At 57.4% G+C, this 115054-nt stretch carries 104 protein-coding genes, 2 pseudogenes and 1 riboswitch (2 of these 107 only partly in view); of the genes and pseudogenes, 57 read left to right on the top strand and 49 right to left on the bottom strand.

Annotation, left to right across the window (positions count from 1 at the left end; all coding sequences use genetic code 11):
- The 3 genes from CVE23_RS21720 to CVE23_RS21710 all read right to left on the bottom strand — a co-directional run.
- Positions 1-441 carry the start of an aminotransferase-like domain-containing protein gene (locus CVE23_RS21720; protein WP_100850324.1) on the bottom strand. The gene continues 993 nt to the left of window position 1, outside the view, so 441 of the gene's 1434 nt are visible here — the first part of the coding sequence; the start codon lies at positions 439-441; its stop codon lies off the left edge, out of view.
- Between the two features lie 118 nt (positions 442-559).
- Complete coding sequence (locus CVE23_RS21715; protein WP_038917414.1) at positions 560-931, bottom strand: VOC family protein; 372 nt, start codon at positions 929-931, stop codon at positions 560-562.
- A gap of 121 nt (positions 932-1052) precedes the next feature.
- Entirely contained in the window at positions 1053-1754 is a 702-nt protein-coding gene (locus CVE23_RS21710) for a helix-turn-helix transcriptional regulator (RefSeq protein ID WP_100850323.1), read from the bottom strand.
- Between the two features lie 216 nt (positions 1755-1970).
- Between CVE23_RS21710 and CVE23_RS21705 the strand changes: the two genes are divergently transcribed.
- From CVE23_RS21705 to CVE23_RS21660, 10 genes are all read left to right on the top strand, one after another.
- On the top strand, positions 1971-2879 hold the full coding sequence (locus CVE23_RS21705; RefSeq protein ID WP_100850322.1) for an EamA family transporter: 909 nt from the start codon (positions 1971-1973) through the stop codon (positions 2877-2879).
- Between the two features lie 463 nt (positions 2880-3342).
- Positions 3343-3942: a cellulose biosynthesis protein BcsO gene (gene bcsO / locus CVE23_RS21700; RefSeq protein ID WP_100850321.1), complete on the top strand. Its 600-nt coding sequence runs from the start codon at positions 3343-3345 to the stop codon at positions 3940-3942.
- Positions 3933-4748: a cellulose biosynthesis protein BcsQ gene (gene bcsQ / locus CVE23_RS21695; RefSeq protein WP_038664349.1), complete on the top strand. Its 816-nt coding sequence runs from the start codon at positions 3933-3935 to the stop codon at positions 4746-4748. Before bcsO ends, bcsQ begins: the two co-directional genes overlap by 10 nt.
- A 108-nt stretch (positions 4749-4856) precedes the next feature.
- A complete protein-coding gene (gene bcsA, locus CVE23_RS21690; protein WP_049842577.1) occupies positions 4857-6947 on the top strand; it encodes a UDP-forming cellulose synthase catalytic subunit in 2091 nt (696 codons plus the stop codon).
- On the top strand, positions 6944-9463 hold the full coding sequence (bcsB, locus tag CVE23_RS21685; RefSeq protein ID WP_100850320.1) for a cellulose biosynthesis cyclic di-GMP-binding regulatory protein BcsB: 2520 nt from the start codon (positions 6944-6946) through the stop codon (positions 9461-9463). Before bcsA ends, bcsB begins: the two co-directional genes overlap by 4 nt.
- Before the next feature lie 11 nt (positions 9464-9474).
- Positions 9475-13518 (top strand): cellulose biosynthesis protein BcsC, encoded by a 4044-nt coding sequence (locus CVE23_RS21680; RefSeq protein ID WP_100850319.1) that lies wholly within the window; start codon positions 9475-9477, stop codon positions 13516-13518.
- 2 nt (positions 13519-13520) lie between these two features.
- A complete protein-coding gene (gene bcsD, locus CVE23_RS21675) occupies positions 13521-13988 on the top strand; it encodes a cellulose biosynthesis protein BcsD (RefSeq protein WP_038917420.1) in 468 nt (155 codons plus the stop codon).
- A 12-nt stretch (positions 13989-14000) separates the two neighbouring features.
- Positions 14001-14999: a glycosyl hydrolase family 8 gene (locus CVE23_RS21670; RefSeq protein ID WP_100850318.1), complete on the top strand. Its 999-nt coding sequence runs from the start codon at positions 14001-14003 to the stop codon at positions 14997-14999.
- Between the two features lie 397 nt (positions 15000-15396).
- Positions 15397-16683 carry a dicarboxylate/amino acid:cation symporter gene (locus CVE23_RS21665; protein WP_042858155.1) on the top strand — a complete coding sequence of 429 codons (1287 nt, stop codon included), beginning with the start codon at positions 15397-15399 and terminating at the stop codon, positions 16681-16683.
- 435 nt (positions 16684-17118) lie between these two features.
- The gene (locus tag CVE23_RS21660) at positions 17119-18576 is read left to right on the top strand and encodes a M16 family metallopeptidase (RefSeq protein ID WP_100850317.1); all 1458 of its coding nucleotides are present in this window, start codon (positions 17119-17121) and stop codon (positions 18574-18576) included.
- An 18-nt stretch (positions 18577-18594) separates the two neighbouring features.
- On the opposite strand, the pseudogene CVE23_RS21655 reads toward CVE23_RS21660, so the two are convergent.
- The 3 genes and pseudogenes from CVE23_RS21655 to CVE23_RS21645 all read right to left on the bottom strand — a co-directional run.
- A pseudogene (locus tag CVE23_RS21655) lies at positions 18595-18744 on the bottom strand (IS5 family transposase); the annotation flags it as partial.
- A 50-nt stretch (positions 18745-18794) separates the two neighbouring features.
- A complete protein-coding gene (locus CVE23_RS21650) occupies positions 18795-19829 on the bottom strand; it encodes a virulence RhuM family protein (protein ID WP_100850316.1) in 1035 nt (344 codons plus the stop codon).
- Positions 19830-19922: 93 nt separating this feature from the next.
- Positions 19923-20423 (bottom strand): type II toxin-antitoxin system RelB/DinJ family antitoxin, encoded by a 501-nt coding sequence (locus CVE23_RS21645; RefSeq protein ID WP_100850315.1) that lies wholly within the window; start codon positions 20421-20423, stop codon positions 19923-19925.
- Between the two features lie 80 nt (positions 20424-20503).
- On the opposite strand from CVE23_RS21645, the gene CVE23_RS22815 reads away from it, so the two are divergent.
- Positions 20504-20773, top strand: coding sequence for a hypothetical protein (locus CVE23_RS22815; RefSeq protein WP_145958436.1), 270 nt, complete (start codon positions 20504-20506; stop codon positions 20771-20773).
- Here the strand turns inward: CVE23_RS22815 and kdgK are convergent.
- The 3 genes from kdgK to yhjD all read right to left on the bottom strand — a co-directional run bounded on the left by kdgK (position 20745) and on the right by yhjD (position 23078).
- Positions 20745-21677: a 2-dehydro-3-deoxygluconokinase gene (kdgK, locus tag CVE23_RS21640; protein ID WP_100850314.1), complete on the bottom strand. Its 933-nt coding sequence runs from the start codon at positions 21675-21677 to the stop codon at positions 20745-20747. The two genes, CVE23_RS22815 and kdgK, sit on opposite strands and share 29 nt — an antisense overlap.
- Positions 21678-21859: 182 nt before the next feature.
- On the bottom strand, positions 21860-22063 hold the full coding sequence (locus CVE23_RS21635; RefSeq protein WP_015848366.1) for a 2-hydroxymuconate tautomerase family protein: 204 nt from the start codon (positions 22061-22063) through the stop codon (positions 21860-21862).
- 28 nt (positions 22064-22091) lie between these two features.
- A complete protein-coding gene (yhjD, locus tag CVE23_RS21630) occupies positions 22092-23078 on the bottom strand; it encodes an inner membrane protein YhjD (protein WP_100850313.1) in 987 nt (328 codons plus the stop codon).
- A gap of 223 nt (positions 23079-23301) precedes the next feature.
- Here yhjD and CVE23_RS21625 point away from each other — a divergent pair, with 223 nt between their 5' ends.
- Positions 23302-24525, top strand: coding sequence for an MFS transporter (locus CVE23_RS21625; RefSeq protein ID WP_100850312.1), 1224 nt, complete (start codon positions 23302-23304; stop codon positions 24523-24525).
- A 55-nt stretch (positions 24526-24580) separates the two neighbouring features.
- On the opposite strand, the gene CVE23_RS21620 is transcribed toward CVE23_RS21625, so the two are convergent.
- Both CVE23_RS21620 and CVE23_RS21615 read right to left on the bottom strand, forming a co-directional pair.
- On the bottom strand, positions 24581-25144 hold the full coding sequence (locus CVE23_RS21620; RefSeq protein ID WP_038917429.1) for a DcrB family lipoprotein: 564 nt from the start codon (positions 25142-25144) through the stop codon (positions 24581-24583).
- A gap of 171 nt (positions 25145-25315) precedes the next feature.
- Positions 25316-25987, bottom strand: a complete 672-nt coding sequence (locus CVE23_RS21615; protein ID WP_100850311.1) for a 7-cyano-7-deazaguanine/7-aminomethyl-7-deazaguanine transporter — start codon at positions 25985-25987, stop codon at positions 25316-25318.
- Between the two features lie 414 nt (positions 25988-26401).
- Here CVE23_RS21615 and tusA point away from each other — a divergent pair, with 414 nt between their 5' ends.
- A complete protein-coding gene (gene tusA, locus CVE23_RS21610; protein ID WP_038917431.1) occupies positions 26402-26647 on the top strand; it encodes a sulfurtransferase TusA in 246 nt (81 codons plus the stop codon).
- Positions 26648-26691: 44 nt separating this feature from the next.
- On the opposite strand, the gene CVE23_RS21605 is transcribed toward tusA, so the two are convergent.
- Complete coding sequence (locus CVE23_RS21605; RefSeq protein ID WP_100850310.1) at positions 26692-27321, bottom strand: lysoplasmalogenase; 630 nt, start codon at positions 27319-27321, stop codon at positions 26692-26694.
- A gap of 273 nt (positions 27322-27594) precedes the next feature.
- Here CVE23_RS21605 and CVE23_RS21595 point away from each other — a divergent pair, with 273 nt between their 5' ends.
- Positions 27595-27921 carry a DUF1820 family protein gene (locus tag CVE23_RS21595; RefSeq protein WP_038664391.1) on the top strand — a complete coding sequence of 109 codons (327 nt, stop codon included), beginning with the start codon at positions 27595-27597 and terminating at the stop codon, positions 27919-27921.
- A 60-nt stretch (positions 27922-27981) separates the two neighbouring features.
- On the opposite strand, the gene CVE23_RS21590 is transcribed toward CVE23_RS21595, so the two are convergent.
- Together CVE23_RS21590 and rsmD are read right to left on the bottom strand one after the other, a co-directional pair.
- On the bottom strand, positions 27982-28263 hold the full coding sequence (locus CVE23_RS21590; RefSeq protein WP_038920753.1) for a DUF1145 family protein: 282 nt from the start codon (positions 28261-28263) through the stop codon (positions 27982-27984).
- Positions 28253-28873 carry a 16S rRNA (guanine(966)-N(2))-methyltransferase gene (rsmD, locus tag CVE23_RS21585; RefSeq protein ID WP_038917435.1) on the bottom strand — a complete coding sequence of 207 codons (621 nt, stop codon included), beginning with the start codon at positions 28871-28873 and terminating at the stop codon, positions 28253-28255. Before rsmD ends, CVE23_RS21590 begins: the two co-directional genes overlap by 11 nt.
- Positions 28874-29172: 299 nt before the next feature.
- Between rsmD and ftsY the strand changes: the two genes are divergently transcribed.
- From ftsY to rpoH, 4 genes are all read left to right on the top strand, one after another.
- On the top strand, positions 29173-30504 hold the full coding sequence (gene ftsY / locus CVE23_RS21580; protein ID WP_100850309.1) for a signal recognition particle-docking protein FtsY: 1332 nt from the start codon (positions 29173-29175) through the stop codon (positions 30502-30504).
- A 5-nt stretch (positions 30505-30509) separates the two neighbouring features.
- Positions 30510-31178: a cell division ATP-binding protein FtsE gene (ftsE, locus tag CVE23_RS21575; RefSeq protein ID WP_038917438.1), complete on the top strand. Its 669-nt coding sequence runs from the start codon at positions 30510-30512 to the stop codon at positions 31176-31178.
- The gene (gene ftsX / locus CVE23_RS21570) at positions 31168-32133 is read left to right on the top strand and encodes a permease-like cell division protein FtsX (protein WP_038917439.1); all 966 of its coding nucleotides are present in this window, start codon (positions 31168-31170) and stop codon (positions 32131-32133) included. Before ftsE ends, ftsX begins: the two co-directional genes overlap by 11 nt.
- 335 nt (positions 32134-32468) lie before the next feature.
- Complete coding sequence (gene rpoH, locus CVE23_RS21565; RefSeq protein ID WP_038917440.1) at positions 32469-33326, top strand: RNA polymerase sigma factor RpoH; 858 nt, start codon at positions 32469-32471, stop codon at positions 33324-33326.
- Between the two features lie 132 nt (positions 33327-33458).
- Here rpoH and panM read toward each other — a convergent pair whose 3' ends face one another.
- Positions 33459-33878 carry an aspartate 1-decarboxylase autocleavage activator PanM gene (panM, locus tag CVE23_RS21560; RefSeq protein ID WP_038664405.1) on the bottom strand — a complete coding sequence of 140 codons (420 nt, stop codon included), beginning with the start codon at positions 33876-33878 and terminating at the stop codon, positions 33459-33461.
- Positions 33879-34281: 403 nt separating this feature from the next.
- On the opposite strand from panM, the gene CVE23_RS21555 reads away from it, so the two are divergent.
- From CVE23_RS21555 to CVE23_RS21530, 6 genes are all read left to right on the top strand, one after another.
- Positions 34282-35394 carry a branched-chain amino acid ABC transporter substrate-binding protein gene (locus tag CVE23_RS21555; RefSeq protein ID WP_038917441.1) on the top strand — a complete coding sequence of 371 codons (1113 nt, stop codon included), beginning with the start codon at positions 34282-34284 and terminating at the stop codon, positions 35392-35394.
- A 78-nt stretch (positions 35395-35472) separates the two neighbouring features.
- A complete protein-coding gene (gene livH, locus CVE23_RS21550; RefSeq protein WP_038664411.1) occupies positions 35473-36399 on the top strand; it encodes a high-affinity branched-chain amino acid ABC transporter permease LivH in 927 nt (308 codons plus the stop codon).
- Entirely contained in the window at positions 36396-37670 is a 1275-nt protein-coding gene (locus CVE23_RS21545) for a high-affinity branched-chain amino acid ABC transporter permease LivM (RefSeq protein WP_038917443.1), read from the top strand. Before livH ends, CVE23_RS21545 begins: the two co-directional genes overlap by 4 nt.
- Complete coding sequence (livG, locus tag CVE23_RS21540) at positions 37667-38437, top strand: high-affinity branched-chain amino acid ABC transporter ATP-binding protein LivG (RefSeq protein ID WP_038664417.1); 771 nt, start codon at positions 37667-37669, stop codon at positions 38435-38437. Before CVE23_RS21545 ends, livG begins: the two co-directional genes overlap by 4 nt.
- A 5-nt stretch (positions 38438-38442) precedes the next feature.
- Positions 38443-39144 (top strand): high-affinity branched-chain amino acid ABC transporter ATP-binding protein LivF, encoded by a 702-nt coding sequence (gene livF, locus CVE23_RS21535; RefSeq protein ID WP_038917444.1) that lies wholly within the window; start codon positions 38443-38445, stop codon positions 39142-39144.
- 88 nt (positions 39145-39232) lie between these two features.
- On the top strand, positions 39233-40417 hold the full coding sequence (locus CVE23_RS21530; RefSeq protein ID WP_049853779.1) for an aminotransferase-like domain-containing protein: 1185 nt from the start codon (positions 39233-39235) through the stop codon (positions 40415-40417).
- A gap of 53 nt (positions 40418-40470) precedes the next feature.
- Here the strand turns inward: CVE23_RS21530 and CVE23_RS21525 are convergent, their stop codons facing one another.
- From CVE23_RS21525 to CVE23_RS21510, 4 genes are all read right to left on the bottom strand, one after another.
- Complete coding sequence (locus CVE23_RS21525) at positions 40471-41358, bottom strand: fumarylacetoacetate hydrolase family protein (protein ID WP_100850308.1); 888 nt, start codon at positions 41356-41358, stop codon at positions 40471-40473.
- Between the two features lie 79 nt (positions 41359-41437).
- Positions 41438-42046, bottom strand: coding sequence for a L(+)-tartrate dehydratase subunit beta (gene ttdB / locus CVE23_RS21520; protein WP_100850307.1), 609 nt, complete (start codon positions 42044-42046; stop codon positions 41438-41440).
- Positions 42043-42903, bottom strand: coding sequence for a L(+)-tartrate dehydratase subunit alpha (gene ttdA, locus CVE23_RS21515; protein ID WP_373287828.1), 861 nt, complete (start codon positions 42901-42903; stop codon positions 42043-42045). The genes ttdB and ttdA overlap by 4 nt, the downstream gene beginning before the upstream one ends.
- Before the next feature lie 101 nt (positions 42904-43004).
- Positions 43005-44300 carry an MFS transporter gene (locus CVE23_RS21510; RefSeq protein ID WP_100850305.1) on the bottom strand — a complete coding sequence of 432 codons (1296 nt, stop codon included), beginning with the start codon at positions 44298-44300 and terminating at the stop codon, positions 43005-43007.
- A gap of 599 nt (positions 44301-44899) precedes the next feature.
- On the opposite strand from CVE23_RS21510, the gene CVE23_RS21505 reads away from it, so the two are divergent.
- Positions 44900-45814 carry a LysR family transcriptional regulator gene (locus CVE23_RS21505; RefSeq protein WP_049853776.1) on the top strand — a complete coding sequence of 305 codons (915 nt, stop codon included), beginning with the start codon at positions 44900-44902 and terminating at the stop codon, positions 45812-45814.
- A gap of 66 nt (positions 45815-45880) precedes the next feature.
- Here CVE23_RS21505 and CVE23_RS21500 read toward each other — a convergent pair whose 3' ends face one another.
- Entirely contained in the window at positions 45881-47518 is a 1638-nt protein-coding gene (locus CVE23_RS21500; RefSeq protein ID WP_038917449.1) for a methyl-accepting chemotaxis protein, read from the bottom strand.
- 762 nt (positions 47519-48280) lie between these two features.
- On the opposite strand from CVE23_RS21500, the gene CVE23_RS21495 reads away from it, so the two are divergent.
- Positions 48281-49204, top strand: a complete 924-nt coding sequence (locus CVE23_RS21495; RefSeq protein ID WP_100850304.1) for a TrbL/VirB6 family protein — start codon at positions 48281-48283, stop codon at positions 49202-49204.
- Positions 49205-49301: 97 nt separating this feature from the next.
- Here the strand turns inward: CVE23_RS21495 and CVE23_RS21490 are convergent, their stop codons facing one another.
- The 4 genes from CVE23_RS21490 to CVE23_RS21475 form a co-directional block, all read right to left on the bottom strand.
- Positions 49302-50927, bottom strand: coding sequence for a methyl-accepting chemotaxis protein (locus tag CVE23_RS21490; protein WP_038917452.1), 1626 nt, complete (start codon positions 50925-50927; stop codon positions 49302-49304).
- 572 nt (positions 50928-51499) lie between these two features.
- Positions 51500-53128 (bottom strand): methyl-accepting chemotaxis protein, encoded by a 1629-nt coding sequence (locus tag CVE23_RS21485; protein ID WP_100850303.1) that lies wholly within the window; start codon positions 53126-53128, stop codon positions 51500-51502.
- A 672-nt stretch (positions 53129-53800) separates the two neighbouring features.
- A complete protein-coding gene (locus CVE23_RS21480) occupies positions 53801-55492 on the bottom strand; it encodes a methyl-accepting chemotaxis protein (RefSeq protein ID WP_100850302.1) in 1692 nt (563 codons plus the stop codon).
- Between the two features lie 341 nt (positions 55493-55833).
- On the bottom strand, positions 55834-57516 hold the full coding sequence (locus CVE23_RS21475) for a methyl-accepting chemotaxis protein (protein WP_100850301.1): 1683 nt from the start codon (positions 57514-57516) through the stop codon (positions 55834-55836).
- A gap of 476 nt (positions 57517-57992) precedes the next feature.
- On the opposite strand from CVE23_RS21475, the pseudogene CVE23_RS21470 reads away from it, so the two are divergent.
- The 7 genes and pseudogenes from CVE23_RS21470 to CVE23_RS21440 form a co-directional block, all read left to right on the top strand.
- Positions 57993-58130: pseudogene (locus tag CVE23_RS21470) on the top strand (serine hydrolase domain-containing protein); the annotation flags it as partial.
- Between the two features lie 333 nt (positions 58131-58463).
- The gene (gene ugpB, locus CVE23_RS21465; RefSeq protein ID WP_038664440.1) at positions 58464-59783 is read left to right on the top strand and encodes a sn-glycerol-3-phosphate ABC transporter substrate-binding protein UgpB; all 1320 of its coding nucleotides are present in this window, start codon (positions 58464-58466) and stop codon (positions 59781-59783) included.
- 83 nt (positions 59784-59866) lie between these two features.
- Complete coding sequence (gene ugpA, locus CVE23_RS21460) at positions 59867-60754, top strand: sn-glycerol-3-phosphate ABC transporter permease UgpA (protein ID WP_038664443.1); 888 nt, start codon at positions 59867-59869, stop codon at positions 60752-60754.
- Positions 60755-60780: 26 nt separating this feature from the next.
- A complete protein-coding gene (gene ugpE / locus CVE23_RS21455) occupies positions 60781-61629 on the top strand; it encodes a sn-glycerol-3-phosphate ABC transporter permease UgpE (protein ID WP_100850300.1) in 849 nt (282 codons plus the stop codon).
- Between the two features lie 6 nt (positions 61630-61635).
- Positions 61636-62712: a sn-glycerol-3-phosphate import ATP-binding protein UgpC gene (locus CVE23_RS21450; RefSeq protein ID WP_049853771.1), complete on the top strand. Its 1077-nt coding sequence runs from the start codon at positions 61636-61638 to the stop codon at positions 62710-62712.
- Positions 62709-63452 carry a glycerophosphodiester phosphodiesterase gene (gene ugpQ, locus CVE23_RS21445; protein WP_100850299.1) on the top strand — a complete coding sequence of 248 codons (744 nt, stop codon included), beginning with the start codon at positions 62709-62711 and terminating at the stop codon, positions 63450-63452. The genes CVE23_RS21450 and ugpQ overlap by 4 nt, the downstream gene beginning before the upstream one ends.
- A gap of 185 nt (positions 63453-63637) precedes the next feature.
- Positions 63638-64594, top strand: a complete 957-nt coding sequence (locus tag CVE23_RS21440; protein WP_038664453.1) for an AEC family transporter — start codon at positions 63638-63640, stop codon at positions 64592-64594.
- A gap of 74 nt (positions 64595-64668) precedes the next feature.
- On the opposite strand, the gene CVE23_RS21435 is transcribed toward CVE23_RS21440, so the two are convergent.
- A complete protein-coding gene (locus CVE23_RS21435; protein ID WP_039695771.1) occupies positions 64669-64950 on the bottom strand; it encodes a DUF2756 domain-containing protein in 282 nt (93 codons plus the stop codon).
- 213 nt (positions 64951-65163) lie between these two features.
- Here CVE23_RS21435 and CVE23_RS21430 point away from each other — a divergent pair, with 213 nt between their 5' ends.
- Positions 65164-65628 (top strand): tRNA (cytidine(34)-2'-O)-methyltransferase, encoded by a 465-nt coding sequence (locus CVE23_RS21430; RefSeq protein ID WP_038664459.1) that lies wholly within the window; start codon positions 65164-65166, stop codon positions 65626-65628.
- A 76-nt stretch (positions 65629-65704) separates the two neighbouring features.
- The gene (locus tag CVE23_RS21425; protein WP_100850298.1) at positions 65705-66250 is read left to right on the top strand and encodes a P-loop NTPase family protein; all 546 of its coding nucleotides are present in this window, start codon (positions 65705-65707) and stop codon (positions 66248-66250) included.
- 17 nt (positions 66251-66267) lie between these two features.
- Here CVE23_RS21425 and CVE23_RS21420 read toward each other — a convergent pair whose 3' ends face one another.
- The 4 genes from CVE23_RS21420 to cpxR form a co-directional block, all read right to left on the bottom strand.
- Positions 66268-67041 (bottom strand): DUF3142 domain-containing protein, encoded by a 774-nt coding sequence (locus tag CVE23_RS21420; protein ID WP_038917465.1) that lies wholly within the window; start codon positions 67039-67041, stop codon positions 66268-66270.
- A complete protein-coding gene (locus CVE23_RS21415; protein ID WP_100850297.1) occupies positions 67011-69200 on the bottom strand; it encodes a PA5441 family protein in 2190 nt (729 codons plus the stop codon). Before CVE23_RS21415 ends, CVE23_RS21420 begins: the two co-directional genes overlap by 31 nt.
- Before the next feature lie 241 nt (positions 69201-69441).
- On the bottom strand, positions 69442-70812 hold the full coding sequence (cpxA, locus tag CVE23_RS21410) for an envelope stress sensor histidine kinase CpxA (protein WP_038917467.1): 1371 nt from the start codon (positions 70810-70812) through the stop codon (positions 69442-69444).
- Between the two features lie 16 nt (positions 70813-70828).
- Complete coding sequence (gene cpxR, locus CVE23_RS21405; protein WP_038664473.1) at positions 70829-71527, bottom strand: envelope stress response regulator transcription factor CpxR; 699 nt, start codon at positions 71525-71527, stop codon at positions 70829-70831.
- 185 nt (positions 71528-71712) lie between these two features.
- Between cpxR and cpxP the strand changes: the two genes are divergently transcribed.
- The 7 genes from cpxP (at position 71713) to CVE23_RS21370 (ending at position 79137) form a co-directional block, all read left to right on the top strand.
- Positions 71713-72237, top strand: coding sequence for a cell-envelope stress modulator CpxP (gene cpxP / locus CVE23_RS21400; RefSeq protein WP_100850296.1), 525 nt, complete (start codon positions 71713-71715; stop codon positions 72235-72237).
- 331 nt (positions 72238-72568) lie between these two features.
- Positions 72569-73846, top strand: coding sequence for a phage tail protein (locus CVE23_RS23140; RefSeq protein ID WP_225622619.1), 1278 nt, complete (start codon positions 72569-72571; stop codon positions 73844-73846).
- 213 nt (positions 73847-74059) lie between these two features.
- On the top strand, positions 74060-75286 hold the full coding sequence (locus CVE23_RS21390; protein ID WP_100850295.1) for a phage tail protein: 1227 nt from the start codon (positions 74060-74062) through the stop codon (positions 75284-75286).
- Between the two features lie 8 nt (positions 75287-75294).
- Positions 75295-75672, top strand: a complete 378-nt coding sequence (locus CVE23_RS21385) for a tail fiber assembly protein (RefSeq protein WP_100850294.1) — start codon at positions 75295-75297, stop codon at positions 75670-75672.
- 232 nt (positions 75673-75904) lie between these two features.
- A complete protein-coding gene (locus tag CVE23_RS21380; RefSeq protein ID WP_038917469.1) occupies positions 75905-77023 on the top strand; it encodes a phage tail-collar fiber domain-containing protein in 1119 nt (372 codons plus the stop codon).
- Between the two features lie 357 nt (positions 77024-77380).
- Complete coding sequence (locus tag CVE23_RS21375; RefSeq protein WP_038917470.1) at positions 77381-78517, top strand: phage tail protein; 1137 nt, start codon at positions 77381-77383, stop codon at positions 78515-78517.
- The gene (locus tag CVE23_RS21370; protein ID WP_100850293.1) at positions 78517-79137 is read left to right on the top strand and encodes a tail fiber assembly protein; all 621 of its coding nucleotides are present in this window, start codon (positions 78517-78519) and stop codon (positions 79135-79137) included. The genes CVE23_RS21375 and CVE23_RS21370 overlap by 1 nt, the downstream gene beginning before the upstream one ends.
- Here CVE23_RS21370 and CVE23_RS21365 read toward each other — a convergent pair.
- Positions 79134-79598 carry an NUDIX hydrolase gene (locus CVE23_RS21365; protein ID WP_038917473.1) on the bottom strand — a complete coding sequence of 155 codons (465 nt, stop codon included), beginning with the start codon at positions 79596-79598 and terminating at the stop codon, positions 79134-79136. The genes CVE23_RS21370 and CVE23_RS21365 overlap by 4 nt on opposite strands.
- Positions 79599-79800: 202 nt before the next feature.
- Between CVE23_RS21365 and CVE23_RS21360 the strand changes: the two genes are divergently transcribed.
- The 3 genes from CVE23_RS21360 to pfkA all read left to right on the top strand — a co-directional run bounded on the left by CVE23_RS21360 (position 79801) and on the right by pfkA (position 82523).
- The gene (locus CVE23_RS21360; RefSeq protein WP_038917475.1) at positions 79801-80271 is read left to right on the top strand and encodes a 2TM domain-containing protein; all 471 of its coding nucleotides are present in this window, start codon (positions 79801-79803) and stop codon (positions 80269-80271) included.
- Positions 80272-80400: 129 nt separating this feature from the next.
- Positions 80401-81303, top strand: coding sequence for a CDF family cation-efflux transporter FieF (gene fieF / locus CVE23_RS21355; RefSeq protein WP_038917476.1), 903 nt, complete (start codon positions 80401-80403; stop codon positions 81301-81303).
- A gap of 257 nt (positions 81304-81560) precedes the next feature.
- Positions 81561-82523: a 6-phosphofructokinase gene (gene pfkA, locus CVE23_RS21350; protein ID WP_038664512.1), complete on the top strand. Its 963-nt coding sequence runs from the start codon at positions 81561-81563 to the stop codon at positions 82521-82523.
- A 59-nt stretch (positions 82524-82582) separates the two neighbouring features.
- On the opposite strand, the gene CVE23_RS21345 is transcribed toward pfkA, so the two are convergent.
- Positions 82583-82837, bottom strand: a complete 255-nt coding sequence (locus CVE23_RS21345) for a hypothetical protein (protein WP_049842589.1) — start codon at positions 82835-82837, stop codon at positions 82583-82585.
- Between the two features lie 23 nt (positions 82838-82860).
- Between CVE23_RS21345 and aguB the strand changes: the two genes are divergently transcribed.
- Together aguB and aguA are read left to right on the top strand one after the other, a co-directional pair.
- Positions 82861-83745, top strand: a complete 885-nt coding sequence (gene aguB, locus CVE23_RS21340; RefSeq protein WP_038917478.1) for an N-carbamoylputrescine amidase — start codon at positions 82861-82863, stop codon at positions 83743-83745.
- A 3-nt stretch (positions 83746-83748) separates the two neighbouring features.
- Positions 83749-84849 (top strand): agmatine deiminase, encoded by a 1101-nt coding sequence (gene aguA, locus CVE23_RS21335; protein ID WP_100850292.1) that lies wholly within the window; start codon positions 83749-83751, stop codon positions 84847-84849.
- Between the two features lie 97 nt (positions 84850-84946).
- Here aguA and phoA read toward each other — a convergent pair whose 3' ends face one another.
- The 3 genes from phoA to CVE23_RS21320 form a co-directional block, all read right to left on the bottom strand.
- Positions 84947-86401 (bottom strand): alkaline phosphatase, encoded by a 1455-nt coding sequence (phoA, locus tag CVE23_RS21330; RefSeq protein WP_100850291.1) that lies wholly within the window; start codon positions 86399-86401, stop codon positions 84947-84949.
- Positions 86402-86554: 153 nt separating this feature from the next.
- Positions 86555-87325, bottom strand: a complete 771-nt coding sequence (gene tpiA, locus CVE23_RS21325) for a triose-phosphate isomerase (RefSeq protein ID WP_038909994.1) — start codon at positions 87323-87325, stop codon at positions 86555-86557.
- Between the two features lie 141 nt (positions 87326-87466).
- Positions 87467-88060, bottom strand: coding sequence for a DUF1454 family protein (locus tag CVE23_RS21320; RefSeq protein WP_100850513.1), 594 nt, complete (start codon positions 88058-88060; stop codon positions 87467-87469).
- 148 nt (positions 88061-88208) lie between these two features.
- Between CVE23_RS21320 and CVE23_RS21315 the strand changes: the two genes are divergently transcribed.
- On the top strand, positions 88209-88634 hold the full coding sequence (locus CVE23_RS21315; protein WP_038664530.1) for a DUF805 domain-containing protein: 426 nt from the start codon (positions 88209-88211) through the stop codon (positions 88632-88634).
- 13 nt (positions 88635-88647) lie between these two features.
- Here CVE23_RS21315 and fpr read toward each other — a convergent pair whose 3' ends face one another.
- From fpr to CVE23_RS21295, 4 genes are all read right to left on the bottom strand, one after another.
- Positions 88648-89394 carry a ferredoxin--NADP(+) reductase gene (gene fpr / locus CVE23_RS21310; RefSeq protein ID WP_100850290.1) on the bottom strand — a complete coding sequence of 249 codons (747 nt, stop codon included), beginning with the start codon at positions 89392-89394 and terminating at the stop codon, positions 88648-88650.
- Positions 89395-89503: 109 nt separating this feature from the next.
- Entirely contained in the window at positions 89504-90514 is a 1011-nt protein-coding gene (gene glpX, locus CVE23_RS21305) for a class II fructose-bisphosphatase (RefSeq protein ID WP_038664536.1), read from the bottom strand.
- Positions 90515-90646: 132 nt separating this feature from the next.
- A complete protein-coding gene (gene glpK / locus CVE23_RS21300) occupies positions 90647-92158 on the bottom strand; it encodes a glycerol kinase GlpK (RefSeq protein ID WP_038917484.1) in 1512 nt (503 codons plus the stop codon).
- 27 nt (positions 92159-92185) lie between these two features.
- Positions 92186-93031, bottom strand: coding sequence for an MIP/aquaporin family protein (locus CVE23_RS21295; protein ID WP_038664541.1), 846 nt, complete (start codon positions 93029-93031; stop codon positions 92186-92188).
- A gap of 550 nt (positions 93032-93581) precedes the next feature.
- On the opposite strand from CVE23_RS21295, the gene zapB reads away from it, so the two are divergent.
- Positions 93582-93824 (top strand): cell division protein ZapB, encoded by a 243-nt coding sequence (zapB, locus tag CVE23_RS21290; RefSeq protein ID WP_013315893.1) that lies wholly within the window; start codon positions 93582-93584, stop codon positions 93822-93824.
- A gap of 63 nt (positions 93825-93887) precedes the next feature.
- Here the strand turns inward: zapB and rraA are convergent, their stop codons facing one another.
- From rraA to priA, 7 genes are all read right to left on the bottom strand, one after another.
- Positions 93888-94373: a ribonuclease E activity regulator RraA gene (gene rraA, locus CVE23_RS21285; RefSeq protein WP_012767894.1), complete on the bottom strand. Its 486-nt coding sequence runs from the start codon at positions 94371-94373 to the stop codon at positions 93888-93890.
- 158 nt (positions 94374-94531) lie between these two features.
- A complete protein-coding gene (locus CVE23_RS21280) occupies positions 94532-95449 on the bottom strand; it encodes a 1,4-dihydroxy-2-naphthoate polyprenyltransferase (RefSeq protein WP_038669173.1) in 918 nt (305 codons plus the stop codon).
- Positions 95450-95588: 139 nt separating this feature from the next.
- The gene (gene hslU, locus CVE23_RS21275) at positions 95589-96920 is read right to left on the bottom strand and encodes an HslU--HslV peptidase ATPase subunit (RefSeq protein ID WP_038664546.1); all 1332 of its coding nucleotides are present in this window, start codon (positions 96918-96920) and stop codon (positions 95589-95591) included.
- Between the two features lie 9 nt (positions 96921-96929).
- Entirely contained in the window at positions 96930-97460 is a 531-nt protein-coding gene (hslV, locus tag CVE23_RS21270) for an ATP-dependent protease subunit HslV (protein WP_012767897.1), read from the bottom strand.
- An 85-nt stretch (positions 97461-97545) separates the two neighbouring features.
- Positions 97546-98478: a cell division protein FtsN gene (gene ftsN, locus CVE23_RS21265; protein ID WP_071605138.1), complete on the bottom strand. Its 933-nt coding sequence runs from the start codon at positions 98476-98478 to the stop codon at positions 97546-97548.
- A gap of 51 nt (positions 98479-98529) precedes the next feature.
- Complete coding sequence (cytR, locus tag CVE23_RS21260) at positions 98530-99600, bottom strand: DNA-binding transcriptional regulator CytR (RefSeq protein WP_038917486.1); 1071 nt, start codon at positions 99598-99600, stop codon at positions 98530-98532.
- Positions 99601-100035: 435 nt separating this feature from the next.
- Complete coding sequence (gene priA, locus CVE23_RS21255) at positions 100036-102234, bottom strand: primosomal protein N' (RefSeq protein ID WP_100850512.1); 2199 nt, start codon at positions 102232-102234, stop codon at positions 100036-100038.
- A 275-nt stretch (positions 102235-102509) separates the two neighbouring features.
- Here priA and rpmE point away from each other — a divergent pair, with 275 nt between their 5' ends.
- Positions 102510-102725 carry a 50S ribosomal protein L31 gene (gene rpmE, locus CVE23_RS21250; RefSeq protein ID WP_013315900.1) on the top strand — a complete coding sequence of 72 codons (216 nt, stop codon included), beginning with the start codon at positions 102510-102512 and terminating at the stop codon, positions 102723-102725.
- A 133-nt stretch (positions 102726-102858) separates the two neighbouring features.
- Here the strand turns inward: rpmE and metJ are convergent, their stop codons facing one another.
- Positions 102859-103176, bottom strand: coding sequence for a met regulon transcriptional regulator MetJ (metJ, locus tag CVE23_RS21245; RefSeq protein ID WP_013315901.1), 318 nt, complete (start codon positions 103174-103176; stop codon positions 102859-102861).
- A gap of 188 nt (positions 103177-103364) precedes the next feature.
- On the opposite strand from metJ, the gene metB reads away from it, so the two are divergent.
- From metB to metF, 3 genes are all read left to right on the top strand, one after another.
- Complete coding sequence (gene metB / locus CVE23_RS21240) at positions 103365-104525, top strand: cystathionine gamma-synthase (protein ID WP_038917487.1); 1161 nt, start codon at positions 103365-103367, stop codon at positions 104523-104525.
- A 2-nt stretch (positions 104526-104527) separates the two neighbouring features.
- Entirely contained in the window at positions 104528-106963 is a 2436-nt protein-coding gene (locus CVE23_RS21235) for a bifunctional aspartate kinase/homoserine dehydrogenase II (protein WP_038917488.1), read from the top strand.
- Between the two features lie 354 nt (positions 106964-107317).
- Positions 107318-108214: a methylenetetrahydrofolate reductase gene (gene metF / locus CVE23_RS21230; RefSeq protein WP_038664563.1), complete on the top strand. Its 897-nt coding sequence runs from the start codon at positions 107318-107320 to the stop codon at positions 108212-108214.
- A 174-nt stretch (positions 108215-108388) separates the two neighbouring features.
- Here the strand turns inward: metF and CVE23_RS21225 are convergent, their stop codons facing one another.
- Positions 108389-109120, bottom strand: coding sequence for a glutathione peroxidase (locus CVE23_RS21225; RefSeq protein ID WP_038664565.1), 732 nt, complete (start codon positions 109118-109120; stop codon positions 108389-108391).
- A 162-nt stretch (positions 109121-109282) separates the two neighbouring features.
- On the opposite strand from CVE23_RS21225, the gene oxyR reads away from it, so the two are divergent.
- A complete protein-coding gene (oxyR, locus tag CVE23_RS21220) occupies positions 109283-110200 on the top strand; it encodes a DNA-binding transcriptional regulator OxyR (protein ID WP_033569035.1) in 918 nt (305 codons plus the stop codon).
- 37 nt (positions 110201-110237) lie between these two features.
- On the opposite strand, the gene sthA is transcribed toward oxyR, so the two are convergent.
- Positions 110238-111638: a Si-specific NAD(P)(+) transhydrogenase gene (sthA, locus tag CVE23_RS21215; protein WP_087881307.1), complete on the bottom strand. Its 1401-nt coding sequence runs from the start codon at positions 111636-111638 to the stop codon at positions 110238-110240.
- A 206-nt stretch (positions 111639-111844) separates the two neighbouring features.
- Between sthA and fabR the strand changes: the two genes are divergently transcribed.
- Together fabR and CVE23_RS21205 are read left to right on the top strand one after the other, a co-directional pair.
- Entirely contained in the window at positions 111845-112483 is a 639-nt protein-coding gene (fabR, locus tag CVE23_RS21210) for an HTH-type transcriptional repressor FabR (protein WP_038664569.1), read from the top strand.
- Between the two features lie 14 nt (positions 112484-112497).
- Complete coding sequence (locus CVE23_RS21205) at positions 112498-112869, top strand: YijD family membrane protein (protein WP_038917489.1); 372 nt, start codon at positions 112498-112500, stop codon at positions 112867-112869.
- 12 nt (positions 112870-112881) lie between these two features.
- Here the strand turns inward: CVE23_RS21205 and trmA are convergent, their stop codons facing one another.
- Positions 112882-113985, bottom strand: coding sequence for a tRNA (uridine(54)-C5)-methyltransferase TrmA (trmA, locus tag CVE23_RS21200; protein ID WP_038917490.1), 1104 nt, complete (start codon positions 113983-113985; stop codon positions 112882-112884).
- 142 nt (positions 113986-114127) lie between these two features.
- Positions 114128-114326, top strand: a riboswitch (cobalamin riboswitch).
- 68 nt (positions 114327-114394) lie between these two features.
- Between trmA and btuB the strand changes: the two genes are divergently transcribed.
- Positions 114395-115054, top strand: the 5' portion of a protein-coding gene (gene btuB, locus CVE23_RS21195; RefSeq protein ID WP_049853754.1) for a TonB-dependent vitamin B12 receptor BtuB. It continues 1218 nt past the right edge of the window; 660 of the gene's 1878 nt are visible here — the first part of the coding sequence; it begins with the start codon at positions 114395-114397; its stop codon lies beyond the right edge, outside the window.

Here is a 115054-nt window from a genome sequence, read left to right as displayed (position 1 = left end):
GCCGCTGCCCTTGACGTCGTTGCCCAGCATCATCGGATTGGTGTAACTGGCCTGACGGATGAGCCGCCCCATCTTTTTCAGCGGATAGAGCGCGTTATCGCCGTTAGCCAAGTCGAGCCGCACCCGGCATTCGGTGCCGACCAGCGACAGGTGCAATTCGGTTTGTTCGTCGAGCACCGGCAGCGCGACCGGCTGCGGGACCGCCGTCATGGCATTGCTGCGGCGCGTGTCGGCGACGAAAAAGCCGGATTTGGGTCGGGCGAGGGCGAAATGCTCATCTTCCAGCGTGCGCAGCACCTTCATCGCCGTGGTGGCGCTGGTGCCATGTTGCTGCGCCAGCGCCCGCACCGACGGGAGCCGGTGATGGGCAGGCAACGTGCCGCTCTGGATGGCCCGAATGAAGTGATCGGCAATCTGGCGGTAACGGGGGGTGTCTGACATCGGGAGGCCCTGAATTCAGCAGTGATGCCGACAGGTTACGTTGAAGCGTAGGCGACAGGCAATCCTGCCGTATCGCTAAACCAGCCAGCCCGCAGGCCAACGGGCTGGCCGGCTATCCTCAGGCGTTGGGATAGGCAAAAACGCGCAGACGATGGCCGTCCGGATCCAGCACCGTAAAGGTGTAGCCAAAGTCCACGGTGGTCGGTATCTGAACGACGGTCACGTCCTGTGCGGTCCAGCGGGCGTAGCAGGCATCGACCGCCGCCGGGTCCGGCAGACGGAAAGCCAGCTCGCTGGAAAAGCCCGGCTGGGCAACGGCGGGCTCTACGGTGTGTTTTGACCACAGCCCCAGCACCAGGTCGGCTTTCAGCGCAAACATCGCAAAAGTGGGAGATTGTTCTACCGGGGTCAGATCCAGCAGTTGACCGTAGAAACGGGCGCTGCGGGCCGGGTTATCAACGTAGAAAAGTACGTAATGGGCGTCTGTCATGATGCACTCCGATAAAGAGATAAGCAGGCGGTGTCCCGTATAAGCGCGGGATGTCGCCTGGGTTCGAAAGTCCGGCTGTGTGCCGTATTCGTACCTTATCTCGCTTCGCTGACAGTTTTTGTCAGTAGCCTTCTTTGGGCAATCGGATACCTTGCTGCTCTCGCCATTGTTTGAACAGACGGCGTCGCGACACCGGGTAGGTTTCGGCTTCGACCGCAAAGGCGAGGATGCGGTCGGTGCGGAAGTGGCGGAACGCCTGACGCGTTTCGCACCAGGCGCCAAGAACCCGGACCTGTTCGAAATAACCCAGCACGAACGGCCAGATCAGGCGGGTTGAGGTATTGCCCTGCCCGTCCTGATAATGCAGCGTGACTTTGCGTCCGTCGCGGATCGCCTGACGCAGCGGTTGCAGGTCGACGCTATCGCGTGCCGTCAGGTTCGCCGGCGCCACCAGCAGCGTGGTGCCGTCCAGCGTGTCGCGCAGCGCATCGGGCAGCACGGCGGCGATCTTCATCAGTGCGCTTCTGGCGCCTTCCTGCAAACGAGGGTCCGCCTGTCTGGCCACCCAACGCGACCCCAGCACCAGCGCTTCAATCTCTTCTTCGGTAAACATCAGCGGCGGCAGGGTGAAACCCGGTTGCAGCACGTAGCCGAGGCCGGCTTCGCCGATAATCGGCGCGCCCTGGGATTGCAGCGTGGCGATATCGCGGTACAGCGTGCGCAGGCTGATGCCCAGTTTGTCCGCCAACTGCGGGCCGGGCACGGCGAAACGATGGCTTCTCAGCAATTGGATCAGGGTGAGCAGGCGTTGGGCGCGGGACATGCGTGATTTTCCCTCTTAAACCGGATGTGGCGGTTGTAACCGGATATCGTGAGCAACCGGATATCGTGAGTAACCGGATATCGTGATGGTATCCGGATATCGTGATTGTACACCGGCGCTCTGTATTACCTGTCATTGCGCGCAACTGTGTCTGTCGGCAGTACCGATTTACCAGTAGGTTAATCAGCAGGTGTGCTTCTTGAAGGCAGGAAAAAAATGACAATAAAAGATCAGTTGCTGGCGTTGTGCGTGGTGGTGGTGTGGGGCGTTAATTTTGTGGTGATGAAAATCGGCCTGCATGATATGCCGCCGTTTCTGCTGGCCGGGCTGCGTTTTTTGCTGGTGGCGTTGCCCGCCATCCTGCTGGTGCCGCGTCCGGCGTTGCCGTGGCGCTGGCTGGCGGCGTATGGCATGACCATCAGTTTCGGGCAGTTCGCCTTTCTGTTCTGCGCCATCAAAATGGGGATGCCGGTGGGTATGGCGTCGCTGGTGATCCAGTCGCAGGCGTTCTTTACCCTGATGCTGGGCGCATGGTGGTTGGAAGAACGGCTGCAGTGGAATCAATGGTTGGGGATTCTGGTAGCGGCGCTGGGCATGGTGGTGCTGGCCGAGAGCAATACGGCCAACGCGTCGCAGCCGGGCATGACGTTGACCACGCTGTTGCTGACGCTGGCGGCGGCGGCTTCCTGGGCCTGTGGCAATATCTGCAACAAGCAGATTATGCGCCGTCACACGGTGAACGCCATGTCGCTGGTGGTCTGGAGCGCTCTGATTCCGGTTGGTCCGTTCCTGCTGTGTTCCTGGCTGTTCGAAGGCGGAGACACGATAGTCGCCAGCCTGACGTCTATTCGTTTGTCCACCGTGCTGGCGTTGATGTATCTGTCGTTTATTTCCACCCTGATTGGATACGCCATCTGGGGCAACCTGCTGTCGCGTTATGAAACCTGGCGGGTGGCGCCGCTGTCGCTGCTGGTGCCGGTGGTCGGTATCCTGAGCGCGGCGTTGTTGCTGGGCGAAAATCTGTCGACCGGGCAGCTACTGGGAGCGCTGCTGGTCATGCTGGGGCTGCTGGTCAATGTGTTCGGCGCGCGGCTATGGTCGTTGCGGACGGCGCGTCAGCCCTAATTTTGGTGATAAAGGCCGGTTCCTCCGGCCTTGTCCCGTTGCGGGGCGCAAATGCCGTCGGAGGCAGGGACTGGCAAAAATAAAGGCAGATAGTCTGGAGGAGTAGGGTTAGCTCGATTATTTAATTTATTTTAACAATTTGGTGAATATTTAATCATGGATTTCAGGTGAGCACTGCGCTATCTTCACGTTGGTCTATTTATCATCCGATACCAATCCATTAATTTCTTCTGTGATTACCCGTAGATTAACTATCTATATAGTGAAATTTCAGTCGGGTGAATTATGTTTTTTCAAGCAGTTAGAGAGAGGGGGTTTTACTTACGGATTATTTGTTTATTTTTCTGGAGTAATTTACCTTCGTCACAAATATCGGTATAAGACTAATCCGAAAAGATTGTTTTTTGCGCTGTTACCCAGCGCCATATTCGCCGTCACCCTTTTCCAGGGAAATGTCAGTTAGATGAAAAGTTATGATGATATGCAGCGCTTTAAGGACAAAGCCCAGATAAAAGATATTAATTTCAGGGACATGTCCGGCCAGGTATTGCAATCTGAAACCGTAGTCTGGCCGATTATGAAACAGCTGTTGCGCAATCAGACCGGTGATGACGACACGCTATCTGGCGCGCAACCGGTGAGTATTGCGCAGCCTGTGCCGGTGAGCCAACACGTCTTGTCAGCGCCTGCGGCGTCTTCATCGTCGTCCCGCCGCGTAGCGCCACCATCTAGCTTGAGCGCTGCTCCTTCCGAGGGCAATCAGCACTCTCTGTTTAACGCTATTGCCGCATCGTTGCCGCCTGCTGAGGCGGTCTCGGTTCCTGTGCCGCAACCGGCGGCGCCGGCGCCACAAGCGGCGGTCCTGGCGATGGAAACGGCGCAGCCTGAAGCGGCGCGCCGACATTTGCTGGCGTCTGCACCGGCGGTGAGCGAGGCCAGCGTTGCATCCGACGCCGGCCGGTTCCGCCAGTTATTCAGTAGCCACCGCCATGATGAAATTCATTCGGTATCCAAGACCATGTTGTTGAAACCCTTGCTGGAGAAAATTGCGTTATGCCGTTAGTTTGTGTTTGTTCTCCGAAAGGTGGCGTCGGCAAAACCACCATGGCGGCTAATCTGGCATATGCGCTGGCCCGCGGGGGCAGCAAGGTGCTGGCGATTGATTTTGATGTGCAGAACGCGCTGCGCCTGCATTTTGGCGTACCGCTCGGCGATGAGCGCGGTTATGTCGCTAAATCCGACGAAACGGCGGACTGGAGCCAGTCCATCCTGACTACCGACGATAATATTTTCGTGCTGCCTTACGGCAACGTCACCGAAGATCAACGGCTGGCGTTTGAGCATAATCTGGCAAGCGATCCGCTGTTTCTCAAGCGTGGCCTCAGCACGGTGATGAACTACCCGGGATTGGTGATCGTGGCGGATTTTCCGCCCGGACCGAGTCCGGCGCTGAAAGCCATGACCGACCTGGCCGACCTGCACCTGATGGTGATGATGGCGGATACCGCGTCGTTGTCGCTGATGCCGTATATCGAAGACAACAAACTGACCGGTCAGCGTCTGAACCGGAAAAAGGGTTACTACCTGCTGCTGAATCAGACGGATAACCGCCGTGCTATCAGCAGCCAGGTTTCGTCGTTTGTTCAGCAGCGTATGCCGGACAAACTGATTGGCAGCGTACACCGTGATGAGAGTGTCGCTGAAGCCAATGCCTCCCAACGCTCCATTTTTGATTTCAGCCCTGTCTCCGCCGCTGCGTTTGATATTGAGCTTATCGGAAAACGCGTTGCGGCTCTGCTGGATATCAGGATTGGCAACGGAGAAGTTCACGCCGATTTTCCAGCTTATCAGGCTGTACCGGCCAGTTAAGCGCCGGTCAGCCTAGACTCGTACGAAATTGACATTATCTGGCTGGTTTTTTCAGCGCAAGGCATGCTCGCGCGGGCGTTTTCTATCCATTAAATATCAGGATAATCGATGAAAAAAATCCTGTTTTTGGTTTTATTGTTGTTATTGCTACCGGCTGCGGCGGTGATTGTCATCACCCCGATGGACAGTGAAAAACAATATATATTCGGTCTGATCAGCATGGCGCTGATGTTTTTGCTGGGGCTGAGCAAGCGCCGGCAGGTGACGGTCGTACTGATAGTGCTGTCGATATTGACCTCGACACGCTATATATACTGGCGCGCAACGGAAACCCTGCATTTCAATTCTGAAATTGAAGCCATTCTTGGCATCGGGTTATTTATCGCCGAATTCTATGTCTGGGTGATTCTGCTATTGGGCTTTCTCCAGACTGCCTGGCCGCTGGAACGCGTTATTGAGCCGATGCCGGAAGACACCCAATTATGGCCGACGGTGGATGTGTATATCCCCACCTATAACGAAAGCCTGGATGTGGTGCGTGATACGGTGCTGGCCGCACAGTGTATCGACTACCCGCGCGAAAAAATAAAAGTCTATCTGCTGGATGACGGCAGGCGCAGCGAGTTTGCCGTGTTCGCCTCGCAGGCTGGTATCGGCTATATCACCCGCGATAACAACGCGCATGCCAAGGCCGGTAACCTCAATCACGCGCTTAAGCTGACTCAGGGCGAACTGATCTGCGTATTTGACTGCGACCACGTCGCCAAGCGCATCTTCCTGCAGGCCACGGTTGGCCCGTTCCTGTCGGACCCGAAGCTGGCGCTGTTGCAGACGCCGCACTACTTCTATTCGCCGGACCCGTTTGAGCGTAACCTGCGTGCGGCGCGCGACATGCCGAACGAAGGCGCGCTGTTCTACGGACCGGTGCAACAGGGCAATGACCTTTGGAACGCCGCCTTTTTCTGCGGCTCCTGCGCGGTGATTCGCCGTGCGGCGCTGGATGAGATCGGCGGTTTTGCGGTAGAAACCGTGACGGAAGACGCGCACACCGCCATCAAGATGCAGCGCAAAGGCTGGAAATCCGCTTTTCTGGCGATTCCGCTGGCGGCGGGCCTGGCGACCGAGCGACTGGTGCTGCACGTGATCCAGCGTACCCGCTGGGCGCGCGGCATGACGCAGATTTTCCGGATTGATAACCCGCTGCTGGGGCGCGGGCTGAGCTGGCAGCAGCGGCTGTGCTACCTCAACGCCATGCTGCATTTCCAGTTCGGCCTGCCGCGAGTGGTGTTCCTGACTGCGCCGCTGGCCTACCTGCTGTTCAACCTCAATATCATTCATGCCTCGGCGGCGATGATCTTTGCCTATGCGCTGCCGCATCTGGTGATATCGATGTACCTCAACTCGCGCATGAACGGGCGTTTCCGGTACAGCTTCTGGGGCGAGATTTACGAAACGGTGATGGCGTTCCATCTGGTAATCCCGACGCTGATTACCCTGTTTTCGCCGACGCGCGGCAAGTTCAACGTGACCGATAAAGGCGGCCTGTTGGACGAAGGCTTTTTTGATTTTCGCATCGTGCGCCCGCACATCGTTGCCGCGGTTTTGCTGGGGGCGGGCGTTCTGGCCGGCATTACCCGCATCGCGGCGCATGATTATTTCAACGTTGACCCCTATGTGATAGTGCTGAACGTGGTGTGGGCATTACTCAGTTTGCTGACCCTGCTGGCGGCGATTGCCGTGGCGCGGGAAACCAAACAAGTGCGTAAAACCATCCGCGTCGATGTGGACGTACCCGCGATCATCCATTACGCCAGCGGTATCGCGTCCCGCGCCACCACCATCAACCTGTCGATGGGCGGGGTGCAGCTCAAAGCGCCGGATCAGCGTCATAAAACCGATGAAATTGAAGCCGTTGAACTGTTGCTGCAATCCAGCGAAATCTGCCTGCCGGTGCAGTTGGTGGCGGCGGATGACGACATCATTCGCCTGCAATTCGTCGATATTCCGTTAGCCCAGCGCCGGGCGCTGGTGCGGGTGGTGTTGTCGCGCGCGGATGCCTGGATGAATCCGCCCTGGCCGCAGGACCGCCCTTTGCGTTCGTTGTGGGCGGTGGTTCGCACCGTTTGCGCGTTCTTCTGGATGAGTTTGCGGGGCCGCGGCAGGAAGGCGGACCTGAAGAAGGAGGACGTCGCAGCATGATGACGCCACGTTTTATGAAAGCGCTGTTGTCCCTGTGCGTGGGCGGCGTGTTGGCGCTGGGCGGCAACGGGGCGCTGGCCGCCGGCGATGCGGCGGATGCGCCGCTGCCCGCCATGCTCAGCCCCGGCGGCAGCAATCCACAGCCCGCTGCGACCGAACCTGCGCCTGTTACGGACTCCGCTGCGGCCCCGACCACGGCGCTGCCGGCGATGCCGCCAGTAACGTCGCCGGCGACGCCGTCTGCGGTCACGCCAGTTGCGGCGCCGACGGCCTCGGATTTTCCTGCGCCGCTGTCGCTGACCACGCCTTCCATGCTGTTGCCGACGCCCGTCGGCGATCAGACGGCGGCGGGTTACCAGCCGCTGGCCAGCAGCGTCTCCGTGGCGCAGATGGGGCAAATTCATGGGATTACGCTAGCGGGCGGTCAGGCGCAGGCCGGGGTGATTTTCACCCTGCCCGGCGATCAGGTGGTGACCAATGCGCGTCTGGATCTGGCGCTACGAGTGTCGCCCGAACTGGCGGCGCTCAATACGTCGATGCAGCTGATGCTGAACGGTCAGCCGCTGGGCACCGTGCCGCTCAACGCCGCCACCGGCGACAGTACCCTGTTTCAGCTGGATATTCCCGCCGCGATGGTGGTGTCCAGCAACAACCTGAGCTTTCGCATCAATGACGCCGATCGCCTGCTGTGCGAACGCGACAGCGCGACCCGCTACAACCTGACGATTTTGCCGACCACCACCCTGAATCTGGAAGGTCAGCAGCTTGATATCGGCACCCGGCTGGAGAATTTCCCGCGTCCGTTTATCGACCCGTTGCAGATGACGCCCGCCACCGTGCCGATGGTATTTCCGGCCGATGTCACCCCCGAGCAGGTCAGTGCGGCATCGCTGGTGGCCTCCTGGCTGGGGATGCGTATGGACGGCTACGGCGTGACTTTCCCGGTAATACGCGATGCGTTGCCCGAGAAGAGCGGCATGGTGTTTGGCCGCCCTGGGGACAAAGTGGGCACGCTGACGCTGCCGGACGTTACCGGCCCCACGCTGCAACTGATTGATAACCCGGTAAACCCGGTTTACAAACTGATGCTGGTCGTGGGCAAGGATGACGAACAGTTGCGACAGGCGGCGTACCGTCTGGTCAGCCAGCCGTTGACTGGCGATGCTTCAACCCTGTCGGTGGCGCAGCAGACCATACCGTTCCGCCGCGCCTATGACGCGCCGCGCTGGATCAACACCGACCGGCCGGTACGGCTGAGCGAACTGTTGCGCAACGATCAAAGCATGACGGTCAGCGGGCTGTGGCATGAGGCGTTGCGCATCAACTTCCGCGCCGCGCCGGATCTGTTCCTGTGGGACGGCGACACCATTCCGGTGAAAGTCGACTACCGCTTCCCGTCGGAAAGCTGGATTGACGAAAGCCGCTCATACCTGAACGTGATGCTCAACGGCACCTTCCTGCGCAACCTGACGGTGAACAAAGTCGGCGTGTTGCAGCAGCTGTGGCGCGAAATGGGCGGCGATACCCGTCAGGAAAACTATACGCTGAAGGTCGAGCCGTACCTGATTTACGGCTACAACCAGTTCCAGCTCTATTTCAACATTCGCGCCAAGGATGATGCGCCCTGCAGCGTGCTGCTCAACAACAACATCAAGAGCCAGATTGCCGACAGCGCGTCGATCGATCTGAGCCGGACGCGCCATTTCACCCTGCTGCCGAATCTCTCCTATTTCGTGGGCGTGGCGTTTCCGTTTACCCGTCAGGCGGATTACGCCCAGACGGTGATGCTGCTGCCGGAAAAACCCACCAACGCCGAAATCGGCCTGTTGTTGGATCTGGCCGGACGCGCCAGCGACGCCACCGGCGTGAGTCTCAACCACAACCGTGTGATGTTCGGCCTGCCGGCCAACGCGGCGGATCGCCAGAAGCTCGAAAACAGCGACGTGCTGGCGGTCACCACGCTGCCGCAGGCCGCGTTCAATCAGAACCTGCTGTCTGGCTCGCCCTACACGGTTAACGACCATACCTTCGGCGTCAGAGCGCCGGGCGCGTGGGAGCGCGCGCGAACCCTGTTGACCGGCGATTGGGACCGCGCGCCGCTGGATGCGGACCGCTATTTCTCGTCCAACGAGGCCTGGCGCGGTTTCCTCAGCTACCGGTCGCCGTGGAACCCCGAGCGAGTGGTGGTGGTTGCCACCGGCAGCGGCGACGAACAGTTATTGCGGTTGTATGGCGACCTGAACTCGCCGAACATCAACGCCGCGGTGCGGGGCGATACCGCCATCATCACCGATGAAAACGGCGTGCGCAGTTTCCGGGTCGGGCCGCAGTTCCCCAGCGGCGAAATGCCCTGGTACATGATGATTGTCTGGTACGCCAATCAGCACTCGGTGTTGCTGGCGCTAGCGGCGTTGCTGCTGGCGGCGGTCGTGGGGCTTAGTCTGGCGTCGATCCTCCGGCGGCTGGCGGAGAAAAGGCTGTCGACCCGACGCGATGCGGGTTTAGATAAAAAATAAGCGAGCCACCTATGAAGATGACGACATTAACAGCCCGCATCCGTCAGTCACTGTCTCTCACCGGGGTGGTGGTCGGCGGCGTGCTATCGGCCTCCGCGCTGGCGGCGCAGACGAATCCGGCGCTGCAGGCGCTGTTTGAGCAGGCGGATTACTGGCATCAGCGCTCTCACGACGATCTTGCCCGCGACGCGCTGCAGAAAATTCTGCGGGTGGATGCCAACAACCCGCGCGCGCTTTACCTGATGGCGCTGTATGCCCAGAACAGCGGCGACAGCGCCGAAGCGGCCAAATGGCGCGAACGCCTGAGCACGGCATCGCCGCAGGACCCGCTGTTGCAGGCGCTGGACAACGCTCGCCAGGCCGCGACCATTCCGCAGGCGCAACTGGCGCTGGCGCGTCAGCAGGCGCGCAGCGGCAATATCAGCGCCTCGCTGCAAACCTGGCGCAATCTGTTCAGCGGCACCCAGCCGCCCGCCGGCATCGCGGCGGAATACTATCTGACCATGGCGGGCGACCGCACGCTGCTGCCGCAGGCGATTGATCACCTGCGTGAATTTGCGGCGGCGCATCCGCAGGACACCAATGCCGCCGTGGCGCTCGGCAAGGCGCTGACCTATCAGGAACCGACCCGCCGCGAAGGGGTGCAGATCCTGAGCGGGCTGGCGTCCGGCAGCGCCGATGCCGATCAGGCGATGCGGCAGGCGCTGCTGTGGTTGGGGCCGAAAGCGGACGACGCGCCGTTCTATCAGCTCTACCAGCAGCGGCACCCGCAGGACACGGCGGTGATGGACTATTACCGCAAGAATGTGGGCGGCAGCGAGAAAGACAAAGGGTTTACCGCACTCAACAGCGGCGATCTGTCCAGCGCGCAAACTGCGTTCAGTCAGGTGCTGCAGGCTAACCCGGAAGACGCGGATGCGCTGGCGGGGATGGGGTATGCCGCCCAGCGACGCGGCGATTTTGCCGCTGCGGCGTCCTATCTGGAGCGAGCGGCCCGGCAAGGCGGCGAAAACAGCACGCAGCGCCAGCAGCAGGCGGAAGACGCTCGTTTCTACGCCCAACTGGCGAATGCCCAGCAGGCGATGAAGAGCGGCAATACGGCGCAGGCGCTGACCCTGAGCGAACCGCTGGCGCAGGCCGGCGGCGACAAAGGGCTGACGGCGAAACTGTTCCGGGCTGACGTGCTGCGCCGCACCAACAACTTCCCGCAGGCGGAACGGTTATATCGCGAGGTTCTGCAAACCGACGTCGATAATCGCAACGCCAAAGAAGGGCTGTATTACGTACTGCGCGAACAAAACCGCGCCGATGAGGCCAATACGCTGTTCGCGGCCTTGCCGGAGAGCGTGCGGCGCAGCATGGCGCCGCGCCCGGTCGCGACCAGCGCGCCGGTGCGCAATGAAGCCAAACAGGCGCTGGCGGCGGGCGATACCGTCCGCGCCATCGGCCTGTTGCAGCAGGGCATGGCGCGTTTCCCGAACGATGGCTGGCTGAAGCTCGATCTGGCGCGGATTTACCAGCAGCAGGGTAATACGGCGGCCGCCACCTCGCTGATGCAGCCGCTGTTCCGCGCTGGCGCCAGTGCGGACGACCTGTACGCCGCGGCGTTGTTCGCCAGTGAAAATAACGCCTGGCAGCAGGCCAGCACGCTGCTGTCGCGCATTCCGCCGCGTAACCAGAATGAAGATACCCGGAGTCTGGCGCAGCGGGTCAATTTCAATCTGCAGATGGCGACCGCCCAGGTTTATCTGTCGCGGGGCGAAAACGCCGCGGCGGCCAACACCCTGCGGGCGTTGTCGGTGGCGCCGCCGGAAAATCCGGCTGACGCGGGCAAACTGGCCCAGTCGCTGGCGGCTGCCGGCGATACCGCCGCGGCGGTGGCGGTGGTGCGCAACAGCATGCAACGCGGCGTGCAGGGCAATGCCGGCGATTACGCCGATCAGGTTGGGGTGTTGAATCAGGCCGGACTGAGCGATGAAGCGCGGTCGTGGCTGAGTCGCCCGGAACTGGTGGCGCGCAGCAGCACGACGCAGCTGGATGGATTGCGTACCGGTTTCGTGGTGCGCGAGGCCGATCGCCTGCGCGAAAACCAGCAGTATGCGCAGGCTTACGACAAGCTGGCCCGTGCGCTGCAGCGCGATCCGAAAAATACCGATCTGATGTTCGCTATGGCCCGGCTATACCAGTCCGGCAAAATGAACAAAGAGGCGGCGGACGTTTACGATTACCTGTTGTTGCACGATACCCCGACGCAGGACGCGCGCGTCGGCGCCATTAATGTGGCGCTGGAACGTCACGACCCTAAAAAGGCGCATGCGCTGTCAACAGGCTTGCAGGGCGAGCAGACGCCGGAACGGCTGCTGCTGCTGGCTCGGATCGCGGATGCCGAAGGCAACCGCGATCAGGCGCTGGCTTACCTGAAAACCGCCCGCTCGAAAGCGGTGGGGCTGGAAGGCGCTGCGCCAGGCAACGCGCCCGCGATCGGCGGACTGGCGATGACGGACAACCCGTTCATCGATCGTTCGACGCCGGCGGCTACCCGTGTCGCCAACAGTTCTTCCACTTATGGCAGCGTGATGCCGTGGCAGCAGCGTAACGGTGTCGCCAGTGGCGACACCGCGGTGGTGGTGGCTCCGGCCACCACCACACAACAACAGGCTGCTACGCTGACCCAGATTAACGGCATGATGGACGATCTGGAGCGGGATACCGGCGGCTGGGTACAGTCCGGATTGCAGATTCGCGGTCGTGATGGCGAGTCGGGCCTCAGTCGGTTGACTGAAGCCAAAGTACCATTGACCTGGTCGAGCGGCTCGTTTGGGGATGCGCGGATCAATTTTAGCGTCACGCCGATGTCGCTCAGTGCGGGCAGCGCCAGCGGTGATGCTTATCGACGCTACGGCGGCGGTGCGGGTGCGCAGGCGGTTCAGAACATGGTGAATACGGTGAATGCCGAAGTAGATGCATTAACTGATAGTATTCGTAATTCGCTTGCGTCAACCAATCCAGAAGCTGTTTCCTACTACAATTCTATTGCCGATGCTAATGGGCATATCTCTTTTGATGCATTAAATCCTTTAACTGCAACTGGGCAAAGGACGTTGGCATTACTGAATGACCCCAAGAATGCGAATATTAAAAATTTCCTGCTTGCATCGTCGAATAAGCCAAATGTCAATACGGCGAGTTCCAGCGCTACCGACTCGCAAAAAGCGTCTGGGGTTGAACTTAATCTGGGGCTTATCGGCAAAAACTATAAGCTCGATCTCGGCAGTACGCCGCTCGGTCAGGACCTGAATACGCTGGTGGGCGGTGTGCAGTGGTCGCCTAAGCTGACCGATTTCCTGACGTTGATCGTGACCGGCGAACGCCGTGCCGTTACCGATAGTCTGCTTTCTTATGTTGGCAGCAAGGAGGCTTTCAGCGGTAAAAGCTGGGGGCAGGTCACCAAAAACGGCGGCAATGTGTTGTTGAGCTATGACAACGGCGATGTCGGTTTCTATGGCGGAGGCGGTGCTTATAGCTACCTCGGCGAGAACGTGAAAAGCAACACTGGCGTGATGGCGAATGCCGGCGCCTATATTCGGCCGTTCCATGATCGCGACCGTGAGTTGAAAACCGGCGTCAACCTAAGCTGGATGAACTTCGCCAGTAACCTGAGCTACTACAGTTACGGCCAGGGGGGCTATTTCAGTCCGCAGAATTACGTGTCGGTATCGTTGCCGGTGGAATGGAGTCAGAAATACGACAACCTGAGCGTCAAGGCGGGCGTGGCTGTGGGTTATCAGTCTTATTCGCTTGATCGCAGCGATTATTTCCCTAACAACCCGGACTGGCAGGCGTTTCTGGATGATGCTGTGACTAACGGCTTCGCCAAAGAATCCCACTACGCAGGCGACAGCAAGAGCGGCATTGGCTATAACGTGCATGTCGGCGCGGATTATCGCGTTACCAAAGACGTGACCGTTGGCGGACAGATGGGCTATGACACCTTTGGCAACTATAACGAAACCACGGCCCAGCTCTATTTCCGCTACGGGCTCGGAGGCAAATAAGCATGAGTGACCTGCAACAGCATGCATTGAACTATTATCGCCAGCAGCAACTGCCGCCCGGCTGGGCGGATCTGCTCGGCGTGATCGTCAACGGGATGATGGATAACGCCGGTGAGCAGGAAGGGCTGGCGTTTTTGCGTCACATGGGCGGGCAACTGGCCGAACGCTACCCGCTGTCAGCGGCGGTGACGGTGGTGGATCTGGAACGGGAGATCAATCGGGTGCTGTCTCTGTTCGATTGGGGATGCGTGGACCTGCGTCCGTATGAAAATCGACTGGAGATTTATCATCTGGCGTTGCCCGTCTCCGTGAATACGTCAGGCAGCGTCAGGTGGCGCATGGCGATGGCGGCGGTGTTGCAGGGGCTCTACAGCCGTTGGCTGCGTGAGCAGGGCGGCGTCGAGTCTGTGCCGCTGTCCTGCGAAGAGACCGACAACGAATCGACCCTGCTGTTCCGTTACCAACACTGAGCCGGAGGCGTAATGGTAAAGCCAATGTGGCGTTGTTGGGCGTTGATGCTGATGGTGTTGTTCAGTGTGTCGGCAACGGCGGCAAACGGCTGGGAAATCTATAAAAGCCGTTTCATGACCGCGGATGGGCGCATTCAGGATACCGGCAACAAGAATGTCAGCCATACCGAAGGCCAGGGATTCGCCATGCTGATGGCGGTGCATTATGGTGATCGGAGCGCGTTCGATAGCCTGTGGAACTGGACGCAAAGCCACCTGCAGAACACGGCCAGCGGCCTGTTCTACTGGCGTTATGACCCGTCGGCGGCCAATCCGGTGGTGGATAAGAACAACGCCTCGGATGGCGATGTGCTGATCGCCTGGGCGTTGTTAAAAGCGGGAAACAAGTGGCAGGACAACCGTTACCTGCAGGCGTCGGACCGTATCCAGAAAGCGATCATCGCCAACAATATCATTCAGTTTGCGGGCCGCACCGTGATGTTGCCCGGCGCCTATGGCTTCAACAAGAACAGCTATGTGATCCTTAACCCGTCATATTTCCTGTTCCCGGCCTGGCGCGACTTTGCGAACCGCAGCCATCTTCAGGTGTGGCGGCAACTGATTGACGACAGCCTGTCGCTGCTCGGAGAAATGCGTTTCGGTCAGGTTGGGTTGCCGACGGACTGGGTGGCGTTGAACGCGGATGGATCGATGGCGCCGGCGACGGCCTGGCCGCCGCGTTTCAGTTACGACGCCATCCGTATTCCGCTGTACCTGTATTGGTATGACGCCAAAACGACGGCGCTGGTGCCGTTCCAACTGTACTGGCGTAATTATTCCCGTCTGACGACGCCGGCCTGGATCGATGTGCTGAGCAATAACACCGCACCTTACAACATGCAGGGCGGCTTATTGGCGGTACGCGACCTGACGATGGGCAACTTCGACGGACTCAGCGATCTGACCGGCGCATCGGAAGATTACTACTCGTCCAGCCTGCGTCTGCTGGCCACTTTGGCACGCGGTAAATAACCTATCCTGTGGTAAACATGGCGAGGCATCGTCCTCGCCATCTCCCCCATTTTTACCCCTCAGACATAGCATGTTTCACGCTTTGTTAACCTGATTGTTACTCGTGATCCCATTCACAAAAAATTCTTATGAATCAGCGCAGAATAGAGTAATGACGCGGTTTGCCGCGAGGTTTAGACGGCGTTAGTCATGCGTGATGTTACCGATAAATTAATGCAATGTTTTTGGGAAGAATCTGTTGAAGCGATTCAGCTCTTGTTTTTAACCGGATGTTCACAAACTAAAGTTATAAAAGTATTCAGCCTGTTATCAGGGTGTTATTTTCCGGCGCAAGCACAGGCGGCAACTTTATCGTTCTTTGTCCCCCGTGTGTTTTCCCATCAAAGGACGTCACACTATGAAAAAATCAATATTCAAAAGTCTCTACTTTCAGGTGCTTACTGCTATTACCATAGGGATATTGCTGGGTCACTTCTACCCAGGACTGGGGCAGCAAATGCAGCCTCTGGGCGATGGATTCGTGAAATTAATCAAAATGGTGATCGCGCCTGTGATCTTTTGTACCGTCGTCACCGGGATCGCCGGGATGGAGAGTATGAAAGCCGTCGGGCGTACCGGCGCCGTTGCGCTGCTCTATTTTGAAATTGTCAGTACGCTGGCGCTGATCATCGGTCTGGTGGTGGTAAACGTGCTGCAGCCTGGCGTGGGTATGAACGTGGATCCGGCGTCGCTGAACGTGGCCGCGGTGGCGAACTACGCTACTGAAGCCGGTAAGCAAGGCGTGGTGCCGTTCCTGATGGACGTGATTCCTTCCAGCGTGATCGGCGCTTTCGCCAGCGGCAACATCCTGCAGGTGCTGCTGTTTGCGGTGATGTTCGGTTTCGCTCTGCACCGTCTGGGCGACAAGGGCGTGCTGATTTTCGACGTGATCGAAAGTTTCTCCAAAGTGATTTTCGGCATCATCAACATGATCATGCGTCTGGCGCCGCTGGGGGCATTCGGCGCGATGGCCTTCACCATCGGTAAGTATGGCGTGGGCACGCTGGTGCAGCTGGGGCAGTTGATTATCTGCTTCTACATCACCTGTATCCTGTTTGTGGTGCTGGTGCTGGGGTCTATCGCCAGAGCTACCGGTTTCAGCATCTTCAAGTTCATTCGCTACATTCGAGAAGAACTGCTGATCGTACTGGGTACTTCCTCTTCCGAGTCCGCGCTGCCGCGTATGCTGGAGAAGATGGAAAAACTGGGTTGTAAGAAATCGGTGGTGGGTCTGGTGATTCCGACCGGCTACTCCTTCAACCTGGACGGCACCTCGATTTATCTGACTATGGCGGCGGTGTTCATCGCTCAGGCGACCAACAGCCACATGGATATCTGGCATCAGATCACCCTGCTGGTGGTGCTGCTGCTGTCGTCCAAAGGGGCGGCGGGCGTGACCGGCAGCGGCTTTATCGTGCTGGCAGCCACCATTTCCGCCGTAGGGCACCTGCCGCTTGCCGGTCTGGCGCTGATTCTGGGCATCGACCGCTTCATGTCCGAAGCCCGCGCGCTGACTAACCTGGTCGGCAACGGCGTGGCGACCGTAGTGGTGGCCAAATGGTGTAAGCAGCTTGATTCCAAACAGATGAACAACGTGCTGTCCGGCCGCGATGACGGCCCGGCGGCGGAATCCCGTCCGTCCTGATAGCGCGTTAACGCGGATTCACTCCTGCCAGTTACCCACAGTTCGCTTCGCGGACTGTGGGTAATTCTTATCCATTCTGTGCTAGATTTAGACGCATTTAGTTTTTTTACTCTTTATTTCACGTCGTTGAGTGACATAGACGAAAGCACGCTGTCTAACGGGATGGTACACTTCGCTTCTCTTTTTTGTGAGGCGAATATACCCGTCATACTTCATGTTGCAGGTGCGTTGGCTGCCCTCACTCACCCGGTTGCCGCGTTACAAGGCTCGTATGCGCCTTGCCCTTGAAGGGCCGATGCGTTGTGTTGTTCAAAGCGCGATCGTTTTGCCCTGCAACTCGACTTATTTTGGGTATAACACGTGAGGCGGCAGGACGATGCCGCCCGAATTCACAAAAACATACTGTATTGGTTAGTGATTAAAGTAGGGGTTCACATGCAAGGCACCAAATTTGGCCTTTTTGTTGGTGGAGTGTTGCTGGCGGCTGCCGTCGGCAACGTGCAGGCTGAAGCACTACAACCCGATCCCGCCTGGCAACAGGGCAAGCTGGATAACGGCTTTAGCTGGCAGCTTCTTGCAACACCCCAGCGTCCCAGCGACCGGATTGAACTACGGTTGATGATTAATACCGGTTCACTGACGGAAAATGCGCAACAGACGGGGTTTTCCCATTTTATTCCGCGTCTGGCGTTGTTGCCGCGCGACACCTTTTCCGCCGGGCAGCTACCGTCGTTGTGGCAGCAGTCTGAGAGCGAAACCCGACCATTGCCCCCGGCTACCACATCGTATGACTTTACCTCTTACAATCTGAGTCTGCCGAATAACCGGCCTGACCTGTTGAAAGATGCGTTGAGCTGGCTGGCGGACACCGCGGGCCAGTTGCAGATTAATGATAAACGCATCGCGTCGGCGATGAAGATGATTGATCCGGTGGCGACCGCGCCCACCAATCCGCAAGACCCGAGCTGGCGCTACCGCCTGAAAGGGTCGTCGCTGTTGTCGTATGCGCCGGGGCAACCGCTCAAGGCGTCGGTGAATGCCGAACAGCTGAACAAATACTACAAAACCTGGTACACCCCGGACGCCATGACGCTGTATGTAGTGGGCAATGTCGACAGCCGCGTCATCGCCGAGCAGATCGACAGAGTGTTTTCGCCGTTGCAGGGCAAGCGGGTGACGCCTTCTCCGTTGCCGACGCTGTCCGCGATGCCATCGACGCCGATCAGCCTGATGGACAGCAGTGCGAAGCAGGATATCCTGTCGTTGGTATGGGACATGCCGTGGCAGCCTATCCGCGATTCTCAGGCGCTGGCCCGCTACTGGCATAGTGATTTGGCGCGCGAAGCGCTGTTCTGGCATATGCAGCAGGTGCTGACCAAAAGCCCGCTGAAAGACACCAACGTGCGTTTTGACTGCAATGTGGTGTATGCCCGCGCCCAGTGCGCCATCCATCTGGACAATGTCACCAGCGAATCGGCGCAGGCCGGCGTGACTTTCCTGAGCAAAGAGCTACTGGCGCTGCGGGATAAAGGACTGTCTCAGGCGGAGTTTGACACGCTGATGGCGCGTAAAGCGGAAGAGCTGAGCAAGCTGTTCGCCACGTATGCCCGCGCCAGTACCGATATTCTGATGGACCAGCGTCTGCGTTCGCAGAAAAACGGGGTGGTGGACATTGCGCCGGAGCAGTATCAGAAGCTGCGCCAGAACTACCTGTCGTCGGTCACGCTGGAGATGCTGAATCAGGAACTGCATCAGCAGTTGTCTCAGGAAGCGACGTTGGTGATGCTACAGCCGCAGGGCGAGCCGGAAGCCAACATGAAGGCGTTGCGGGAAACCTACATGAGCATCATGCAGCCGGATAATAACGCCGCGTCTGCGGCACCGGCACAATAGATAGACTAGGAGTGTCCCTTAATTTGACAACCGCTTTAAAAATAACCGGATAGCACCCAGTTTAAGCATACTCAGGTAGTTTTTGGCTGTTTTTTCCGAGCGGGTTGCAATACGGCGATGTTCCTTCAGCCGGGCAAAATAGCGTTCAACGGCATTACGCTTTTTGTACCACCGAATATCAAGTTTTCGGTGGCTATCCGTTCTGACAGATTAAACGGCTATTTGTCCTTTTTAAGTATTGCCTTGAGTGCAGCGATATTGGCTTGTGCGCCTTCGGCTTCTTTTAAGCGACGGCGCTGTACTGCAAAGCGGTCAAACTCCAATTTTGCCTTATCATCTGCGTCTTTTTTGGAGATTTTCCCGGCACCGCTTAAAACATCCCGATCGTTAAAACTCAAGAACTGGTCAAGCTTATCGGCCCAGTCCTGCAAGAATACCTGCTTGCGGCGTAAAGCCTGGTCTTCGGCAAAATCGAGCCACATATTGACGATACGATTGAGCTCTTTGATTTCGTCTTCACGTAGGTAGTTCTTTGCAATAGTGACGTCTGTCTTGCGTACTTCATCGCCTTTATAGCTGGTCAGGCCCATATCCGGTTTACTGGCATCTACACGGCGGGCGATAAGCTCAGCGGCCGTCATATGCGTGCAGGCATAATGCAGCTTGTTTTGGATGGTTTGAAAGAAACGGTTAGTCTCTTGGTTGGATGGCTCGTAGTCGGCGGCCATAGTAAAGATTTCTTTCACCCGCAGATAAACACGTCGCTCACTGGCTCGGATATCGCGAATGCGTTCCAGCATTTCATCAAAGTAATCTGGCACAGCGGAATGACCAACGGGCGGGTTTTTCAGGCGCTCGTCATCCATGACGAAGCCCTTAATAAGGTACTCTTTCAGTATTTGTGTCGCCCATTGGCGAAACTGTGTGCCACGTTGTGAACGAACCCGGTAGCCTACCGCTAGAATTGCATCGAGATTGTAGTGATCAATTTCGCGAGATATTTGACGAGTACCTTCTAATCGAACTATCCGGAATTTCCGGATAGTTGCGTTTTGTACAAGCTCACCTTCATTGTAGATATTGATCAGGTGCTCATTAATTGTGCGAACATCTTTATCATAAAGTTCTGCCATTGCAGCTTGAGAAAGCCACAACGTATCGGACTCAAAACGACACTCAACGCGCGTTTGACCGTCAGCACTGGTGAAGAGAACAAACTCACCTTGTGGTGCTTGAGGTGTGCTATCTGCCATTTAATCAACCTCTCTGCGTTATTGAGTGGCTCTACTACGCTGTATCATCATGTCAAAAATCAGTGTATTGATCGGTTTTTTCTTGCCGGTTAGCTACTCTTCGCGGCTAAAGATACCTTGCCAGCGACAAAAGGCATTGCGATGCCTGTCGGTCCATTGTGTGCAGATGACGTAGGTTTTGTCTGCTCGCTGGGCCACTTTGGTGGTTGAGTAGCGGTTTCGCTCTTTGGCATCTTTGGCCGCACTGCGAATGTCTTCTGGCCTAAGTGATTTGGCAAGCTTCAGCACAGGGAATGAAAGTCCAAAGGTGTTGCGACAATAGGTCAACTGAGTGAGGTTTTCTATTTCACTTAGAGGTAAGTTGTTCTCAACCAAGTCATGAATCACCTCTGTGATCTCGGCGTTGGTGATTTTGCTCTGTGATGACCCCTCTGGCTGGGTTTCACTTTCAAGGGCAACAGAAAAGGGAAAACCTTTGGACTGAACAGATTTTGCCAAAAACACGTTGATCGCTTGCTCAATGGGCAATCCGAGTTTTGCAAAAATATCTGTCGCTTTTTCAAGTAATTGATTATCTAGCTTGGTGACTTTCATGTGACAAACAAAACCTACAAATTGTAATTTTTGTATATTATCGGTTTTGCATTCTTACGGCTAGCGATGAAGTTAAAAAAATGGGAAATAATGAAAGGTGTACTACCGGAGAACAGATTATATTGCCAAGTAAACATCTAATTTATAAGAAGTCCAAAGCGTTGAGTGTCATGAGATTTGTTATGCCAATACTTGGTATTGAAGTCATGACTTTGCTGCATTTGCATTATGGATATAAATTATTTGTAATAAAAACGCCGGTTCAGCATGAGACTGAACCGGCGTTTTTTATTGAGTCAGCCGTGTTACCTGTTACCCTGCTCAGGCAGGCATTGCTTCCAGCGGAATAATCGCGCCGCGATACTGGATGACGGTGCTGGCGGTGAGATGGCCGCGTTTGGCGGCATCCTGCGCGCTGCCGCCGTTCAGACGCACGGACAGGTAGCCGGCGCTGAACGAATCGCCCGCCGCCGTCGTGTCGACGACTTTTTCTTTGGGCAGCTTTATCGCCGGGACTTCCTGCAGCGGTTCGCCCTGGATCGACACCAGGCAGGAGTCTGCGCCGCGTTTGATCACCACTTCCGTCACTCCGGCGCTATGGGTGCGTTTCAGCACCTCGTCCACCGGCAGTTCGCCCCACAGCATATCTTCGTCGTCCAGCGTCAGGAACGCGATATCCGTGCAGGCCAGCATATCGCTGTACGATTGACGGGTTTCTTCTTTGCTCTGCCACAGGCGCGGGCGATAGTTGTTGTCGAAAATTACCTTGCCGCCGTTGGCGCGGCAGGCGTGCAGCACCGTCAGCAGGCGCGCACGGCTGGCTTGATTCAGGATCGCCAGGCTGATGCCGCTCAGGTAGATGTAATCGAACTGCGCCAGTTGCTGACTGATGGTGTCGGCATCCGGGCTTTCCAGCCAGTAACGGGCCGCGGCATCGTTACGCCAGTAGTAAAAGGTGCGCTCGCCGGTGGCGTCGGTTTCGATGAAATACAGCCCCGGCAGTTTGTTGTCCAGACGTTGGATCAAGTCGGTTTTGACCCCTTCCTTTTGCCAGGCAGCCATCATTTCGCTACTGAAGGAATCGGTACCCAGCGCGGTGACGTAATGTACGCCAAGCGCGTCCGGTTTTACCTGACGGGAGATGTAGACGGCAGTGTTGAGGGTATCGCCACCAAAACCGCGGTTGAGATCCGCGCCTTTCTGTGACAGTTCAATCATGCACTCGCCAATAATCGCAATGTTCTTCGTCGTCATGACAGCTGACCTGTAAAAAGAGAAGGTGAACCAAACGGAAACTAGCGCCAGTCTCAACATTACGCAGCATGGAGTCAATAGCGATGAAACGATGTTTTATTTTTTCATGATGTGGATCGGGAAAACCGTTTGTAATCCCGATCCTTAGCGGACTGTTGCCTATTGATACGTTGTGTGTCCGGTTATGAAGCCTGCTGGCGGCGCTCGGTGACGCTCTGTCCGCCAATGCCCCAGTTGTCGGTTTCCACCTCATCAATGATGACCACGGTCGTGGCCGGATTTTTTCCCAGCGTATCTACCAGCAGCTGGGTTACGCCGGCAATCAGCTGCTTTTTTTGTTCGGCGGTGGCGCCGTCTTTGGTGATGCGAATGTTGACGAAAGGCATGGTCGCTCCTGTTGATGGACTATGGGGGTCAGGCGTCGGGCAGCGGCGCCCGCGTGTTGGTATCGGTTTTCGGGTCCGCCGTGGCGATCCAGGCGGCGCAGAATAGCGTCAGGCGGGCAAAGAAATAGAAAAACGTCATCAAGCCGATGACGGAACCAAACGCGGCGCCGGAAGGCGATGTCGCCAGTTGAGGCAGCGCCACGGTCATGGCGAACTTCAGCATTTCAAAGCCGATGGCCGCCATCAGCGTGCCGCGCAACAACGGTCCGCGCCGGGGGTTATGGCGCGGCAGCACCCACAGTATCCACAAAAACAGCAGATAGTTGGCGAAGATGGAGATAGACAGCGCAATCAGCGTCATCACCGGGCGCAACCAATCAATGCCGTCCAGACCCAGGGCCCGGACGATCGTCGCCTGCGCGCTGCCGGCCACCGAGGTGAGAAACAGCGTGATCACCAGCGCCAGCAGCAGCCCGATCAGCGACAGAAAATCCCACAGGTAGCGCAGATAGATTTTCTCTTCCTCGTGCGGCTGGCGCTCCCACACATCGCGCGACTGGGCGTGAATCGCCTCCCGCAGGTTGCCTATCCAGTTTACGCCGGAATAGAGCGCGATCAGCAAACCGGTCAGCCCGACGGTGGTGCGCTGTCGTACCGCGGTATTAACGGTGTTCTTCAGGGTGCGGGCGAGACTCGGGTCGCTGATGCTGTTGACGATACGGTTGATGAGACCGGTCAGCAGGTCGGGGTTGGAAGCCAGCACAAACCCTGCCGTGGCGAACGATACCATCAGAATCGGAATCAGCGACAGAAACGAAAAGTAGGTGATGGCGGCGCCGAACTGGTTGCCCATCCGGTCGTTAAAGCGGTCTCCCGCGCGGATAAAATGGGCGACAACGGGCACCGACCTGATGCGGTGCAGCCAGCCTGCTAGGTACCCGAACCGCTGACGGGAAGCGCCGGATGGCGTGTCCTGTTCGGTCGAGGGGCGTGGCTGGTTGAGCTTCACAGGCATGCAATCTCTCCTGACGACGTATCCCGTTGAGTATAACGCAGGCGCGGTTCTGTCATATAAGCGTAAAAGAGGTCATATAAGCGTAAAAGCGCAGAGGTCAAAGTCGTATGACGACGCACGCTAATTGGTGCTGAAAGACGCAAGTGTCTTGTTTATACTCAGAATCTCACAATGTCTGCCGCGTTCGCCTGTCGACGCGACCCGTAAGCGAGCCGATTTCTCCATGCCAGCTTCCACACCGCCTGTGTCTACGCCGCCCAAGCCCTCTCCCGGCGGCTTGCGTCTAAACTTGCGCATCATGTCCGTAGTGATGTTTAACTTTGCCAGCTATCTGAATATCGGGTTGCCGCTGGCGGTGTTGCCGGGCTATGTGCATGAACAGCTTGGGTTCAGCGCCTTCTGGGCCGGGCTGGTGATCAGTCTGCAGTATTTTTCTACTCTGCTCAGTCGCCCGCGAGCCGGTCGTCATGCGGATGAGAAAGGGCCGAAGCAGGTGGTGGTGTTCGGGCTGTCCGGCGTGCTGCTGAGCGGCGTATTTTATGCGCTGGCGGCCTGGAATGACGGCTCGCCGGTGCTGGCGCTGGCGCTGTTGTGCGTCGGCCGTCTGGTGCTGGGCATTGGGCAGAGCTTCGCCGGCACCGGCGCAACCTTGTGGGGCGTCGGTGTAGTCGGGTCGCTGCATATCGGCCGGGTGATTTCGTGGAACGGCGTGGCGACCTATGGCGCGATGGCGATTGGCGCGCCGCTGGGGGTGTGGATTTATCATCTGGGCGGGTTGTGGCTGCTGTCGATCGTGATCGTGCTGGTGGCCGGCGCGGCGATTCTGCTGGCGTTGCCCCGTCCGGCGGTGACGGTGATGCCGGGCAAGAAGCTGCCGTTCCGCGAGGTGCTCGGCAAGGTCTGGCTGTACGGCGTGATTCTGTCGCTGGCGTCCGCCGGGTTCGGCGTGATCTCGACTTTTATCACCCTGTTTTACGCCAGCCGTCAGTGGGACGGCGCCGCGCTGACCCTGAGCCTGTTCAGCTGCGCCTTTGTCGGCACCCGGCTGTTGTTCCCGAATGTCATTAACCGTTTTGGCGGCCTGCGGGTCGCGCTGGCCTGCTTTCTCGTAGAGGGCGCCGGTCTGGTGCTGGTATGGCTGGCATCGCACCCGCTGATGGCGGAAGCGGGCGCGTTTTTTGCCGGCGCCGGATTTTCGCTGGTGTTCCCGGCGTTGGGCGTGGTGGCGGTCAAGGCGGTGTCGGCGCAGAATCAGGGCAGCGCGTTGGCGACGTACACTATCTTTCTGGATTTGTCGCTGGGGGTGGTTGGGCCGGCGGCCGGCGTCATGATGGCTTATACCGATATCGATGCCATTTATCTGGCGGCGGCGGGGCTGGCGCTGGCTGGGCTGCTGCTGACGGTACGGTTGTATCAGCGCGGGTTGCGCGACGCGAAAGCGGTGTGAACAGAATCCCGCCGACAACCGTTGTCGGCGCGGCGGGGATGACGCTGTGTGGGGATCAGTTCAGCTTCAGCGAGCTGATTACCTTAGCGGCGTCGGCCTGCGCCTGCTGCAGATTATCCGCCGGCAGCGTGATTTGCAGCGTCAGCAGACGATTGTCCGCTTTTGCCAGCACGATGGACGAAAACGCTTTCTGCCCGTTGCTGGTCAGGACGCTGTCCAGTTGCTGAATCTGATGGCCGTTGATCTCGGCGGTTTTGTTACCCAGTACCTGAAGGTTGGCATCGCGCCCGCGCTGCTGCTCTTCAAGACGTTGACCCAGAGCCGGCAGATCCAGCGGCGTGTCATCACCCACAATCACGATGATGGCTTTCTGGCCGCTCTGATCCGCATAGACGTGCATGTTGTTGTTCTGATTGCCCAGTTTGCCGCTCTGATCGCTCAGGCCGTCCGGCAGGGTAAAGGTCAGTTTGCCGGAGAGCAGGGACACGTTCTGCGCTGTGGTTTTCTCCGCTGCGGGGCTGGCGGCCGGCGCGTTGGTTTTCTTATCGCTGTTGCCGTCGCAGGCGGCCAGCGTGGCGGCCAGCAGACCAATACCGATATATTTCGCTAAATTTGGCATGGGTATCCTTTCTTTATCACGAACAAAAACAGAAGTGGCGCTATGGCACCTGATTCGGGGCGTAAAAACAAGCGTTTTGTTATCACGGTCCCTGTCTTGCACCCGAATCAGGTGGGGGAGGGCAATTTTTCCGGTTATTCCGAAACCCTGTTTATGAGCGAAAACAGCGTATCAGGCGGTTTGATCCTGGTACGGCGCGTTGTTCCCCGGCTGGCTCAGACGGCGCAGCAGCATGTTAAGCAGTACGCCGTACATCGGCAGGAAGAAAACCAGGTTGATGGCGATCTTGAAGAAATAATCCACCGTAGCGATTTCCATCCAGTGCGTGGCCATGAACGGATCGGTGCTGCGATAGAAGGCGATAAAGAAGAACGCCACCGTATCGCTGAGGTTGCCCAGCACCGCGGAAGCGGCCGGCGCCGCCCACCAGGCTTTGAGCCGGCGCAGACGGTTGAAGACATGCACGTCGAGAATCTGGCCCAGCACATAGGCCATCAGGCTGGCGGCGGCGATACGCGCCACCATCGGGTTCACCTGGCTCAGCGCGCCAAACCCCTGCCATTCGCCCTTGTAGAATAGGGACGAAACCAGATACGAAGCGATCAGCGCCGGCACCATCACCGTCAGAATAATGCGGCGTGCCAGCGGGGCGCCGAAGATCCGCACGGTCAGATCGGAAGCCAGGAAGATGAACGGGAAAGTAAATGCGCCCCAGGTGGTATGAAAGCCGAAAAGCGTAATTGGCAGCTGAACCAGATAGTTGCTGGAGATAATCACCAGGATGTGAAAGAGGGATAGCCAGCACAGCGCTGTCAGCCGCTGTTGTGCGGAAAACTGAAACATAATGTGACCTTTTTTTGGTTATTGGGGTGAGGGAACCCAGACAAATTGCCTCGTTATACCCGTCATACTTCACGTTGCGGCATGACTCGGCCCACATACATGGCCTTACCCCCGAAGGGCCAACGCAACTCGAGTTATTTAGGGTATCTGCGCCTTTTTAACGCTAACGTGTCGGCATCATACCGCGTTGTTGCGGCTTTGCAATCGTTAGGCGATGTCTCAATTATGCGTGTAATTAGCGCAGGCTCAACTGACCGCGATCAAGGCGGAGGGCGCCTAAAAGGGAGAGACATTCACTGCCGTCACGCGTTATTCGCCGCTTATTGCGGCCTGCTAAACCGCGCGGCTTGCCCCCCTTTGCGGGAAGCGTAAACTAAGCCGCAATTTGTTCGACAATCGTTAATGAGACGCTGAATGACCGATATGTTCGCCAATCCGGACCGCACTCTGGATGCTCAGGGGCTACGCTGTCCGGAACCGGTAATGATGGTGCGCAAGACGGTGCGCCAGATGGAGGCGGGGCAAACCCTGCTGATTATCGCCGACGATCCGGCAACCACCCGCGATATCCCCGGCTTTTGCCGTTATATGGAACATGAGCTGCTGGCGCAGATGACCGAGCAATTGCCTTATCGTTACCTGCTGCGCAAAGGCGCGTGAGCACCGGCTTACGGCCCTCCGGCCAATCCGGAAGGCCGCTGTCGCTAGACGTAAAGCGAGCGTACTATCAGGAAGTGGCCGCCAAAGTAGCAGATGGCGACCAGCGCCTGATGGGCGCGGAAGTTCACGCGGAAGTGGTTCACCAGCCAGATGGCGTGGCCGGCAAATAACAGCAGCGTACCCACCAGCAGCGAGAAGTTGGATTCGTTGCCCAGCGCGAAGTAGTGTTCCCCCGCCACCCACGCCATGAAGGCGGTCACCAGCACCAGCGAGGTGACCGTCAGGCGCTCGGCTTCCAGCCGCGACCACAGCAGTGCCAGCAACAACGCCGACAGAATAATCAGCGCCAGCGGCAGCGGCCAGAAAAACCCCAGCGATGGCCGGGAGGCGAAAAAGCTGATGGTGTAGAGCAGGTGCGACGCCAGATAGGCCGACAGCGCGAACCGCAGTTTATCGCCGGAGAGCTGCATCAGCGCGTCGCCGACCAGCGTCGCGGCCAGCCCCAGCACCACCAGATAACCGGGGATGCCGAGCATCGGCGTTTGCCAGACCATCAGCATCATCAACAGCAGGGTGACGGGTTTAAACAGCCAACGCTGCCAGGCCGGACCACGGTAACTGGCATCGACATACAGCCAGCCGGAAAAAAATACGGCAATAAAAGACCAGAGCATACAGTGTCCTTAAACGTGGTGAATCGGGTGGAACTCCGCCATGCGGCGAAAGTCGGCGCACCGTCTTTTCTTGCTGACGTACCCGGCAATGTTTGTTATCCCAGCGGGCGCAGCCAGCCTAAGTATAGTAGGCGGATCCTGCGCGGATTCGTTCCGACAGCGCGTCTCCGTCCGCGCGGGGCTGCGGGTCGCCGGGCTTCATGCTATGTTAGCGGCCAGTTTTTGTGACGGAATAATGATACCCGGCGGTCTGTCGGAGGAGACGAACCTTTAATGAGCAATGAACCCGTACTTTACCGCATTCAGTTCATGAATAACGGCAAGAACTATCAGCTGTATGTGCGCGAGCTGGTGCAGAGCAATCTGTTCGGATTTATTGAAATCGCCGACTTTGTTTTCGACAACCCTTCCGCCGTGCTGGTTGACCCGACCACGGAAAAACTGAAAACGGAGTTTGCCGGCGTCGATCGCAGCTATATTCCGCTGCAGGCGGTGATTCGTATTGACGCCGTGACCGGGCGTGAACGCGATAGCGCGCGTATTTCGGAACTGGGCGACAACGTTACCCATTTCCCTTCTCTGCCAGGTAAGAAACCCTGACCTGTCCGGCGGCGCTTTGCGGTATCGCGTCGCCGTTTCCCCGGATTGCGAGTCTGCCGGTCAACGCCGTTTGCGCGGTGGCGTCGGCTGTTTGCGCTGCCAGTCCAGCAATTCAAATACCCCGAACAGGAAGATGCGCAATTGCAGCAGCCCGCTGAGCGGCGGCGCGTCTTTGGGCTGGCTCGCTTTGAGCAGCAGGAACTGCACGCCGTGCATCAGCAGCATGAATCCCATCGCCAGGATCATGAAAATATTCAGCGGGCGGGGAAAAGGGTGAATCAGGTTCATAACCAAAAATCCCCATACGCCCAACATCAGTAGCCGGCCAAGGTTAATCCAGATGCTCATCGTTGCCTCCTGGGGTCGCGTCGGATGCGTGACGGATATAAAGACGGTAGGAAACCTGCCCCGCGGTTTTTTCCCGATGCAGCGTCCAGGTGGACGGGATGGCTAGCGTGCGGTTTTCCGCTTCAGTTTCAATATAGATCCAGGCTTCCTCTGCCAGCCAGTCGCCGGCTTCCAGCAACCGCAGCGTATCGTCCAACAAACCGCGGCGAAACGGCGGGTCGAGGAACACCACGTCGTAAGGCTGCGGAGCCGGTTTAGCCAGCCATTGCAGCGTATCGGCATTCGCCACTTCAGCGTTGTCGGCGCGCAGCAGCGACAGGTTCTGCGTCAGTTGACGCGCCACATTGCGTTCGGCTTCCAGCAGCGTGGCGTGAGCGGCATAACGCGACAGCGCTTCCAGCCCCAGCGCGCCGCTGCCGGCGAAACAGTCCAGACAGCGTGATTGCTGAATCACCGGCGCCAGCCAGTTGAACAAGGTTTCGCGTACGCGGTCGGTGGTGGGGCGCAAACCGGGGCTGTCCGGCACGGGGAGTTTTCTGCCGCGCCACTGACCGCCAATGATGCGGATTTGACCGGGTGCGGATGTCGCTTGATGTTTTGCCATAGCCTGTATTTTGCTGAAATGAGGTACCGGCGGCGGCCCGCCGGATTTGATGAGGCGTTATTCTAACGGCGCCAGCCGGTGTAGCAAATGTAAAGATGCAGTTAATGGGAGACGGCGCGGAAAAATCCCTCAAATCAGTGGACATAGCCTGGGTTTGACACACCTGGTTACGGAGATTGTCGCCCTCCCCGGTGGTCCGGCGCGTGTTGCTGGCGGCGGGAAAGTGTTAAACTCGTTGTTTTATTGACTTCTATTGGTTATTGATTAGCCGCACTGGGTGGCAGGAGCGCAATTACACGATGGCGAAAGAGAAAAAGCGCGGATTTTTTTCCTGGCTGGGGTTAGGACGTCAGGACGAGGATAAAACCGAACAACCGCAACCGTCACCGGAAGCGCCGCAGGCGGATGACGCAACGCCCGCCGCTCCGGAACCGGCGCAGCACACGAGCGATGAAGCGCCGGAGCAGCCGGCGCTGAATAGTACGTTGGCTGAAACCGGGGAAACGCCGCCGCCAGAATCGCAACCGATTGAGGCTGAGGCGGAGGTACCGCCGACGCCGGTCGAACCGCCGGAAACGGTAGCAGAGGCGGCCGCGCCCGTCGCTGAACCGCAGACAGACGCGGAAGCGGAAGACGATGTCGAGTCCGAGCCCGAAACGGTGATTGCTCCGGCTGCGCCGGTGGTGTCGCAGGAGCAGGAACGCCCGACCAAAGAGGGTTTTTTCGCTCGCCTGAAACGCAGTCTGGTGAAAACCCGCCAGAATCTGGGGTCCGGATTTGTCGGGCTGTTTCGCGGCAAGAAAATTGACGACGATCTGTTTGACGAGCTGGAAGAGCAACTGCTGATTGCCGACGTCGGGGTGGAAACCACCCGTAAAATTATCGATCGGCTGACCGAGCACGCCAGCCGCAAGCAACTGAAAGACGCCGAAGCGTTGATTGCGTTGCTGAAAACGGAAATGAGCGACATTTTGGCGAAAGTGGATGCGCCGCTGGATATCGACAGCAAGACGCCGTTCGTCATTTTGATGGTGGGTGTCAACGGCGTGGGTAAAACCACCACCATCGGCAAACTGGCGCGGCAATATCAGGCGCAGGGCAAGTCGGTGATGCTGGCCGCGGGCGATACCTTCCGTGCGGCGGCGGTGGAGCAGCTGCAGGTGTGGGGCCAGCGCAATAATGTGCCGGTGGTGGCGCAGCATACCGGCGCGGACTCCGCCTCGGTGATCTTCGATGCGCTGCAGGCCGCCAAAGCGCGCGGCGTCGACGTGCTGATCGCCGATACCGCCGGGCGTTTGCAGAACAAATCGCACCTGATGGAGGAGTTGAAGAAGATCGTGCGCGTTATGAAGAAGCTGGACGAAAACGCGCCGCACGAAGTGATGCTGACGCTGGACGCCAGCACCGGTCAGAACGCCGTCAGTCAGGCCAAACTGTTCAACGAGGCGGTCGGACTGAGCGGCATCACGCTGACCAAACTGGACGGCACCGCCAAGGGCGGGGTGATCTTCTCCATCGCCGACCAGTTTGGCATTCCCATCCGTTACATCGGGGTGGGGGAAAGTATCGATGACTTAAGGCCGTTCAAGGCGGATGATTTTATTGAAGCCCTGTTTGCCCGTGAGGATTAAAACGGATGATTCGGTTTGAGCAGGTCAGTAAGGCGTATCTCGGCGGCCGTCAGGCGTTGCAAGGGGTGGACTTTCATATCCGCCCGGCCGAGATGGTATTTCTGACCGGTCACTCTGGCGCGGGGAAAAGTACCCTGCTGAAACTGATTTGCGGGATTGAGCGCCCAAGCGCGGGCCACATCCTGTTCGGCGGTCACGATATCAGCCGCCTGAGGAAAAGCGAGGTGCCGTTTCTGCGTCGGCAGATCGGCATGATCTTTCAGGATCACCATTTGCTGATGGATCGCACGGTGTATGAAAACGTCGCCATGCCGCTCGTTATCGCCGGCGCCAGCGCCGAAGATATCCGCCGTCGGGTGTCGGCGGCGCTGGATAAAGTCGGGCTGCTCGACAAGGCGCGCAGCTATCCGATTCAGCTCTCCGGCGGTGAGCAGCAGCGCGTGGGTATCGCCCGCGCGGTGGTGAACAAACCGGCCGTGCTGCTGGCGGACGAACCGACCGGCAACCTGGATGATGCGCTGTCCGAAGGCATTCTGCGCTTGTTTGAAGAGTTTAACCGCGTGGGCGTCACGGTGTTGATGGCTACGCACGATACCGGGCTTATCGCCCGCCGCCATTACCGGGTGCTGACATTGTCGCAGGGGCGCATGCTGGGAGGTCACGATGGCGAATAATACCCGCGCGCAGCGAGCCGGAAGCAAAACCCGCTCTCTGCAAGGCGGCTGGCAGGAACAGTGGCGTTATGCCTGGGCCAATACGCTGCGCGATATGCTGCGCCAACCGCTGGCGACATTGTTGACCATCATGGTGATCGCTATTTCGCTAACGCTGCCCAGCATCTGCTATCTGGTGTGGAAAAACGTCAGTCAGGCGGCGTCGCAGTGGTATCCCACGCCGCAACTGACGGTGTATCTGGACAAATCGCTGGACGACAACGCCGCCGAAGCGGTGATTGGCAAGATCAAGGCGGAAGAAGGCGTAGACAAGGTTAATTACCTGTCCCGCAACGAGGCGATGGGCGAGTTCCGCAACTGGTCCGGCTTTGGCGGCGCGCTGGATATGCTGGAGGAGAATCCGCTGCCGGCGGTGGCGGTCGTCTCGCCCAAACTGAGTTTTCAGGATAACCAGACGCTCAACACCCTGCGCGATCGCATCGCCGCCGTTCAGGGCGTGGCCGAGGTCCGCATGGACGACAGCTGGTTCTCCCGTCTGGTGGCGTTGACCGGACTGGTGGGCCAGATAGCGGCTACCATCGGGATTCTGATGGTGGCGGCGGTATTTCTGGTGATCGGCAACAGCGTGCGGCTAAGCATTTTCAGCCGCCGCGAAACCATCAATGTGATGAAGCTGATCGGCGCCACCGACGGTTTCATCCTGCGGCCGTTCCTGCATGGCGGCGCGCTGCTGGGGTTCTGCGGTGCTATCTTGTCGCTGATTCTGTCGCAGGCGCTGGTGTGGAAACTGTCGAGCGCGGTGACGCAGGTGGCGGCGGTGTTCGGCACCACCTTCACGGTGCGCGGGCTGGGCTGGGATGAAACGTTATTGTTGATTCTGATCGCGGTGATGATTGGCTGGCTGGCCGCCTGGCTGGCAACGGTACAACATTTACGCCGTTTTACACCGGAATAATCTGTATTGACGCCCGGCGCGGGCGTTTTCTGGTATACTCTTCCCTCGTGATAGCGGCGAGCAGCGAGGGAAGCGTATTGCCAGCGTCTTCGATGCGCACCTTCCTTCATCACTCGCCAGCCTGCACCCCACGACGTCCATCTTGACAGGTAAAATAAGAGGGGCAAAAGTGGAACTTGTGCAGTCAATCACACTCTAACCAGAGTTAATCCAGAACTAGCGTTAATCCGGTTTTTGGGCACAGTAATTCTGTTTTTAGGCACAGAAAGTGCAGCAAAGATCGGTATGCTGTTCGATGATGCGCAACGATTTGAATGATCTATGAGAGGGGTGGAATGACCAAAGATATGCAAACTTTCGCCTTAGTTCCCCAGGGCAGTCTGGAAGGGTACATCCGTGCCGCCAATGCCTATCCGATGCTGACGGCGGAGGAAGAGCGGGCGCTGGCTGAACGGCTGCATTATCACGGGGATCTGGACGCCGCCAAGCAGCTGATTCTTTCACACCTGCGTTTCGTTATTCATGTTGCCCGTAACTATTCAGGGTACGGCCTGCCGCAGGCGGATCTGATTCAGGAAGGCAACATCGGCTTGATGAAAGCGGTGCGCCGCTTCAACCCGGATGTGGGCGTACGCCTGGTGTCGTTCGCCGTGCACTGGATCAAGGCCGAAATTCACGAATACGTGCTGCGTAACTGGCGTATCGTCAAGGTGGCGACCACCAAGGCGCAGCGCAAGCTGTTCTTCAACCTGCGTAAGACCAAGCAGCGTCTGGGCTGGTTTAATCAGGACGAAGTGGAACTGGTGGCGCGTGAACTGGGTGTGACCAGCAAGGATGTCCGCGAAATGGAATCCCGCATGGCCGCGCAGGACATGACGTTTGATCCGTCGCCGGAAGATGATGCGCAGCCGGGCCAGCCGATGGCGCCGATGCTGTACCTGCAGGACAAATCTTCCGACTTTGCCGATGGCATTGAAGAGGACAACTGGGAAACCCATGCGGCGGACAAGTTGTCCTATGCGCTGGAAGGGTTGGACGAACGCAGCCAGCATATTATCCGCGCTCGCTGGCTGGATGACGACAATAAGTCCACGTTGCAGGAACTGGCTGATCATTACGGCGTGTCCGCTGAGCGTGTACGTCAGCTGGAAAAGAATGCCATGAAGAAATTGCGGGCGGCCATTGAAGCGTAACGCAGGCCGCAGCTAACGCATTATTCATCGTAAACGACCGGGACAGCCGCAAGCCGCCCGGTCGTTTTGTTTTATCACCCGAAGTTTTTTTATCGCCGTCTGTCCTACGGGCGCCACTGCTTTTCCTGCTATTTATTTCTCTTCCTGATTAACGACATATTCCCAGCCGCCGGATACCGGATAGAAGCCGCAGGACTGCATGAATGTGTCCATCACCGCTTCGCTGACCAGCGCATGGTCGGCGGCGTCGAGCCACCATTCCTTAACGTCAGGGCAGGCGCGCAGCACTTCTTCCACCAGATACTTACCGACGCCATGCCGCCGGGTGGACGTTCTGACCTGCAGGTCGGTCAGTTCCGCGCTGTCGCTGTTATTGTCGATTTCGACGATGACGCCCGCCAGCAGATGGCCGTTAAAACGGGCGGCAAACAGACGATGCTCATGGTTCAGGTCGCGCTCCAGCGCGTCGAAATTCTGGTGTGGCCAGATATGGGCCAAATCATGCCTGTCCTGCTCGCTGATTTTTGTGAGGCGTTCAACCGAGAGTCTCATACGCGGGTGCTCCTGTTAATTCTTAAGAATATTGTAGCGAACCTGTAGAAAAAGGGTTGTGTAACTTTTTCTGTACGGTTATCAGGGAAAAAGGTTTCTCTGCCATTAATTTTTCGAGTAATCAATTATCTCTCAGTGGTAAAACCAGCATAACTGACTATTTTAGAAACAAAATACGGATTTTAAGAGCGGTATTTTATGCTGTTTACACCGTGTTTTACTGAGAATCCCAGTTGATTTACAGCATAAAACTCCTGTTTAATATCATGAATAATAAAGTCTTATTACAAACTATTGCTTATAATAGAGCCTAACTCGTTATTACTTATGAAAAAGTGCGAGTAATAGCGGTTGATGACAATAATTATAGCAATATCCAAAAATGACAGATGGGGTAAAACGGATGAAATTAAGCAAAGGTAACGCGCTGCTGATGGGATGCCTGGCAGCGGCGATGAGCCATGCGGTGAACGCTGCGGATATCAAGGTCGCGATCGTCGGAGCCATGTCCGGTCCGGTAGCGCAGTACGGCGATATGGAGTTTACCGGCGCCCGTCAGGCGATTGCCGATATCAATGCCAAAGGCGGAGTCAACGGCAACAAACTGGTGGGTGTGGAATATGATGACGCCTGCGACCCGAAACAGGCGGTTGCCGTCGCCAACAAGGTGATCAACGACGGTATCCACTACGTGATCGGTCATCTGTGCTCGTCGTCCACGCAGCCGGCATCCGACATTTACGAGGATGAAGGCGTAATCATGATTACGCCGGCGGCCACTGCGCCTGACCTGACTACCCGTGGCTACAAGCTGGTTCTGCGCACTACCGGTCTGGATTCCGACCAGGGCCCGACTGCGGCGAAATACATTCTGGAACACGTGAAACCGCAGCGTATCGCCGTGGTGCACGACAAACAGCAGTACGGCGAAGGCCTGGCTCGCGCCGTGCAGGACAGCCTGAAAAAAGCCAACGCCAACGTGGTGCTGTTCGAAGGGGTGACCGCCGGGGATAAAGACTTCTCCACGCTGGTGGCGCGCCTGAAGAAAGAGAACGTCGATTTCGTTTATTTCGGCGGCTACTACCCGGAAATGGGGCAGATTCTGCGTCAGGCGCGCGCTGCCGGCCTGACCACCAAGTTCATGGGACCGGAAGGCGTGGGTAACTCGTCGCTGTCCAACATTGCAGGCGCGGCGTCCGAAGGCATGCTGGTGACGCTGCCGAAGCGTTATGACCAGGTGCCGGCCAACCAGCCGATCGTCGACGCGCTGAAAGCCAGGAAACTGGACCCGACCGGCCCGTTCGTGTGGACCACTTATGCCGCGCTGCAGTCGCTGACCACCGCGATGCAACGTACCAGCAGCACCGAGCCGGCCAAGCTGGCGGCCGACCTGAAAGCCAAGTCCGTGGACACGGTGATGGGCCCGCTGAGCTGGGATGAAAAAGGCGACCTGAAAGGGTTTGAATTTGGCGTATTCGAGTGGCACGCAGACGGTACTTCCTCTCCCGTGAAGTAATTGACCGAATCCGTAATACTCCCAATACCGATGCCCCCTCAGCCGTCAGGCTGCGGGGGCAATGTCTAAGGTTAAGGTATGTCCGAGCAGTTCCTCTATTTCCTTCAGCAGATGTTCAACGGCGTGACGTTGGGCAGCACCTATGCGCTGATCGCCATTGGCTACACCATGGTTTACGGCATTATCGGCATGATTAACTTCGCCCACGGCGAGGTCTACATGATCGGTAGTTATGTTTCTTTTATCGTGATTGCCGCCCTGATGATGATGGGCATTGACGCCGGCTGGTTGCTGATCGGCGTCGCGTTCATCGCGGCGGTGGTGATCTCCAGCGCCTACGGCTGGAGCATCGAGCGTGTGGCCTATAAGCCGGTGCGCAATTCCAAACGGCTGATCGCGCTGATTTCCGCCATCGGCATGTCGATTTTCCTGCAGAACTACGTCAGCCTGACGCAAGGGTCGCGCGATGTGGCGCTGCCGAGCCTGATCCACGGCCAGTGGGTGCTGGGCGAAAGCAACGGTTTTGCCGCTACGCTTTCCTCCATGCAGCTCACCATCTGGATTGTCACCTTCCTGGCGATGCTGGCGCTGACGCTGTTTATCCGTTACTCCCGCATGGGGCGCGCCTGCCGCGCCTGCGCGGAAGACCTGAAAATGGCGAGCCTGCTGGGCATCAGCACCGACCGCGTGATTTCTTTGACCTTCGTCATCGGCGCCGTGATGGCGGCGGTGGCCGGGGTGTTGCTGGGCCAATTCTATGGCGTGATTAACCCCTATATCGGCTTCATGGCCGGGATGAAAGCGTTTACCGCCGCAGTGCTGGGTGGTATCGGCAGTATTCCGGGAGCGATGATCGGCGGTCTGGTGCTGGGTATCGCCGAAGCGCTGACCTCCGCTTACCTCAGCACCGAATACAAGGACGTGGTGTCCTTCGCGCTGCTGATTGTGGTGCTGCTGGTCATGCCGACCGGGATTCTTGGCCGTCCGGAGGTGGAGAAGGTATGAAACTGCACACGCTGGTTAATGCCGTTGTATCGGCGCTGGTGCTGCTGGTACTGGCCACGTTCGTGATGGGAATGCAACTGAGTCTGGATGGGACTCAACTGGTGGTGCACGGCGCGGAAAAAGTGCGTTGGTACTGGATCGGCGCCGCCTGCGCGCTGGTGTTCCTGTTTCAACTGCTGCGGCCTGCGCTGGCTCAGGGGGCGAAGAAAGTGTCCGGCCCCGGTTTTGTGCTGCCGAGCTTTGACGGCAGTACGCCGCGGCAGAAACTGCTGGCGCTGGCGCTGATCATCGCCGCGGTTGCCTGGCCGTTTGTGGTATCGCGCGGTACTGTGGATATCGCCACGCTGACCATGATTTACATCATTCTGGGCCTCGGCCTGAACGTGGTGGTGGGGTTGTCCGGTCTGCTGGTGCTGGGGTACGGCGGTTTCTACGCTATCGGCGCCTACACCTACGCGCTGTTGAGTCACTACTACGGTCTTGGCTTCTGGCAGTGTCTGCCGCTGGCGGGCCTGACGGCGGCGCTGTCCGGTTTCCTGCTGGGGTTCCCGGTGCTGCGGCTGCGCGGCGACTATCTGGCGATCGTCACCCTCGGGTTTGGCGAAATCGTGCGTATCCTGCTGCTCAACAATACCGGTTTCACCGGTGGGCCGAACGGCATCAGCCAGATTCCGAAGCCGACCTTCTTCGGTCTGGAGTTCAGCCGTTCGCCGCGCGAAGGCGGTTGGGATACCTTCCATCACTTCTTTGGCCTGACCTATGACCCCAGCGATCGCATCATCTTCCTGTACATGGTGGCGCTGCTGCTGGTATTGCTGACGCTGTTTATCATCAACCGTCTGCTGCGTATGCCGCTGGGTCGCGCCTGGGAAGCGCTGCGTGAAGATGAAATCGCCTGCCGTTCGCTGGGCCTGAGCCCGACCAAAATCAAGCTGACCGCGTTTACCATCAGCGCGGCGTTCGCCGGTTTTGCCGGGACGCTGTTCGCCGCCCGTCAGGGGTTCGTCAGCCCGGAATCCTTCACCTTCGTCGAGTCGGCCTTCGTGCTGGCGATCGTGGTGCTGGGCGGAATGGGGTCGCAGTTTGCGGTGATTCTGGCCGCCATTCTGCTGGTGGTGTCTCGTGAGCTGATGCGTGACCTGAACGAATACAGCATGCTGCTGCTGGGCGCCCTGATGGTGCTGATGATGATTTGGCGCCCGCAAGGGCTGTTGCCGATGAAACGCCCGCAGATGAAGTTGCAGATTGAGAAGAAGGAAGAGCAGGCATGAGTACGCAGCCATTATTGTCGGTCCGGGGCCTGATGATGCGCTTCGGCGGCCTGCTGGCGGTCAACAACGTCGAGCTGGATTTGCATCAGGGCGAGGTAGTGTCGCTGATCGGCCCCAACGGCGCCGGTAAAACCACGGTGTTTAACTGCCTGACCGGTTTCTACCGCCCCACCGGCGGCACCATTTTGTTGCGTGACCAGCATCTGGAAGGCTTGCCGGGCCAGCAGATTGCCCGCATGGGCGTGGTGCGCACCTTCCAGCACGTGCGTCTGTTCCGTGAAATGACGGTGATTGAGAACCTGCTGGTAGCGCAACATCAGCACCTCAAGAGCGGCGTGTTCGCCGGTCTGCTGAAGACGCCGGCGTTTCGCCGCGCCGAAGCCGACGCCCAGCAGCGCGCGGCCGTTTGGCTGGAGCGGGTGGGCTTGCTCGATCTGGCGAACCGTCAGGCGGGGAACCTGGCTTACGGTCAGCAGCGTCGGCTGGAGATCGCCCGCTGTATGGTGACCCGTCCGGAATTGCTGATGCTGGATGAACCGGCCGCCGGCCTGAACCCGAAAGAGACGGAAGAACTCAACGAGTTGATTATCGACCTGCGCGGCAACCACCAGGTTTCTGTCTTGCTGATCGAGCACGATATGAAGCTGGTGATGGGCATTTCCGACCGGATTTACGTGGTGAATCAGGGTACGCCGCTGGCGAATGGCACCCCGGCTGAAATTCGTAACAACCCGGATGTTATCCGTGCGTATCTGGGTGAAGGATAAAACGTATGTTGTCATTGAATCAGGTTTCTGCGCACTACGGCAAAATTCAGGCGCTGCATCAGGTGAGCCTGCATATCAATCAGGGCGAGATCGTGACGCTGATTGGCGCCAACGGCGCGGGCAAAACCACCCTGCTGGGAACGCTGTGCGGTGAGCCGCGCGCCTCGGAAGGGTCGATCGTTTTCGACGGCAAGGACATTACCGACTGGCAGACGGCGCGCATCATGCGCGAAGCTATCGCCATTGTGCCGGAAGGCCGCCGGGTATTTTCCCGCATGACGGTGGAAGAGAATCTGGCGATGGGCGGGTTCTTCGCCAGCCGCGAACAGTATCAGCAGCGCATTGCGCGCGTGTACGACCTGTTCCCGCGGCTGTATGAACGTCGCGTCCAGCGCGCCGGCACCATGTCCGGCGGCGAGCAGCAGATGCTGGCTATCGGCCGCGCGCTGATGAGCCAGCCGCGTTTGCTGCTGCTGGACGAACCGTCGCTGGGGTTGGCGCCGATCATCATTTTGCAGATTTTCGACACCATCCAGCAGTTGCGCGAAGAAGGCATGACCATCTTCCTGGTGGAGCAGAACGCCAATCAGGCGCTGCGTCTGGCGGATCGCGGTTATGTGCTGGAAAACGGCCGCGTGGTGCTGGAAGACACCGGCGATGCTTTGTTAGCTAACGAAGCCGTGCGTTCTGCCTACCTTGGCGGTTAAACTGCTTATGTACGACACCTTTATCGGGCCGGCCTCCTCCGGCCCGTTGTTCTATCATAACTTTTTCAAAAAATAAGTGAGACTCAACATGTCAACGGATGGGTTACTGGCGCAGCGCATGGCGCGCCTGAAAAGCTCCGCGATTCGTGAATTGCTCAAACACAGCAAAATGGACGGCGTGATTTCGTTGGCGGGCGGCATTCCTTCTGATGCGTTGTTTGATTTCCAGGGACTGAATGAAGCGACCCAACTGGCGATTACCGAGCAGCCGAAATCGGCGTTCCAGTATGGCCTGACCGAAGGCAGCCCGCTGCTGCGCGAGCGTATCGCCGAACTGTGCGCGCTGCGTGGCGTCCGCACGCAGGCGCAGGACATCGTGGTGACGGCGGGTTCTCAGCAGGCGCTGGATCTGGTGATGCGCGCCACCACCAACCCGCAGGATATCTTTGTGGTGGAGCGCCCGACTTATCTGGCGGCGCTGCAAACGCTGGAACTGGCGGAAGCGCAGGTGATGTCGGTGTCGTCCGACGAAAACGGCATGGTGGTGGACGAACTGGCCGCCCTGCTGGAAACGACGCGCATCAAGGGCGTCTACCTGGTGCCGAATTTCGGCAACCCCAGCGGCGTCACCCTGAGCGACGCGCGTCGTCGTCAACTGGTGGCGCTGGCCGCCCGTCACGATTTCCTGATCGTGGAAGATGACCCGTACGGCGAACTGCGTTTCACCGAAGAACGCCACGCCACCATTTATCAGCTGGCGCAGGAAGCCGGACACGCCGATCGCGTGGTCTATACCTCGTCGTTCTCCAAGATTCTGGCGCCGGGGCTGCGTCTGGGCTGGGCGATTCTGCCCGACTGGTTGCTGCACAAAGTGGCGATCATCAAACAGGCCGCCGATCTGCACGCCAGCTCGCTGTCTCAGACTATCGTGGAATACTATCTGGGAACCGGGCGTCTGCCGGCGCAGATTGACAAGATCCGTCAGGCTTACCGCCAGAAAGGCGAACTGCTGTCCGAACTGATGGCCAGTGAGCTGGGCGATGTGATCAGCTTCAACCAGCCGAAAGGCGGCATGTTCCTGTGGGCGCGTTTCCGTCAGCCGTTTGATACCACCGCCTGGCTGCAGAAAACGCTGGCGCAGGGGGTGGTGTTCGTGCCCGGCGAGTTCTTCTTCGCCGATCGGCCGGACCAGTCCACGCTGCGTCTGTCGTTCGCCACCGCGACCGAAGAGCAGATGCACGAGGCGGTCGCCCGCCTGCGTCGCGCGCTGTGATTGATCGTTGTAACCGATGACGATGATAACCGCTGCCATCCGGCAGCGGTTGTTCAGACGGCGCAAGATACTGGACGGGGCGCATGGCTACCGTCGGCAGGCTGCGGCGTCGCGATGCGGTTAACCAGCCGGCCAATCCCGCCGATCTCCACTTCCACCACGTCGCCTTCCCGCATAAACAGCGGCGGCGTGCGCTTTTTCCCAACTCCGCCGGGCGAGCCGGTAATAATCACATCACCGGGCGACAGCGGCGTGAAACGTGAAATGTATTCGATCAGTTCGGCGACGGAGCGCACCATATTGCCGGTGTTGTCATGCTGTACCCGGTTACCGTTCAGATAGGTGCTGATGCTGAGCCGCTGCGGGTCGCCAATCTCGTCGGCGGTGACCAGCCAGGGGCCGAAACCGCCGGTACGGCGCCAGTTTTTGCCGGAGGTAAACCAGCTGTACTGCATATCTCGCACCGAACCATCCATAAAGCAGCTGTAACCCGCCACGACATCCAGCGCCTTGTCGCGGCTGACGTTGTCGGCGTGTTTGCCGATGATCACCGCAAGTTCGCCTTCATAGTCAAACTCGTTGGTGGAGGCCGGCTTGAGCAACGGCTGCTGATGGCCGCACAGGGTATCGGCAAAACGGATGAACAGCGTCGGCGCGTCGGTCGTCTGTTCAAATTCGATACGCTTTTCCATGTAGTTCATGCCGACGCACAGGATTTTCGACGGCCGTTCGATGACCGGCAGAAACGTCACCTCATCGAGATGAAAATCTGCGGTGGCGCCGTGTTGCGGCAGGGTCGTCAGCGCATCGGCCCGCAGCAGCGCCGCCAGATCGGTAACGCGGCCGGACAGACGGTGGCCCAAATCGATTAGGCCCCCTTCGTTCACCAAACCGACGCTTTTCGCGCCGGTTTGCGGATTGATAAAACTTGCCAGTTTCATAGATGTGTTCCGTTGCTGAACACCGGGGCGACGCGCCGGGCCGGTAGCTCGTCGCGTGTCGCCCAACCGGTGTGGGACGTTATTTGATAAAGCGAATCTGCTCGTTGATGTCGGCGATCACCGGCACCTTGCGTTCGTTGTAGGTCAGCTTGTTTTTCTCGAACAGGTTATTGCCGTGCGTGTCGATGGAGATGATCAGCGGACCAAATTCCTTCACCCGGTTGACCCACAGGGTTTCCGGCATCCCCAAATCGCGCCATTGCGCGTCTTCGATTTTCTCCACGCAGGTGGCGGCCAGCACCGCGCAACCGCCGGGGAACACCGCGTGTACCGCCTTGAATTGCTGGCAGCCCGCCTCGGTGTTCGGCCCCATGCCCCCTTTGCCGACAATCAGTTTCACGCCGGTCTGCTCAATAAGTTCTTTTTCGAATTTTTCCATGCGCATACTGGTGGTTGGGCCGATGGAGATCATGTCGAAGGTGCCGTCGTCCTTTTCCACCACGATTGGGCCGGCGTGCAGAATAGCGCCGCCGCGCAGGTCAACCGGCAGTTCGCGCCCCAGCTCAATCAACCGGCGATGCGCCACATCGCGGCAGGTCACCAGCGTGCCGGTCAGGTAAACCACATCGCCGATATTCAGCTCAGCCAGGTCTTCGTCTTTGATGGGAGTGGTCAGAATCTTTTTCATAATACGGCACCTTCGTGAGACAGGATTTCATAGGACAGATCGGCGGAGAAACGGATGGTGCCGCGGCGATGCGCCCAGCAGCCGGTGGATACCGCGACCCCGATGGTGGAAGGGTGACGGGCGGAGGACTCGATGTTGACGCCCATCACCGACGATGCGCCGCCCAGCCCCTGCGGCCCCAGCCCAACCTGATTCAGCCCGTCTTCGAGCAGTTTTTCCATTTTGGCGGCGTCGGCGTTGGGGTGTGAGGAACCGACCGGTCGCAGAATGGCTTTCTTGGATAAGCGGGCGGCGGTTTCCACCGAGGTGGATACGCCCACGCCCACCAGCAGCGGCGGGCAAGCGTTCACGCCGTAGGAGGTGATCACATCAAAGACGAACTGGTTGACGCCTTCGTAGCCCTGCCCCGGCATCAGCACCTTGGCCGCGCCGGGCAGCGAGCAGCCGCCGCCGGCCATATAGACTTCAATGGTGCAGTGGTCGTCGTCAGGGATGATTTCCCAGTCCAGCCAGGGCACGCGCGAACCGGTATTGGTGCCGGTATTTTTTTCAATGAAGGTTTCCACCGCATTGTGGCGCAGCGGCGCTTTTTTGGTGGCTTCCAGCGTGGCCTGCTGTAACACGTGTTCCAGATCGCCGATAAACGGGAAGCGGGCGCCGACGGTGATAAAATATTGAATGACGCCGGTGTCCTGACAGCAGGGGCGGTCCAGCTCATCCGCCCGTTTCTGGTTTTCGAACATAGAGTCGTAGACCACTTTGGCCAGCGGGCTATCTTCCCTGGCTCGTAATTCTTCCAGCTTTTTAATGACGTCGGTGGGCAGCCGTTTGCCGACATAGCCGGTAAAACGGGTCATGACATCAATTAATTCCGATATGGATTCAGTATTCACAATAACCTCCGGGTGTAAGAGCCTAATGGGGCAGGCATCTAAAAATGCGTTAATGGCGCGATTCATCAGGCCATCGACGTTTTCATGACCTTACGTTTACGGCTGACTTCAATGAGCAGCGTTAACAGGGCGGACAATAAAAGCAGCGCCGCAATGGCATAGAGCGCGAGGGAAAAATCGCCGGTTTTTTCTTTTAACCAGCCGATAATCGCCGGGCCGAAGAAACCGCCCAGATTGCCGATGGAGTTGATGGCGGCCAGTCCCGCCGCGGCGGCCGGGCCGGATAAAAACAGTGACGGAATGCTCCACAATGGCGGTTTGCAGGAATAAATACCGATGCTGGCCAGCACCAGCGCCAGCATGGCGAAACCGAGGGAATGAACGGCGCCGGCCAGCACAAAGCCGAGGCTGGCGAGAATACAGGCGCTGACCACATGCCAGGTGCGCTCGCGGGTGGCGTCCGAATGTCTGGCCCAGAAAATCATCGCACCCACGGCAATGGCCGCCGGAATGGCGTTGATAAAGCCAATCTGCAGCGTGCTCAAACCGAAGGATTTAATAAACTGCGGCGACCAGATATTTAACGAATACAAACCGGCGGAGGTGCCGAAATACACCAGCGCCAGCGTTAATACACGAATATCCGTCAATCCTTTCAGCGCGCTGGTTTTGGTTTCACTGCTTCTGGCGGCCTTTTCTTCTTTCAGCGTTTTCACCAGCCATTGCGTTTCCTCCTCATTCAGCCAGGTATTTTTTTCCGGCTTGTCATTCAGATAAAAGAAGGTGAACCCGCCCAGCAGGATGGCGGCGACGGCGTCGAGCAGAAACATGAATTGCCAGCCGGTCATCCCCATCACGCCATGAAAACTCAGAATGGCGCCGGCCAGCGGCGAGCCCAACATGGATGAAATGGGCGCCGCCGCCATAAAAAACGCGATCACCTGAGCGCGGCGTTTGACCGGAAACCAGGTGCTGAGATAAAGAATAATGCCGGAAAAGAACCCCGCTTCCGCCACGCCGAGGAAAAAACGCAGAATATAAAAACCGGTAACGGTTTTTACCGATATCATGCAGGCGGCCACAATTCCCCAGCTAATCATAATGCGCGCCAGCCAGATACGCGGGCCGACTTTTTGCAAAATAATATTGGAGGGAACATCCGTGAAGAAATAGCCGATAAAAAACATGCCGGCGCCGATGCCAAATACCGTCGAGGAAAAACCCAAATCCTGATTCATGGTTAATGCGGCGAAACCGATATTGATACGATCAAAAAAAGCGATGAAATACGCGAACATGACAAAAGGCACTATTCGCCAGGTTATTTTTTTGAGTGCCGCACCTTCAAGGTCTTTTTTCATGATGCATTCCAGATTGATAAAAATAGGGTAATAAAAATGACGCCAGACAAGGCGACAAGGGTCATGGAAATAAGCGAGGTGACTATGCACTGGCGTGGAATGCCGATCATCCATCAGCGTTTATATAAATAATTCGTATAATTCGGCGTGGTGCGTGAGTGAGGGGGTAATAGAATGACGTCGATCAATGTTTCACGTATTTTATGCCTGATGATGACCGTATTTTTACGGTTGATTAAAAATAACATAACAGAATGCGCGTGAATCAATTTTCCATTCTGTGATAAAGATCAGCTATGACGCAAAGAACTATTCCCCAGCGGTTGTACAGAAAAAAAACAGCGTTATTATTTAGAGCCTATCCCAATAGGGCTATTTTACTTGCCATTTTGGCCCTGGGCAGTGCTCGAAATCCTCACGTACTACGTGTACGCTCCGGTTTACTCGCTGCGCTCGCCCGTTGGGCCGGACAAGTATTGTCCGTTCAACATGCGTTGCATGTTGTCTCCGCGCTGTCCGAGTCCAAACTGGCTGCGCCAATTACGCCTCTTGGGATAGGCTCTTATTCAAATATTTCACATAATCGCCTGAGGAAGAGAATGGAGCTTAACCAGCTGCGCTGTTTTATTGCCGTTGCTGAAACCCTGCATTTCGGCCATGCGGCTCAGCGGCTGGATATGCTGCCTTCCGCGCTGGGACGGCATATTCGTTTACTGGAGGAATGCCTGGGCACCCGGCTGTTTATTCGCTCGACGCGTAACGTGGCGCTGACGCCGGACGGGCAAACCCTGCTGGGAGAAAGCCGCAAACTGCTGGCTGACGCCGATGCGCTGGCGACCCGCTTTCGCTGTCAGGGAAGGGTGAACGCCAGCATTCTGCGCATGGGGGCGATCGATAGCGCCGCCATCGGCCTGATTCCGCATCTGCTGCACTTTTTTCGTCAGGCGTATCCCGAGGTAAATGTACAGATTCACGAAGATAAAACCTCCCGCCTGTTGCCCAGGCTGAAATCCGGTCGTCTGGACCTGATTTTTATCCGCCCTCCGGAGCGTCGGGCACCCTGGTTAACGACGCGCTTTCTGCTGTATGAAAACGTGGTGCTGGCGATTGCGGAACACCATGAACTGGCGGGGCATCAGGACGTCGGGATTCAGGATCTTGCCGCCCTGCCGTTGATTGTGCCTGACCGGCGCGCGCGGCCGCACAGCCATGATTTGACCATGAACCTGTTTAGCGACGCGGGGCTGAAGCCGAACGTGGTGCAAAAAGCGGATGAAAAACAGACCATTATCAATATGGTGGCGGCGGAGGTTGGCGGCGCGATCATGCCGCGCTGGGTATCCCGCATGTCGGTGCCGAATGTTCGGTTTATCCCCATTCGGCGTCAGGACGCCTCGTCATGCAAAGGATTGCCGCTGGCCGCCGCCTGGATGAGCGCCGGCAGCGATCCCGTGCGCGACAGCATGATTGCGATTCTGGAGCGCGAGCTGCCGTCGATTGCCCAGCAGTTCTGATGACGACGCCTTTTGGTTAGCGCACGGCAACCCGTAGTGTCGGTTGCCGTGCGACAGGCAGCGTTTTCAGTGTATGACCAACTGCTGACCGGCGACCGGCACCAATGAGTGCTCGTCCAGGGTGTCCAGCCGCTTGCGGGAAATCACGTCGTCCACCACAAATACGCTGATGACCTCCACCAGATGCGCCGCCTGATGATTCAGGTTGTCGGTAGCGCAGGCGGATTCTTCAACCAGCGCCGCATTTTGGTGAGTGACCTGATCCAGCTGGGCGATGGCGGTGTTAATCTGCGCGATGCCTTGCTGCTGTTCGTTGGTGGTAATGCCTATCTCGTTGATCAGTTGCGCCACCTGACGGGATTGTTCCATCAACTCGCTTATGGTGCTGCCCGCCAGATTGACCCGGTCGGAGCCGGTTTCAATTTTCTTCACGCTTTCGCCGATCAGCGATTTGATTTCGCGTGCGGCGGAGGCGGAGCTTTGCGCCAGCGAACGCACCTCGTGGGCGACGACCGCAAAGCCTTTGCCTTCTTCGCCCGCCCGGGCGGCCTCCACCCCGGCGTTCAGCGCCAGAATGTTAGTCTGGAAGGCGATATTGTCGATCAGGCTGATGATTTCGACGATCTGATGTGAGCTCTGGGTGATGTCCGCCATGGTGGCGACCACGTCTCCCACAACCTGATTGCCTTTTGAGGCAGTCAGACTGGCGGCGTTGGCCAATTCGGTCGCCAGCCTGATGGTTTCGACGTTATGGCTGACCGCGTTACTGATTTGCTCCATAGACGCCGCGGTTTGCTGCAGGCTGGCGGCCTGCTCTTCGGTGCGCTGGCTGAGGTCATTGGTGCCGGCGGCGATTTCATTGGCGCCCGAGGCGATCGCATGGCTGCTCTGGCTGACCTGCTCGACGATGTTGATCAACCCGCCGCGCATCTGGTCGATGGCGGCCAGCACGCTGCCGCTGTCTTTATCCCGTACTGGGATATTCGTGATCAGGTTGCCCTGCGCGATCTGTTGGGCGATGCTGGCGGCGTCCGCCGGTTCGCCGCCCAGCTTGCTTCTCACCTGATGGGTAATAAACCAGGCCACCAGACTGCCGATCGCCATTGCGATGATAGCCAGCGTCAGCATGGCTTGCCCGGCGTTATCCGCCAGCTGTTCCGAACTGTGCGCCAGGTCGGTGGTGGCGTTTTTCTGATAATTGATAATGTCATCAATGGCGTTGAAGACTTTATTTTGCGCCGGCTGGAATTCATTCAGAATAACCGCTTTTGCCTCTTCATCCCGGTTTTCCAGCGCCAGCGCTTCAGCCTTTTTCAAAGCCTGAATATTTTCAGGCCGTACGTTTTCCAGATGTTTCAATAATACTTTCGCATCCGGGGAAACGGTCATACTGCTGAATGTATTGATAATCTCCGTGCTTTTATCGATGGTTTCCCTGATGCGTTTGCTTTCCGCTTCCATTTGCGCCGTGTCGGTCATCATGACCATATTTCGAATGGCGTTGGCGACAATATTAATATTGTCTTTATAGGTATGGATAAGAACCAGTTTAACCAATCGGTTTTGCGCCAGCGTTTCGATATTTCCGCTTAACTGGTGCAATTGAAAACGACCGAAACTGGCGACCAGAAAGCCAATGATAATGACGGCGGCAAAGCTGATACTGAGCAGCGTGCCCAACTTCATCTTTTTGAATAAGTTCATAATATTCTTGCCTGTGTGTAAACGCCCGCGTGCACGATGGCGATGCCAGAACGAAAGGGGTATCACGCCGCCGTCGCTATTACGGTTAAGGCCTGACACGCCCGTTATTTATTGGGTTGTGACCCTTTTTTCCGGTGTTGTTGTTGCAGGTTGGTCGCCCCGGCATCCAACGGCAATATCCGCCCGCGGTTTGGAAGCTGGCCCCGCGAGTGCTGAATGTTTGCGTTCAATGACGAGGCGCAGACGCTGTACCATGCACGCCCGTTAAAGGATACCGCCACGCTACTGCTTTGGTCTGGTGCTGGACCCTCGCCTAAATCGGGCGAGAGCAAAAGAATGGATGCCGGCTTAGGCATACGTCACGCATCATTGCAGGCGCGGCCTGGATTCAGGCTTGTCGAACAGCGTCGCACTCGATCCGAACGACAGCGACAAGCGATGATTATTTGAACTACTCATTTGACTATGAGCGGCGTTTTGCCGTTTGTCTAATCGCCTCCCTGTGTATTTTTTTGTCAACAAGGCCGGGAAACGCTCCGGTAAAGTGACGCCAGCCCGGCGGGCGCGCCCAACCGCGTGCGTGGCGCCGTCCGACGGTTCACGCATATTTATGTTTTAACAGACCGCGGGCCTAAAGACGGCGGGCGCGGTGCCGTTATGTTTCAATATGTGTCAGAAAGATTCGGCCTGATGGTGTGTGACTACACCCTCCATGCTGAGTCTTTGCTGATGACTCATGACAGGCACTGCACAGGATTCCCGATGACTTCTCCCATCTCTTTCAACCGTTCTGCCGCGGGTACATCGGCGCAGAATGCCAAAACTGATACTGGCGCCGGTAGTACGACTCGTGCCGGCGCGCAAGCGGATGCTTCCCAGGAGCAACCGTCGGTTACCTCCGTGCTGGTGCAATTCAGCGACGAGGTTCGTAAACGGATTGATACCGCAATGCGGACCAATATGAGCAAAATGAACGATTTTGATCAGGATCTGGCGCGCGGACGCATCGAACAAATCAAACGGCGCATCCAGATGCTGAAGATGATGATGCTGTCGCTGGTCGGTCAGTCGGTTCCTCCTGGCGTGCTGCGCGAAATCCGCCAACTGGCCGCAGAGCTGGGCCAGGCGGCTAAAACCCTGAATGAAGGCGGGGGGAGCGGCGCGGCTAATACCGGAGCGGCGGGCGTGGCGGGCGGCGAAAATCAGTCCGGCGCTGTTGCTAACGGCAGTGGCGATACTTCCGCTTCCGCGCTTTCCGGGGCGATGGCGGTGTCCGCCGCGGGCGAGAGCGCGTCTGCCGAATCCGAGGGGGCGGGGGACGGTAGTGACCACGCAGCCGGGGCGTCAGCGGCGGCCAAAAGCGATGGGGACGCATCCGCGCAGGAGGCGGAGCAATTGCAGAGCGTGGCGGCCGCAATCACCGAACGGGGCGCCGGGTCGCAGCAGCGCAGGGCGGATGCGAAGTCGGTGCAGGATGCCGTCCGCGAGCTGAAATCGCTGCTGGCGATGGTGAAACATGCCAGCAGAAACGACGACAAAGAAGCCCAAAAACAGATTCAGGCCATAAATCAATATATTGCCGACACGGAGAAGACGGTTCAGTCGATGAGCATGACGGGAGGCGGAGTCAGCGTCGATCTGTCTGTCGGCCCCGCGGGTAATGTCTCGATTGATGTACAGGTCTGACGGTCGGGCGCGCAGCGTGGCTACGCACAATAATTCGGGGAGTCGGCGTTTTTCCTCCTCCCCGACGGCTTGCCCGATATGCCGCTTGCGCGGTGGGTTAGCGTGACGCCAGCGCCAGACGCCAGGCGGCGCTGTCATCGTGTGACCGCTGCGGCTGAACGGTGTGACTGGCGAGGACGAACACATTCATCAGTTGTACCAGATGACCAGCCTGAGCGTTCAGGCTGTCGGCGGCGCTGGCGGACTGTTCCACCAGTGCGGCGTTCTGCTGGGTGACCTGATCGAGCTGGCTGACCGCCTGATGGATCTGGCCGATGCCGGATTCCTGTTCTGAGGTGGTTACGCCGATTTCCTGAATCAATTCCGCGACATGATGGGCCTGAGAGACAATCTCTTCCATGGTGACGCCGGCGTGGCCGACGCGCTGCGAGCCGCTTTCCACCTTTTCCATGCTCTCGGTGATCAGTTCTTTGATTTCCCGGGCGGCGGAAGCGGAGCGCTGCGCCAGCGAACGCACCTCGCCGGCCACCACCGCGAAGCCGCGGCCTTGTTCACCCGCGCGGGCGGCTTCCACCGCGGCATTCAGCGCCAGGATGTTGGTCTGGAAAGCAATGCCGTCGATGACGCTGATAATGTCGCCGATTTTGCGTGAGCTGGTGGTTATCTCTTCCATAGTGCGAATGACGTCGCTCACCACTTCGCTGCCTTTGGCGGCCGTCTGGCTGGCGGTGGTGGCGAGCTGGGCGGCTTCGCGCACCGTGTCGCCGTTCTGGCGAATAGTCTGGCTGATTTGCTCCATCGAGGCGGCGGTTTGTTGCAGGCTGGCGGCCTGCTCTTCGGTGCGCTGGCTGAGATCGGCGTTGCCCATAGCAATCTGCTGCGAGCCGGTGGCGATGGATTCGCTGCTCTGGCGCACCTGACTGACGATATGGCTGAGGCTGTCGCGCATCGCGCGCATGGCGGCCAGCAGGCTGTGGTGGTCGCTGGTTTTCAGCATGACATCGACGGACAGGTCGCCCTGCGCCACCTGTTGGGCGATATGCGAGGCATAAGTCGGTTCGCCGCCCAACTGTCCTTTCACCCGGCGGGTGATCAGCCAGGCTACCACGGCGCCCAGCAGGGCGCTGATGGCGGTCACGATCAACAGCAGGGTGCCGGAGTAGCTGGCATCCGCCATGAAACGTTGCGACATGGCGATGGTGTCGTTCTTGTGTTCGGTGATCATGGTGTCCATCGCGTTGAACAGCACGGTCTGCGTGGTCAACAGGTCGCCCAGAATCAGCGTGCGGGCTTGTTCCTGCTGGCCGGACATGCTCAGTTCAATCACTTTCCGTACCGCATTGGAATAAGGCGGGCGCGCCTGATTAATTTGCGCCAGCAATTCGCGTGACTTTTTCAGCTTCAGTTTTTCATCCAACTGCCTGAGCAAGTCGTTGTTACGGTCGATGAGCTGCTCAAGATCGTGTTTTTCCTGAGCGAGGTGGGCGGCGTCGGTCTGTATGGCGCTTTCCCGAATAATGCGGGCGGCCGCATTCAGGTTGTCCTTAATTTCCTGCATGGCAATCAGGTTATTCAGGCGAATATTGGACAGGTAATCCAGATTATTGCCCACATGAATCAGCTGGCTGCGTCCGAAAATCGCGACGATAAAGCCTATCAGGATGACCAGTATAAAACCGGATCCGAGCATAGCGCCGAGTTTCATATTTTTTAGTATCTGCATCATGTGCCTTATTCTATTTTAGTGTTGCCGTCATGAATGGATTCGCATTCCTGGTGTGAAGCGAACTGTGCGTATTGGTCGTGATGGGCGCTGGCGACGAAAACGTTGCCGAAGCGATCCATAGCGGAAATAATCCGTCGCGAATTGATCTCAACCTGTTAGCGGTAGGTAACGAAATGATTTTTTAGTTAATTAACTTTTTAACAAAATGTATACGACAGCTGGTTGGTACGGTGAGCGGGGAAATAGGCGGGCAGGATAACGACAGGCCAGTGGTTGCCTGATAAAAATATCATCCACTAAAACATTTAACGTCGTTAAACATTATGGCTGATGAATGCGTCTGCATTGGCGGAAGGTAAAAAGAATATCGGCCGGCAGGGCAGCAATATTTCGGAATAAATATACCCGCCATACTTCATGTTGCAGATCCGTTGTTGCTCGCTCCAGCCACTTACCTGAGTAAGCGGCCGGGGATTTGCGGCGACGTAAATAATTCAGGATATATGCCGCCTGTATGGGGAAGTGGAATTCGTTTTCCGCTTCCCCACGGTATGAATCAGATCGGTAGGTTAGCGTGATGTCAGCGCCAGACGTAAATCGGCACGGGGAGGATACGCGGCGTGTTCGTCTTGCCGGTGATTTCCCGCGACCACAAATACATTCATCAACTGCACCAGATGGCGGGCCTGATCGTTCAGACTGTCGGCGGCGCTGGCGGACTGCTCCACCAGCGCGGCATTCTGCTGGGTGACCTGATCGAGCTGGTTGACCGCCAGATTAATCTGGCTGATGCCGGATTCCTGCTCGGTGGTCGTGACGCCGATTTCCTTGATCAAATCGGCGACGTGGCGCGCCTGCGTCACGATATCGTCCATGGTGGTGCCGGCGTGACCGACCAGTTGCGAGCCGCTTTCCACTTTTTCCATGCTCTCGGTAATCAGCTCTTTGATTTCCCGGGCGGCGGAGGCGGAGCGCTGCGCCAGCGAGCGTACCTCGCCAGCCACCACCGCAAAGCCGCGGCCTTGTTCGCCGGCGCGGGCGGCTTCCACCGCGGCGTTAAGCGCCAGGATATTGGTCTGGAAGGCAATGCCGTCAATGACGCTGATAATGTCGCCGATTTTGCGCGAGCTGGCGGTAATGTCGTCCATAGTGCGGATAACGTTACCTACGACGTCGCTGCCTTTGGCGGCGGTGTCGCTGGCGGTGGTGGCGAGCTGGGCGGCTTCACGCACGGTTTCGCCGTTCTGACGGATGGTCTGGCTGATTTGCTCCATCGAGGCGGCGGTTTGTTGCAGGCTGGCGGCCTGCTCTTCGGTGCGCTGGCTGAGGTCGGCGTTGCCCATCGCTATCTGCTGCGAACCGGTGGCGATGGATTCGCTGCTCTGACGCACCTGGCCGACGATGTGGCTGAGGCTGTCGCGCATCGCACACATGGCGGCCAGCAGACTGTGGTGGTCGCTGGTTTTCAGTATGACATCGACGGACAGGTCGCCCTGCGCCACCTGTTGCGCGATATGTGAGGCGTAAGCCGGCTCGCCGCCCAGTTGCCCCTTGATGCGGCGGGTAATCAGCCAGGCGATCAGACTGCCGGCGACGGCAATCAGCGCCGCCAGCGACAACATCAATATACCGGCGTTGTCGGCTTGCGATTCCGAGCTGTCAGCTGCCGTAGAGGTCGCGTTTTTCTGGTAGGTCAGCATGTTCTCTATCACTTTGAACAGGGCATCCTGTGTGCTACGCACATCACCCAGAATCAGATTTCTCGCGTTGTCCGGTTGATTCGATAAGCCCAGTTCAATGGTTTTCCTGACCGCTTCCAGATAGGCCGGGCGCTTTTGCTCTAGTTGGTCGAGCAGGGCGTTTTGTTCCGGTGTCACCGAGGTTTTACGCAAGATGGCGATAATTTCGCTGTTTCTTGGGATGATCGCATCAATACGCTGTTTTTCCGTAGCCATCTGTTTGGGGTCGGAAAGCAGAGCAATATTTCTGATAACCCGCGCTGCGATATTCAGGTTGTCTTTGTATTCCTGTATCAACAACAAATTGGTAATGCGTTCTTTTGATAGTGACTGGATATCCCCACTGAGTTGACGAAGCTGAAGCTGACCATAAATGGCGACCAGAAAACCGATCGCAATAACCAGGGTGAATCCGGTGCCTAACATGGATCCGAGTTTCATGTCTTTAAAAAAACGCATAGCGTCACCTTATTTATATAAGATTTATTTTTATCCCTGATATACCCATCATTCTTCACGTTGCAGGCACATTGGCTGGGTTAGCGGCCTATTCATGTTCATGGCCTCGCCTCTTCGGGGCTGCGGTAAGCCGCGCTCAACTCTGCCTTTTCCTGCAACTCGAATTAATTTGGGGTATAGATATTGGCTTCCGTAGCGTGTTTCAGGCAATAACAAGACCGTTGGCGAAAATTCTTCGTCAGGGAAAGGCTGGCCTGCAGGTGTGTATTAAACCGTTAATTTACTAATTGATTAATAATTCTAATCAAGATAAGAAATGTATAAAAGTTATCTTCGGGTATTTTTAATACCTGAAATGAATGCTCTTCCTGAACAAATTGCAGTATGGAGGGTTTTTATGCGTTTGTCGATAAATCGTGATAAAAGTTTTTCTTATTACTCAATGACTTTTTTATTAACGTAATTAGAAGCAATTTTTTAGTGGAAGTTACAAAAAAATAAATCCCCAATTAAAGGCCTGCATTTTGTAGTGATATAAAAAGTTATGGTGATATAAAAAACAATCCTTTTTGAGATTCGCCAATGACATTTATTCGCAATTATTAAAACAATATTTTTTGTGTGGCTATTTAGGCCATGTCCCGAAATATATACGGGTCATGGCCTGATGGTTCAGAATGCTTCCCAGCCACTGTTATTAACCGTTGCCAGTGATGCCGCCGGTTTTAGCCGGGGCGCAGGGCGGTTGATTACGTGCGGCGGCGCTGCGATTTCGCTGCCGCGGATCGCAAATACCTGTACCAGTTCCACCAGATGGCGGGCCTGATCGCTCAGGCTGTCGGCGGCGCTGGCGGACTGCTCCACCAGCGCGGCGTTCTGCTGGGTGACCTGATCGAGCTGGTTGACCGCCTGATTAATCTGGCCGATGCCGGATTCCTGTTCGGTGGTCGTGGCGCCGATTTCTCTGATCAGATCGGCGACGCGACGCGCCTGCGTCACGATATCGTCCATGGTGGTGCCGGCGTGACCAACCTGTTGCGAGCCGCTTTCCACTTTTTCCATGCTCTCGGTAATCAGCTCTTTGATTTCCCGGGCGGCGGAGGCGGAGCGCTGCGCCAGCGAGCGTACCTCGCCGGCCACTACCGCAAAGCCGCGGCCCTGCTCGCCGGCGCGTGCGGCTTCCACCGCGGCGTTAAGCGCCAGGATATTGGTCTGGAAAGCGATGCCGTCAATGACGCTGATAATGTCGCCGATTTTGCGCGAGCTGGCGGTAATGTCGTCCATAGTGCGGATAACGTTACCCACGACGTCGCTGCCTTTGGCGGCGGTGTCGCTGGCGGTGGTGGCGAGCTGGGCGGCCTCACGCACGGTTTCGCCGTTCTGACGGATGGTCTGGCTGATTTGCTCCATCGAGGCGGCGGTTTGTTGCAGGCTGGCGGCCTGCTCTTCGGTGCGCTGGCTGAGGTCGGCGTTGCCCATCGCTATCTGCTGCGAACCGGTGGCGATGGATTCGCTGCTCTGACGCACCTGGCCGACGATGCGGCCGAGACTGTCGCACATGGCATGCATCGAAGCCAGCAGGCTCTGTTGGTCGTGGCGGGCGAGGTCTACGCTGACCGCCAGATTTCCCTGTGCGACTTCCTGGGCGATGCGGGCGGCGTACTGGGGTTCGCCGCCCAGCTGGCGCCGGATGTAGCGGCTCAAATACCAGGCGGTGGCGCCGCCGATAACGCAGCCTGCCAACGCCAGCGCCAGCATCAGCAACCCCGCCTGATTGGCCTGCCGCTCGGCGTCGTTGGCCATCGACAAGGTTAGCGAGGACTGGTCGTCGATCATTTTATCCAGCGTGGTGAAAATTCCTTCCTGCGCTTTTTGCAGGTCGGCGACAATAATATTGCGCGCTTGCACCGGATGCCCCGCCATACCCGCTTCCACCGCGTTGTTCATCGCTTCGCTATAGGCGGGACGAAACTGGTCGAGCTGTTGCAGCCCTCGCTGCATGTCAGGGTCGTCAGCGGCCTGTACGATTTGCCCGACCAGCTTCGTCATGCTGGCGTTGGTTTCATCCAGCCGCTGTTTTTCCTGCTCTCGCTGCGTTTTGTCATTCAGGAGCGCGATGTTGCGTACCCGGCGGGCGGCATCATTGAGGTGGTCTTTTATTCTTTCCAACTGCAGCAACGTCACCATGTGTGATTTCGACAGCAACTGCATGTCGGTGCTCAGTTTTCGTAGCTGGAATTGACCGAATAACGCAATAAGAAAACCGATTACGATCACCCACGCAAAACCCGAGTTGAGCCGGGTGGAAAGCCTGATGTTTTTGAAGCTGATATTCCTGAAGCCGGTATTACTGAATGTAGTCATGCGTCCCCCCTGAGCGGTTGAGGTAACAGCGCCAATGGCATGGCGGATCAATGCATAGCAAAAAAGAACAATAAAACGCTGATATTGTTATGCGCCGCGGCGACGCTTCGTTAGGCCTGAAGGCTGTCGGCGGCTGTGTGGCGTCGTGGCTGGTAAGGTCAGGATATAAATAACCAAAATGGCACTGGTTGAGTAATAGATATTCGCTATACCCACCATCTTTCATGCTGCCGGGGTGCTGGTCGCTTTATTGACCTTTTTGGTGTGAAGACTTCGGTCGTCAGGGGCTAAATTCGAAAGAAACCGCCACCGTAACGGCGGCGGTCAGGGGAAAGGTAAACTCAGAACTGTTCCCAGTTGCTGTTGCCGGCGTTGCTCGCCAGCGCCAGTTTGGATGGCGTTGGTTTTTTCAACCCGGTTCCCGGTTTTTGCAGCAAGTCGCTCTGGCTGTTAAACGCATTCTGAATAGTGAATATGCTCATCAGTTCCACCAGCCGCGCGGCCTGATCGCTCAGGCTGTCGGCGGCGCTGGCCGACTCTTCCACCAGAGACGCGTTCTGCTGGGTGACCTGATCGAGCTGGTTAACCGCATCGTTAATCTGCGAAATACCGGATTCCTGCTCGTGAGTGGTCACGCCGATTTCGCCAATCAAATCCGCCACGTGGCGCGCCTGTTTCACCAGTTCGTCGATGGTGGACCCGGCTTCGCCCACCAGCGTTGAACCGGCTTCCACCGTTTCGACGCTGGCGGTGATCAACTCCTTGATTTCCTTGGCGGCGGAAGCGGAGCGTTGGGCCAGATTTCTCACCTCGCCCGCCACCACGGCAAAGCCGCGGCCCTGCTCGCCGGCGCGGGCGGCTTCCACCGCGGCGTTGAGCGCCAGAATGTTGGTCTGGAAGGCAATGCCGTCGATGACGCTGATAATGTCGCCGATTTTGTGCGAGCTGACGGAAATGTTTTCCATCGTGCGGACGATATTGTTGACGGCCTCACCGCCTTTGGCGGCGGTTGAACTGGCCGATTGCGCCAGTTTGGTGGCGGTGCGCACGGTATCGCCGTTCTGGCGGATGGTCTGGCTCATCTGCTCCATAGAGGCGGCGGTTTGTTGCAGGCTGGCGGCCTGTTCTTCGGTGCGCTGGCTCAGGTCGGTGCTGCCAGCGGCGATTTCGCTGGCGCCGGTGGCGATGGATTCGCTGCTCTGGCGTACCTGGGTGACGATCTGCCCCAGTTTTTCCCGCATGTCGTTCATGGCTGCCAGTACGCTGTGATTGTCGCCCGCGCGCAGTTCGACATTAAAGGCCAGATTGCCGTCGGCGATTTGCTGGGCAACCGCCGCGGCGTAAATCGGCTCGCCGCCCAGCTGGCCTTTGACGGTGCGGGTGATCAGCCAGGCGGTCAGCGCGCCGAGCACCGCGGCGGCCAGCGCCAGCGCCAGCATTACCGTGCCGTCTGAACGGGCGTTTTGCATGGAATCCGCCACCACGTTCATGGTGATTTTTTTCTGGAAGTCGAGCATGTTGTCCAGCGCCCGGAAGACGCCGTTCTGGGCGGTCTGCATGTCGTTGAGAATCAGTTCACGGGCCTGATCGCGCTGCTCTGGCTGGCCGGAAATACCCAATTGCACCGCATTATTGAATGCCTGCAGGTAAGCGGGGCGCGCCTGCGTCAACTGGTTAAGCTGATCACGGGTTTCCGGTGTATCAAGCCGTTCCGATAACTGTTTAAGCACCTCGGTGTTGCGGGCGATTTGCCGGTCGATCAGCTGCTTCTCGCGCGCGATGCGTTCAGGATCGTTACTGAGCGCAATATTACGCACCAGACGGGAATTGGTGTCGAAGCCGGTTTTGGCTTCCTGAATCAGCATCATGTTGGTGAGTGTGGTGGAGGAGAGGTGATCGATGTCGTCCCCCAGCCCCGCCAGTTGGGTTCGGCCAAATGTCGCTACCAGCAGACCAATCACGATGACGAGAGCGAATCCGGCACTCAACATGGTGCCCAGTTTTATTTTTTTCAGCGCGTTCATAGATATCCTTACGTCGTGTATTCCATGCGTTTATTCGGGACCTCGTCCAGGAGGTAAAATGGAAATAGCTCTATGTGTGTATAATTTGGGTTAGTTCTATTTCATGTGAATAATTTTTGTGGGTCAGCCGACAGATCTCCTGTTTATTACGATTGCTTTTTAAATAGATAGAGAGGTAATGGTCTTATAAAAATCGATAACAAGAATCTTTAACTCCAATAATTAATATAAGAAAGTAACTGGAATTGAAGTTTATAGTGGAGCTTATTGGTTAATAAGAGTAAGGAATAGAGATTGGTTTGTCGAATGCAATATATAAACTTTTCAAATAAAGTATCAAAAGAATAATTTCCGGTGGTATTTCTGCAATTCCGATCGCGTTTTTACCGCAAGGGTGTGTCGATGACGATAGCCGGATAATGCGTCGCCGTGATTGGCTCGCGATGGTAAGCGGCTCCGGCGAGAGGTGCGGCGCTGGGATAATCGGCGGGTATTCCAGTTTTATCGGCTTTGATAAGCAAAATGGCAACGCAATTGTCGTCCTGCAAAACGCTTTTAACTGGAGTAACTATCTGGGGATTGCTCTATTAACGGATTTAGCGAAGCGACGCTGACCGACCGCGGGAAATAAAATGCCATCGGGTGCGGCGTTGATGCGCAGTCCGTATTCTTGTGGGCGTTCCTGCCCATCATCCTGGCGTAAGGTTGTTTTTTATAATGTCATGATTATTTTATAAAAAATAATCACCTGTCGTATCGGTTTACTGCCGGTTTTTCTCCCCGCTGCAATCGTATGCACTTGTCATCCGGTTGTCATGATGCAGTTATTTTTCTGTCATCCGGGCGTGTCATGTTACAGCCGAACATAAAACGCGCTTTTTCGCTCATGGCGCCAACAATTATCAGCATCCGCAATGATCAGCACCCACATGATCTCAGGAGACAGCATGTTTCAGCACGCTATCCGTAAAACCGCCGCCGTTGTCATTATGGCGTTAGCCGCCAGCGCACAAGCGCAGGCTGTTACCGAAATCCCGTTCTGGCATTCGATGGAAGGAGAACTGGGTAAAACCGTTAATTCTCTGGCTGACCGTTTTAACCAGACGCACAGCGACGTCAAAATCGTGCCGGTGTATAAAGGCAACTACGAGCAGAGCCTGGCGGCCGGTATCGCCGCGTTCCGCAGCGGCAATGCGCCGGCTATCCTGCAGGTGTACGAAGTGGGCACCGCCACCATGATGGCCAGCAAGGCGGTCAAGCCGGTGTATCAGGTGTTCAAAGATGCCGGCGTGCCGTACGACGAGAAAATCTTCGTGCCGACCGTCTCCGGTTATTACTCCGATTCCAAAACCGGACACCTGCTGTCTCAGCCGTTCAACAGCTCCACCCCGGTGCTGTACTACAACAAAGACGCCTTCAAAAAAGCGGGTCTGGACCCGGAACAGCCGCCGAAAACCTGGCAGCAGATGGCTGAGTACACCGCCAAACTGCGCGCGTCCGGCATGAAATGCGGCTACGCCAGCGGCTGGCAGGGCTGGATTCAGATTGAGAACTTCAGCGCCTGGCACGGCCTGCCGATCGCCACCAAAAACAACGGCTTCGACGGTCTTGATGCGGTGCTGGAGTTCAACAAGCCGGTTCAGGTCAAACACATCCAGATGCTGGAAGACATGAACAAGAAAGGGGACTTCACCTACTACGGCCGCAAAGACGAGCCGACCGAGAAGTTCTACAACGGCGATTGCGCCATGACCACCGCGTCGTCCGGTTCGCTGGCCAATATTCGTCAGTACGCCAAATTCAACTACGGCGTGGCTATGATGCCGTATGACGCCGACGTGAAAGGCGCGCCGCAGAACGCCATTATCGGCGGCGCCAGCCTGTGGGTGATGAACGGCAAAGACGCCGCCACCTACAAAGGCGTGGCTGAGTTCATGCAGTTCCTGTCGACGCCGGAAATCGCCGCCGAGTGGCACCAGAAGACCGGCTATCTGCCGATCACCACCGCCGCTTACGAGCTGACCAAGCAGCAGGGTTTTTATGACAAGAACCCCGGCGCCGACATCGCCACCCGTCAGATGCTGAACAAGGAACCGCTGCCGTTCACCAAGGGGCTGCGTCTGGGCAATATGCCGCAGATTCGCACTATCGTGGACGAAGAGCTGGAAAGCGTCTGGACGGGTAAGAAAACCCCGCAGCAGGCGCTGGATGCCGCTGTGGAACGCGGCAACGCGCTGCTGCGCCGCTTCGAACAAGCGAACAAGTAACCGTATTCCGGGCCGAAGGGATTCGGCCACCCTTTTCTGAGAACCCGGTTTTCTGAGAATCCTGTTTTCTGAGAGCATTGTGCATGACTGCTTCCCGTCCTGTTTTTGGCCGCAGCCTGCTGCCTTACCTGCTGGTGCTGCCGCAGCTGGCCATCACGGTGATCTTTTTCCTCTGGCCCGCCGGGCAGGCGCTCTGGTACTCGGTGCAGAGCGTAGACCCGTTCGGCCTCTCCAGTCAGTTTGTCGGGCTGGACAACTTCACCAATCTGTTTCACGACAGCTATTACCTCGGCTCGTTTTACACCACGTTGCTGTTCAGTTTTCTGGTGGCGGCGTCTGGGCTTATCGTGTCGCTGTTTCTGGCCGCGCTGGTGGATTACACCCTGCGTTTTAGCCGCCTGTACCAGACGTTGCTGATTCTGCCTTATGCGGTAGCGCCCGCGGTGGCGGCGGTGCTGTGGATGTTTCTGTTCAACCCCGGTCTGGGGCTGATTACCTGGCTGCTGCACCAGTGGGGTTACGACTGGAACCACGCTCAGCACAGCGGTCAGGCGATGTTTCTGGTGGTGCTGGCCTCGGTATGGAAGCAGATTAGCTACAACTTCCTGTTTTTCCTGGCGGCGTTGCAGTCCATTCCCCGCTCGCTGATTGAAGCGGCGGCGATTGACGGCGCCGGGCCAGTGCGCCGTTTCTTCAATCTGGTGCTGCCGCTGATTTCGCCGGTGAGTTTTTTCCTGCTGGTGGTCAACCTGACCTACGCCTTCTTCGACACCTTCCCGGTGATCGACGCCGCCACCGGCGGTGGGCCGGTGCAGGCCACGACTACCTTGATCTACAAGATTTACCGCGAAGGGTTCGCCGGTCTTGATCTCTCCAGTTCGGCGGCGCAGTCGGTGATACTGATGTTGGTGGTGACCGTGCTGACGGTGATTCAGTTCCGCTTTGTCGAGCGTAAGGTGAACTATCAATGAGCAGGTTTGCAATGACAGGGAGCCGGATGATTGAGAATCGTCGCGGGCTGGATATGTTCAGTCACGCCATGCTGGTGGTCGCCATTCTGGTGGTGCTGTTCCCGCTGTACGTGGCGTTTGTCGCTGCGAGCATGAGTTCGGAACAGATGTCCCAGGTGCCGATGTCGCTACTGCCCGGCGGCCACCTGTGGGAAAACCTGGCGGATATCTGGCGGCACGGGGTAGGCGACAACAACAGCGCGCCGTTCGGCCTGATGCTGTTTAACAGCTTCGTGATGGCGCTGGCGATCACCATCGGCAAAATCAGCGTCTCGATGCTGTCGGCTTTCGCCATCGTCTATTTCCGTTTTCCGTGCCGTAACCTGTTCTTCTGGATGATTTTCTCCACCCTGATGTTGCCGGTGGAGGTGCGTATTTTCCCGACGGTCGAGGTGATTTCCCATCTCCATATGACCAACAGCTATGTCGGGTTGACGCTGCCGGTGATGGCGTCCGCCACCGCCACGTTTCTGTTCCGCCAGTTCTTCATGACGCTGCCGGACGAACTGCTGGAAGCGGCGCGTATCGATGGCGCCAGCCCGATGCGCTTTTTCTTCGACATGGTGCTGCCGTTATCCAAAACCAATCTGGCGGCGCTGTTTGTCATCACCTTTATCTACGGCTGGAACCAGTATCTGTGGCCGCTGCTGATCGTCAACGACCCCCATTTGGGCACCGCGGTGGCCGGGATCCAGAGCATGATCGCCACCGGCGACACCGCTACGCCCTGGCACCAGGTGATGGCGGCGATGCTGATAACCATGCTGCCGCCGTTGTTGATTGTGTTGCTGATGCAGCGCTGGTTTGTTCGCGGTCTGGTTGATAGTGAGAAATAGAATCTTATGGCATGTTTAAAACTTCAGGCCGTCACCAAATCCTATGACGGCAAGACTCAGGTGATTCAGCCGATCGATCTCGATGTGGCGGACGGCGAATTCGTGGTGATGGTCGGCCCGTCCGGCTGCGGCAAATCCACGCTGCTGCGGATGGTGGCGGGTCTGGAGCAGACCTCCAGCGGCGATATTTACATCGGTGAGGAACGCGTTACCGACAAAGAGCCGAAAGATCGCGGCATTGCGATGGTGTTCCAGAATTACGCGCTCTATCCGCATATGAGCGTTTACGACAACATGGCGTACGGCCTGAAAATTCGCGGTTTCGGCAAAGCGCAGATTCGCCAGCGGGTGGAAGAAGCGGCGCGCATTCTGGAACTGCAACCGCTGCTCAACCGCAAGCCGCGCGAGCTGTCCGGCGGCCAGCGCCAGCGCGTGGCGATGGGGCGCGCCATCGTGCGCGAGCCGGCGGTATTCCTGTTTGATGAACCGCTGTCCAACCTTGACGCCAAGCTGCGGGTGCAGATGCGCCTTGAACTGCAACAGCTGCACAAACGGCTGAAAACCACCAGCTTGTACGTCACCCACGATCAGGTGGAGGCGATGACGCTGGCGCACCGGGTGATCGTGATGAACAAAGGCGTGGCGGAGCAGATCGGCGCGCCGGCGGAGATTTACCGCAAACCGGCGTCGCTGTTTGTCGCCAGCTTCATCGGCTCGCCCGCCATGAATCTGTGGGCCGGACAGGTGAGCGCCGACGGCAGCCGGGTCGCGCTGTCGGCGGATTTCTCGCTGCCGCTGCCGGTCGCAAAACCGGCATGGCAAGGGCGCGACGTCACGCTTGGCATGCGCCCGGAGCACATTTTGCAGTCCACCGCCGACGCCGGCGGCGTGCCGCTGGTGGTGGAGACGCTGGAATTGCTGGGCGCGGATAATCTGGCGCACGGCAAATGGGCGGGGCAGAATATCGTGGTGCGCCTGTCGCACGAGCATTGTCCGGCGGTGGGGGAAACCCTGTGGCTCAATCTGCCGGCCGCATCCTGGCATATATTTGATTCGCAAAGCGGATTACGGATGGAAGCATGATCCCGAACTGGCCTTATCCTGCTATCGTCGCCCACCGCGGCGGCGGCTCTCTGGCGCCGGAAAATACGCTGGCGGCGATTGATGTCGGCGCGCATCACGGCCACAAAATGATTGAGTTTGACGCCAAGCTGTCGCAGGACGGGCAGATTTTCCTGTTGCACGACGACACGCTTGAACGCACCAGCAACGGCTGGGGCGTGGCGGGCGAGCTGCCGTGGGACAAGCTGGTGGGGCTGGACGTCGGCAGTTGGTACAGCCGCCAGTTCCACGGCGAACGCCTGCCGCTGTTGTCGGAAGTGGCGAAGCGTTGCGCACAGTACGGTCTGGCGGCCAATATCGAGATCAAACCGACCACCGGCTGCGAGGAATTGACCGGTCGCGTGGTGGCGCTGGCCGCGCGCGAACTGTGGCAGAACCATCCGGTCGCGCCGCTGCTGTCGTCGTTTTCGGTTGCGGCATTGGAGGCCGCGCAGCAGGCGGCGCCGGAGCTGCCGCGCGGGCTGTTGCTGGACGAGTGGGACGACGACTGGCGCATCCTGACCGAACGGCTGGGCTGCGTGTCGATCCACCTTAATCACCAACTGCTGGATGAGGCGCGCATCAGGCTGCTGAAAGACGCCGGGTTGCGTATTCTGGTGTACACCGTTAATCAACCGGATCGCGCTCGCATCCTGCTGCAGTGGGGCGTTGACTGTATCTGTACCGACCGGATAGATTTGATTGGACCACAATTTAATTAACGCCGGCTGAATGTCGTCTGTCCCGACAGCGCGCCACGCCGGCCAATAAACCGGCGTGTTTCTTCAGGCGTATCCTGTATGACCTCGGGCGTCCGGCCCGTTCCCCCGACGGGGCTATTGCTGGGCCGTCGTGATAAGCCATCAGCCTTCGCCTGGGTGAGCCGCGCGTTTTTTAAGGAAGGGCGATGCCCACGTTTATTCTTTCTCTCTGGCACCAGATTTTTCTTTCACTGCCGCTGTTTGTGCTGATTGCGCTGGGGTATGGCCTGATTCGCTTCGGCCGCTGGCCGTCGACCGTAACCGATGCGCTGACCAAATTCGTATTTTCAGTGGCGCTGCCTGCCATGCTGTTCCGCATGATGTGCGATTTCTCCAAACGACCGGCGGTGGATGCCCGGTTGCTGATCGCCTTCTTTGGCAGCTGTCTCATCGTGTTTGTGCTGGGCCGGATTGTCGCCAGCCGGGTGTTTCGGCTGGATGGCGTATCCGGCTCGGTGTTTTCGCTCAGCGGGATTTTCTCCAACAACGTGATGCTCGGTTTGCCGATCGCCACCCTGATGCTCGGCCCGCAGGCGATTCCGTCCGTAGCGTTGGTGCTGGTGTTCAACGGCCTGATTCTGTGGACGCTGGTGACCGTCTCGGTGGAATGGGCGCGCAACGGTTCGCTGTCGATGCAGGGGTTCACCAAAACCGCGCTCGGCGTGCTGAAAAACCCGCTGATCATCGGCATTCTGTCCGGCACGTTCTACAGCCTCACCGGATTGCCGCTGCCGGATAGCATCGATAAGCCTGTCGGTATGCTGAGTCAGATCGGCGTGCCGCTGTCGCTGGTGGCGCTGGGCATGGGGCTGGCGGAATACCGTATTCGCGACGGCTGGCAAATCAGCGTCGCTATTTGTCTTATCAAGCTGGTGGTGCAGCCGCTGGTGGTGTGGGTGCTGGCGGTGGCGCTGGGTCTGCCGGAGATGGAAACACGGGTAGTGGTGCTGCTGGGGTCGATGGCGGTGGGCGTCAATATCTACCTGATGTCCCGGCAATTCAATGTGCTGGGCGGTCCGGTCGCCGCCAGCCTGTTGATGTCGACCGCGCTGGCCGGCATTACCACACCGCTGATTCTGACGCTGATGGGCGTGAGGGTATAACCCCTCCGCAACCCGCCGACCATCCTGAGGTGAGCGGCGGGAACCGGCTGGAATGGTCCTACTGGTTGGAACCGTCAGTACCGGTTGGTATTGCCCGGAGCGGATTGCTGGATGCGCTGGCGATTCTGTTCCAGTTGCTGTTGCAGCTGGCGCTGCTGTTCACGGCTGCGCTGCTGGATGTCGCTATTCAGTTGCTGTTGCTGCAGCGCCTGATTTTGCTGCATCTCCTGCAGCAGCCGCTTCTGGCTGCTGATGCCGTTTTCAAATTGCTGCTGCTGGGGCGATATCTGTTGCGTGGCGGCCTGCGCCAGCAACGGCAGGCTCAGGAGCAGCATCAGGGGAGATATTATTTTCATGATTCCTCCGGGGAAACGGCTGTCGGATACCGCTTTATTCTAGCCGTTAATCGGGGCGTCGTCCCCGCCTTCTGCGACACTATTCAGGGCACCATTCAGGTGTGGCATATTCAGGTGTGGCACTTCAGACCATTCGCGGCGCCAGCCCCGGCTGGGGCGTGAGCGTGGAATAGGCTATACTGACGCCCACCTTTTTTCGTACCTGACTTCATCATGTTTCATATCGCGCTCTATGAGCCACAGATTGCGCCCAATACCGGCAATATTATCCGTCTGGCGGCCAACAATGGCTGTTCGTTGCATCTGATCGAACCGCTAGGCTTCGATTTCGAGGAAAAAAAGCTGCGCCGCGCCGGGCTGGATTATCACGATCTGGCGAATGTCAGCCGTCATCGCAACTATCAGGACTTTCTCCAGGCGGTGGCGGGGCAGCGGATTTTCGCCTGCACCACCAAAGGCAGCCGCCCTTACGACGAACCCGACTACCAGCCGGGCGATGTGCTGCTGTTCGGCTCTGAAACCGCCGGTCTGCCGGATGATATCCGCAACGGCTTCACACCGGAATGCCGTATCCGCATCCCGATGGAGCCCAACTGCCGCAGTTTGAATCTGTCCAACTCGGTGGCGATCATCAGCTACGAAGCCTGGCGGCAGAATGGGTTTGGCGGCCGACGCTGACGCGCCACGCCCGTCATGATCAGATCAATTGATCGATACGACTAACCAATCGAAACGACCAACGGGAGAGCGCGTGATGACCTGTTCGATACCTGCTTCTGCGCTGCGGCGCACCCTGATCATGGGCAATAGCGGTTCGGGGAAAAGCTGGCTGGCGGAACAACTGGCGGCCCGGCTACAGGCGCCCGCCATCGACCTGGATCTGATCAACTGGGAGCCGGGCGGCTACGGGAAAGCGCGCGACCGGGTGCTGGTCAAAGCCGAGGCTCGGGAGCTGGCGCAGGCTGAATGCTGGATTATGGAAGGGGTTTACGGCTGGTTGATGCAGGAAGTGGTGCAGCAAGCCACCGCGTTGGTTTGGCTGGATATCCCGGTGGAGGAATGCCTGACCAATATTCGTCAGCGCGGGCTGCGCCGTGGCGGCGACGAAGCGGCGCTGGCCGAATTGCTGCGCTGGGCGGGCGAGTACCGGGAGCGGCAAAGCAACAGCTCGTTCAGCGGGCATCTGCGGGTGTTTGAGCAGTGCGCGCCATCGCAGCGAGTCGTGACGCCACAGCGTATCGTGCTGCACAGCCGCGAAGACACCGAACGTTTTATGGCGGGGATTCTGTCGGACGACTGAACGCCCGGCGCGTGGAATCAACGTTGCTGCAGGATGGGAGAACGGCGCGCCGGTATCGGATTGAGCAGGAACACCACTTCTCCGCGGTAAAACGGCGATGCCAACAGCCGGCGCTGCCACTGTTCATCCCATTTGCCGTGTTGCACCAGCCCGAGGCGGAACGGCAGTTTCAGGTTCATCAGCGTTGGCAGATAGGCGGCGTAATTCTCCACCGTGCGCCGTCCCTGATAGGTCTGCACCACCAGTTCATCCACCACGCCGTTCAGACGATTGAGTTGCCGGACATCGCCGGTTTTGGCCCAGTCCAGCAGCCCGGTGACGCTCAGGCGACAGTCGGGCGGCAACTGCTGGCGGAGCGTTTGCAGAAAAGCGACGTAGTGCGACAGGTGGTAGCTTTGGGCGTCGAAATCGATCTGGATGCCGTCGACCCGGTTGCCGGCGGCGGCCCAACGCTGCCGCAGTTGCAGCAGACGCCGCAGTTCCGGTGCGCCAAGGCGCAGCTCGGAAACCCGAAACGACAGCCAGAGATGCCTGACCGGCAGGGCGCTGACCGGAATCCCCTGACGCAGGAATACGGTTTTGCCGTTCCGGCGGGCGATTTCCCCCTGATGCAGATAGAGCGTGTCCGCCTGAGACAACACCGGTTGCGGCTGCACCGCCGCCCACAGCCAGAAGGCGTGATAGCGGGCGGCGTTAACGGTGGCGCTGTACGCTGTGGAACTCAGGCACAGCAGGCTCGCCAGCACAACGGTACAACGGACTACCAGTAGTATTTGAGCTGTCGCGCCCATTGGCTGCCTTTAAAGTCCGCTTTGAGCTGCCGGAACCACGCCTTGCGCGTTTCCTTGCTGATATCCTGCGAACCGCAGTCGTTGTAACCGCTTGGCGCATAGCAGTAGATGGCGCGGTAGAGCGCGTAACTCTTGTCTTCCGGCGCGGCTTTCGCGTCGGCGATCACCTGCATGTAGTTGTCCAGACGATTGAATTCCTTGCCTGGATACTGGGCGGCGGCATCCGTCAGGCCGTTGAGCATGTTGCTTTCGCCCCAGTCGAATCCGACGCCGTTGCCGGTGCGCAGGACGAACTCGCCCAGACAGTTGAGGGCATGGGCGTCACTGGCGTTCTGGCTCAGGGTTGTGACCGTTTCCTGTAGCGTCGGGCATTCGTATCCTTCCTCGGTGTCGCTGCCGTCCCAGCCGAATACCGTCAGGTCTTCCTCGTTCCAGCTCATGTTTTCGGTGCTTTTCAGCGGTGCGATGGTTTTCAGCAGCGCGCTGTCTTTCAGAAAACCGGCGTAATCGCGGTGTGTCAGCTGCTTGGTCAACAGCGTATGCAGGGCGATGGCGCGTTCTTCATGCGTCTGCTGAGGGCCGGTCTGGCGGTGCAACAGCTCGGCATCGGCGCTGACTTTCAGGATGGCGGAGCGAAAACGCAGGTTTTTGACCGGGCTTTCCGGCGTGAATACCCGTTCCGGCTGGCCGCTGTCCACCAGCGTTTGCGCCAGCGTCAGTTGCAGGAATTGTTGCTGGGTGTAGGTGGTTTTCAGCATCAGCAGATGGCGCCAGTGCGCTTCCGCCTCGTCCCACTGTTTTTGCTGTTGCATCGCCAGCCCGCGCAGCACCTGGCTACTGAAGGCGGTGACGTTGGTGATATCGTCCGCGGTGGTCATCGGCAAGGTCTTCAACACCGCGGCGTAGTCCCGTTGCAGGTAGTAATGAAACGCCGCCTGCAGATAGCGGAATTCTTCCTGCATACCCGCTTTTTCAAACAGCGGCTGCTGGCGGGTGATTTCTTCCTGCGTCAGCGCGGGCAGCGTCATCCAGCCGTCAGGGCTGCGCAGGCGTTTGATATCCTGCACCAGCATCAGGACCGGCGTATCGGCCGAGCTCACAAACTGGTTGTCTTCCAGCAACTTGTTATCAATTTCGTTGCCGATGGCCTGCAACTGATCCACGCTTTTGGCGGACGCCAGCACCTGGCTGAAACGACCGGCCAGCGCGACGGTGTCGCCGCTGATCCACTCGGCCCGGCGGTACAGACCTTTGGCCGAGTCGGCGTATTTTCCCCGCGGATACTGTTTCAGGTACTCATCGATACGCTGAACCGCCTGTTTCCCGGCGGCCTTGTCCATCTTGCGGGGATCGAACATGTTGTATTCGTCCTGCGCGTCTTTCATCGCCTGATTAATCGATACCCGAATCAGCATATAACGGGCCGTTTCCGCCACCCACGGCTGGCTGGCCGGCAACAATTGCTGGAAGCCTTTATCCGCCTGATCCAACTGCCCTTCATAAAATGCCACCGCGTTGGCGAGGTAGCGGCGCAGTTCGCCGGCGTGGCCGGCGTCCGGTACGCTGGCCAGATCGGTATTGGCGTCGCCGACGCCGTAATCGCTGGACAGCATTTTCATGCGCACCAGCGCCAACTGGGTGCGCTGGGCGTCGTTCAGTTCCTTGTCCGCCAGCAGCAGATCGAAAAAGCTCTCCAGCGTGGTGGCGTCGTTGGAAACCCAACGCCCATCCAGGTCAACCGGCGTCAGGTCGCGCAGCTTATTCAGTTCGGTATCCGGAAAATGCAGTTGGGCGGCTTTTTGCAGCAACGAAGCGTTCTCTTCGTCGGCTTTGTCGTCCGAGGGGGCGCTGGGGTCGGCCGGCGCGCCGGCGCTGTTGTCTTCGGTAGCGGCCAGCCCCATCACGCGGTAAGCGGTGAACGGGTCGACACGGGAACGAGTTTGATCCGGCTCCGGCTGAGGTATCGGCAGCGGAATATGATTACGGCTGCTCTGCAGCAACACCAGATTGGTGCGGGTGTCGTTATCCGGCAGAAGGTAGGGAAGCGCGGGCATACCGCAATCGGCATCGGAAAAACCGCATACGCCATCGCCGGAAGCATATGTCGGCATCTGTACAAGCGTGGCGATGAATCCAGCCAGTAAGGCTAATCCTTTCATGTCCTTTTCCTGTGCAGGGTGTCAGGCAACATCAAGAACTTATTCCATCAGGCATGTGCAGCTTCATGCATGACTGAAGGGATAATTTCTTTTGCCAGCGGGGTGTGGTGCGCGCGATTTCTCGCGGCCATTCGCCCGGCGGCACAGGTTCACACTCTACCCGAGCAGGGAAAAAACTCAATCGGTTGACGGCATGGATGTGACGTCGGGCGCGGGTGTCCGCGCCCGAAAAGGCAGGTTATCAACGTTGGTAGAGCGGCAGCCAGAGCGTGAGCTGCAAACCGCCCAGCGGGCTTTCATCGGCTTTGGCCCAACCGCGATGCTGGGAAATGGCGGTTTCGACGATCGCCAGTCCCAGACCGGTGCCGCCGGACTCGCGATCGCGGGCTTCATCCGTGCGGTAGAACGGCCGGAAAATCTGTTCCCGATCCTCCGGGCTAACACCGGGACCATCGTCGCCGACGACAATGGTGACGCCCTGTGCATCGGCCGAGAACGACACGGCGATACGGCTGTGCGAATAACGAAGCGCGTTACGCACCACGTTTTCCAGCGCGCTATCGAGCGCGGTCGGGTTGCCGAACAGCGGCCAGGGACCAGGCGGCGATAATACCTCCAGCGTTTTACCCATTTGCTCGGCTTCAAAGCGGGCGTCGTCCAGCACATCGTTCCACAGCTCATCCGCCTGTAGCTCTTCCCGCGACAGTTCATGCTTGTGTTGGTTGCGCGACAGCACCAGCAGGTCGTTGATCATGCCGTCGAGCCGCTGGGTTTCGGTTTCGATGCGGTTCAGTTCGTTGCCTTCGCCCTGACGGCGGCGTAATAGCGCGGTCGCCAGTTGCAGACGGGTCAGCGGGGTGCGCAGCTCATGGGAAATGTCGGACAACAGGCGTTGCTGCGCCGTCACCATCCGCTCCAGCGCGCTTACCATCTGGTTGAAGCTGGCGCCGGTCGCCCGGAATTCCTGCGGGCCGGATTCCAGTTCCGGATGCTGTTTCAGATTGCCGCGCGCCACTTCGTCGGCGGCGTTTTTCAGCTTACGCGCCGGTTTCGCCAGGCTCCAGGCCAGCCACAGCAACAGCGGCGAGCTGGTAAGCATGGTGACGATCAGCAGCAATAGCGGGCGATCGAACAGCAGGTTGATAAAATCGGACTGCGGGCTGCTAGCGGGGCGCAGCATGTACATCAGGTAGCTGTCCTCACCGTCGCGCACGGAAAACGGCCCCAGCAATTCCAGCCGACCGTATTTTTTCTTCTGCGGGAAATCGGCGCTGTCGGACTGACCGATGAAGTTGCGCACCATCTGCATTTCATTACGCTGGGCGCCAATCACGCGCCCTTCGCTGGTGACCAGCAGCAGGCGCTGGCCGGGCGGCGCCCATTTTTCGATCACGCGAAACAGACGTCGCCACCATAACAAATCGTTAGCCGGATCGCTCGCCAGCTCGGCCTCAATGTGCTGCTCCAGCATCAGCCCCTGCCGTTGCTCGTTTTCCAGCAGGGGAGTGAGTTGCCGGGAATCCAGCTTGGGCAGCATCAGCACCAGCATCAGCACCAGAGCCAGCGTCAGCCAGAAAATGGCGAAGATTCGGGCGGTAAGACTGTTGATCATACAGCGGCAGCCCGAATCATGCGGTGGAAACCATCAGATAGCCTCTGCCGCGCAGGGTTTTAAACCAGGGCAGCCCATCCTTGCGCTCAGGTAATTTGCGCCGCAGGTTGGAGATATGCATGTCGATGGCGCGATCGAACGGCGTGAGGCGCTTGCCCAGTACTTCCTGACTGAGATGTTCGCGCGACACCACCTGACCCAGGCGCTGCGCCAGCAGGTAGAGCAGCGTGAATTCGGTGCCGGTCAGATCCAGCACTTCGTCGTCGAAGCTGGCTTCCTGACGGCCCGGATTAAGTCGCAGTGCATCCACCTCGATGGTCGGCGCGCTGGCTTCGCCCGCCTGTTGTTGGTCGGTCCAACTGGAGCGGCGCAGAATGGCGCGGATGCGGGCAACCAGCTCGCGATCGTTGAAGGGTTTAGGCAGATAGTCGTCCGCGCCCAACTCCAGGCCGAGCACGCGGTCCAGCTCGCTGCCGCGGGCGGTAAGCATGATCACCGGCGTCTGGTAGCGCTGACGCACTTCCTTGAGTGTATCGATGCCGTTTTTCTTCGGCATCATGATATCCAGCAATAACAGGTCAATCGAGTCATCCAGCACGCTTAACGCCTGTTCGCCGTCATGGGCGACAACGACGTTAAAGCCTTCCATTTCGAGCAATTCCCGCAACAGGGATGTCAGCTCGCGATCGTCATCAACCAACAGGATTTTATTCATGATTTACCTACCTCCACGGGCAAAATACGTCATAGATCGCCGCTATTCCATGACTTTACGTAGTTTTACATCGTCTGACGCATGTTTGCAGCAAGGCAATTAGACTAACTCCATCGATTCGCCAAACAGTACACGTCACACCGTACGCAAACACAAGCCGTACGTGAATTACAGAGGAGTCATTGATGCGGGGCACCATCATCACGTTATCTTTTGCTTCACTGCTAATGTTGGTAACCGGCACCGTAATGGCGACTGAAAACGACGCCCCCGAGTTGGGGAACTGTTATCGCGATGACTCTGCCATGAAACGCGAAGAGAGTCAGCAGGGCATGTTTGACGGTGTGAAGTTGACGGAACATCAGCGCCAGCAAATGCGTGATCTGATGCGGCAAGTTCGCCATGAGCAGCCAGCCTATGACGCGAACGATGTGGAAATTATGCATCGGCTGGTGACGGCGGAAAAATTCGACGCTCCGGCGGTGCAGGCGCAGGTCGCCAGAATGGTTCAGGAGCAGATTGCGCGCCAGGTGGAGATAGCCCGGGTGAGCAACCAGATGTACAACATGCTGACGCCGGAGCAGAAATCGATTCTGAATCAGAAGCATGAACAGGCGATGCAGAGCGTGCGGCAGCGGATGTCGGCATCCGGATCGAGTAGCCAGAATTTGGAACTGTCCCGTCAGGGGCAGGATGAGAGTACCGAGTAATGCGTGTTTTTCCGAGTAGTGAGAGTAGTGCTGAGAGTAGTGTGTAGAGAAGTAACCTGTTTTCCTTGCCATAGACACCATCCCTGTCTTTTCGCCCTCCTTGATGGAGGGCTTTTTTTTGCCTGTATTCTGTACCGCCTTTTCCCGGCGCTGTTGTGCCATTGCTGTACCAACCCCCATGACGCGCGTTTTTGCTGGCCCGTCAGCATAATGTCCTCCACTGCCACAACGGGCTGAAATCGCTTGAGAAAGCGTGTATCGACGGGCGTGGTGGTATTGGTTCCATACCCTGCATGGGTCCCTTTTATCGCTAATTCTGATGAGACACGTTATGAGCACAAAATATACCGCTCTGCTTACCGAGGTTGGTGCAGCCAGGCTGGCGAATGCGATTTCGCTGGGAAAACAGCTGGAAATTACCCAGATGGGGGTGGGAGACGGTAGTGGTACGTTGCCGACGCCGGATACGACGCAAACCAAACTGATTAATGAAAAACGGCGGGCACCGCTCAATGCACTGAACATTGACCCGGCCAATCCCAATCAGGTTATTGCCGAGCAGGTGATTCCTGAGGACGAAGGCGGATTCTGGCTGCGTGAAATCGGTTTGTATGACGCCGATGACAATCTGGTGGCGGTGGCAAACTGTCCCGAAACCTATAAACCGCAGATGCAGGAAGGCTCCGGTCGCGTGCAGACGGTACGCATGATTCTGGCGGTCGGCCAGGCTGATGCCGTATCGTTGAAGATCGACCCGGCGGTGGTGCTGGCAAGCCGGCAGTATGTGGACAACATGGCTCTGGCTAAAGCTCAAAATGGCGCGGATATTGCGGATAAAGCTCAGTTTATAGAGAATTTGGGCGTGAGGAGTTCATTCTCCGGTGTCATTGGTATGACACGAAATGCCATGATGAATATTCCCTCCGCTTCTTCTAATGCCAGGTTTGTTGCCGATGAAATCATTGTTGGAACGTCTTTGGGAGGAAGCCAATATCGTATTGGTTTATTCGAGAAAACGATCGATCTGACAAAGAATGGCGTTGGGGGGATGGATGCCGGAAAGGTCCCTGATGAAGGGTTTGTCGGGATTTACGCTATTTATAATCCGGTGACGATGGCGTCTGGCTTGCTCGCGGTTAACGCCACCGCAGTCAAATTGCCGGAGATCTATAGCGGAACCAATATGCCAGATGGATATACGGCATCGGCATTATTGACGGTTGTGCCGGTCAAAGCGGGTAAGTTTACCGTATTATCTGTCTTTGGAAGGAAGGTGTATACCCCTGCAATACAGCTCTATTCTGGCTCGAAAAATTCATCAGGCATTGATGTCCCTATTAGTAGTTTAATTCCATTAAATGTCAAGTCTGTTGGTGGTGTAGTCCGACAAGGTAGTACAGTAGACGGTTTTTTATCCATGACAATCGCTAGCAGTAAAAGTAATGTATCTAGTCAGCAGGTAACAACTTATGTATCTGCTGGGGTCGATATATCAAATGATTATTCTGATATTTTTATTATTAATGAAGGATATATTATCGTTGCGACAAGTAATGCAACATCCGGAAATGCAACTTTTTCCGTCTTTGCATCTAAATACTCCATATAGAGTATTGTTAAATAAATTTCTTGTTTTATTCACGACTCCGTTTTTTATTTGAAATTTTATTGTTATTTATATTTAAGCACGAAAATAACTTTTTAAGTAGCGACAGTAGGCGTGAATCACTTGAGATGTATGGTATTCCATTTTCTTTCATGAGTACCACATCCTTGATGTCGTGTGACTTTTCCCCTGTAAGTACTTCTGATGAGAGAAACTATGGGTACTAAATACTTTACATTACTTACCCAGGTCGGTGAGGTCAAATTGGCCGCGTCGATCTCGGCTGGAAAACCACTGCAAATTGCCCTTATGGGGGTAGGTGATGGAGGTGGTTCATTGCCGGCACCGGATCCGTCACAAACCAGGCTGATTAATGAAAAGCGGCGTGGGGTAATCAATTCGCTCACGATTGATCCGGACAATCTTAACCAAATGATTGCCGAGCAGGTGATTCCTGAGAATGAAGGTGGGTTTTGGTTACGTGAAATTGGTTTGTACGATATAGATGGCGATCTTATCGCGGTCAGCAATTGTCCGGAAACCTATAAACCGGAGTTGAAAGAAGGTTCAGGCCGGGTACAGACGGTGCGTATGATTTTGATTGTCAACAGCACCGATGCAGTGACGCTGACGTTTGATCCGACGGTGGCACTGGCGACGCGGCGTTATGCCGATATGCTGCTGGCGAACCATGCTTTAGCGACTAACCCGCATAAGCAATATGCACCCATTGAAAGCCCGACTTTTACCGGTAATCCCGTAGCACCTACCCCGCCACTGTTTGATGCCGATACCAGTATTGCCACCACCGCGTTTGTACAGCGGGCGTTGGGAAATATGAAATCAGCGTTTGGTGTCAGAGAAAATAAGGTACTTACCAGTGATGCCTTTGGTTGTTTCATCGAATCGCAAGTAGCAGATATTACGATTACATTGCCTGATGCACGGCTTTGTCCTGGTGGAGTTATTGAGTTTAATAATATTTCCAATGGTGCAGTTATTATTTCTGGCGCAGGTTTAGATATTCTCGGGCCGAATAATCCATCTGGTTCGAAGACGTTGAAAATTCAAAGTGGCGCAAATGTAAAATTTCTTTCCACTGGCCCGCAATGGCGAGCTATTGGTGGTGCAGGGGTTGCCGGTGCAGGGTTGAACGGTTATCAGGTATTGCCGTCTGGTATTATTATTCAATGGGGTATTGGAAGAACGTTAGCGGCAGGTGTTATTAACCAGTCATTCCCTATTGTATATCCCAATAATTTTTTCTCAGTAGTCATTACAGAAAACAACTCTGTTGGATGGAATTATACTGGTGTAACCGTTTATGGACAAAGCAACAGCACCAGAGAAATGTTGAAAGGGTACGGTGCGTTTGTCCGTAATGGTGGTTCTGTGGAATTTTCTTCTGATATTTCTTATCAGTTTATTGCGATAGGGGACTGAGGTGTAATATGTTTTATTCCAAATCAAGTAATGGTTTTTATAGTAAAGAAGTTAATGGTGATAACATCCCCGATGATGCGGTTGAAATAGGTGATGACTATTATCAACGCTTATTGAGTGAGCAGGCGATTGGTAACACAATTATTTTTGATGAATTGACGAAAAAACCTATTGCTGTTACCCCAGCACCTGTATCAGAAACGCAGTTGGCTGAGGCAGTGCGGCGGCAGCGAGACAATTTATTGCTTGCCAGCGATTGGACCCAGGTACCGGATGCGCCGGTTGATCAGCAAGCCTGGCGTTCTTATCGTAAAGTATTGCGCCAGGTTCCAGAGCAAGGCGGTTTTCCTCACAATATAGCGTGGCCGGTATCGCCTGGAAAATAAATAGTTCACACTCTTTATTCTATTTTTCCCCGCCTTTATGGCGGGTTTATTTTTACTGGTGTGTTGTGCCATGGCTGACACAACGTCAGTTCAGCGATTTAATACCCACCCCTCAGCATAATGTTGTCAGAAGTAACAACGAAATAAAGCGGTTTGCAAAAATAGGCAGCGTTTTCGCTGTGGTGGTTGCGATGTCACGAGACTGTTTAAGATGACTCAGAGGGAAAATAGTATGGCCTTGAAATACATGACATTACTCACGCAAGTAGGCGCGACGAAGCTGGCGAATGCCACTGCGTTGGGAAAAGTACTGGATATTACCCATATGGCGGTAGGTGATGGAGGCGGAAATCCGACAACGCCAGACCCGGCTCAGACTGCGTTGATTAATGAAAAACGCCGAGCACCGCTGAATTCCCTGAGTGTGGACCCGGTTAACCCCAATCAGATTATTGCCGAACAGGTTATTCCGGAGAATGAAGGCGGGTTTTGGCTGCGTGAAATCGGTTTGTACGATGCGGATGGTAATTTAATTGCCGTAGCTAACTGCCCGGAAACCTATAAACCGGAATTAAAAGAAGGCTCAGGCCGGATACAGACGGTGCGTATGATCCTGATTGTCAGCCACACTGACGCGGTGGCGCTGAAGTTTGATCCGACGGTAGCTCTGGCAACCCGGCGTTACGCCGATGCGCTGATAACCAGCCATATTGGTGATGCGAATCCACACAAACAGTATGCACTGATTGTCAGCCCAGCGTTTACCGGCAACCCTACCGCACCGACAGCGGCGGCGGGAACCAATACGACGCAACTCGCCACCACCGCGTTTGTTGCGGGCGCTATTGATTTGCAGTCGAATAAAACGGACAGCAGCATCAAACTAAAACTGGATATTAACGATATCGTCGGTATTCCGTTGCCGTGGCCTCAGAGCGCAGCGCCAGTGGGCTGGCTCAAATGTAACGGCCAGGCGTTTGATAAAACGTTGTACCCGCGGTTGGCGCAGGTCTATCCATCTGGAGTGCTGCCGGATTTGCGCGGCGAGTTTATTCGTGGCTGGGATGATGGGCGTGGGGTGGATGCGGGACGCGCTATTTTGTCAGCACAGACGGGATCGCTCATCGTTGGCGATATTGCCAACAATATCAACATGGCGACGTTGAATAATGTTGGCGAAGCAGCGACAAAAGCCAATGTAGGCTGGGATACCGCTGAATTGACCTCAGCCAAGTATCCGTCCATCCGGGTTAACATTGTGTCCGGTCAAACTGCGACTGATCCCTATCCATATTGCGGTGTTGCACGCCCCCGCAACATCGCCTTTAACTACATCGTTAGAGCAGCGTGAGATCTGTAAATACGGTGCGCGACCATTGACACTTACCGGTCATCATATCGGTAAAAATAAAAGTATATTGAGTCCACTTGGAATAACGCTTCCTTGTTATTCCAGGTGGATTGTTTTATTCATTAATAGTGGTTTTTTCGCTAGTCAATATATCCACCCGGTTGCTATAGATTCATCAACAGCACCGATTATTAATCGGTGCTGTTGTGCCATCACCGTCACAACGCCATAAGCGGGTAATATTATTGGTGCGTCTACATAATGGTTGTCAGAAAGCAGAACGAACATTGGGTATTTGCATTACCACAATATCTTCTGCTGCTGACTGGCTATTTAATAGATGCAGACGAGAGAACGATGGGGACTAAATACTTTACGTTGCTCACCCGTATCGGTGAGGCAAAATTGGCAGAGGCCATTTCAACCGGAAAACCATTGGAAATCGCCCAGATGGGGGTGGGGGATGGTGGCGGTGTATTGCCGACGCCGGATCCGATGCAGACCAAACTGGTGAATGAAAAACGCCGGGCGGTGATCAATTCGTTGAGTGTGGATCCGGACAATACCAACCAAATGATTGCTGAGCAGGTGATTCCGGAAAATGAAGGTGGGTTCTGGCTGCGTGAGATCGGTTTGTACGACGTGGATGGCGATTTGATTGCGGTCGGTAACTGCCCGGAAACCTATAAACCGGAATTAAAAGAAGGCTCCGGTCGGATACAGACGGTACGCATGGTGCTGATTGTCAGCCGTACCGATGCAATAACGCTGAAATTTGACCCGACGGTGGCGCTGGCGACGCGACGCTATGCCGACACGTTACTAGCCGATCATGTCGCTGCTGTTAATCCGCATAAGCAATATGCGCCGATTGCCAGCCCGGCGTTTACCGGCAGTCCTGCGGCACCGACCGCCGCCGCAGGAACAAGTACGACACAACTGGCGACTACCGCTTTTGTTGCTGATGCAGTTGCTTACGCTATTGGCTTGCTGTCTGGTAAAACCGAGGCCAACACCAAACTCAAACTGGATATTAATGACATCGTTGGTATCCCACAGCCCTGGCCACAAGCTACAGCCCCTGATGGATGGCTCAAATGTAATGGCCAGGCGTTTGATAAAAGTCGCTATCCACGGCTGGCACAGGTCTATCCGTCGGGCGTATTGCCGGATTTGCGCGGCGAATTTATTCGTGGCTGGGATGATGGGCGTGGGGTGGATGTAGAGCGGGCGCTTTTGTCTGCTCAGAAAGATGGCATACGTAATATTTTGGGATCGTTCGGATCGGAGGCGCTGTTCGCCGGAGGGGCATCAAATCAGCCAGTTCCCACGGGAGCTTTTACTTTCGCCGAGAATACTCATTCGTCACATGTCGGCGCTTCCGTTGGTGGGGAGGGGCAACTGATCATGCTTGACGTGTCGAGAGTCGTTCCCACTGCGCCGGATAATCGCCCCCGCAACATCGCCTTTAACTACATCGTGAGGGCCGCGTAATGACGATATCGACACAGGAAGCTCGTGCCGTGCTGGCGGCCGATGGACTGGCATCCCATGCCGGCTGGCTGCGGGTGTATCACGCAGATACGCTAACCCGTGAATACTATGGTTACAGCGATGAATATCTGATGCTGGGAACCGGGATTCCGGCACACAGTTATGCGGATGAACCGCTGCAATCCGTGACGCAAGGGCAGGCGCTGTGCCGCTCGGCTGATGGCCAGTGTTGGGAGTCGGTGTCGGATTTTCGCGGACATACTGCTTACCATACGCAGACGCGTCAGCCACAGACCATCAAGGTGTTGGGCGAGCTGTCCGCCGGTCTGACTCTGTTGCCGCCCACCAGCGAGTGTGACCGCTGGGATGGGGAAAAGTGGGCAACGGATGCGATTGTGTATCAGGCGAGCCTGTTACAGGCAGCACGGCTGGAGCGCGATGCCCGGCGCCAGATGGCGCATGATCGCATCCAGGAACTGACTTACGCACAGGAACTGGCGATCGCTACCAGTCAGGAAACGCAGGCACTCAAAGATTGGAAAACCTATCTGGTGCAATTAAGCCGTATCAACCTGACTCACGCCCCAAGCATCAACTGGCCTGTTTCCCCCACCTGCTAACGGGGTGCGGTTGGCGCGTCCGTTTGGGGCCACAACATCTCAACCAGCTGTTCCGGGTAGAAGGTATCCGGCGTGGCGAGCAGTTCATCGCGGCTCCACCAGTGGTGGTCCCGCATCATTTCCCGTTCGTGCGCTGTCCATGCGTCAGTGTGGATGGCGCTGTCTGTGACGCGAATAACAAAAAAACGCTCATCGGCTATCACGGTGTCCCCGTTGGGCATCGCCATGCTAAAACTTTGGGCGGCGACGCAGGGGCCGGGGTCCTGACGGCGGATGCCGGTTTCTTCCCACAGTTCCCGCAGCGCCGCTTGCTCAAAGGTTTCTCCGCTTTCCACTGCGCCGCCCGGCGTGGCCCAATAACGTTTCCCGGCAAGGGCATCACGAGTATGGTGAAACAGGAATAACAACACCCGTTGTTCAGGATTGAGGATCAGCAGGCGTGAGGCAGGTCGGCGTTTCATAAGTTTTCCTGGCGTATATCTGGTCGTCAGTATTTTCCTCGTCATCTGAAATGATGTCCATGTCGGCAGGCAAAATCCGCATGATGGTGCGGTTGCCGGGGGATGTCGGGTAACTGTCGGGTTGCTGTCAGGTTGCTGTCGTGGTGTATTGAAGGGGGCTGGCCCAGGCTGTTAGCGAGGTTTAATTCAACAGGAGTACATCATGAATACGATCAAATCACAGCGCCTCGCCCGCGCCTGGTCTCAGGAACAACTGGCTGAACTGTCTGCATTGAGCGTCAGAACCATCCAGCGGATCGAAAATGGGGAGCGCGCCAGTCTGGAAACGCTCAGCGCCATTGCCGCCGCGTTTGGCATTAACGTGACGGTGTTGATGGAGGAAGACAGCGAGCAGGCGGTGAGCGGTGAATCGCTGGCGCAGCGTATTGAGCAGGCCAGAACGCAGGTCGGGCAGGAGAGCCGTTTCTGGCGCAGCCTGCTGCTGTTTGTGCCGGTGAATGCGTTGCTGTTTGCCATCAATCTGTTGGTCAACCCGCAAACGCACTGGTTCTTATGGCCGTTGCTGATTTGGGGCGGGGTGCTGGCGATGCGGGCGGCGCGGGTTTTCTGGCTGCGCGATCGCTGGTCGCGCTGGGAACAGGAACGGTTGCAGAAAATTCTGCGCAAGCCATAAGCCCGTCATTATTGAACGCAGTGCCTATGCCGGAAAACCGGAGCTTATCGGGAAACCGGAAATAAAGTGTCACGGTTTTCCGGTGCCAGAATTCGGTATACTGGCCCCCTCGCTTGAATGGAATTGTGTATGAATTCTCATTACGCGCGCCTGGTGACGACAGCCGCTTTTCTGGCTACCGCCACGGCGTTATCTCTGTTTGGTATGAAGGTGTACGCCTGGTGGTACACGGGGTCGGTCAGTTTGCTGGCGTCGCTGGTTGATTCGCTGGTGGATATCGCGGCGTCGCTGGTTAATCTGCTGGTGGTGCGTTACTCGTTGCAACCCGCCGATACGGAACATACGTTCGGGCATGGCAAAGCCGAGTCGCTGGCCGCGCTGGCGCAGAGCATGTTCATTTCCGGTTCGGCGCTGTTTTTGTTATTGACCGGCGCCCAGCATCTGATTACCCCGCAGCCGTTGCAAGGGCCTGAACTGGGGATGTGGATTACCATTATCGCGCTGGTGGTGACGGGGTTGCTGGTAGCATTCCAGCGCTGGGTAATCCGCAAAACCCATAGTCAGGCGGTGCGGGCGGATATGCTGCATTACCAGTCGGACGTCCTGATGAATGGCGCGATTTTGCTGTCGCTGGCGTTGAGCTGGAAAGGCGTTAATTGGGCCGATGCGGTGTTCGCACTGGGGATCGGCGTCTATATTTTAGGCAGTGCGTTGCGAATGGCCTATGAGGCTATTCAGGTGTTGCTGGATCGGGCCTTGCCGGACGAGGAGCGGCAGGAAATCGTCAATATCGTGTCCTCATGGCCGGGCGTAAGCGGTGCGCATCAGTTGCGGACCCGTCGTTCAGGTCCGACCCGTTTTATCCAACTGCATCTCGAAATGGCGGATAACCTGCCGCTGGTGGAATCACATCAGATTGCGGACGAACTGGAGCAGGCATTGCTCAAGCGTTTCCCCGGTTCAGACGTTATCATTCATCAGGATCCCGTCTCGGTAGTGCCGCAGGAACAGCGTGGTCGCTGGGTGTTATAGACCGCCAGCATGCTGGCACGCAACATGTGTCATGTTGTGCTTTTTGAGACGAACCAAACGGCGGGAGAACACCGCCGATACCAGAAAGTGTTGTAAAAATGTGATATGCGGTGGCTTTTTATGGGGCGTGATGCCTGACCTGAATCAATTCAGCTACGGGTATTTGTTATAATATGCTGATAAACGGTTAGGCTTTGTCCTGTGAGCCTTGAGATAGAAGAATCTGCGAGTTTACATCTACAAATCCAGAGGTTGTCATGATTAAAAAAATCGGAGTACTGACGAGCGGTGGCGATGCGCCGGGCATGAATGCGGCCATTCGTGGCGTGGTGCGAGCAGGGTTAGCGGAAAACCTGGACGTATACGGCATCTATGATGGCTATCTGGGTTTGTACGAAGATCGCATGGTGCAGTTGGACCGCTATAGCGTGTCGGATGTGATTAACCGCGGCGGCACGTTCCTTGGGTCCGCCCGTTTTCCGGCGTTCCGCGAAGAAGCGGTGCGTCAGGTGTGCGTGGAAAACATGAAAAAACGCGGCCTGGATGCGCTGGTGGTGATCGGCGGCGACGGTTCCTACATGGGGGCCAAACGCCTGACGGAAATGGGTTTCCCCTGCATCGGTTTGCCGGGCACCATCGATAACGACGTTGCCGGCACCGACTACACCATCGGTTATTTCACCGCGCTGGAAACCGTGGTGGAAGCGATTGACCGCCTGCGTGATACCTCTTCTTCGCACCAGCGTATTTCCATCGTGGAAGTGATGGGGCGTCATTGCGGCGATCTGACGCTGGCGGCGGCGATTGCCGGGGGGTGTGAGTTTATCGTGCTGCCGGAAGTCGACTTCAAAAAAGAAGACCTGGTGGAAGAGATCAAAGCCGGGATCGCCAAAGGTAAAAAGCACGCCATCGTGGCCATTACCGAACTGGTGTGCGATGTGGACGAACTGGCGCACTATATTGAGCAGGAAACCGAACGTGAAACCCGCGCCACCGTACTGGGCCACATCCAGCGCGGCGGGTCGCCGGTGGCCTACGATCGTATCCTCGCCTCCCGCATGGGCGCGTACTCCATCGAACTGCTGCAGCAGGGCTACGGCGGCCGGTGCGTCGGGATCCAGAATGAAAAACTGGTCCATCATGATATTATCGACGCCATCGAGAACATGAAGCGCCCGTTCAAAGGCGACTGGCTTAACACCGCCAAGAAGCTGTTCTGATGTATGCCCGGCGACGGCCGGGCCGAAAAAGCAAATCCCGCTCTCCAGGGCGGGATTTCTTATTTGGAAATAGAAAACAGGTTGGGAAACAGAAAACGGCAAAACCATCGGCGAACGATTCGAGTGCCGGCAGTCGGCGGCAGGAGGCTCTGTGCATCTTCACCGTCATGATTCGCTGGCATAATGGCGCCGCTTTGCTGTGCCGCGTCGCGTATGACGGCGTTCGCCGGGCACAGGGTGATTTGTTGACCTAAACTTTTTACCAGACTCTTGCTATTACCCACGCCGCTGGCGGCGCAGGCATGAGCACCCATACAGAAATTATTGAGGTTTTCGCATGACAAAAGTTACCGTTGCCGCCACTCAGATGGCCTGCACCTGGGATTTGCCAAAAAATACCGAAAACGCCGAAAGGCTGGTGCGTCAGGCGCATGCTCAGGGGGCACAAATCATTCTGATTCAGGAACTGTTTGCCGCGCCTTATTTCTGCATCGACCAGAGCCCGGAGCATTATGCGCTGGCGCAGGAGCTGGCAACCAGCCCGCTTATCAAACATTTCTCCGCGCTGGCGGCCGAGCTGGAAGTGGTGCTGCCGCTGAGTTTCTTCGAGCGTGCCAATAACGCCTACTATAACTCGCTGGTAATGATCGATGCCGACGGCAGCGTGCTGGATGTGTATCGTAAAACCCATATTCCGAACGGCCCGGCTTATCAGGAAAAACAGTTCTTTATTCCGGGCGACACCGGTTTCAAAGTGTGGCAGACCCGCTACGCCAAAGTGGGCGTGGGCATCTGCTGGGATCAATGGTTCCCGGAAACCGCCCGTTGCCTGGCGCTCAAAGGCGCTGAGTTGATTTTCTACCCGACCGCCATCGGTTCCGAGCCGGCGTACCCGGAAATCGACAGCCAGCCGCACTGGACTCGCGTACAGCAGGGCCATGCCGCCGCCAACCTGATTCCGGTGATCGCCTCCAACCGTATCGGCACCGAAGCCAGCAAATACATCGACGGTCTGGAAATGACCTTTTACGGTTCATCGTTCATCGCCGATCAAACCGGTGCGCTGGTAGCGCAGGCCAACAAGACGGATGAAACGGTGCTGGTGCACGAGTTCGATCTGGACGCCATCGCCGCGCAGCGCGCTTCCTGGGGCCTGTTCCGCGACCGTCGCCCGGACATGTACGGCGTAATCGGCACTTCTGACGGCAAGACCTGGAGATAAGTGATGTCTGAACTGACCACGCCGTTGCAGGACGGTTTCTCCATGCCGGCGGAATGGGCGCCGCACGACGCCGTGTGGATGTTGTGGCCGTATCGCCGCGACAACTGGCGCTCACAAGGGGATGTCATTCCCGCTCAGCGCACCTTTGCCGCCGTTGCCGCCGCCATTGCGCAGACCACGCCGGTCATCATGGGCGTGCCACGCGACCAGATGGCGCTCGCCAAAAGCGTCATGCCGGCCGGCGTCACGCTGGTGGAGATGGAAAGCGATGACGCCTGGATGCGCGACACCGGGCCGACCGTGGTGCTGAACGACGCCGGCGAACGCCGTGGCGTCGACTGGCAGTTCAACGCCTGGGGCGGCGCGCTGGGCGGACTGTACGAAGACTGGAGCCGTGACGAAAAGGTCGCCGCGCAGGTGCTGGCGTATCACGGCGATGCGCGTTATGCCGCGCCGCTGATTCTGGAAGGCGGCTCCATCCACACCGATGGCGAAGGCACGCTGCTGACCACCGCCGAGTGCCTGCTGAACCCGAACCGCAATCCGCACCTGAACAAGGCGCAGATTGAACAACTGCTGCGGGATTATCTCGGCGTGACCGCCTTTATCTGGCTGGAAGACGGCGTGTATAACGACGAAACCGACGGCCACATCGATAACATGTGCTGTTTTGTACGCCCCGGCGAAGTGGCGCTGCACTGGACGGATGATGAAACCGACCCGCAGTACGCCCGCTCTCAGGCGGCGTATCAGGTGCTGTCGCAGGCGAAGGACGCGCAAGGCCGGTCGCTGAAAATCTGGAAACTGCCGGCGCCGGGCCCGCTGTACGCCACGCCGGAAGAAGCGGCGGGCGTGACCGACGGCAATGCCATTGAACGTAACGCCGGGTCGCGGCTGGCGGGGTCGTACGTCAATTTCCTGATCAGCAACCAGCAGATCATTTACCCGTTGCTCGATGAACGCACCGACGCGCAGGCGCAGGCGCTGCTGCAACAGATGTTCCCTGACTACCGGATAAGCGGCGTGCCGGCCCGCGAGATCCTGCTGGGCGGCGGCAACATCCACTGTATTACCCAGCAAATTCCGGCGGCGAAATCGGCGTAGTCGTTTAACCCGTTGTTGTCTATCAGATAAAAAGGCAGGTTTCGCACCTGCCTTTTTGATTATTGCGGATCGATGGTTACGCAGTCGGATGCCGGGATTATTTCAGCCCCATCGCGTTTTTCATGGTGTAGAACAGGTCGGTCTGGTCGGTCAGGCCCACCACGTTGGCGGCGTGCGGACCGTAGGCGGCGATGCGCAGCTGGGTGCCGGTGTGTCCCTGCGATTCCTCTTCCGAGTTACCGTAGCTGATGGTCATCACGGCGTTATCTTTGGTGTTCAGCGCCTGCGTCAGGCCCGGCGCTTTGGCGCCGTTTTCGACGATCTGGCTGGAGTGGGCGTGGTCGGCGGTGACGATCACCAGCGTGTTGCCGTCGCGACGGGCGAATTCCAGCGCTTTCTGCACCGCTTCGTCCAGATCTACCGTTTCACCGAACTGGCCGCACGGGTTGGCGGCGTGGTCCTGCTTGTCGATAGAGGCGCCTTCCACCTGCAGGAAGAAACCGTTTTTGTTCTTGCTCAACAACTGGATGGCCTTATCGGTCATTTGCGCCAGTGTCGGCACGCCGGCGCCGCGTTGGGCGTTGGGTTCACAGGTCACTACCGGTTTATCGAGGTTGCCGTGGTAGCTGGCTTTCGGCCCCTGCCAGCGCACCGGCATGTTGCCGTCGGCGAACAGGCCCAGCACCGGTTTGCTCTGACTGGCGGCGGTAACGGCATTCATGCCGTCCAGATCGGTTACGAGGTGGTAGCCCAGCGCTTCCGCCTGTTCTGTCAGGCTTTTACCCTGATATTTACCTGCTTTGGCGATTTCTTTGAAGGTGGCTGCGCCGCCGCCCAGCGTAACATCGGCGCGGGTAACCAGCAGCTGTTCGGCGATAGAGCCGCGACCGCCGTTTTCCAGCGCGTTGGTCGGGCACTGCTGGCTGGTTTTTTCCGGGCCGTAGCACTTACGCGAGGTGACGTGCGACACCATTGCGGCCGGCGTGGCGTCTTCCAGTTCGGCGGTGGAGACGTTGCCGGTGGCTTTGCCCGCCGTTTTGGCGATTTCAATCAGCGTCTTATGGTCTTTGCCGTCCACATCCACGCCCAGCGCGCCGTTGTAGGTTTTGACGCCGCTGGACCAGGCGGTGGCCGATGCGGCGGAATCGGTAACGTAATCCGGTTTGCGGGTTTTCTTGTCCAGCGAGTAGTGAGTGTATTGGCCGGTCAGCGGCAGCGCGTCAATGCCTTTGAAGAAACCGCCGGCGCCCAGCGCGTAGTTGCGTGCAGCCGTGATTTCAGAATCGCCCATGCCGTCGCCAATCAGCAGAATCACGTTTTTGGCGGTTTTCCCGTTGAGCGAGGCCTTCAGCATCTCGGTCTGATCGGCGCTGAGGCGGCGCGCGCCGCCGGGCTGGGTGATGTCGCCCTGAGCCTGGCGGTGGTAATCGGCGCTGGCGGCCAATGCGCTGCCGGCGATAAGCGTCATCATCAGGGAAGAGAGCAGGGTTTTGCTGATCAAGGTTTTATTGATCAAAGTTTTGCGGATCAAAGCCTTACGGGTCATGGTCATTCACTCGCAGTTAAATTAAGTAACAAATAAACATGTGCGGTAAAACCTAGACAGAGAAAATGACAGAATGATGAACGCGGTCGGTATGGGTGGAAAAAAGGCATAAAAAAACGGCCCCGAAGCGGAGCCGTTGCGTGATATCAGCGAGGCTAATCAGGCCTGGCTTTTGGCTTCGGCGGCAGCTTTGACGATGACCGCGAAGGCGTCGGCTTTCAGCGACGCGCCGCCAACCAGCGCGCCGTCGATGTCCGGCTGGGTGAAGAGTTCAGCGGCATTGGCGGCATTGACCGACCCGCCGTACTGAATGATGACCTGCTCGGCTACCGCTGCATCCTGTTTGGCGATGTGGTTGCGGATGAATTTATGCACCGCCTGCGCCTGCGCCGGGGTGGCGGATTTGCCGGTGCCGATGGCCCAGACCGGCTCGTAGGCAATCACGGTGTTTTCGAACGCTTTCGCGCCCAGCGTGTTCAGCACGGCGTCCAGTTGACGCGCGCATACGGCTTCGGTCTGGCCGGCTTCGTTTTCGGCTTCGGTTTCACCGATGCACAGTACCGGAATCAGGCCGGTTTCTTTCAGCACGGCGAATTTTTTAGCGATGAACTCGTCGCTTTCGTGATGATAGGTACGGCGTTCTGAGTGGCCGATGATGATGTATTGGGCGCCGATGTCTTTCAGCATGGCGGCGGAGGTTTCACCGGTGAAGGCGCCGGCAAGGTTGACGTCCACGTTCTGGGCGCCCAGTGCGATACGGCTGCCTGCCAGCAGGTGTTTAGCCTGATCCAGATAAATAGCCGGCGGCGCGATGGCTACGCCGCAACCCGTTACGGCGCTCAGTTCATTGCGCAGGCCGGCGATCAGTTCGTGAACCATGCTGGTGCTGCCGTTCAGCTTCCAGTTGCCCATGACTAAGGGGTGTCGCATCTTGTTTCCTCCAGGCGAATTGCCAGTTAATCAATACATGGCTGCGTCAGGCAGCCAATCTGACGATGATACAAAACTGACGATAGTATAGAGTCGAAATGGCACGGTGGCTCTGTTTTTCGTGCCTAATTCTCGATGTGATCACGAATCAGATAGCGCCAGCTTAATCGGTTCAACAGCGAAAGTTAGCCCTTTTTCGCCATGATCCGCCACGACGTAGCGCAATGCTCCTTCCGTTTGCTGGTAAAAGCGCTGCCCTTTGCCTTTTTCCAGCAACGTTTCGATCTTTTTCAGGCTTTGCTCGGTGGTCAACGACGGCATAAAGGTGCGCACCAGCGCCGCCATGTAGCCGATAGCCTGTTTGCGTCGACCACTCTGGTCGGTATCTTTCGGTTTGGGCAGCCAGGTAATCTGCATGGTTTTGATCTTGCCGGTGCCTTTTTCCAGCGCGGTGGAAGAATACAGACGATCGTTGATGCGGCTGGCGGCGCGCGTCAGATTGGGCGAGTCATCGCCGGTATCGACCACCCGGTATTCTCTAATCGGCAACGACGGGTTGCTCAGGTTATAACGGGTGCGAAACTGTACGATGGTCATGTCGAACGTGGGAGAGCCTGACAGCAGATAAGGCGCGGCGGTCGGGGGTTTTTGCTGGAACAGACCGTCACTCCTGGCAAACGGGGTGCAGAGTAGGCCAGCAGACAGGCAACAAACAATCAACAGGGCATTTTTCATCATCAATTTATCAGTATCGTCACGTACCGTTGGCATGCTGTGTGATTAAAACGGGATTCGGACTCAATTGTCAAAACGTGCGATAAAAAACCCGGCCTGACTTAAGGTAAACTCACGTCCGTAGAACCGCATTCGGGGATGGAAAGTGATGACGATACAACAATGGTGTTTTTCGTTTCGCGGCCGTGTTGGCCGCCGGGATTTCTGGTTAGGGATGGTGATTGTGCTGGCGCTAATGGTGGGGTTGTTCATGCTGGCCGGTACCGGCTGGCTGGAAACCCAGAAAGCGGCGTTCGTGCTGGTGGTGTTGATGTGGCCGCTGGCGGCGATACTGGTCAAACGGCTGCATGACCGCAACAAAAGCGGCTGGTGGGCGTTATTACTGGTGGTGGCCTGGATGCTGGGCAACGGCAACTGGTCGATGCTGCCGCCGCTCGGTCAGTGGGGGGTGGGGAGTTTCCTGCCTGTGTTGATTGCCGTGATGATGCTGCTGGATTGCGGCGCGTTTGTCGGTACGGCTGGCGCAAATCGTTTCGGACCGGCGGCGGAGCCGTTGCGGCTCCGCGCTTCCTGAATCTCGCTCGTCGTTACCAGTAGTGCTCGCTGGTCATATGGCCGGGACGACGGCGCAGGTGTTTGCTCATCTGCCGCGTGTCTTTGAGCAACTGCTGGGTATCCCGCACCATCTGCGGGTTGCCGCACAGCATCACGTGGCTGGTCGCCGCGTCCATCGGCAGGCCGACCGCCGCCTCCAGCGCACCGCTTTCAATCAGCGCCGGCACGCGGCCGGTGAGCGTGCCGGGCTGTTCCTCGCGGCTGACCACGGTCTGGATGCGCAGCTTGCCGTCATAGCGCTGTTCCAGCTGTTGCATCAGCGGCAGGTAGCTGAGATCGCGGGCGAAACGGGCGGCGTGCACCAGCACGATATGTTTGAACCGTTCCAGGTCGCGCCCTTCCTGCAGAATCGACAGATACGGGCCGATGGCGGTGCCGGTCGCCAGCATCCACAGCGTGTCGCAGTCCGGAATCTCGTCGAGCACGAAGAAGCCGGCGGCTTCCTGCGTCACCAGCACCTCGTCGCCCGGCTGGCAACGGTGCAGATGCGGGCTGAGCTTGCCGTCCGGCACGTTGACCAAGTAAAACTCCAGCAGATTGTCGCTGGGAGCGTTGACGTAGGAATAGGCGCGTTGCACTCGCTCGCCGTCCAGTTCCAGCGCCAGCTTGGCGAACTGCCCGGCGGTAAACGGCGCCACCGGCGCTTCCAGCCGCAGACTGAATAAGTTTTCCGTCCAGTGTTCAACCTGAATAACCTTGCCGGTCACCCACTCTGCCATGGTTCTATGCTCCTGTTTTGATCTCTCGGGTGTCACAGGGCTGCGCGCAGCCAGACCTTACGATACGCGATCTGTTAACAACAGTGAAACAATTCGTGCCTTGTCGCGACTACAGCAAAAAGGCGTGCAGCGCCTGATCTTTGCGGTCCAGATAATGGGTAGAACTGATGCGGCGGATGGTGCGCGACTTGCCGCGGATCAGCAGGGTTTCGGTGGTGGCGATGTTGCCGCGGCGGGAAATGCCGTCGAGCAGATCGCCCTTGGTGATGCCGGTGGCGGAAAATATCACGTTGTCGTTGCGCGCCATGTCGCCCAGCATCAGTACCTTGCCGGCTTCGATGCCCATTTCACGGCAGCGCGCCAGTTCCTGCTCGCCCAGCCGACGGTTTTCCGCATTGTCTTCCTTCACCTGGTGACGGGCCAGCAGACGCCCCTGCATGTCGCCGTCTAGCGCGCGGATCACTGCCGCCGAGATCACGCCTTCCGGCGCGCCGCCGATGCCGTAGAGCACGTCGACCTCGCTTTCCGGCATGCAGGTCAGAATAGAGGCGGCCACGTCGCCATCAGGAATGGCGAACACTTTTACGCCCAGCCGCTGCATGTCGGCGATCACCCGATCGTGGCGCGGTTTGGCCAGTGTGATCACGGTGAGCTCGCCGAGCGGCTTGCCCAATCGTTCTGCAACCCGTTTCAGGTTGTCTTCCAGCGGACGGTCAAGGTCGATAGCGCCTTTGGCCTGCGGGCCGACAATCAGTTTTTCCATGTACATGTCGGGCGCGTGCAGGAATGCCCCCTGTTCACCCACCGCCAGCACCGCCAGCGCGTTAGCCTGCCCCATCGCCGTCATGCGGGTGCCTTCGATCGGATCGACGGCGATGTCTACCGCGTCGCCGTGCCCGGTGCCCACCTGCTCGCCGATGTAGAGCATCGGCGCTTCATCGATTTCGCCTTCGCCGATGACGATTCGACCGTTGATGTCGACCTGATTGAGCATGATACGCATCGCCTGCACCGCAGCGTTGTCGGCGGCGTTCTTATCGCCACGGCCCAGCCATTTGTAACCGGCCAGCGCGGCTGCTTCGGTAACGCGGGAGAATTCGATGGCTAATTCACGTTTCATGGGTACCTGTCTTGAACGGGGAATAAAGGAATTGTCGGGGCATTATGGTAGCACAGGCGTGATGACGGACGAGGGGCGAGGTGGAAGGAAAAAGGGCGCGATAGCCGCGCCCGATCAAGGATAGCGATGATTTTACTCGTCGTGTTCTTCCCACGCGCGGGCGCGTTCCACCGCTTTTTGCCAGCCGCGGTAACGGAAGTTGCGTTCCACGGTTTCGATGCTGGGACGGAACTCCCGCTCGATGGCGGTCTTGCTCTTCACTTCGTCCAGATCATTCCAGAAACCCGTCGCCAGACCGGCGAGGAATGCCGCCCCCAGCGCGGTGGATTCACGCACCTGCGGACGCTCGACGCGGGTGCCCAGAATGTCGGACTGGAACTGCATCAGGAAGTTGTTGGCGACCGCGCCGCCGTCCACCCGCAGCGATTGCAGGCGAGTATCGGCGTCGGCCTGCATCGCGTCCAGCACGTCGCGGGTCTGGTAGGCGATGGATTCCAGCGTGGCGCGGATGATGTGATTGGCGTTAACGCCGCGGGTCAGGCCGAAAATTGCGCCGCGGGCGTACGGGTCCCAGTAGGGCGCGCCCAGCCCGGTGAACGCCGGCACCACATAGACGCCATTGCTGTCTTTCACCTTGGTGGCGAAGTATTCGGAGTCCATCGCATCGCCAATCAGTTTCAGTTCGTCGCGCAGCCACTGGATCGACGCGCCGCCGATAAATACCGCGCCTTCCAGCGCATAGTTCACTTCGCCGCGCGGGCCGCAGGCGATGGTGGTCAGCAGGCCGTGTTTGGAGCGTACCGCTTCGGTGCCGGTGTTCATCAGCAGGAAGCAGCCGGTGCCGTAGGTGTTTTTCGCCATGCCGGGATGTACGCACAGTTGGCCGTACAGCGCCGCCTGCTGGTCGCCGGCGATACCGGCGATGGGAATGCGGGTGCCGCCTTTGCCGCCGATGTTGGTCTGGCCGTAAACCTCGGAGGACGGGCGCACCTGCGGCAGCATCGCGCGCGGGATATCCAGCACTTCCAGCATGCGTTCGTCCCAGTCCAGCGTATGGATGTTGAACAACATGGTGCGGGAGGCGTTGGTGTAATCAGTGACGTGGACGCGACCCTGAGTCATTTTCCAGATAAGCCAGGTGTCGATGGTGCCGAAAAGCAGCTCGCCGCGGCGGGCGCGTTCACGTGAGCCTTCCACATGGTCGAGGATCCATTTGACCTTGGTGCCGGAAAAATACGGGTCGACCACCAGGCCGGTGTTGGCGCGGATGTACTCTTCCAGCCCGTCTTTTTTCAGTTTTTCGCAGATGTCGGCGGAGCGGCGGCATTGCCAGACGATGGCGTTGTAGATGGGTTTGCCGGTTTCTTTTTCCCATACCACGGCGGTTTCACGCTGGTTGGTGATACCGATGCCGGCGATTTCGTCGCTGCTGATGCCGGCTTTCGCCAGCGCTTCCACCAGTGTGGAGCTTTGCGAGGCCCAGATTTCCATCGGGTCGTGTTCTACCCAGCCCGCTTTGGGGTAGATCTGGGTAAATTCCCGCTGGGATACGCTGACGATGTTGGCGTCATGGTCCAGTACGACAGCTCGTGAGCTGGTGGTTCCCTGGTCGAGCGCGACGATGTATTTTTTTTCCTGGTTCATAAACGTAATCCTGTGAGCGGAGTAGGGTTAGACCTTACGGGTTTGGGCTGACGCTGCCGTGTCGTTGTCTGTCGCGCAGACATCGCAGGGCAGGTTGCGGCCAATCAGGGTGCGATAGCTGAACGCGCCCAGACAGGCGCCGACAATCGGGCCGAAAATCGGTATCAGCATATAAGGAATATCGCGCCCGCCGGTCAGTGCAATCTTGCCCCAGCCAGCGAAATAGGCAAACAGCTTCGGACCCGCGTCACGCGCCGGGTTCATGGCAAATCCGGTCAACGGCCCCATCGATGCGCCGATCACCGCGATCAGAATACCGATCAGCAACGGCGCCAGCGGCCCGCGCGGAATGCCGTTGCCGTCGTCGGTCAGCGCCAGAATCAGGCACATCAGAATGGCGGTGATGACCATTTCCACCAGGAAGGCCTGCAAGACCGAAATATGCGGGTTGGGGTAGGTGGAGAAGATCCCGGCCAGATCGAGGCTTTCCACACTGCCGCGCACCATATTGTGCGTCTGCTCGATATTGTCGAACAGGTTGTGATAGAGGCCGTAGACCAATGCGGCCGAGCAGAATGCGCCGGCCACCTGCGCGAGGATATACGGCATCACTTTGCGGCCGTCGAAGCAGGCGAACAGCCATAATGCAATGGTCACCGCCGGATTGAGGTGCGCGCCGGAAATCGCGGCGGTCAGGTAGATCGCCATGGCGACGCCCAACCCCCAGATAATGCTGATTTCCCATTGCCCGAAGCTGGCGCCCGCCAGTTTCAAAGCCGCCACACAGCCAACGCCAAAGAAAATCAACAGGCCAGTGCCGAGAAACTCGGCGATGCACTGGCCTTTAAGGGTAGAAAGTTCAGATTGACTCATAATGCTTGTTCCTGCTTGTAGGCTACAGCATGGATGGTTGACGCAGGCCGATGGAATAACCTGCGCGTTTCTGGTCTGTCCCGTCGGTCCTGGAAGGATTCACGGCCAGACTCTTTTTGTATTTCGGATGTGAATTTATCGTTAATGCTCGAAAACGAGAAATATCGAAATCAAAATGTGTGTGATGCGTCAAGAAAATGCGCGCATTCGCGTAATTAGCGACAAAGCACTCATCTGCCCGCCGGGCGGGTGTTAACAGGGGTGTTAAATGCATTAACATTAAAGCTGTTTAATAATGATCAGGGTGATTTTCAGTCTGTGCTGATAGCGTATGAGCGAAAAAGCAGGCAGAGTCGCTGTTTTACCGGCGGTGCGCTGGACACGCCTGATCCGGCTACATACAATTTGGCTGGCGTTTACGTCGGGCGCGCCAGCGCCGGGGTGTGAAGACGTGAGGCATCTGTTGATGAAATGCCGTCCGTGACGCACCCGTTCGTGGTACATCTGCGTTAACCGGCTTATGCCGTGCGATCAAAAGGGGTTAGAAGTTATGTCATTTGAAGTGTTTGAGAAGCTGGAAGCGAAAGTTCAGCAGGCGATTGACACGATCACGCTGTTGCAGATGGAAATCGAAGAGCTGAAAGAGAAGAACAATACGTTGTCGCAGGAAGTGGAGAGTATGGCGGGCAACCGTGATGCGTTGATGCGCGAGAACGAGCAGTTAAAGCAGGAACAGCTGGTATGGCAAGAGCGCCTGCGTGCGCTGTTGGGTAAAATGGAAGACGTTCAGTAATCGCCGAAGTCAGACAGACGGGATGCGCACAGGGCGTCTGTTGACGCCCTTGGGTATCGCCTGTTATTCCAGATCGAGCGGGTCTTCAGACAGAATGATGCCGGTATTGTCGGCATACAGATGGTCACCGGAGAAGAAGGTCACGCCGCCGAAATTCACCCGGATATCGGTTTCGCCGATGCCTTCGCTGGCCGCCCCCGCCGGGGTCGCCGCCATCGCCTGAATGCCGATGTCCAGCTCCGACAGGTCATCGACCTGACGCACCGCACCGTACACCACGATGCCTTCCCACTCGTTCTGCGTAGCCAGCCGCGCCAGTTCAGCGTCAACCAGCGCCCGGCGAACGGAGCCGCCGCCGTCGACCAACAGCACGCGTCCGCTGCCGTTTTCTTCCAGCACGTCGAACAGCAGGCCATTATCCTCAAAGCATTTCACCGTGATGATTTTGCCGCCGAATGAACTACGCCCGCCAAAGTTGGAGAAAAGAGGCTCAACTACATTGACCTCTTCATGATAGATATCACACAGTTCGGAAGTATCGTATTTCATAGGAGTAACGTCTGTTGCCGCTGGAAGTGTGAGACTGAGTATATCCCTTTCTGTTTGTTGTTGGCAAAATCATCAACTGCGGCTTTGACCCGCATCAGTAATCGGTAGTGATTTTGCCAACCGGGACAAGCCGTTACTCTGCCTCAGCGGGCATGCGCCTAGCTCAGCAGCACGCCCACCGCGAACAGCAGATTGGTAAGCAACGCGCCCTTGACGGTTTTTTCCAGCATCGGACGCATGCTGAACGCGGTGGTTTCCCGCATCACGTAGCGCCCCTGCTTCACCAGCAGCGGCAGCGCCAGAATAAACAGCCAGCCTGCCAGCGTATGCAGATAAAGCATGGCGAACAGCGCCAGACAGACCGGCGCCGTCATCAGCAGCACCATGTGGTAGCGCCGGGCCTTGTGAGCGCCGAGCCTTACCGCCAGCGTGTTCTTGCCGTTTTCCCGATCGCTGTCGATATCGCGCAGATTGTTGATGTTGAGCACCGCGACGGCCAGCAAACCACAGGCGGTGGCGGGCAGAATGACGCTGCTGTCGAAGTAGCCGGTTTGCAGGTAGTACGACCCGGCCACGCTCAGCCAGCCGAAAAAGATCAGCACCGAGATGTCGCCAAGCCCAATATAACCATACGGTTTATTGCCGACGGTATAGGTAATGGCGGCCAGAATCGCCAGCAGGCCGAGCGCCAGAAACACCACGATGTCCACCGGCTTTTCGCAGGCCAGCGCGACCAGCGCGCTGCCGGAAATCGCCGTCAGCGTCACGGTAATGAGCAGAGCCTTGCGTAGCTCCTGCAGGCTGATGGCGCCGGTCTGGATGCCGCGTAGCGGGCCGATGCGGTCTTCCTTGTCGCTGCCTTTCACGGCGTCGCCATAGTCGTTAGCCAGATTGGAGAGGATTTGCAACAAGCCGGCGGTAATCAGCGTCAGCAGCGCCACGCCGGGCTTGAAGTTGCTGTGCCAGCAGGCGATGACGGTGCCGGTAACGATGGAGGCAAAAGCCAGCGGCAGCGTCTTGGGACGCAGGCTGTCCAGCCAGGCTTGGGTTTTGCTGCTATGTGTCAATTGGGTCATGGTGTTAATGGGCCATGGTATCAGCCAGATTGTGGCGCGTTCAGTTCTGGAAAATAAAGCCTGGTGACGGTGATAAAAACAGCAGTGGGAGGCATTGGCCTCCCACTGGTCAGTCATCAGTGCGATCCGTGAACACGGATTATAAGATAAATCGGCTCAGATCTTCATCTGCTACCAACTCATCAAGGTGACTGCGTACATAATCTGCATCGATCGTCACGGTTTGGCCGTTCATTTCGCTGGCGCCGTAGGATACTTCTTCGATCAGTCGTTCCAGCACCGTGTGCAGACGGCGGGCGCCGATGTTCTCCGTGCGCTCGTTAACCTGCCAGGCCGCTTCCGCGATACGACGGATGCCGTCCGGCTGGAACGTGATGTTGACGCCTTCGGTTTCCATCAATGCCTGATACTGACGGGTCAGCGACGCGCTGGGTTCGGTCAGAATACGTTCGAAGTCTTCGGTGGTCAGCGCCTGCAATTCCACGCGAATCGGCAGACGACCCTGCAGCTCGGGGATCAGATCCGACGGGCTGGCGACCTGGAACGCGCCGGAGGCGATGAACAGGATGTGGTCGGTTTTCACCATGCCGTGCTTGGTGGACACGGTACAGCCTTCCACCAGCGGCAGCAGGTCGCGCTGCACCCCTTCGCGGGACACGTCCGGACCGGAGGTGTCGCCCCGTTTGCAGATCTTGTCGATCTCATCGATGAACACGATGCCGTGCTGCTCTACCGCTTCGATCGCCTGTTGCTTAAGCTCTTCCGGGTTGACCAGCTTGGCGGCTTCTTCTTCCACCAGTAGCTTGAAGGCTTCGCGAATCTTGATCTTGCGGTTTTTCTGTTTCTGACCCGCCAGGTTCTGGAACATTGACTGCAACTGATTAGTCATCTCTTCCATGCCCGGAGGGGCCATGATTTCGACGCCGACGGGAGCCGCCGCCAGCTCGATTTCGATCTCTTTATCGTCAAGCGACCCTTCGCGCAGTTTCTTGCGAAACGCCTGACGGGCGGCAGACGGCTCGTGATTCTCTTCCGTCTGGCCCCAGTTGTTCTTGGCCGGCGGAATCAGTACGTCCAGAATGCGCTCCTCGGCCAGCTCTTCGGCGCGGTAGCGATTTTTCTCCATCGACTGCTGGCGCACCATCTTGATGGCGACATCGGTCAGGTCGCGGATAATCGAGTCTACTTCCTTGCCGACGTAGCCCACTTCGGTGAATTTGGTCGCTTCCACCTTGATGAACGGGGCGTTGGCCAGCTTGGCGAGACGACGGGCGATTTCGGTTTTCCCCACCCCGGTCGGGCCGATCATCAGAATGTTTTTCGGGGTGACTTCATGGCGCAGGCTCTCTTCCAGCTGCATGCGGCGCCAGCGGTTACGCAAGGCAATCGCCACGGCGCGCTTCGCTTTGTGCTGGCCGATGATGTAGCTATCAAGCTCGCTGACTATTTCGCGCGGGGTCATTTCAGACATAGTAGATCCTTACGCCTTGGAGGCTAATTCTTCAATCGTGTGGAACTGGTTGGTGTAGATGCAGATGTCACCCGCAATACCCAGTGATTTTTCGACAATCTCCCGGGCGCTTAATTCGGTATTTTCCAGCAGGGCGCGCGCGGCAGCCTGCGCGTAGGGGCCGCCGGAGCCGATAGCGATCAGATCGTTTTCCGGCTGAATCACGTCGCCGTTGCCGGTGATGATCAGCGACGCGTTTTCGTCGGCGACCGCCAGCAGCGCTTCCAGCCGACGCAGCATGCGGTCGGTGCGCCAATCTTTAGCCAGTTCCACGGCGGCCTTCACCAGATGCCCTTGATGCAGCTCCAGCTTGCGTTCGAACAGTTCAAACAGGGTAAACGCATCGGCGGTGCCGCCAGCGAATCCGGCGATAACCCGGTCGTTGTACAGACGGCGTACTTTACGCACGTTGCCTTTCATTACGGTGTTGCCCAGGGTGGCCTGTCCGTCTCCGCCAATCACGACCTGACCGTTGCGGCGTACGCTTACAATTGTTGTCACGAGTTTATCCCCGTTACTGAGAAAAAGGCCCCCGCGCGGACGCGGGGCATATTGACGATAAACATGGGGGAGGGGCGGGGGGTTTTCAACCCCCGCTGGCTAACGGGATGCAGTTGGATTGCCCCATGCCTTTGAGTTTTTGTGCCATTTTGTCGGCCACGGTACGGCTGTTGTACGGCCCGAGCATAATCCGATGCCAGCCGCCGCTGCTGGCGATACGGCTTTCGACGCCGGCAAACGCCAGTTCCGCTCTTACCGATTCGGCAGGCTCCGCTGTTTTGAACGAACCGCATTGCACCATCCAGCGTTGTTCTTTCTCTGGCTTGGTGTTCTCTGCTGTCTTGCTGTCGGCTTTGGCGGTTTCTTTGGCTGCCGTTTCAGTTTTGACGGCCTCTTTACGGGGCTCTGTCTGCACCGGTTTCTGCGCCGTCTGTGCCGGTGGCGTCGTCGCCTGGGTCGTATGATGCTGGCTGGCCGCCGGAACGGCAGTCGTGGTACGCGGCGGCGTCGGCGGCGTCATGGTGCTGGTATTGGGCACGATCGGCACGACCGTCTGCGGCCTGGGCGCTACCGAGCGGGCCGGCATCTGGCTTTGATCGTTGTAGGGCACTTCCGTCAGCGTGGTCGGCTGGCGTTTCATGTCCGACTGCATCTGCTCCAGCAGTTGCCGCTGTTCATCGGTAAGTTGGCCCGTCGACTGGATTTCTCCGCCCGCCGAGGGTTCGGTCGGCGAAGCAACGCCAATCTGCCGGTTTTCCAGTTCCTTGATATAACGCCAGCGCTCTTCCGGTTTAGGCGGCAACCCGTTGCCTTTGGTCCCCTGATGCGGCAGGACCGGCGATTCGTCCGGCTTATTGTGGGCGATAAAATAGAGTCCGCCGGCAAACGTGACCAGCACGGCAACGGCCAGCGCTATCATCGTCTTGGATGCGCCCGAGGACCCGCCTCGTTTCCGGCTGGATGTTTTTTTCCGGCGCGTTCCAGAACGCCCCCGGCTGACATAGTCTCGTTGTGCCACAATCGTTTCGTTGCGAAAAAAATAAGTAACAGGTCGCCATGTTACTGAACCCTAAAATGTTTGACCAGCACCGGAATTCTTAAAGCCTGTAACACGCAGAGACGGCGCGGCGGTGCTGTCGCGGATAATCAGCTGGCTGGATATCAGCCGCGACCCCCGCTGGACCTTGTGTTGCTGCAATTGAGCCAGCAGCAATAGCATGGCTTCGCGACCGATATCGTAGCGCGGCTGGGAAACGGTGGTCAGCGCCGGAAAGCAGTGGCTGGCCTGCGCGATGTCATCGAACCCGACCAGCGACAGGTCACGCGGCACGTCCAGCCCCATTTTGCGCGCCTGCGTCAGCGCCCCCAGCGCCATGACGTCGCAGTGGCAGAAAATCGCGGTGGGCGGCGTGGGGTGCGACATCAACCGTATCAGGCCGCGGGAACCGGTGTCATAGCTGAAGTCGCCGCGCACGATGTACTGGTTGTCGATCACCAGCCCGCAGCGGCGTAACGCCTGAATATAGCCCTGTAGCCGGTATTCGCTGATCGGAATCTGTTCCGGACCGGCGATACAGGCGATGCGCCGGTGCCCCAGCTGATTGAGATAACTGACGGCCTCGAACGCCGCGGTCAGGTTATCGATGTGTACGGTGGGCATATCCAGCTCAGGGGCGAACTCATTTGCCATCACCATCGGCGGCAGATGACGGCGTTCGTCCTTGCCGGCATCAAACGGCAGCTGCGAGCCCAGCAGCAGAATGCCGTCGATCTGCCGGGTAGTGATCAGGTCCAGAAAGGTCTTTTCCGTTTTGCGCTGGTGGGCGCAATCGCCAATCAGTACCAGATAGCCGCGTTCCGCCGCCGTTTCCTCAATACCGCGCAGCATTTCGGTGAAAAAGGGATCGCAGATATCGGGAACGAGCGCCAGAATCGTTCTCGACTCATGCCGTTTCATATTACGGGCAAGATTTTGTGCAGAGTATCCCACCGCCAGCGCGGCCTGCTCCACCTTTTGGCGGGTGGTGGCCGACACCTTCTCAGGATTGGTCAAGGCGCGGGACACCGTTGCGGTGGATACGCCGGCCTGGTCGGCAACGTCTTTCATCGTTGCGGGCGGGATGAATTTTTTCTGCTCCAACGCATTTCCTCCTTGCGTCAGCGTTTACTGGCGCCGTAGTCAAGGGACCGCTATCAAAGGCCGGCCACCGTTTTTCAGGATGTCTGATTTTGCCATGCGCCGTCATGAAACGCGGCATGACCAGGCGGTGCTGTCGTGAAGTATCGTATGGTTCAGGGTTCCCGACCGGACATGCTCCGTGCGGGCGGCGACGGTATCGGGAGCCCTATGCACAGGTATAGCACTGGGTGGCGGGTTGTCACCCCGGCGCCTGGCGTCCGGTGTTGTGCCAACCGCCTGATCAGCATACTGCTTCCGCCATCACTCTTAACAGATTGCATTCAATATTTATCGAATAATTTACGCAGGCGCAGCCTGAATTATCTGTTTCTCGGGGCTGTTCGCAAAAAATGCCGCTGCTGCTGGCATCAGATATTCCGGCGGCTCAGAATCGGCTCAATTGTCCGTCGGGTCGACATCCATCACCCATTTCACTTTGCGCGTTTGCGGCAGGGTATCGATCAACGGCATGGAATTGCGGATCAGTCGTTGCAGCGTGGCGCGCGACGGATGCTGCAGCAGCAATTGCCAGCGAAAACGCCCGGCACGCTTGGGCTGCAGCGCCGGCACCGGTCCCATCAACCACAGCGAGTCGTCGCGCAGCGGACTGGCTTCCAGCAGATTGCGTAACTGTTGCAGGAACAGGCTGGCCTGCTGATTGTCGTGGTCATCGGCCCGGAACAGCACATGGCTGGTAAACGGCGGCAGGAACACGCTCTGGCGTTCTTTCAGCGTCTGGCTGGCGAAAGCGTCGTAGCCCTGATGCAGCAGCGTCTGCAACAGCGGATGCTCCGGGTGATGGGTTTGCAGCACCACTTCGCCCGCCTTGCCGGCGCGACCGGCGCGACCGGACACCTGGGTGTAGAGCTGGGCGAAGCGTTCGGTGGCGCGGAAGTCGGCGGAAAACAGCGAGCTGTCGACATCCAGCAACGCCACGAGCGTGACGTCGGGAAAGTGGTGGCCTTTGGCGAGCATCTGGGTGCCGATCAGAATGCGGGCGCCGCCCTGGCGAACCTGCGCCAGTTGCTGCTCCAGCGCCCCTTTGCGGCTGGTGGTATCGCGATCGATACGGGTGATCGGAGCCTCGGGAAACAGCGTCGGCAACGCTTGTTCCAGCTGTTCGGTGCCCAGACCGACCGGCACCAGATGGGTAGAGCCGCACTGCGGGCATTGCTGCGGTATCGGACGCTGGCTGTCGCAGTGGTGGCAACGCATCATCCGTTGATGCTGGTGCAGGGTGTAGTAGCTGTCGCAGCGCTGGCATTCGGCGATCCAGCCGCATTCATGGCACAGCACCACCGGCGCGAAACCCCGGCGGTTGAGAAACAGGATGACCTGATTGTCCGCGGCCAGGTGATGGCGGATGCGGTTGATTAACGGCTGCGACAAACCGGTGGTCAGCGGCAGCCCTTTCAGGTCCAGCAAATGTTGCTGCGCCAGTCGGGCATTGCCGGCGCGCTTGCTAAGACGCAACTGGCGGTATTTGCCAATCTGCACGTTATAAAGCGTTTCCAGCGCCGGCGTGGCCGACCCCATGACGATGGGAATGTCTTCCTGCCGGGCGCGGAACACCGCCAGATCGCGGGCGTGATAACGCCAGCCTTCCTGCTGCTTGTAGGAGCCGTCGTGTTCTTCGTCGATGACGATCAGCCCCAGTCGGGCAAAAGGGGTAAACAGCGCGGAACGGGTGCCGATGACGATGGCTGCTTCGCCTTGTCTGGCGCGCAGCCACACCGACAGCCGCTCGCCGTCGTTCAGCCCTGAATGCAGCGCTTCCACCGGCGCGTTGAACCGATCGCGGAAGCGGGCGATGGTTTGCGGCGTCAGGCCGATTTCCGGCACCAGCACCAGCGCCTGCTTGCCTTGCGCCAGAATATTTTCCAGCACGCTGAGGTAGACCTCGGTTTTGCCGGAGCCGGTAATGCCCGCCAGCAGCCAGGCGGCAAAATGATCGTCTTCGCTGCGTATGGCGCCGACGGCGGTAGCCTGTTCGGTATTAAGACGCAGGCGCTCGCCCGTCAGGCTGAAATCGTTGCGCCAGTCCCGCACCTGCTGCGGCAGCGCGCGCAGTTCGCTCAGCCCTTTTTCACGCAGCGCCTGCAGCGCGGCTTCCGTCAGCTCGGTTTCCGCCATCTGATGGCGGTACAGCGGCCCTTGTAGCAGCGCCGCCAGCGCCTGCTGTTGCTTGGGCGCCCGTTTCAGTGCGTTCAGCGGCGTGGCGCGCCCCTGCTCGGTAGCGAACCATTGCCAGAGCGGCGCGCTATGGGCCGGTTTCCCCTGGCGGAGCAATATTGGCAGGGCATGGAACAGCACCTCGCCAAGCGGATAGTGGTAATACTCCGCCGCCCACAGCAGGATGCGCCACAGACTGTCCGGAAACAGCGGGGCGTCGTCGAGCACGTCGTGCAGCGGTTTAAGCTGTTCCAGCGGCAGTTCGCTACCGGCGCTCAGGGCAGTGACGATACCGATCATCTTACGGTTGCCGAAGGGAACGCTGACGCGCACGCCCGGCACCGGCGGCGTCATGCCTGGCGGCAGCCGGTAATCAAACGTGCGCGTCAGCGGTACCGGCAAGGCAACCTGAACAACGGGCATGGTCTCTGCGTTCAAATGCGTCATGAAAGTCTTACGTCATGCATGAGGGTTTGTCTGCCGTCACGGTACTGTGCGCGGATGCGTTGTGCAATCTTGCGCGCCATCTTGTTTATCCGGGGCGGCGAGTCCGCACGGATCCAATTGCATCGGGTGGTTAATTTCTGTATGATCCGCCGCCTTTATACCTTGTGGTGTAAAGAACATTTCACTCAACTTCGTGTGGTGTCTGGCGGAACAGGGCTGGATAGCGACACGGCCTTAAACAGAGGTTTCCCATGAAAGAAGGTATTCACCCGAATTACGTTGAAATTACCGCTACTTGCTCTTGCGGTAACGTCATCAAAACCCGTTCCACTGCTGCTCATGACCTGAACCTGGACGTGTGCGGCGCTTGCCACCCGTTCTTCACCGGCAAACAGCGTGTCGTTGACACCGGTGGTCGTGTTGAGCGTTTCAACAAACGCTTCAGCGTCCCGGGCACCAAAAAATAATTGGTTTTTGCACCGGGGCGGAAAACCGGTTAACTGTTTTTCCAGCCAAAACTGTTTTCCGTCCAAAACAAAGGCACCTGCGGGTGCCTTTGTTGTTTCTGATGTTTTTTCCCATCCGCTCCAAACGGGTGATTTAGTATTCCCACGTATCCGGGTCGATCCCCATCTCACGCATAATTGCCTTGGCGGCATCGGGAATTTCGTCGCCGCGTTCTTTACGCAGGTCGTCATCATTCGGTAAGGGTTGGCCGGTAAAAGCGTGCAAAAACGCCTCACACAGTAACTCGCTATTGGTTGCGTGACGCAGGTTGTTGACCTGACGACGGGTACGCTCGTCTGTCAGTATCTTCAGTACCTTCAAAGGGATAGATACGGTGATCTTCTTAACCTGCTCACTCTTCTTGCCGTGTTCAGCGTATGGGCTTACGTATTCGCCATTCCACTCAGCCATGGGATACCTTAAATATTGATCGTGATAAAAACAGTCACTGGCACAAAACACCATAATTCTAACGATTATTATAGGGATGCTCAATCTATACGCAAAGAAGTTTAGAAGTCCAGATGTATTGACGTCTATATCGTCCGGGTTTACTCTTTAATCTCTTTACCTCAGTCCTCCAGTCAGGAAAAGCACCGATGACGCGTAAACAGGCTACTATCGCAGTCCGCAGTGGGTTAAACAATGACGAGCAGTTCGGTTGCGTTGTTCCCCCGATTCATCTCTCCAGCACCTACAATTTCACCGGCTTTAATGAACCCAGAGCGCACGACTATTCCCGGCGCGGCAACCCGACCCGTGATGTGGTTCAACGCGCGCTGGCGGAACTGGAGGGGGGCGCGGGCGCGGTCATGACCAGCAGCGGCATGTCGGCGATTCTGCTGGTCTGTACGGTGTTTTTGCGGCCTGGCGACCTGTTGGTGGCTCCGCTCGATTGCTACGGCGGCAGCTACCGTTTGTTCGACAGCCTGAGCAAACGTGGCGCCTACCGGGTGAAATTCGTCGATCAGGGCAATGCGGCCGAACTGCAGGCGGCGCTGGCGGAAAAACCGAAGCTGGTGCTGGTGGAAAGTCCCAGCAACCCGCTGCTGCGCGTGGTGGATATCGCGGCTATCTGTCAGGCGGCGCGCGACGCGGGCGCAGTGAGCGTGGTGGATAACACCTTCCTGAGCCCGGCGTTGCAAAATCCGCTGAAGCTGGGGGCGGATCTGGTGGTGCACTCTTGCACCAAATACCTCAATGGTCATTCGGACGTGGTAGCCGGCGCGGTTATCGCCCGCGATCCAGCGGTGGTGACGGAGCTGGCCTGGTGGGCCAACAACATCGGCGTGACCGGCGCGGCCTTTGACAGCTACCTGTTGCTGCGCGGTCTGCGCACGCTGTCGCCGCGTATGACGCTCGCGCAGAAGAATGCGCTGCAAATTGTGGAGTATTTGCGGCATCAGCCGCTGGTGAAAGCGTTGTATCATCCGTCTTTACCCGAGAATGCCGGTCATGAGATTGCCCGTCGGCAGCAGTCCGGTTTTGGCGCGATGCTGAGTTTTGAGCTGGATGGCGATGAAGGTACCCTGCGCCGTTTTCTGGCCGCACTGGAATTGTTCACGCTGGCGGAATCGCTGGGCGGCGTAGAGAGCCTGATTTCTCACGCGGCTACCATGACCCACGCCGGCATGGCGCCGGAAGCGCGCGCCGCCGCCGGTATCTCGGAGACGTTATTGCGTATTTCTGTCGGCATTGAGGACGGCGACGATCTGGTTGCCGATCTGGACAGAGCATTTCAGGCAGCAGCCAAGAGGTAACAATGAGTGCGTTAGGGATAGCAGCGGCCGTGAAGGGACGGCAACTGCACAAATTCGGCGGCAGCAGCCTGGCTGATGTGAAATGTTATCAGCGCGTCGCCGGCATCATGGCGGATTACAGCCAGGCGGGCGATTTGATGGTGGTATCGGCGGCGGGCAGCACCACCAACCAGTTGATCAGCTGGTTAAACCTCAGCCAGTCGGACCGGATTTCCGCCCATCAGGTACAACAGTCGCTGCGCCGTTATCAAAGCGAGCTGATTTCCGGTTTGCTGCCGGCCGAAACGGCAGCGCCGCTTATCAATGAATTCATTCGCGATCTGGAACGTCTGGCCGCGTTGCTGGATGGCAAGCTCACCGACGCCGCCTACGCCGAGGTGGTCGGGCACGGCGAAATCTGGTCCGCCCGTTTGATGGCGGCGGTATTGAATCAGAAAAAACTGCCTGCCGCCTGGCTGGATGCGCGTACCTTCCTGCGCGCCGAGCGTGCGGCGCAGCCGCAGGTCGATGAAGGTCGTTCCTGGCCGCTGTTGCAACAACTGCTGACCCAGCATGCCGGGCAGCGTCTGGTGATTACCGGTTTTATCAGTAGTAACGACGCAGGCGAAACCGTCCTGCTGGGCCGTAACGGCAGCGACTATTCCGCTACGCAGATTGGCGCGCTGGCTGGCGTCGAGCGCGTCACCATCTGGAGCGACGTGGCCGGCGTCTACAGCGCTGACCCGCGTAAGGTGAAAGACGCCTGCCTGTTGCCGCTGCTGCGGCTGGATGAAGCCAGCGAGCTGGCCCGTCTGGCGGCGCCGGTATTGCATGCCCGCACCCTGCAGCCGGTTTCCGGCAGCGATATCGATCTGCAATTGCGCTGCAGCTACCAACCTGAACAAGGGTCGACCCGCATTGAGCGCGTGCTGGCCTCCGGCACCGGCGCCAAGATTGTCACCAGTCATGATGATGTTTGTCTGATTGAGATTGGCGTACCGGCGGAGCACGATTTTGCCCGCACCCACAAAGACGTCGAACAGTTGTTGCAAAAATCCCAGATCCGGCCGCTGGCGCTGGGCGTGCATCAGGATCGCAACCTGCTGCAGCTGTGCTACACCTCGGAAGTGGTGCATAGCGCCTGGCAGGTGCTGGAGCAGGCGGCGTTGCCGGTATCGCTTCATCTGCGCGAAGGGCTGGCGCTGGTGGCGCTGGTGGGGGCGGGCGTTTGCCGCAACCCGCTGCACAGCCACCGTTTCTACCAGCAACTGCGCGACCAGCCGATTGAGTTCGTCTGGCAGGCGGAAGACGACATCAGTCTGGTGGCGGTGCTGCGTGTAGGGCCGACCGAGCATCTGGTGCGCGGTCTGCATCATTCGCTGTTCCGGGCGGAAAAACGCATCGGGCTGGTGTTGTTCGGCAAAGGCAACATCGGTTCGCGCTGGCTGGAGCTGTTCGCCCGGGAGCAGAGCCTGATTTCGGCGCGCACCGGTTTTGAGTTCACGCTGGCGGGCGTGGTGGACAGTTCCCGTAGCCTGCTGAATTACGACGGGCTGGACGCCAGTCGTGTGCTGGCTTTCTTCGGCGATGAAGCGCAGGAACGTGACGACGATGAGCTGTTCCTGTGGATGCGCGCCCATCCGTATGATGATTTGGTGGTGCTGGATGTGACCGCCAGCCAGTCGGTTGCCGATCTCTATCTGGATTTCGCCAGCTATGGTTTCCATGTGATCAGCGCCAACAAACTGGCGGGCGCATCCGGCGGCGACAACTATCGGCAGATCCGCGACGCGTTCGCCAAAACCGGGCGTCACTGGCTGTACAACGCCACCGTTGGCGCCGGGTTGCCGGTGAACTATGCGGTACGGGACCTGCGTGAAAGCGGCGATAGCATTCTGGCTATCAGCGGTATCTTCTCCGGCACGCTGTCATGGTTGTTCCTGCAGTTTGACGGCACGGTGCCTTTTACCGAACTGGTGGATCAAGCCTGGCAGCAGGGATTGACCGAGCCGGATCCGCGCGTCGATCTTTCCGGTCAGGATGTGATGCGCAAGCTGGTTATTCTGGCGCGCGAAGCGGGTTATGAAATCGAGCCCAATCAGGTGCGGGTGGAATCGCTGGTGCCTGCCGGATGCGAGAACGGTTCGGTGGATCAGTTCTTTGAAGACGGCGAGCCGCTGAATCAGCAAATGTTGCAGCGACTGGAAGCCGCCAACGAGATGGGGCTGGTGCTGCGCTATGTCGCCCGCTTCGATGTCAACGGCAAGGCGCGCGTAGGCGTGGAAGCCGTGCGGGCGGATCATCCGCTGGCGGCGTTGTTGCCGTGTGATAACGTGTTCGCTATCGAAAGCCGCTGGTATCGCGATAACCCGCTGGTGATTCGCGGCCCGGGAGCCGGTCGCGACGTAACGGCCGGGGCGATTCAGTCGGATCTCAATCGGTTGGCGCAACTGTTGTAATCGTGTCGGTTGAAATCGCGTCAGTTGAAATCAGACAGCGTTAGCCATCATGTCTTAAAGCCCGCAGCCGCGGGCTTTTTTATGCCTTCGATTCCTCCAGTGGCGAGGGCCGCGTTTTTTGCCAATACTGAGGGTGCATCCCTTACATTTCATGTGTGTTTTTTCTGTGATGAGGCATGACGGCCTGCCGTACGCCACCATGAATTTTCTTCATCTTGCATGAATAAACATCAGTATTTATCGCGCTGAAAAGCGTTGACTCTTTAAGCGGATTCGGTCATTTTCTATATAGACGTCTAAACGTATAGACGTTTGTAGAAAATAACGATGATAATGGCGAATCGAGGTAAGGATATGAGCTTTTTCCACGCGAACCATCAGGAAGCGCTGAACCAGAACCTGGCGGAATTACAGGGCCGGATTAACGTTTCCTTTGAGTTTTTCCCACCGCGCACCAGCGAGATGGAAGAAACGCTGTGGAACTCCATTGACCGCCTCAGCAGCCTGAAACCCAAATTCGTGTCGGTGACCTACGGCGCCAATTCCGGCGAGCGTGACCGCACTCACAGCATCATCAAAGGCATCAAGGAACGTACCGGCCTGGAAGCCGCGCCGCACCTGACCTGCATCGATGCTTCCCGCGACGAACTGAAAGCCATTGCCCAGGACTACTGGCAGAGCGGCATCCGCCACATCGTCGCCCTGCGCGGCGACTTACCGCCGGATAGCGGCAAACCGGAGATGTACGCTTCTGATCTGGTCACCTTGCTCAAGGAAGTAGGGGATTTTGATATTTCGGTCGCGGCCTATCCTGAAGTGCATCCGGAAGCGAAAAGCGCGCAGGCGGACCTGATCAATCTCAAACGCAAGATTGACGCTGGCGCCAGCCGTGCCATCACACAGTTCTTTTTTGACGTGGAAAGCTATCTGCGCTTTCGCGATCGCTGCGTCACGACCGGCATTGATGTGGAAATCGTCCCCGGTATTCTGCCGGTGTCGAACTTCAAGCAATTGCAGCGTTTCGCCACCATGACCAATGTACGTGTGCCGAACTGGATGACCGCCATGTTCGAAGGGCTGGATAACGACCCGGAAACCCGCAAGATGGTCGGCGCGTCGATCGCCATGGATATGGTGAAGATCCTCAGCCGTGAAGGCGTGAAGGATTTCCATTTCTATACCCTGAACCGTTCGGAACTGAGCTACGCCATCTGCCATACGCTGGGCGTGCGCCCGGTGACGGCCGCCTGATTTCCTCGCCGATTATTGCGCTGAATGCCCGCCCGGATATCTCCGGGCGGGCATTCGTGCTTAAGGCATGGAGTGTTTGGCGTGAATAACGATATTCGAAAATAAAAAGCGCTATTCGAAGATAAAAAAAGGGCGGGCCGAAGCCCGCCAAAGTTTCGTTGGCTTTATAAAAATTTATGTGGTCAGGAATGTTTCGAGTTCTTCGCTGCCGCCGATATGGCGGCCGCCCATGAATACCTGGGGAACGGTGCTACGCCCGGTCACCGCCCGCAGGCTCACCGTGGTGGCATCCTTACCCAGCATGATTTCTTCGTATTGAATACCGCGATCCTGCAGCAACTGTTTGGCTTTGGCGCAAAACGGGCAGCCGGGTTTGGTAAACAGTGAAACAGATTCCTGAACCTTATAGTGAGGAGCAAGGTACTTCAGCATGGTGTCGGCGTCGGAAACTTCAAACGGGTCGCCCGGCTTGTTGGGTTCAACAAACATTTTCTCCACCACGCCGTGACGAACCAGCATGGAGTAGCGCCAGGAGCGGGGGCCGAAGCCCAGTTCCGCTTTTTCGACCAGCATGTTCATGGCGCGGGTGAATTCGCCGTTGCCATCGGGAATAAACGTAATGTTTTCTGCGTCTTGGTCGGCTTTCCAGGCATTCATCACAAAAGTATCGTTCACAGATACGCATAAAACCGCATCCACGCCAAATTGCTTGAATACCGCAGCCAACTCGTTATAGCGTGGCAAATGACTGGAAGAGCAGGTTGGTGTAAAGGCCCCTGGCAAGGAAAAGACGACCACGGTCTTGTTGTTGAAGAGTTCCCCGGTCGTCACGTCAACCCATTGATCCCCCTGACGGGTATGGAAAGTTACTGACGGAATTTTCTTGCCTTCTTGGCTTACAAACATTTTTCAGTCCCTGCTAGTCGAAACGTTCTGTTTGGCTGAATCCGTCAGTGATCAGGACTCGATTCGTTAGGGACATTATTCATTATCAAATGTTGATAGGACTAATCGTTCGTTGCTATCCTATCTATCGCTAGGGACTATCATGTTTAGGGGAATCAGGGCATGAATATTCGGGATTTAGAGTATCTGGTGGCATTGGCGGAGCATCGCCATTTTCGACGCGCAGCGGACTCCTGCCACGTCAGCCAGCCCACGCTGAGCGGCCAGATCCGCAAACTGGAAGACGAACTGGGGGTGATGCTGCTGGAGAGAACCAGCCGCAAAGTCCTGTTCACTCAGGCGGGGTTGCTGCTGGTCGAGCAGGCCAGAACCGTATTGCGTGAAGTGAAGGTGCTGAAGGAGATGGCCAGTCAGCAGGGCGAAACCATGTCCGGTCCGCTGCATATCGGCCTGATCCCGACGGTCGGCCCTTATCTGCTGCCCCAGATTATCCCGATGTTGCACCGCACTTTCCCGAAGCTGGAAATGTACCTGCATGAAGCCCAGACTCACCAACTGCTGGCCCAGCTCGACAGCGGCAAGTTGGATTGCGCCATTCTGGCGATGGTGAAAGAGTCGGAAGCGTTTATCGAAGTGCCGTTGTTTGACGAGCCGATGAAGCTGGCGATTTATCAGGATCACCCCTGGGCGAACCGCGAGCGGGTGGCGATGTCCGATTTGTCGGGCGAAAAACTGCTGATGCTGGAAGACGGGCATTGCCTGCGCGATCAGGCGATGGGATTTTGTTTCCAGGCAGGCGCGGACGAAGATACCCATTTCCGCGCCACCAGTCTGGAAACTCTGCGCAACATGGTAGCGGCGGGCAGCGGTATTACCCTGCTGCCGTCGCTGGCGGTGCCGCGGGAACGAGTGCGTGACGGCGTGTGCTATTTGCCTTGTTACAAACCGGAGCCCAAACGCACCATCGCGCTGGTGTATCGTCCGGGCTCGCCGTTGCGCGGCCGTTATGAACAACTGGCCGATTCAGTGCGCGAGCACATGCAGCTCCACATGGAACAGCTGTCAAAACAGTCTGATTAATCAAAGCCAAAACGATTCGTTATCAAAAAACCGGTTGTTAAAACAACCGGTTTAAACCGTTCAGCGCCGCTACCCGATAGGCTTCGGCCATAGTCGGGTAGTTGAATGTGGTGTTCACAAAATACTCGATGGTATTGCCTTCGCCTTTCTGTTCCATGATGGCCTGACCGATGTGAATGATTTCGGCCGCGCGTTCGCCAAAGCAGTGAATGCCCAGAATCTGCTTGGTTTCGCGGTGGAACAGAATTTTCAGGCTACCGACGTTCATCCCGACAATTTGCGCTCGCGCCAGGTGCTTGAACTGGGCGCGGCCGACTTCATACGGCACTTTCATGGCGGTGAGTTCCTGCTCGGTTTTGCCGACGGAACTGATCTCCGGGATCGTGTAAATACCGGTGGGAATATCCTCGATCAGATGCGCGGTGGCGTCGCCTTTGGTGATGGCCTGCGCCGCGATGCGGCCCTGATCATAGGCGGCCGACGCCAGGCTGGGATAACCGATCACATCGCCCACGGCGTAGATATGCGCCTGAGCGGTCTGATACATGCTGTTAACCTTCAACTGGCCGCGGCTGTCCGTTTCCAGCCCAATATTTTCCAGTCCCAGCGTTTCGGTGTTGCCGGTGCGTCCGTTGGCGTAGAGCAGGCAATCCGCCTTCATCTTTTTGCCGGATTTCAGATGGATGATGACGCCGTCATCCAGGCCTTCGATGCGTTCGAATTCCTCGTTGTGACGAATTACCACGCCGCTGTTCCAGAAGTGATAGGACAGCGCGTCGGACATCTCCTGATCGAGAAACGCCAGCAGCCGATCGCGGGTATTGATCAGATCGACCTTCACGTTCAACCCCCGGAAGATCGACGCATATTCGCAGCCGATCACCCCAGCACCGTAGATGATCACGTGTTTGGGTTCATAATCCAGATCGAGAATGGAGTCGCTGTCGTAGATGCGGGGATGATGGAAATCCACCCCGGCCGGATGATAAGGCCGCGAACCGGTGGCGATAATGATATTTGCGGCGGTCAGCGTATCGTGGGTGTCATCCGGGTAGAAGACCGCGACGGTATGCGCATCAATAAAACGCGCCTCGCCGGAAAATAGCTCGCAGTGATTACGTTCGTAGAAACCCTGGCGCATGCGGGTTTGCTGGCCGATCACGCTGTCGGCGTGACGCAGGATATCGGAAAATGAGGAACTGATGACGCGGGCGTTGTCGCTGTAGAGTGGGTTTTGATTGAATTCGATGATGCGGCTGACGGCGTGTCGGAGGGCTTTGGATGGGATGGTTCCCCAGTGGGTACAGCCACCGCCAACATTGTAATGCCGTTCTATCACGGCAATTTTCGCCCCTTGTTTGGCGAGCCCCATGGCCGCCCCTTCACCGCCCGGACCCGAACCAATCACGATGGCATCGTAATCGTATTGCTGTTGTATGGACATGGTAGGAACCACCTGTTTTTATACAAATTACTAACGCGATTGTAACATCGTCCTGCTGATAACCCAATCATCCCTGATATCCGTATGGGAACCGATGATCACATTTTTACTATGGCAAACTTTGGCGCAGTATGTGGAGAGTAAAGTTTGTTATAGTGCTTCCCTTGATTTAAGGAGAGCCGATGACTGCGGGCAGGATAATGGGTGTCAGAGCACAACAAAAAGAACGAACTCGTCGTTCCCTGATTGAGGCCGCTTTCAGCCAGTTAAGCGCTGAACGCAGTTTTGCCAGCCTGAGTTTGCGTGAGGTGGCTCGTGAAGCCGGCATTGCCCCTACCTCGTTTTATCGCCATTTCCGCGATGTGGACGAACTGGGGTTGACGATGGTGGATGAAAGCGGGTTGATGCTGCGCCAGCTGATGCGGCAGGCGCGCCAGCGTATCGTCAAAAGCGGCGGCAGCGTGATCAGAACATCGGTATCGACGTTCATGGAATTCATCGGCAATAACCCCAACGCCTTTCGGCTGCTGTTGCGCGAACGTTCCGGTACTTCAGCGGCATTCCGTGCTGCCGTGGCGCGTGAAATTCAGCATTTTATCGCTGAACTGGCGGACTATCTTGAAGTCGAAAATCATATCCCGCGCAGCTTCGCGGAGGCACAGGCGGAAGCGATGGTGATCATCGTATTCAGCGCCGGCGCTGAAGCGCTGGATGTGGATATAGAGCAGCGACGCCAGCTGGAAGAACGGCTGGTGTTGCAGCTGCGCATGATTGCCAAAGGCGCCTATTACTGGTATCGCAAAGAGCAGGGTAAGGGGTTTGCCTACCCTGAGGGATAATCAGAGGAAAAGTCATGACAGAGCAGATAAATTCAGAGAAAAGTACGCTGGTGCTGGCGCTGGCGGCCGGTTTGTCCGCGAATGGTTCCTTTGTCGCCGTGTTCAGTTCTATCGTGCCGTTTTCCATCTTTCCGCTGATTGCGCTGGTTCTGTCGGTGTACTGCCTGCATCAGCGTTACATGCATCATGCCATGCCAAAAGGCACGCCGCTGCTGGCGGCGGGCTGTTTCCTGTTCGGTTTGCTGCTTTACAGCGCTATTGTGCGCGCCGAGTACCCGCAAATCGGCTCCAATTTCGTGCCGTCAATCCTGTGCGTGGTGCTGGCGCTGTGGCTGGTAGTGAAGCTGCGGGCCCGCAAGCCCGACAGTGAAACCAACACGCCTTAATCCGTAGTGAGGTTATTGGCGCTTTTCCAGTAACACGCCGCATTCCATGTGGTGGGTATAAGGGAACTGGTCAAACAGCGCCAACTGGCTGATTCGGTGCGTCTGACTTAGGGTTTCCAGGTTGGCGCACAGCGTTTCCGGGTTGCAGGAGATGTACAGAATGCGCGGGTACGCCTGCACCAGTTTTACGGTGCCGTCGTCCAGGCCGCTGCGGGGCGGATCGACAAAAATGGTTTCACAGCGATAGCCGCTCAGATCGATGCCTTGCAGGCGGTTGAACTGACGCACGCCGTTCATGGCCTGGGTGAATTCCTCCGCCGCCATGCGAATAATCTGTACGTTATCAATCTGGTTGGCGGCAATATTGTACTGCGCCGCCGCGACCGATGGCTTGGCGATTTCGGTTGCCAGCACCCGCTCGAAATTGCGCGCCAGCGCCAGCGAAAAGTTACCGTTGCCGCAGTACAGTTCCAGCAGATCGCCTTTCGACCCCTGCGTCACCGATAGCGCCCACTCCAGCATCTGGATATTCATCATCGCATTGGGTTGGGTGAAGCTGTTTTCCACCTGACGATAAATCATCTGACGGCCGGCGACCGGCAGGCATTCGTCCACGTAATCCCGATCCAGACAGATTTTGGTTTTGGTGGCGCGGCCAATCAGTTGCAGGGCAAAACCCTGACTGCGCAGTTGATCACGCAGGAGGCGGGCGTGCTGCTGCCATTCGTCATCCAGCGCTTTGTGGTAGAGCAACGAAACTGCAATCTCACCGCTAAGCGTGGAGAGATAATCAATCTGAAACAGCTTGCGCCGCAGCACCGGCTCGGCCCGCAGGGCACTGAGCAGCGCCGGCATCAGGCGGTTGATCAACTCGCTGGCGGCCGGAAACTGATCGACGCGGATCCGCTGTTTGGTCTGCTGATCAAACATAATGTGGTACAAGTCATCGCCATCATGCCAGATCCGAAATTCCGCCCGCATCCGGTAGTGACTGACCGGCGATCGGAACACGGCCGGCGCCGGCGCATCGAATGGCGCCATCATGGCTCCGAGGCGCCCGGTTTTTTCTTCAAGCTGGGCGTCATACTGGTCGATGGGCAGAATCTCTGGCGTCATGATGGTCTCATCTGAAAAACGGCTGGGATAGGGTGGCGATGTTGTCAGGGCGCGATTGTAGGGCATCCAGAAGGGATGTCCAGCCTTGTTGCACGGATTCTCTTATCCAAAATGGAAGTCTAGACATCCACCTGCCTCGATCGTAGCATGGGCGTCCGGTCTTGCCTCGCAGGTGAAAAGGGAATCCAGTGCGAATCTGGAACTGACGCGCAGCGGTGAGGGGAATGGGCGACGATAGCGTGATGCGGACACTGTCCTGACGGATGGGAAGTCATCGCCGCCTAGCCAGTCATCATGGCATAACCCCGAGTCCGAAGACCTGCCGGAATACGTCGCAATGTTTCATGGTCATCGCGTGCTATCGATCATGAGGGTGCGGCATCCTGCCAATTCAGTTTGGATGCTTATAATGTTTACTAAAAAAACCACAATGCTGGCGGCGATGGTAGCCACAGCTTTTTCAGGATGGGCGCAGGGCAGCGACAACACACAGCAAAACAGCAATGACGCAATGGTGGTAACCGCCAACCGTTTTCCCCAGCCGATTTCTTCCGTACTGGCGCCCACTACCGTGGTGACGCGTGATGATATTGATCGTTGGCAGTCGAAGAGTTTGTCGGATGTGATGCGCCGACTTCCGGGTGTCGATTTCTACCAGAGCGGCGGGTTGGGGCAATTGAACTCTCTGTTTATTCGTGGTTCTTCTTCAAGCCATGTGCTGGTGTTGATTGACGGTATTCGGCTTAACCAGGCCGGCGTCAGCGGTTCTTCCGATATCAGCCAAATCCCGATCTCTCTGGTTCAGAAAGTAGAATATATCCGCGGACCGCGTTCCGCCGTTTATGGTTCGGATGCGATTGGCGGTGTGGTTAACATCATCACGACACGCGAGAAGAAAGGTACCACGCTTTCCGCAGGTATCGGCTCCAATGGTTATCAATCTTATGACGCTGCGACCCAGCAGCAGCTGGGGGCCAATACGCTGGCAACCTTTGCAGGCAATTACACCTATACCAGAGGGTTTAATGTGGTTGCCAACTTGCCTGATCCCTTTGGGGATCCTGCTCAG

Source organism: Dickeya fangzhongdai, assembly GCF_002812485.1.
Lineage (GTDB): Bacteria > Pseudomonadota > Gammaproteobacteria > Enterobacterales > Enterobacteriaceae > Dickeya > Dickeya fangzhongdai.
This window is presented reverse-complemented; position numbering and strand designations above follow the sequence as displayed.

Bases quoted from the DNA above. Each gene is read 5' to 3' on its own strand.
- CVE23_RS21715 (WP_038917414.1), bottom strand. From the start codon at position 931: ATGACAGACGCCCATTACGTACTTTTCTACGTTGATAACCCGGCCCGC.
- CVE23_RS21710 (WP_100850323.1), bottom strand. From the start codon at position 1,754: ATGTCCCGCGCCCAACGCCTGCTCACCCTGATCCAATTGCTGAGAAGC.
- CVE23_RS21705 (WP_100850322.1), top strand. From the start codon at position 1,971: ATGACAATAAAAGATCAGTTGCTGGCGTTGTGCGTGGTGGTGGTGTGG.
- bcsO (WP_100850321.1), top strand. From the start codon at position 3,343: ATGAAAAGTTATGATGATATGCAGCGCTTTAAGGACAAAGCCCAGATA.
- bcsQ (WP_038664349.1), top strand. From the start codon at position 3,933: ATGCCGTTAGTTTGTGTTTGTTCTCCGAAAGGTGGCGTCGGCAAAACC.
- bcsA (WP_049842577.1), top strand. From the start codon at position 4,857: ATGAAAAAAATCCTGTTTTTGGTTTTATTGTTGTTATTGCTACCGGCT.
- bcsB (WP_100850320.1), top strand. From the start codon at position 6,944: ATGATGACGCCACGTTTTATGAAAGCGCTGTTGTCCCTGTGCGTGGGC.
- CVE23_RS21680 (WP_100850319.1), top strand. From the start codon at position 9,475: ATGAAGATGACGACATTAACAGCCCGCATCCGTCAGTCACTGTCTCTC.
- bcsD (WP_038917420.1), top strand. From the start codon at position 13,521: ATGAGTGACCTGCAACAGCATGCATTGAACTATTATCGCCAGCAGCAA.
- CVE23_RS21670 (WP_100850318.1), top strand. From the start codon at position 14,001: ATGGTAAAGCCAATGTGGCGTTGTTGGGCGTTGATGCTGATGGTGTTG.
- CVE23_RS21665 (WP_042858155.1), top strand. From the start codon at position 15,397: ATGAAAAAATCAATATTCAAAAGTCTCTACTTTCAGGTGCTTACTGCT.
- CVE23_RS21660 (WP_100850317.1), top strand. From the start codon at position 17,119: ATGCAAGGCACCAAATTTGGCCTTTTTGTTGGTGGAGTGTTGCTGGCG.
- CVE23_RS21650 (WP_100850316.1), bottom strand. From the start codon at position 19,829: ATGGCAGATAGCACACCTCAAGCACCACAAGGTGAGTTTGTTCTCTTC.
- CVE23_RS21645 (WP_100850315.1), bottom strand. From the start codon at position 20,423: ATGAAAGTCACCAAGCTAGATAATCAATTACTTGAAAAAGCGACAGAT.
- CVE23_RS22815 (WP_145958436.1), top strand. From the start codon at position 20,504: ATGGGAAATAATGAAAGGTGTACTACCGGAGAACAGATTATATTGCCA.
- kdgK (WP_100850314.1), bottom strand. From the start codon at position 21,677: ATGACGACGAAGAACATTGCGATTATTGGCGAGTGCATGATTGAACTG.
- CVE23_RS21635 (WP_015848366.1), bottom strand. From the start codon at position 22,063: ATGCCTTTCGTCAACATTCGCATCACCAAAGACGGCGCCACCGCCGAA.
- yhjD (WP_100850313.1), bottom strand. From the start codon at position 23,078: ATGCCTGTGAAGCTCAACCAGCCACGCCCCTCGACCGAACAGGACACG.
- CVE23_RS21625 (WP_100850312.1), top strand. From the start codon at position 23,302: ATGCCAGCTTCCACACCGCCTGTGTCTACGCCGCCCAAGCCCTCTCCC.
- CVE23_RS21620 (WP_038917429.1), bottom strand. From the start codon at position 25,144: ATGCCAAATTTAGCGAAATATATCGGTATTGGTCTGCTGGCCGCCACG.
- CVE23_RS21615 (WP_100850311.1), bottom strand. From the start codon at position 25,987: ATGTTTCAGTTTTCCGCACAACAGCGGCTGACAGCGCTGTGCTGGCTA.
- tusA (WP_038917431.1), top strand. From the start codon at position 26,402: ATGACCGATATGTTCGCCAATCCGGACCGCACTCTGGATGCTCAGGGG.
- CVE23_RS21605 (WP_100850310.1), bottom strand. From the start codon at position 27,321: ATGCTCTGGTCTTTTATTGCCGTATTTTTTTCCGGCTGGCTGTATGTC.
- CVE23_RS21595 (WP_038664391.1), top strand. From the start codon at position 27,595: ATGAGCAATGAACCCGTACTTTACCGCATTCAGTTCATGAATAACGGC.
- rsmD (WP_038917435.1), bottom strand. From the start codon at position 28,873: ATGGCAAAACATCAAGCGACATCCGCACCCGGTCAAATCCGCATCATT.
- ftsY (WP_100850309.1), top strand. From the start codon at position 29,173: ATGGCGAAAGAGAAAAAGCGCGGATTTTTTTCCTGGCTGGGGTTAGGA.
- ftsE (WP_038917438.1), top strand. From the start codon at position 30,510: ATGATTCGGTTTGAGCAGGTCAGTAAGGCGTATCTCGGCGGCCGTCAG.
- ftsX (WP_038917439.1), top strand. From the start codon at position 31,168: ATGGCGAATAATACCCGCGCGCAGCGAGCCGGAAGCAAAACCCGCTCT.
- rpoH (WP_038917440.1), top strand. From the start codon at position 32,469: ATGACCAAAGATATGCAAACTTTCGCCTTAGTTCCCCAGGGCAGTCTG.
- panM (WP_038664405.1), bottom strand. From the start codon at position 33,878: ATGAGACTCTCGGTTGAACGCCTCACAAAAATCAGCGAGCAGGACAGG.
- CVE23_RS21555 (WP_038917441.1), top strand. From the start codon at position 34,282: ATGAAATTAAGCAAAGGTAACGCGCTGCTGATGGGATGCCTGGCAGCG.
- livH (WP_038664411.1), top strand. From the start codon at position 35,473: ATGTCCGAGCAGTTCCTCTATTTCCTTCAGCAGATGTTCAACGGCGTG.
- CVE23_RS21545 (WP_038917443.1), top strand. From the start codon at position 36,396: ATGAAACTGCACACGCTGGTTAATGCCGTTGTATCGGCGCTGGTGCTG.
- livG (WP_038664417.1), top strand. From the start codon at position 37,667: ATGAGTACGCAGCCATTATTGTCGGTCCGGGGCCTGATGATGCGCTTC.
- livF (WP_038917444.1), top strand. From the start codon at position 38,443: ATGTTGTCATTGAATCAGGTTTCTGCGCACTACGGCAAAATTCAGGCG.
- CVE23_RS21530 (WP_049853779.1), top strand. From the start codon at position 39,233: ATGTCAACGGATGGGTTACTGGCGCAGCGCATGGCGCGCCTGAAAAGC.
- CVE23_RS21525 (WP_100850308.1), bottom strand. From the start codon at position 41,358: ATGAAACTGGCAAGTTTTATCAATCCGCAAACCGGCGCGAAAAGCGTC.
- ttdB (WP_100850307.1), bottom strand. From the start codon at position 42,046: ATGAAAAAGATTCTGACCACTCCCATCAAAGACGAAGACCTGGCTGAG.
- ttdA (WP_373287828.1), bottom strand. From the start codon at position 42,903: ATGACCCGTTTTACCGGCTATGTCGGCAAACGGCTGCCCACCGACGTC.
- CVE23_RS21510 (WP_100850305.1), bottom strand. From the start codon at position 44,300: ATGAAAAAAGACCTTGAAGGTGCGGCACTCAAAAAAATAACCTGGCGA.
- CVE23_RS21505 (WP_049853776.1), top strand. From the start codon at position 44,900: ATGGAGCTTAACCAGCTGCGCTGTTTTATTGCCGTTGCTGAAACCCTG.
- CVE23_RS21500 (WP_038917449.1), bottom strand. From the start codon at position 47,518: ATGAACTTATTCAAAAAGATGAAGTTGGGCACGCTGCTCAGTATCAGC.
- CVE23_RS21495 (WP_100850304.1), top strand. From the start codon at position 48,281: ATGACTTCTCCCATCTCTTTCAACCGTTCTGCCGCGGGTACATCGGCG.
- CVE23_RS21490 (WP_038917452.1), bottom strand. From the start codon at position 50,927: ATGCAGATACTAAAAAATATGAAACTCGGCGCTATGCTCGGATCCGGT.
- CVE23_RS21485 (WP_100850303.1), bottom strand. From the start codon at position 53,128: ATGCGTTTTTTTAAAGACATGAAACTCGGATCCATGTTAGGCACCGGA.
- CVE23_RS21480 (WP_100850302.1), bottom strand. From the start codon at position 55,492: ATGACTACATTCAGTAATACCGGCTTCAGGAATATCAGCTTCAAAAAC.
- CVE23_RS21475 (WP_100850301.1), bottom strand. From the start codon at position 57,516: ATGAACGCGCTGAAAAAAATAAAACTGGGCACCATGTTGAGTGCCGGA.
- ugpB (WP_038664440.1), top strand. From the start codon at position 58,464: ATGTTTCAGCACGCTATCCGTAAAACCGCCGCCGTTGTCATTATGGCG.
- ugpA (WP_038664443.1), top strand. From the start codon at position 59,867: ATGACTGCTTCCCGTCCTGTTTTTGGCCGCAGCCTGCTGCCTTACCTG.
- ugpE (WP_100850300.1), top strand. From the start codon at position 60,781: ATGATTGAGAATCGTCGCGGGCTGGATATGTTCAGTCACGCCATGCTG.
- CVE23_RS21450 (WP_049853771.1), top strand. From the start codon at position 61,636: ATGGCATGTTTAAAACTTCAGGCCGTCACCAAATCCTATGACGGCAAG.
- ugpQ (WP_100850299.1), top strand. From the start codon at position 62,709: ATGATCCCGAACTGGCCTTATCCTGCTATCGTCGCCCACCGCGGCGGC.
- CVE23_RS21440 (WP_038664453.1), top strand. From the start codon at position 63,638: ATGCCCACGTTTATTCTTTCTCTCTGGCACCAGATTTTTCTTTCACTG.
- CVE23_RS21435 (WP_039695771.1), bottom strand. From the start codon at position 64,950: ATGAAAATAATATCTCCCCTGATGCTGCTCCTGAGCCTGCCGTTGCTG.
- CVE23_RS21430 (WP_038664459.1), top strand. From the start codon at position 65,164: ATGTTTCATATCGCGCTCTATGAGCCACAGATTGCGCCCAATACCGGC.
- CVE23_RS21425 (WP_100850298.1), top strand. From the start codon at position 65,705: ATGACCTGTTCGATACCTGCTTCTGCGCTGCGGCGCACCCTGATCATG.
- CVE23_RS21420 (WP_038917465.1), bottom strand. From the start codon at position 67,041: ATGGGCGCGACAGCTCAAATACTACTGGTAGTCCGTTGTACCGTTGTG.
- CVE23_RS21415 (WP_100850297.1), bottom strand. From the start codon at position 69,200: ATGAAAGGATTAGCCTTACTGGCTGGATTCATCGCCACGCTTGTACAG.
- cpxA (WP_038917467.1), bottom strand. From the start codon at position 70,812: ATGATCAACAGTCTTACCGCCCGAATCTTCGCCATTTTCTGGCTGACG.
- cpxR (WP_038664473.1), bottom strand. From the start codon at position 71,527: ATGAATAAAATCCTGTTGGTTGATGACGATCGCGAGCTGACATCCCTG.
- cpxP (WP_100850296.1), top strand. From the start codon at position 71,713: ATGCGGGGCACCATCATCACGTTATCTTTTGCTTCACTGCTAATGTTG.
- CVE23_RS23140 (WP_225622619.1), top strand. From the start codon at position 72,569: ATGAGCACAAAATATACCGCTCTGCTTACCGAGGTTGGTGCAGCCAGG.
- CVE23_RS21390 (WP_100850295.1), top strand. From the start codon at position 74,060: ATGGGTACTAAATACTTTACATTACTTACCCAGGTCGGTGAGGTCAAA.
- CVE23_RS21385 (WP_100850294.1), top strand. From the start codon at position 75,295: ATGTTTTATTCCAAATCAAGTAATGGTTTTTATAGTAAAGAAGTTAAT.
- CVE23_RS21380 (WP_038917469.1), top strand. From the start codon at position 75,905: ATGGCCTTGAAATACATGACATTACTCACGCAAGTAGGCGCGACGAAG.
- CVE23_RS21375 (WP_038917470.1), top strand. From the start codon at position 77,381: ATGGGGACTAAATACTTTACGTTGCTCACCCGTATCGGTGAGGCAAAA.
- CVE23_RS21370 (WP_100850293.1), top strand. From the start codon at position 78,517: ATGACGATATCGACACAGGAAGCTCGTGCCGTGCTGGCGGCCGATGGA.
- CVE23_RS21365 (WP_038917473.1), bottom strand. From the start codon at position 79,598: ATGAAACGCCGACCTGCCTCACGCCTGCTGATCCTCAATCCTGAACAA.
- CVE23_RS21360 (WP_038917475.1), top strand. From the start codon at position 79,801: ATGAATACGATCAAATCACAGCGCCTCGCCCGCGCCTGGTCTCAGGAA.
- fieF (WP_038917476.1), top strand. From the start codon at position 80,401: ATGAATTCTCATTACGCGCGCCTGGTGACGACAGCCGCTTTTCTGGCT.
- pfkA (WP_038664512.1), top strand. From the start codon at position 81,561: ATGATTAAAAAAATCGGAGTACTGACGAGCGGTGGCGATGCGCCGGGC.
- CVE23_RS21345 (WP_049842589.1), bottom strand. From the start codon at position 82,837: ATGGGTGCTCATGCCTGCGCCGCCAGCGGCGTGGGTAATAGCAAGAGT.
- aguB (WP_038917478.1), top strand. From the start codon at position 82,861: ATGACAAAAGTTACCGTTGCCGCCACTCAGATGGCCTGCACCTGGGAT.
- aguA (WP_100850292.1), top strand. From the start codon at position 83,749: ATGTCTGAACTGACCACGCCGTTGCAGGACGGTTTCTCCATGCCGGCG.
- phoA (WP_100850291.1), bottom strand. From the start codon at position 86,401: ATGACCATGACCCGTAAGGCTTTGATCCGCAAAACTTTGATCAATAAA.
- tpiA (WP_038909994.1), bottom strand. From the start codon at position 87,325: ATGCGACACCCCTTAGTCATGGGCAACTGGAAGCTGAACGGCAGCACC.
- CVE23_RS21320 (WP_100850513.1), bottom strand. From the start codon at position 88,060: ATGAAAAATGCCCTGTTGATTGTTTGTTGCCTGTCTGCTGGCCTACTC.
- CVE23_RS21315 (WP_038664530.1), top strand. From the start codon at position 88,209: ATGACGATACAACAATGGTGTTTTTCGTTTCGCGGCCGTGTTGGCCGC.
- fpr (WP_100850290.1), bottom strand. From the start codon at position 89,394: ATGGCAGAGTGGGTGACCGGCAAGGTTATTCAGGTTGAACACTGGACG.
- glpX (WP_038664536.1), bottom strand. From the start codon at position 90,514: ATGAAACGTGAATTAGCCATCGAATTCTCCCGCGTTACCGAAGCAGCC.
- glpK (WP_038917484.1), bottom strand. From the start codon at position 92,158: ATGAACCAGGAAAAAAAATACATCGTCGCGCTCGACCAGGGAACCACC.
- CVE23_RS21295 (WP_038664541.1), bottom strand. From the start codon at position 93,031: ATGAGTCAATCTGAACTTTCTACCCTTAAAGGCCAGTGCATCGCCGAG.
- zapB (WP_013315893.1), top strand. From the start codon at position 93,582: ATGTCATTTGAAGTGTTTGAGAAGCTGGAAGCGAAAGTTCAGCAGGCG.
- rraA (WP_012767894.1), bottom strand. From the start codon at position 94,373: ATGAAATACGATACTTCCGAACTGTGTGATATCTATCATGAAGAGGTC.
- CVE23_RS21280 (WP_038669173.1), bottom strand. From the start codon at position 95,449: ATGACCCAATTGACACATAGCAGCAAAACCCAAGCCTGGCTGGACAGC.
- hslU (WP_038664546.1), bottom strand. From the start codon at position 96,920: ATGTCTGAAATGACCCCGCGCGAAATAGTCAGCGAGCTTGATAGCTAC.
- priA (WP_100850512.1), bottom strand. From the start codon at position 102,234: ATGCCCGTTGTTCAGGTTGCCTTGCCGGTACCGCTGACGCGCACGTTT.
- rpmE (WP_013315900.1), top strand. From the start codon at position 102,510: ATGAAAGAAGGTATTCACCCGAATTACGTTGAAATTACCGCTACTTGC.
- metJ (WP_013315901.1), bottom strand. From the start codon at position 103,176: ATGGCTGAGTGGAATGGCGAATACGTAAGCCCATACGCTGAACACGGC.
- metB (WP_038917487.1), top strand. From the start codon at position 103,365: ATGACGCGTAAACAGGCTACTATCGCAGTCCGCAGTGGGTTAAACAAT.
- CVE23_RS21235 (WP_038917488.1), top strand. From the start codon at position 104,528: ATGAGTGCGTTAGGGATAGCAGCGGCCGTGAAGGGACGGCAACTGCAC.
- metF (WP_038664563.1), top strand. From the start codon at position 107,318: ATGAGCTTTTTCCACGCGAACCATCAGGAAGCGCTGAACCAGAACCTG.
- CVE23_RS21225 (WP_038664565.1), bottom strand. From the start codon at position 109,120: ATGTTTGTAAGCCAAGAAGGCAAGAAAATTCCGTCAGTAACTTTCCAT.
- oxyR (WP_033569035.1), top strand. From the start codon at position 109,283: ATGAATATTCGGGATTTAGAGTATCTGGTGGCATTGGCGGAGCATCGC.
- fabR (WP_038664569.1), top strand. From the start codon at position 111,845: ATGGGTGTCAGAGCACAACAAAAAGAACGAACTCGTCGTTCCCTGATT.
- CVE23_RS21205 (WP_038917489.1), top strand. From the start codon at position 112,498: ATGACAGAGCAGATAAATTCAGAGAAAAGTACGCTGGTGCTGGCGCTG.
- trmA (WP_038917490.1), bottom strand. From the start codon at position 113,985: ATGACGCCAGAGATTCTGCCCATCGACCAGTATGACGCCCAGCTTGAA.